The organism is Streptomyces xanthophaeus, assembly GCF_000725805.1.
Taxonomy (GTDB): domain Bacteria; phylum Actinomycetota; class Actinomycetes; order Streptomycetales; family Streptomycetaceae; genus Streptomyces; species Streptomyces xanthophaeus.
In genome coordinates this window covers 222891-334967 of the sequence record NZ_JOFT01000011.1, presented here as the reverse complement: position 1 = coordinate 334967, position 112077 = coordinate 222891, and the positions used below count along the sequence as shown (strand labels likewise).

At 73.6% G+C, this 112077-nt stretch carries 98 protein-coding genes and 5 pseudogenes (2 of these 103 running past the window's edge); 50 read left to right on the top strand and 53 right to left on the bottom strand.

Annotation, left to right across the window (positions count from 1 at the left end; genetic code table 11):
- Window positions 1-1106 carry the 3' portion of a mannosyltransferase family protein gene (locus IO30_RS0105060; protein ID WP_037893151.1) on the top strand. 151 nt of this gene lie to the left of the window's left edge, so the window shows 1106 of its 1257 coding nt (coding positions 152-1257); its start codon lies off the left edge, out of view; it ends in the stop codon at window positions 1104-1106.
- Window positions 1107-1113: 7 nt separating this feature from the next.
- On the opposite strand, the gene IO30_RS0105055 is transcribed toward IO30_RS0105060, so the two are convergent.
- The 10 genes from IO30_RS0105055 to IO30_RS0105010 are packed head-to-tail and all read right to left on the bottom strand — an operon-like array spanning window position 1114 to window position 21441.
- The gene (locus tag IO30_RS0105055; protein ID WP_031139668.1) at window positions 1114-2136 is read right to left on the bottom strand and encodes a TolB family protein; all 1023 of its coding nucleotides are present in this window, start codon (window positions 2134-2136) and stop codon (window positions 1114-1116) included.
- The gene (locus IO30_RS0105050) at window positions 2133-3383 is read right to left on the bottom strand and encodes an MFS transporter (protein ID WP_031139666.1); all 1251 of its coding nucleotides are present in this window, start codon (window positions 3381-3383) and stop codon (window positions 2133-2135) included. Before IO30_RS0105050 ends, IO30_RS0105055 begins: the two co-directional genes overlap by 4 nt.
- Window positions 3384-3415: 32 nt before the next feature.
- On the bottom strand, window positions 3416-4639 hold the full coding sequence (locus IO30_RS40090; protein WP_078904543.1) for an alkaline phosphatase family protein: 1224 nt from the start codon (window positions 4637-4639) through the stop codon (window positions 3416-3418).
- A gap of 44 nt (window positions 4640-4683) precedes the next feature.
- Window positions 4684-5598, bottom strand: coding sequence for a hypothetical protein (locus IO30_RS0105040; protein ID WP_051901895.1), 915 nt, complete (start codon window positions 5596-5598; stop codon window positions 4684-4686).
- Window positions 5595-7454 carry a class I SAM-dependent methyltransferase gene (locus tag IO30_RS0105035; RefSeq protein ID WP_037893011.1) on the bottom strand — a complete coding sequence of 620 codons (1860 nt, stop codon included), beginning with the start codon at window positions 7452-7454 and terminating at the stop codon, window positions 5595-5597. Before IO30_RS0105035 ends, IO30_RS0105040 begins: the two co-directional genes overlap by 4 nt.
- Window positions 7451-8623 carry a glycosyltransferase gene (locus IO30_RS0105030; protein ID WP_031139659.1) on the bottom strand — a complete coding sequence of 391 codons (1173 nt, stop codon included), beginning with the start codon at window positions 8621-8623 and terminating at the stop codon, window positions 7451-7453. The genes IO30_RS0105035 and IO30_RS0105030 overlap by 4 nt, the downstream gene beginning before the upstream one ends.
- Complete coding sequence (locus IO30_RS0105025) at window positions 8620-9453, bottom strand: alpha/beta fold hydrolase (protein WP_051901893.1); 834 nt, start codon at window positions 9451-9453, stop codon at window positions 8620-8622. Before IO30_RS0105025 ends, IO30_RS0105030 begins: the two co-directional genes overlap by 4 nt.
- A 7-nt stretch (window positions 9454-9460) precedes the next feature.
- Window positions 9461-9775: a hypothetical protein gene (locus IO30_RS0105020; protein WP_051858950.1), complete on the bottom strand. Its 315-nt coding sequence runs from the start codon at window positions 9773-9775 to the stop codon at window positions 9461-9463.
- Entirely contained in the window at window positions 9765-14399 is a 4635-nt protein-coding gene (locus IO30_RS0105015; RefSeq protein ID WP_051901891.1) for a type I polyketide synthase, read from the bottom strand. Before IO30_RS0105015 ends, IO30_RS0105020 begins: the two co-directional genes overlap by 11 nt.
- Window positions 14389-21441, bottom strand: a complete 7053-nt coding sequence (locus IO30_RS0105010; RefSeq protein ID WP_063768411.1) for a type I polyketide synthase — start codon at window positions 21439-21441, stop codon at window positions 14389-14391. The genes IO30_RS0105015 and IO30_RS0105010 overlap by 11 nt, the downstream gene beginning before the upstream one ends.
- Window positions 21442-22008: 567 nt before the next feature.
- On the opposite strand from IO30_RS0105010, the gene IO30_RS0105005 reads away from it, so the two are divergent.
- Complete coding sequence (locus IO30_RS0105005; protein ID WP_031139649.1) at window positions 22009-22902, top strand: LysR family transcriptional regulator; 894 nt, start codon at window positions 22009-22011, stop codon at window positions 22900-22902.
- 117 nt (window positions 22903-23019) lie between these two features.
- Window positions 23020-24258, top strand: coding sequence for a putative Ig domain-containing protein (locus tag IO30_RS46290; RefSeq protein ID WP_078904541.1), 1239 nt, complete (start codon window positions 23020-23022; stop codon window positions 24256-24258).
- Between the two features lie 32 nt (window positions 24259-24290).
- On the opposite strand, the gene IO30_RS45225 is transcribed toward IO30_RS46290, so the two are convergent.
- The 4 genes from IO30_RS45225 to IO30_RS0104980 form a co-directional block, all read right to left on the bottom strand.
- Window positions 24291-25016: a hypothetical protein gene (locus IO30_RS45225; RefSeq protein WP_157853099.1), complete on the bottom strand. Its 726-nt coding sequence runs from the start codon at window positions 25014-25016 to the stop codon at window positions 24291-24293.
- 144 nt (window positions 25017-25160) lie between these two features.
- On the bottom strand, window positions 25161-26231 hold the full coding sequence (locus tag IO30_RS0104990) for a serine hydrolase domain-containing protein (RefSeq protein ID WP_107065024.1): 1071 nt from the start codon (window positions 26229-26231) through the stop codon (window positions 25161-25163).
- A gap of 208 nt (window positions 26232-26439) precedes the next feature.
- Complete coding sequence (locus IO30_RS44340) at window positions 26440-26961, bottom strand: 8-oxoguanine DNA glycosylase OGG fold protein (protein ID WP_031139641.1); 522 nt, start codon at window positions 26959-26961, stop codon at window positions 26440-26442.
- 73 nt (window positions 26962-27034) lie between these two features.
- Window positions 27035-27310 carry an isoamylase early set domain-containing protein gene (locus IO30_RS0104980; RefSeq protein WP_031139639.1) on the bottom strand — a complete coding sequence of 92 codons (276 nt, stop codon included), beginning with the start codon at window positions 27308-27310 and terminating at the stop codon, window positions 27035-27037.
- Window positions 27311-27542: 232 nt separating this feature from the next.
- Between IO30_RS0104980 and IO30_RS0104975 the strand changes: the two genes are divergently transcribed.
- Entirely contained in the window at window positions 27543-27755 is a 213-nt protein-coding gene (locus IO30_RS0104975; RefSeq protein WP_037893005.1) for a hypothetical protein, read from the top strand.
- 119 nt (window positions 27756-27874) lie between these two features.
- Here IO30_RS0104975 and IO30_RS0104970 read toward each other — a convergent pair whose 3' ends face one another.
- Window positions 27875-28093, bottom strand: a complete 219-nt coding sequence (locus IO30_RS0104970; RefSeq protein ID WP_031139634.1) for a hypothetical protein — start codon at window positions 28091-28093, stop codon at window positions 27875-27877.
- A gap of 227 nt (window positions 28094-28320) precedes the next feature.
- Between IO30_RS0104970 and IO30_RS0104965 the strand changes: the two genes are divergently transcribed.
- Together IO30_RS0104965 and IO30_RS0104960 are read left to right on the top strand one after the other, a co-directional pair.
- Window positions 28321-28728, top strand: coding sequence for an ATP-binding protein (locus IO30_RS0104965; RefSeq protein ID WP_031139632.1), 408 nt, complete (start codon window positions 28321-28323; stop codon window positions 28726-28728).
- Window positions 28729-28822: 94 nt separating this feature from the next.
- Window positions 28823-30127, top strand: a complete 1305-nt coding sequence (locus IO30_RS0104960) for an NAD(P)/FAD-dependent oxidoreductase (protein WP_051858947.1) — start codon at window positions 28823-28825, stop codon at window positions 30125-30127.
- Here the strand turns inward: IO30_RS0104960 and IO30_RS43015 are convergent.
- Window positions 30058-30483, bottom strand: a complete 426-nt coding sequence (locus IO30_RS43015; RefSeq protein ID WP_031139629.1) for a UBP-type zinc finger domain-containing protein — start codon at window positions 30481-30483, stop codon at window positions 30058-30060. The two genes, IO30_RS0104960 and IO30_RS43015, sit on opposite strands and share 70 nt — an antisense overlap.
- Before the next feature lie 107 nt (window positions 30484-30590).
- Between IO30_RS43015 and IO30_RS0104950 the strand changes: the two genes are divergently transcribed.
- On the top strand, window positions 30591-31145 hold the full coding sequence (locus IO30_RS0104950) for a MarR family winged helix-turn-helix transcriptional regulator (RefSeq protein WP_063768410.1): 555 nt from the start codon (window positions 30591-30593) through the stop codon (window positions 31143-31145).
- Here the strand turns inward: IO30_RS0104950 and IO30_RS0104945 are convergent.
- Complete coding sequence (locus IO30_RS0104945) at window positions 31099-33231, bottom strand: MMPL family transporter (protein ID WP_051901885.1); 2133 nt, start codon at window positions 33229-33231, stop codon at window positions 31099-31101. The genes IO30_RS0104950 and IO30_RS0104945 overlap by 47 nt on opposite strands.
- A gap of 176 nt (window positions 33232-33407) precedes the next feature.
- Here IO30_RS0104945 and IO30_RS0104940 point away from each other — a divergent pair, with 176 nt between their 5' ends.
- The gene (locus IO30_RS0104940) at window positions 33408-33911 is read left to right on the top strand and encodes a SixA phosphatase family protein (RefSeq protein WP_308443082.1); all 504 of its coding nucleotides are present in this window, start codon (window positions 33408-33410) and stop codon (window positions 33909-33911) included.
- A 12-nt stretch (window positions 33912-33923) separates the two neighbouring features.
- Here the strand turns inward: IO30_RS0104940 and IO30_RS0104935 are convergent, their stop codons facing one another.
- The 6 genes from IO30_RS0104935 to IO30_RS0104910 form a co-directional block, all read right to left on the bottom strand.
- The gene (locus IO30_RS0104935; RefSeq protein WP_031139621.1) at window positions 33924-34163 is read right to left on the bottom strand and encodes a DUF6213 family protein; all 240 of its coding nucleotides are present in this window, start codon (window positions 34161-34163) and stop codon (window positions 33924-33926) included.
- 244 nt (window positions 34164-34407) lie between these two features.
- Window positions 34408-35439: an alpha/beta hydrolase gene (locus IO30_RS0104930; RefSeq protein WP_031139619.1), complete on the bottom strand. Its 1032-nt coding sequence runs from the start codon at window positions 35437-35439 to the stop codon at window positions 34408-34410.
- Window positions 35440-35503: 64 nt separating this feature from the next.
- On the bottom strand, window positions 35504-36502 hold the full coding sequence (gene gap / locus IO30_RS0104925; protein ID WP_031139618.1) for a type I glyceraldehyde-3-phosphate dehydrogenase: 999 nt from the start codon (window positions 36500-36502) through the stop codon (window positions 35504-35506).
- A gap of 109 nt (window positions 36503-36611) precedes the next feature.
- Complete coding sequence (locus tag IO30_RS0104920) at window positions 36612-37568, bottom strand: GlxA family transcriptional regulator (RefSeq protein ID WP_031139616.1); 957 nt, start codon at window positions 37566-37568, stop codon at window positions 36612-36614.
- Between the two features lie 169 nt (window positions 37569-37737).
- A complete protein-coding gene (gene proP, locus IO30_RS0104915; protein ID WP_031139614.1) occupies window positions 37738-39243 on the bottom strand; it encodes a glycine betaine/L-proline transporter ProP in 1506 nt (501 codons plus the stop codon).
- Window positions 39244-39360: 117 nt separating this feature from the next.
- Window positions 39361-39777: an Mth938-like domain-containing protein gene (locus IO30_RS0104910; protein ID WP_078904538.1), complete on the bottom strand. Its 417-nt coding sequence runs from the start codon at window positions 39775-39777 to the stop codon at window positions 39361-39363.
- A 382-nt stretch (window positions 39778-40159) separates the two neighbouring features.
- On the opposite strand from IO30_RS0104910, the gene IO30_RS0104905 reads away from it, so the two are divergent.
- Window positions 40160-40411, top strand: coding sequence for a hypothetical protein (locus tag IO30_RS0104905; RefSeq protein WP_157853097.1), 252 nt, complete (start codon window positions 40160-40162; stop codon window positions 40409-40411).
- 77 nt (window positions 40412-40488) lie between these two features.
- Here IO30_RS0104905 and IO30_RS45220 read toward each other — a convergent pair whose 3' ends face one another.
- A complete protein-coding gene (locus IO30_RS45220; protein ID WP_157853095.1) occupies window positions 40489-40650 on the bottom strand; it encodes a hypothetical protein in 162 nt (53 codons plus the stop codon).
- A 277-nt stretch (window positions 40651-40927) separates the two neighbouring features.
- On the bottom strand, window positions 40928-41791 hold the full coding sequence (locus IO30_RS0104890) for a hypothetical protein (RefSeq protein WP_051901883.1): 864 nt from the start codon (window positions 41789-41791) through the stop codon (window positions 40928-40930).
- Window positions 41792-42311: 520 nt separating this feature from the next.
- On the opposite strand from IO30_RS0104890, the gene IO30_RS0104885 reads away from it, so the two are divergent.
- The 3 genes from IO30_RS0104885 (at window position 42312) to IO30_RS0104875 (ending at window position 44928) form a co-directional block, all read left to right on the top strand.
- Window positions 42312-42755 carry a hypothetical protein gene (locus tag IO30_RS0104885; RefSeq protein ID WP_237403343.1) on the top strand — a complete coding sequence of 148 codons (444 nt, stop codon included), beginning with the start codon at window positions 42312-42314 and terminating at the stop codon, window positions 42753-42755.
- Window positions 42756-43129: 374 nt separating this feature from the next.
- Window positions 43130-43573, top strand: coding sequence for a VOC family protein (locus tag IO30_RS0104880; RefSeq protein WP_031139604.1), 444 nt, complete (start codon window positions 43130-43132; stop codon window positions 43571-43573).
- A 71-nt stretch (window positions 43574-43644) separates the two neighbouring features.
- Window positions 43645-44928, top strand: a complete 1284-nt coding sequence (locus tag IO30_RS0104875) for an AI-2E family transporter (protein WP_078903742.1) — start codon at window positions 43645-43647, stop codon at window positions 44926-44928.
- Between the two features lie 61 nt (window positions 44929-44989).
- Here IO30_RS0104875 and IO30_RS45215 read toward each other — a convergent pair whose 3' ends face one another.
- On the bottom strand, window positions 44990-45157 hold the full coding sequence (locus IO30_RS45215) for a hypothetical protein (RefSeq protein ID WP_157853093.1): 168 nt from the start codon (window positions 45155-45157) through the stop codon (window positions 44990-44992).
- A gap of 329 nt (window positions 45158-45486) precedes the next feature.
- On the opposite strand from IO30_RS45215, the gene IO30_RS0104865 reads away from it, so the two are divergent.
- Complete coding sequence (locus IO30_RS0104865) at window positions 45487-47505, top strand: SpoIIE family protein phosphatase (protein ID WP_051901881.1); 2019 nt, start codon at window positions 45487-45489, stop codon at window positions 47503-47505.
- Window positions 47506-47581: 76 nt separating this feature from the next.
- The gene (locus IO30_RS0104860; protein ID WP_078903741.1) at window positions 47582-48589 is read left to right on the top strand and encodes a BtrH N-terminal domain-containing protein; all 1008 of its coding nucleotides are present in this window, start codon (window positions 47582-47584) and stop codon (window positions 48587-48589) included.
- Window positions 48590-48624: 35 nt separating this feature from the next.
- Here the strand turns inward: IO30_RS0104860 and IO30_RS0104855 are convergent, their stop codons facing one another.
- Window positions 48625-48948, bottom strand: a complete 324-nt coding sequence (locus IO30_RS0104855) for a helix-turn-helix transcriptional regulator (RefSeq protein ID WP_031139596.1) — start codon at window positions 48946-48948, stop codon at window positions 48625-48627.
- 120 nt (window positions 48949-49068) lie between these two features.
- Here IO30_RS0104855 and IO30_RS0104850 point away from each other — a divergent pair, with 120 nt between their 5' ends.
- Window positions 49069-49422: an STAS domain-containing protein gene (locus tag IO30_RS0104850; RefSeq protein ID WP_051858944.1), complete on the top strand. Its 354-nt coding sequence runs from the start codon at window positions 49069-49071 to the stop codon at window positions 49420-49422.
- A 19-nt stretch (window positions 49423-49441) separates the two neighbouring features.
- Here IO30_RS0104850 and IO30_RS47825 read toward each other — a convergent pair whose 3' ends face one another.
- Both IO30_RS47825 and IO30_RS0104840 read right to left on the bottom strand, forming a co-directional pair.
- Window positions 49442-49831: an alpha/beta hydrolase gene (locus tag IO30_RS47825; RefSeq protein WP_308443081.1), complete on the bottom strand. Its 390-nt coding sequence runs from the start codon at window positions 49829-49831 to the stop codon at window positions 49442-49444.
- A gap of 299 nt (window positions 49832-50130) precedes the next feature.
- Window positions 50131-51723 (bottom strand): DUF6056 family protein, encoded by a 1593-nt coding sequence (locus tag IO30_RS0104840; RefSeq protein WP_051901879.1) that lies wholly within the window; start codon window positions 51721-51723, stop codon window positions 50131-50133.
- A gap of 274 nt (window positions 51724-51997) precedes the next feature.
- Here IO30_RS0104840 and IO30_RS44335 point away from each other — a divergent pair, with 274 nt between their 5' ends.
- Window positions 51998-53473, top strand: coding sequence for a glycoside hydrolase family 15 protein (locus IO30_RS44335; RefSeq protein ID WP_051901876.1), 1476 nt, complete (start codon window positions 51998-52000; stop codon window positions 53471-53473).
- A gap of 8 nt (window positions 53474-53481) precedes the next feature.
- Here IO30_RS44335 and IO30_RS0104830 read toward each other — a convergent pair whose 3' ends face one another.
- From IO30_RS0104830 to IO30_RS0104820, 3 genes are all read right to left on the bottom strand, one after another.
- Window positions 53482-55617 carry a PIG-L family deacetylase gene (locus tag IO30_RS0104830; protein ID WP_063768409.1) on the bottom strand — a complete coding sequence of 712 codons (2136 nt, stop codon included), beginning with the start codon at window positions 55615-55617 and terminating at the stop codon, window positions 53482-53484.
- A gap of 452 nt (window positions 55618-56069) precedes the next feature.
- Window positions 56070-56996 (bottom strand): SDR family oxidoreductase, encoded by a 927-nt coding sequence (locus IO30_RS0104825; protein ID WP_031139586.1) that lies wholly within the window; start codon window positions 56994-56996, stop codon window positions 56070-56072.
- 94 nt (window positions 56997-57090) lie between these two features.
- Window positions 57091-57282 (bottom strand): hypothetical protein, encoded by a 192-nt coding sequence (locus IO30_RS0104820; RefSeq protein ID WP_031139584.1) that lies wholly within the window; start codon window positions 57280-57282, stop codon window positions 57091-57093.
- Between the two features lie 114 nt (window positions 57283-57396).
- On the opposite strand from IO30_RS0104820, the gene IO30_RS0104815 reads away from it, so the two are divergent.
- Window positions 57397-58431: a helix-turn-helix transcriptional regulator gene (locus IO30_RS0104815; RefSeq protein WP_031139582.1), complete on the top strand. Its 1035-nt coding sequence runs from the start codon at window positions 57397-57399 to the stop codon at window positions 58429-58431.
- Here IO30_RS0104815 and IO30_RS0104810 read toward each other — a convergent pair.
- Window positions 58422-59381 carry an SDR family oxidoreductase gene (locus tag IO30_RS0104810; protein ID WP_031139580.1) on the bottom strand — a complete coding sequence of 320 codons (960 nt, stop codon included), beginning with the start codon at window positions 59379-59381 and terminating at the stop codon, window positions 58422-58424. The two genes, IO30_RS0104815 and IO30_RS0104810, sit on opposite strands and share 10 nt — an antisense overlap.
- A 300-nt stretch (window positions 59382-59681) precedes the next feature.
- Between IO30_RS0104810 and IO30_RS0104805 the strand changes: the two genes are divergently transcribed.
- From IO30_RS0104805 to IO30_RS0104790, 4 genes are all read left to right on the top strand, one after another.
- Window positions 59682-60053 (top strand): peptidase inhibitor family I36 protein, encoded by a 372-nt coding sequence (locus IO30_RS0104805; RefSeq protein WP_031139578.1) that lies wholly within the window; start codon window positions 59682-59684, stop codon window positions 60051-60053.
- A 156-nt stretch (window positions 60054-60209) separates the two neighbouring features.
- Window positions 60210-60362 carry a hypothetical protein gene (locus tag IO30_RS45210; protein ID WP_157853089.1) on the top strand — a complete coding sequence of 51 codons (153 nt, stop codon included), beginning with the start codon at window positions 60210-60212 and terminating at the stop codon, window positions 60360-60362.
- A 238-nt stretch (window positions 60363-60600) separates the two neighbouring features.
- On the top strand, window positions 60601-62109 hold the full coding sequence (locus IO30_RS0104795) for a UDP-N-acetylmuramoyl-L-alanyl-D-glutamate--2,6-diaminopimelate ligase (protein WP_031139577.1): 1509 nt from the start codon (window positions 60601-60603) through the stop codon (window positions 62107-62109).
- A gap of 92 nt (window positions 62110-62201) precedes the next feature.
- On the top strand, window positions 62202-62801 hold the full coding sequence (locus IO30_RS0104790; protein WP_031139575.1) for a dihydrofolate reductase family protein: 600 nt from the start codon (window positions 62202-62204) through the stop codon (window positions 62799-62801).
- Between the two features lie 51 nt (window positions 62802-62852).
- On the opposite strand, the gene IO30_RS0104785 is transcribed toward IO30_RS0104790, so the two are convergent.
- Window positions 62853-63983 carry a hypothetical protein gene (locus tag IO30_RS0104785; protein WP_157853087.1) on the bottom strand — a complete coding sequence of 377 codons (1131 nt, stop codon included), beginning with the start codon at window positions 63981-63983 and terminating at the stop codon, window positions 62853-62855.
- Window positions 63984-64316: 333 nt separating this feature from the next.
- Between IO30_RS0104785 and IO30_RS0104780 the strand changes: the two genes are divergently transcribed.
- From IO30_RS0104780 to IO30_RS0104770, 3 genes are read left to right on the top strand one after another with little or no spacing between them, the layout of a single operon-like run.
- Entirely contained in the window at window positions 64317-65993 is a 1677-nt protein-coding gene (locus IO30_RS0104780) for an NAD(P)/FAD-dependent oxidoreductase (RefSeq protein WP_031139571.1), read from the top strand.
- Complete coding sequence (locus IO30_RS0104775; RefSeq protein WP_031139569.1) at window positions 65990-67447, top strand: ATP-binding protein; 1458 nt, start codon at window positions 65990-65992, stop codon at window positions 67445-67447. The genes IO30_RS0104780 and IO30_RS0104775 overlap by 4 nt, the downstream gene beginning before the upstream one ends.
- Window positions 67444-67797, top strand: coding sequence for a UBP-type zinc finger domain-containing protein (locus tag IO30_RS0104770; protein ID WP_031139567.1), 354 nt, complete (start codon window positions 67444-67446; stop codon window positions 67795-67797). The genes IO30_RS0104775 and IO30_RS0104770 overlap by 4 nt, the downstream gene beginning before the upstream one ends.
- A gap of 42 nt (window positions 67798-67839) precedes the next feature.
- Here the strand turns inward: IO30_RS0104770 and IO30_RS40080 are convergent.
- Window positions 67840-69630, bottom strand: a pseudogene (locus IO30_RS40080) (ATP-binding protein).
- Between the two features lie 434 nt (window positions 69631-70064).
- Here IO30_RS40080 and IO30_RS0104760 point away from each other — a divergent pair.
- Window positions 70065-71297, top strand: coding sequence for a cytochrome P450 family protein (locus IO30_RS0104760; RefSeq protein ID WP_031139565.1), 1233 nt, complete (start codon window positions 70065-70067; stop codon window positions 71295-71297).
- Window positions 71298-71319: 22 nt separating this feature from the next.
- A complete protein-coding gene (locus IO30_RS0104755; RefSeq protein WP_031139563.1) occupies window positions 71320-71871 on the top strand; it encodes a GNAT family N-acetyltransferase in 552 nt (183 codons plus the stop codon).
- Window positions 71872-71889: 18 nt separating this feature from the next.
- On the opposite strand, the gene IO30_RS0104750 is transcribed toward IO30_RS0104755, so the two are convergent.
- A complete protein-coding gene (locus tag IO30_RS0104750; protein ID WP_051859338.1) occupies window positions 71890-73338 on the bottom strand; it encodes a DUF7824 domain-containing protein in 1449 nt (482 codons plus the stop codon).
- 165 nt (window positions 73339-73503) lie between these two features.
- Between IO30_RS0104750 and IO30_RS0104745 the strand changes: the two are divergent.
- Window positions 73504-74916: pseudogene (locus IO30_RS0104745) on the top strand (Hsp70 family protein); the annotation flags it as partial.
- A 75-nt stretch (window positions 74917-74991) separates the two neighbouring features.
- On the top strand, window positions 74992-75300 hold the full coding sequence (locus tag IO30_RS0104740) for a DUF7677 family protein (protein ID WP_031139556.1): 309 nt from the start codon (window positions 74992-74994) through the stop codon (window positions 75298-75300).
- Between the two features lie 9 nt (window positions 75301-75309).
- On the opposite strand, the gene IO30_RS0104735 is transcribed toward IO30_RS0104740, so the two are convergent.
- Window positions 75310-75891 (bottom strand): GNAT family N-acetyltransferase, encoded by a 582-nt coding sequence (locus tag IO30_RS0104735; RefSeq protein WP_031139554.1) that lies wholly within the window; start codon window positions 75889-75891, stop codon window positions 75310-75312.
- Between the two features lie 162 nt (window positions 75892-76053).
- Between IO30_RS0104735 and IO30_RS0104730 the strand changes: the two genes are divergently transcribed.
- From IO30_RS0104730 to IO30_RS0104720, 3 genes are all read left to right on the top strand, one after another.
- Window positions 76054-76278, top strand: a complete 225-nt coding sequence (locus tag IO30_RS0104730; RefSeq protein WP_031139553.1) for a hypothetical protein — start codon at window positions 76054-76056, stop codon at window positions 76276-76278.
- Between the two features lie 87 nt (window positions 76279-76365).
- Complete coding sequence (locus IO30_RS0104725; protein WP_031139550.1) at window positions 76366-78285, top strand: hypothetical protein; 1920 nt, start codon at window positions 76366-76368, stop codon at window positions 78283-78285.
- A 74-nt stretch (window positions 78286-78359) separates the two neighbouring features.
- Window positions 78360-78707 (top strand): VOC family protein, encoded by a 348-nt coding sequence (locus IO30_RS0104720; protein WP_031139549.1) that lies wholly within the window; start codon window positions 78360-78362, stop codon window positions 78705-78707.
- Between the two features lie 25 nt (window positions 78708-78732).
- Here the strand turns inward: IO30_RS0104720 and IO30_RS0104715 are convergent, their stop codons facing one another.
- From IO30_RS0104715 to IO30_RS0104705, 3 genes and pseudogenes are all read right to left on the bottom strand, one after another.
- Window positions 78733-79383, bottom strand: coding sequence for an HAD family hydrolase (locus IO30_RS0104715; RefSeq protein ID WP_031139547.1), 651 nt, complete (start codon window positions 79381-79383; stop codon window positions 78733-78735).
- Window positions 79384-79406: 23 nt separating this feature from the next.
- Window positions 79407-80375: pseudogene (locus tag IO30_RS0104710) on the bottom strand (arginine deiminase family protein); the annotation flags it as partial.
- A 576-nt stretch (window positions 80376-80951) separates the two neighbouring features.
- Window positions 80952-81215 carry a DUF6225 family protein gene (locus tag IO30_RS0104705; protein WP_031139543.1) on the bottom strand — a complete coding sequence of 88 codons (264 nt, stop codon included), beginning with the start codon at window positions 81213-81215 and terminating at the stop codon, window positions 80952-80954.
- A 117-nt stretch (window positions 81216-81332) separates the two neighbouring features.
- Here IO30_RS0104705 and IO30_RS0104700 point away from each other — a divergent pair, with 117 nt between their 5' ends.
- On the top strand, window positions 81333-81839 hold the full coding sequence (locus tag IO30_RS0104700) for a hypothetical protein (protein ID WP_031139541.1): 507 nt from the start codon (window positions 81333-81335) through the stop codon (window positions 81837-81839).
- Here the strand turns inward: IO30_RS0104700 and IO30_RS0104695 are convergent.
- A complete protein-coding gene (locus IO30_RS0104695) occupies window positions 81814-83151 on the bottom strand; it encodes a sensor histidine kinase (protein WP_063768188.1) in 1338 nt (445 codons plus the stop codon). The two genes, IO30_RS0104700 and IO30_RS0104695, sit on opposite strands and share 26 nt — an antisense overlap.
- A complete protein-coding gene (locus IO30_RS0104690) occupies window positions 83148-83807 on the bottom strand; it encodes a response regulator transcription factor (protein WP_031139537.1) in 660 nt (219 codons plus the stop codon). The genes IO30_RS0104695 and IO30_RS0104690 overlap by 4 nt, the downstream gene beginning before the upstream one ends.
- A gap of 90 nt (window positions 83808-83897) precedes the next feature.
- Between IO30_RS0104690 and IO30_RS0104685 the strand changes: the two genes are divergently transcribed.
- The 7 genes from IO30_RS0104685 to IO30_RS0104655 all read left to right on the top strand — a co-directional run bounded on the left by IO30_RS0104685 (window position 83898) and on the right by IO30_RS0104655 (window position 92078).
- On the top strand, window positions 83898-84404 hold the full coding sequence (locus IO30_RS0104685) for a hypothetical protein (protein ID WP_157853085.1): 507 nt from the start codon (window positions 83898-83900) through the stop codon (window positions 84402-84404).
- Between the two features lie 25 nt (window positions 84405-84429).
- Complete coding sequence (locus IO30_RS0104680) at window positions 84430-85485, top strand: peptidoglycan-binding protein (protein WP_031139533.1); 1056 nt, start codon at window positions 84430-84432, stop codon at window positions 85483-85485.
- Complete coding sequence (locus IO30_RS0104675; protein WP_051901874.1) at window positions 85482-86243, top strand: ABC transporter ATP-binding protein; 762 nt, start codon at window positions 85482-85484, stop codon at window positions 86241-86243. Before IO30_RS0104680 ends, IO30_RS0104675 begins: the two co-directional genes overlap by 4 nt.
- Window positions 86243-87448 carry an ABC transporter permease gene (locus IO30_RS0104670; protein ID WP_031139529.1) on the top strand — a complete coding sequence of 402 codons (1206 nt, stop codon included), beginning with the start codon at window positions 86243-86245 and terminating at the stop codon, window positions 87446-87448. Before IO30_RS0104675 ends, IO30_RS0104670 begins: the two co-directional genes overlap by 1 nt.
- Before the next feature lie 122 nt (window positions 87449-87570).
- Window positions 87571-88287: a DNA alkylation repair protein gene (locus tag IO30_RS0104665; RefSeq protein WP_031139527.1), complete on the top strand. Its 717-nt coding sequence runs from the start codon at window positions 87571-87573 to the stop codon at window positions 88285-88287.
- Window positions 88288-88355: 68 nt separating this feature from the next.
- Entirely contained in the window at window positions 88356-90512 is a 2157-nt protein-coding gene (locus IO30_RS0104660; RefSeq protein WP_051901872.1) for a DUF4139 domain-containing protein, read from the top strand.
- A gap of 6 nt (window positions 90513-90518) precedes the next feature.
- Window positions 90519-92078, top strand: coding sequence for a mucoidy inhibitor MuiA family protein (locus tag IO30_RS0104655; RefSeq protein ID WP_031139523.1), 1560 nt, complete (start codon window positions 90519-90521; stop codon window positions 92076-92078).
- A gap of 274 nt (window positions 92079-92352) precedes the next feature.
- Here IO30_RS0104655 and IO30_RS0104650 read toward each other — a convergent pair whose 3' ends face one another.
- Both IO30_RS0104650 and IO30_RS0104645 read right to left on the bottom strand, forming a co-directional pair.
- A complete protein-coding gene (locus tag IO30_RS0104650) occupies window positions 92353-93540 on the bottom strand; it encodes a serine hydrolase domain-containing protein (protein ID WP_051901870.1) in 1188 nt (395 codons plus the stop codon).
- A gap of 161 nt (window positions 93541-93701) precedes the next feature.
- A complete protein-coding gene (locus IO30_RS0104645; protein ID WP_031139519.1) occupies window positions 93702-94847 on the bottom strand; it encodes an epoxide hydrolase family protein in 1146 nt (381 codons plus the stop codon).
- A gap of 62 nt (window positions 94848-94909) precedes the next feature.
- Here IO30_RS0104645 and IO30_RS0104640 point away from each other — a divergent pair, with 62 nt between their 5' ends.
- The 3 genes from IO30_RS0104640 (at window position 94910) to IO30_RS45205 (ending at window position 96752) form a co-directional block, all read left to right on the top strand.
- On the top strand, window positions 94910-95887 hold the full coding sequence (locus IO30_RS0104640) for a helix-turn-helix transcriptional regulator (protein WP_031139517.1): 978 nt from the start codon (window positions 94910-94912) through the stop codon (window positions 95885-95887).
- 88 nt (window positions 95888-95975) lie between these two features.
- Window positions 95976-96470, top strand: a complete 495-nt coding sequence (locus IO30_RS0104635; RefSeq protein WP_031139516.1) for a cupin domain-containing protein — start codon at window positions 95976-95978, stop codon at window positions 96468-96470.
- A 138-nt stretch (window positions 96471-96608) separates the two neighbouring features.
- Window positions 96609-96752: a hypothetical protein gene (locus IO30_RS45205; protein WP_157853083.1), complete on the top strand. Its 144-nt coding sequence runs from the start codon at window positions 96609-96611 to the stop codon at window positions 96750-96752.
- Window positions 96753-96768: 16 nt separating this feature from the next.
- On the opposite strand, the gene IO30_RS0104625 is transcribed toward IO30_RS45205, so the two are convergent.
- On the bottom strand, window positions 96769-97101 hold the full coding sequence (locus tag IO30_RS0104625; protein ID WP_308443080.1) for a 4a-hydroxytetrahydrobiopterin dehydratase: 333 nt from the start codon (window positions 97099-97101) through the stop codon (window positions 96769-96771).
- Window positions 97102-97300: 199 nt separating this feature from the next.
- Here IO30_RS0104625 and IO30_RS0104620 point away from each other — a divergent pair, with 199 nt between their 5' ends.
- Entirely contained in the window at window positions 97301-97801 is a 501-nt protein-coding gene (locus IO30_RS0104620; RefSeq protein WP_051901868.1) for a hypothetical protein, read from the top strand.
- 123 nt (window positions 97802-97924) lie between these two features.
- Window positions 97925-99157 carry an FAD-dependent oxidoreductase gene (locus tag IO30_RS0104615; RefSeq protein ID WP_031139510.1) on the top strand — a complete coding sequence of 411 codons (1233 nt, stop codon included), beginning with the start codon at window positions 97925-97927 and terminating at the stop codon, window positions 99155-99157.
- Between the two features lie 64 nt (window positions 99158-99221).
- Here IO30_RS0104615 and IO30_RS0104610 read toward each other — a convergent pair whose 3' ends face one another.
- From IO30_RS0104610 to ligA, 3 genes are all read right to left on the bottom strand, one after another.
- Window positions 99222-99797 (bottom strand): hypothetical protein, encoded by a 576-nt coding sequence (locus IO30_RS0104610; RefSeq protein WP_234321717.1) that lies wholly within the window; start codon window positions 99795-99797, stop codon window positions 99222-99224.
- A gap of 309 nt (window positions 99798-100106) precedes the next feature.
- Window positions 100107-100733 carry a TOPRIM nucleotidyl transferase/hydrolase domain-containing protein gene (locus IO30_RS0104605; RefSeq protein ID WP_031139506.1) on the bottom strand — a complete coding sequence of 209 codons (627 nt, stop codon included), beginning with the start codon at window positions 100731-100733 and terminating at the stop codon, window positions 100107-100109.
- 161 nt (window positions 100734-100894) lie between these two features.
- Window positions 100895-102955, bottom strand: a complete 2061-nt coding sequence (gene ligA / locus IO30_RS0104600; protein WP_031139504.1) for an NAD-dependent DNA ligase LigA — start codon at window positions 102953-102955, stop codon at window positions 100895-100897.
- Window positions 102956-103101: 146 nt separating this feature from the next.
- Here ligA and IO30_RS0104595 point away from each other — a divergent pair, with 146 nt between their 5' ends.
- Entirely contained in the window at window positions 103102-104169 is a 1068-nt protein-coding gene (locus IO30_RS0104595) for a DUF8094 domain-containing protein (RefSeq protein ID WP_031139502.1), read from the top strand.
- 76 nt (window positions 104170-104245) lie between these two features.
- Window positions 104246-105133: a hypothetical protein gene (locus IO30_RS42990; protein WP_063768408.1), complete on the top strand. Its 888-nt coding sequence runs from the start codon at window positions 104246-104248 to the stop codon at window positions 105131-105133.
- 42 nt (window positions 105134-105175) lie between these two features.
- On the opposite strand, the gene IO30_RS0104585 is transcribed toward IO30_RS42990, so the two are convergent.
- Both IO30_RS0104585 and IO30_RS48005 read right to left on the bottom strand, forming a co-directional pair.
- The gene (locus tag IO30_RS0104585) at window positions 105176-105775 is read right to left on the bottom strand and encodes an EF-Tu/IF-2/RF-3 family GTPase (protein ID WP_107066843.1); all 600 of its coding nucleotides are present in this window, start codon (window positions 105773-105775) and stop codon (window positions 105176-105178) included.
- 84 nt (window positions 105776-105859) lie between these two features.
- Window positions 105860-105949 (bottom strand): annotated as a pseudogene (locus IO30_RS48005) (alpha/beta fold hydrolase); the annotation flags it as partial.
- Between the two features lie 152 nt (window positions 105950-106101).
- Between IO30_RS48005 and IO30_RS0104580 the strand changes: the two are divergent.
- Window positions 106102-106560 carry a hypothetical protein gene (locus IO30_RS0104580; RefSeq protein ID WP_031139498.1) on the top strand — a complete coding sequence of 153 codons (459 nt, stop codon included), beginning with the start codon at window positions 106102-106104 and terminating at the stop codon, window positions 106558-106560.
- 116 nt (window positions 106561-106676) lie between these two features.
- A pseudogene (locus tag IO30_RS42985) lies at window positions 106677-107315 on the top strand (phosphatase PAP2 family protein); the annotation flags it as partial.
- A gap of 39 nt (window positions 107316-107354) precedes the next feature.
- On the opposite strand, the gene IO30_RS0104575 reads toward IO30_RS42985, so the two are convergent.
- From IO30_RS0104575 to IO30_RS0104565, 3 genes are all read right to left on the bottom strand, one after another.
- The gene (locus IO30_RS0104575) at window positions 107355-108050 is read right to left on the bottom strand and encodes a response regulator transcription factor (protein ID WP_031139497.1); all 696 of its coding nucleotides are present in this window, start codon (window positions 108048-108050) and stop codon (window positions 107355-107357) included.
- The gene (locus IO30_RS0104570; protein WP_237403342.1) at window positions 108047-109546 is read right to left on the bottom strand and encodes a sensor histidine kinase; all 1500 of its coding nucleotides are present in this window, start codon (window positions 109544-109546) and stop codon (window positions 108047-108049) included. Before IO30_RS0104570 ends, IO30_RS0104575 begins: the two co-directional genes overlap by 4 nt.
- 189 nt (window positions 109547-109735) lie before the next feature.
- A complete protein-coding gene (locus IO30_RS0104565) occupies window positions 109736-110431 on the bottom strand; it encodes a hypothetical protein (protein ID WP_031139495.1) in 696 nt (231 codons plus the stop codon).
- Between the two features lie 181 nt (window positions 110432-110612).
- Here IO30_RS0104565 and IO30_RS0104560 point away from each other — a divergent pair, with 181 nt between their 5' ends.
- Together IO30_RS0104560 and IO30_RS0104555 are read left to right on the top strand one after the other, a co-directional pair.
- Complete coding sequence (locus IO30_RS0104560) at window positions 110613-111182, top strand: helix-turn-helix transcriptional regulator (RefSeq protein ID WP_031139494.1); 570 nt, start codon at window positions 110613-110615, stop codon at window positions 111180-111182.
- Window positions 111183-111335: 153 nt separating this feature from the next.
- Window positions 111336-112077: the 5' portion of a class I SAM-dependent methyltransferase gene (locus IO30_RS0104555; RefSeq protein ID WP_051901933.1), read on the top strand. Its footprint extends 176 nt past the window's final position; the window shows 742 of its 918 coding nt (coding positions 1-742); its start codon is at window positions 111336-111338; its stop codon lies off the right edge, out of view.

Below are 112077 nucleotides of genomic sequence, written 5' to 3'. Positions count from 1 at the left end.
AGGTGCTGTGGCTGTACCTGGTGACCCGGGCGGGCATCTGGACCACCGCCTACTGCACCCGGTGGCTGTTCCCGGCCAACGGCGGCGGCCGGGCCCCAGGTCCCGCGCTCGCACCCTTTCAGCGCTGGGACTGGGTGCACTTCCTCGCCATAGCCCGGGAGGGCTACTTCCCCGGCGGGGCAGGGCCCTGGCTGCGGGGCTGGGACAACCGGGAGGCCTTCTTCCCCGGCTTCCCCCTCCTGCTGCGCGCGGTCCACACCGTCGTCCCCGACTGGACCGCGGCCGGACTCCTGATCTCCTTCGTCGCCGGGGCCGTTGCCGTCCTCGCCCTGGCCCGGATCGCCGAGCTGTACCTGCCCGCCGCGGACGCCGCCCCACGCGCCGTGCTGTTCCTCCTGCTCTCCCCGTGCGCGGTCTTCCTGGCCGTCGGCTACACCGAGGCGCTCTTCCTCGCCCTCGCCCTGCCCGCCTGGCTCGCCGCCCAGCGCCGCAACTGGCCCCTCGCCGCCACCCTCACGGCCCTGGCCACGACCGTCCGCATCAGCGGCCTCTTCCTCGCCGCCGCGATCGCCCTGCACTTCCTGCTGACCGCCCGTACCCGCCGGCGGTGGCGGTCGCTGCCCTGGATCGCGCTGCCCGCCCTGCCCGCCGCCCTCCACAGCTGGTACCTCCAGACGCACACCGGCGACTGGATGGCCTGGAAACACGCGCAGGAACGCGGCTGGTACCGCGACTTCCACACCCCGTGGGAAGCGTGGGCCACCACCTGGCGCGAGGCCTTCACCCACGTCCAGGCCACCGGGTACGCCTTCATGTACCAGGCGGAACTCCTCGCGATGCTCGTCGGCCTGTGCCTGCTCGGTCTGCTGACCGCCCGGCGCCGCTGGCCCGAGGCGGCCTACGTCGGCCTCAGCCTGTGGGCACTCGGTACGTCCTACTGGTACACCTCCGTCCCCCGCGCCACCCTCCTCTGGTGGCCGCTGTGGATCGTGCTGGCCTCCTGGAGCCTGCGCAGGCCCCGCCTGAAGACGGCCTACGTCTGCCTCGTCGGCCCCGTGAGCACCGTCTTCGCCGTCACCTTCCTGTCAGGACGCTGGGCAGGGTGACGGACCGTCAAGACCTCATGACGGCCGGGGAGACGGCGGACTTCAGCAGCAGCTGCGGACTTCCCCCGCCCCCCGCGGGCAGGGACCACAGGTCGCCGCCGAAATCGCCCGGCAGCGCGTAGAGGAGAGTCCGCCCGTCGTACCACAGGGCCTGGTCGTCGACGCTCCGCTCCTCCGCCAACGCGGTCTCGGCGCCGGTGCCCAGGTCCAGGACGTACAGGCGCCACGGCGCATCGGCCGGCAGACCGTCCACCCGCTTCTTGAACGCGATCCGGGTGCCGTCGGGGGAGAGGGAGGGGCACTCCGCGTTCTCCCGCAGCACGCGCAGTTCGCGGGCCCCCAGATCGCCCTCCACCAGGTGGGTCCGGCCCCCCGTGGCGAGGGTCGCGTAGAAGCGGTTGTCGTCGTCGGCGAAGGTCACGCCCCAGAAGTTGTGGTCGGCCGCCCGGACGCGCCGGCCCCCGTCGGACACCGCGAACTCCTCCAGGCTGGGGACGAGCACCCCCGACCGGGTGTCGTAGACGGCGGTGCGGGTCGAGAAGCTGCCGCCCGCGTACGAGTCCCCGCTGACGAACACCGTCCAGGCGAGCAGCCGCCCGCTGGGGGAGACCCGTGCACGGGTGGGCGTACCCGGAACCTCGAACGAACGGACCGGCCGCAGCTGGCGGTCGAGGACCAGCGCCTCGTACCGGGGCACGACCCCGCCCGCGCGCCGCAGGCAGACCCCCGTGCCCGCGGCCGCGTGGAAGCGCAGGCAGTCCTGCGGCGCGGTGGTCCGCGCACCCCCGGGTGCGGCCAGCGGTACCGAGGCGATCGTGTCGCGGCCCGGCCCCCAGGCCAGATTGCGGAACAGCAGCCGGCCCGGCGTCTCCAGGTCCACCACGCCCGACTGCGCCACCGGACCGCCCGGACGCGCCTCTTCGCGCTCGCCGGCCCGGTCCGCGGCACGTACCACCGAGACCACGGCCACCGCCGCCAGCAGCGCGGAGAACAGGACCAGGACGAGGACCTTCCGCAGGGTGTGCGTCATCGCAGTGCTCCCTTGCCGAGAATCCCGGCCGCCGCCAGCGACAGGGTGAGACCGATGGCCGCGCCGGCCAGTGCGGTACCGGGACCCGCGTACGTCCAGCCGGCCCCGAAGAGCAGCGCCCCCGCGAACCGGGCCAGTGCCTGCGCCGTCTGGACCACGGCCATGCCGCTCGCCCGCAGCCGTACGGGCAGCAGCGGTCCCGCGGCCGCCATCAGCACGCCGTCCGTGGCCGCGTAGAACGCGCTGAGGAGCAGCAGCACCAGTACCGCCGGGGCCGCGCCGCCCAGCGGGGAGAGCAGCAGGAGGTACGCCACCGCCAGCGCGGCATGACCCGCCAGGAAGACGGGGCCGCGTCCGGCCCGGTCCGCGAGCCTGCCCAACGGGACGGCGAGCAGCAGGAACCCGGCCGCCGTGGCCACCGGGAGCAGGGGGAAGGCCGCCGCGGGCAGCTCCAGGCGCCGCTGGAGGAGCAGGTAGACGAAGGAGTCCCCGACCGTGAACACCCCGAACAGGGCCGCCGCCAGCGCGAGGCGCCGTACGCCGCGGTCACGGAGCACCGGCCCCAGGCCGGGCCGCGCCGGGGCAGCCCGTTGCGGCCGGGGGGTACGGTCCGGCCGGGCGCGGACGTCCCGTACGAACAGTGCGAGCAGCAGCACCGCGAAGGCCGCCACGCAGAAGCTGACCGTGAACACGGCCTCGTAGGCGTCGTGCGCCGCCCAGAGCACCCCGAAGGCCACCAGCGGGCCGAGCAGCGCGCCCGCCGTGTCCATGGCCCGGTGCACCCCGAAGGCCCGGCCCTGCCCCTCGGGCGGGGCGGACAGCGAGATGAGCGCGTCGCGCGGCGCGGTACGCAGCCCCTTCCCGGCCCGGTCGGCGGCCAGGACCGCGCCCATCGCCCATGGAGTGGAGACCGCGAGCAGGGCCAGCTTGCAGGCCGCGGAGAGGGCGTACCCCGTCCCCGCCACGAGTTTGTGGCGCTCGGTCCGGTCGGCGAGGTGGCCGCCGGCCAGCCGCAGGAAGGCGCTCGCGCCCTGGTAGAGCCCGTCGAGCGCCCCGAAGGCCAGCGGCGACATGCCGAGGCCGACGACGAGGTAGAGCGGCAGGACCGCGGTGACCATCTCGGCGGAGACATCCGTGACCAGGCTGACCAGGCCGAGCACGAGCACGTTGCCCGCGACGGCCGGGCCGGCCGCCGGGCGGGGTACGCCCTTCGCGGCATCGGCGGCGCGGTTGGCCGACAGGTACACGGATGCCTCCTTGTGTCCGAACCGGGTTCCCGTCAGAACCAGTTGAGGGTGAGCGGGAAGGTGGCCGCGGCGTTCTTGCCCGCCGCATCGGTCGCCGTGGCGGTGATCTGGACGGTCCCGGACCCCCATGGCTTCCCGCTGATCCGGCCGGTCGCGGCGTCCATGGTCAGCCCCCACGGCAGCCCGGCCGAGGTCCACCGCAGCGGGGCCGCACCTCCGGTGGCCGTCACCTGGATGGTGCAGGACTGGTTGAACTTGCAGGTCTGCGCGCCCGGGTTGACGACGCTCAGGCCGCCCGGAGGTGGTTCCTCACCGCCGGTCCCGAAGACCTCCGTGATCGGCTGGGCGGTGGCCGCGTTGCCCGCGTGCCCCGTCCCGAACAGGTCCTCGAAGGTCCGCAGCAGGTTGAAGTGGTTGTAGGCGGTGCTGTACCGCCCCTGCTTGACGTGCGCGCCGTAGAACACCGTGGCGATCTGGTTGGACCCCAGGAAGTTGTCCTCGTCCCAGGTGAGCACGAGCAGGCTGTTGTTGGCCTTCGCCCACTGCGCGTAGGCGTCGAGATTGTTCTTGACCCAGGTGTCGCCCGTGCTCACCGGGCACGAGTGCATGTCGTTGCACTGGTTCGGGACGACGAACGACAGGTGCGGCAGTGCGGCGAAGTCGCCCCGCGGGAACTGCGTCCAGGTCTTGCCGGTGGTGAGCGGCACGTTCTTGAAGGCGAACCACGGATTGTGCTTCTGGGCGTACTGCCCGTTGGTGCAGGCCGTGGATCCCTCGCTCGGCAGGTCCTCGTTGTACGTCGCGAACGTCTTGCCCGCGACGATGAGTTCCTGGCCGAGGTTGGGCGCGGTCATCGACTGCGGTGCGTAGCAGCCGTCGCCCGTGATGCCCTGGGTGCCGCCGGAGAAGATGTTGAAGTAGTTCGGCTGGCTGGGGTGGGTCAGCGCCTTCATCGCCGTGAGGCTGGCGCCGCCGCCCGCCAGCTGGTTGATGTACGGGGCGTTGGAGCTGCCGATGATCTCGCCGTACTGCTTGTTCTCGAAGACGACGACCACCACGTGGTCGTAGCCCGGCAGGGCCGCGGCGGCCGGGGCGGGCGCCGCCGCCGGGGCGACGGCCGCCTCGGAGCTGCCGACCGTCATGGCGGTGAGCAGGCCGAGGGCGCAGGCGATGCCGGTCGCGGTGGCCCGCCACCTGCCGCCCCGCCCGCGCGGTGGGGTGTCCGGGACGTCCGGTGCTGAGTGTCCGGTGCGCATGGGGTGATGCCTCCTGTGTCCTCGCCGGGCCGGAGCGGCCCGGCTCAGTCCTCGCGCCGGGCCGGTCCGGCCACGGCGATGTTCACGAAGCGCGGTACGGGCAGACCCAGGCCGCGGAACTCGTCCGCGACCGCCGCGCGCACCGCCGTCAGACGGCTGTGCGGCAGCAGCACCAGCACACTGCGGCCGGCCCGGCTGCCCGGCGGCCACGCGCTGAGTGCGCCCGCCCGTCGTGCGCACTCCACGCCCCGCGCCAGCGCGGCCCCGCGGTCCGCCTCGGGACCCCGTACGGCCATGAGCACCAGATGGGTCCCCGAGGCGGGCGGGTCGAAGGGCACGCTCCGCGGCTCCCGGTCCGGCCCGACGCACAGGGCGGTGCCGGGCCGCGCGAACAGCACTGCGGTGCGCAGGGCGTCGTCGTCCTGCGGAGCCGTCTCCCGGATCAGCGCGGCGAGCAGCTCCCGCGCGGGCCGCGGCTCGCCCTTGCCGGTGTGCACGTCGGCCACGGCGAGAGCGACCGCGCAGTCCAGGGGTTCCGTCAGGCTCAGCCCGGCGGCTCCGGTCAGGGTGCTCTGGACGTGCAGGTCCGTGCCGCCGCGGCCGTACCCGGCCCGGGCGAGGGCCCGCAGCAGGGCGTACGGGCGCGCCGCCCAGGCAGGGCTGTCCGGGTACGGTCCGGTCAGCGGGAGTTCGCAGCTCTGCGCGGGGTGGCCGAGCGAGCTCAGCCGCACCCGGCCGTCCTCGCGCGGGGCCGCGGCCGCCGCGACGGGCCAGCCCGCGGCGGCCACCAGGCCCGGCGAGCCGAGGTGGAAGGCGTGCGGGGCGCTCCACACCGCGGCAGGCGGCCGTTCGTGCGCGACCTCCAGGGCGTGGGCGACCAGCCGGAACAGCGGGTCGGCGGTGGCCCGCAGGGCCAGCGGCGGCAGGGCACCGGCCGTTCCCGCAGAGGGGGCGTTCACCTCGACTCCTTGCGGGCCAGCAGCCGGTACGCGTTGCCGCCGTCGGTGCGCCGGGCCGCCGCGGTGCGCACCGCGTCCAGCAGGCCCGCCGCCGCCAGGCACGGCAGGGCCACGGCCCGTACCGCCTGGCGGGCCGCGCGCCGGGCCGGACGCAGGGCGGCCGGGTCGGCCCAGGGGCTGTGCGGGTCGGGGGCGAGACGGTTGGCGGTGAGCGCGACCGCGCCCACGAAGTCGTTGTGCTGATGGGCGGGCCCGTGCTCTTCGGCCAGTACGGTGAACCCGCGCGCGGCCAGCGCCGCACGCAGGTTGGCCGCCGGGATCAGGTGCTGGTGCTGCGGCTGGAACCACGGCAGCCAGTGCGGGCCCAGCAGCCGCGCCATCCTCGACTGCGGATCGGGCAGCTCGATCAGCAGGTGCCCGCCCGGCACCAGCACCTGCGCGGCCGCGTCGAGCTCCGCGAACGGGTCACGGGTGTGCTCCAGGTAGTGGTACATGCTGACCGCCTCGTACTGGGCGGCGAGCTTCCCGGCGAGCTCGGGGAACTGGCCCTGGTAGCCGGTCTCCACCCAGCCGCGCCGCTCGGCCTCCTGGATGCCGTCGCCCATGTCGAGGCCGTCGAAGCGGCAGTCCGGCCACACCTCGCGGGCCACGTCGCAGAAGTGGCCGTGACCGGTGCCGACATCGAGCCAGGAGGCGGGCCGGGCGTACGGGGCGATCATGGCGGCCCGCGCCCGGTAGTGGACGCCGAGCCGGCCGAAGACCGTCCCGGCTCCCTCGCCGCCGCGGCCGTCGTAGAAGTCCCGGTAGTAGAAGTCCAGTCCCTCCACCGTCAGCCGCGGATTCTGGAAGACGTGCCCGCAGCCTCCGCACTCCTCCAGGGTGAAACGGCCGGGTTTGCCCTGCAGCAGATCAGGCATGCGCACCCGTACCGACAGCCGGGAGGCGCCGCACCACGGGCAGTCGGTCCGCCGCGGCTCGAAGAACCGGTCGGTGCCGCCCGCGAGTTCGGCGGCGTACGCGGCCCTGCGGGCCGACGCCCCGGCCTCCTGCGACGCACGGGCCTCCCCGGCCGTACGCAGCCCCGCACGCAGCGACCGCAGCGGCCGGGCCGCGCTCGCACCGGCCAGGTCCACAGGCCGCAGTGGGCCGCCGGTGCCCAGCACGAGAGCGGGCTGCAGCCAGTACAGCCCGGCGGCGGCCACGCCCCAGCGTCCGTCCCGTACGGCAGCCGCCGCGAGCAGCGCGAGACCGGCCAGCTGGGCCGCCGCCAGCAGGCCCGGCGGCAGTCCCTGGGCGTGCAGCTCGGCAGCCCGGCCGCGCCGCCCGGCCCCGGCGATCGCGACGGCGCCGGCGGAGCGCAGCCCCGGGGCGACGGCCAGGTCGGTCGAGGCGGTGGCGTACTCCTTCAGACGGCGGGTGAGCGCCAGGAGTTCCGCCCGGTCCCGGGGACGGTCCGGATCCACCCCGGCCCGTTCCAGGACCTCCGCACCCACGAGCACGGCGCAGCCCGCGCCGCGCCCGGCGGCCAGCCGGTCCTGCCGGTACCCGGCCGGATCGACCAGCCGCAGCAGCCCGAGGGCGTCCTCCGCGGGCAGGTCGGCGGGCAGCAGCTCCAGGACGTCCAGGCCCTCCCGGTCGGCGTGGGCGCAGGCGGCCGCGAGGACGGACGCGTCGGCCGTGACACCCCGCGCGGTGAGCAACCGCCGGCGCACTGCCGTGCCGGTCGTGGGGGCGGCATCGGCGGTGGCGTCGGCCCCGGCGGGGAGCAGGACCTGCAGCGCGTGCAGCCGGCGGCGGGCCCGTACCGTCCCCGCGGCGAGGGCGGTGGCGATCGCGGCGGAAACCCATGGGCTCATGCGAGCCCCTCCAATCGGTCGGCTGCGGCGCGGGCCCCGCCCGCAGCGGCGAAGGACGTCTGGATCCGGCGGGCCGCACGGCGGTGCGGCCCGAAGTCGGCCAGTACGTCGGTGAGCGCGTCGTGCAGTTCGCCGGCCCGGGCCCGGCCGAAGCGCACCCGGACTCCGGCCCCCGCGTCGGCGACCTGCTGCGCGACGATCGGCTGGTCGTCCCGGATCGGGGCCACGACCAGCGGAAGGCCGTGGGCGAGCGACTCGCACACCGTGTTGTGGCCGCCGTGGGTGACGACCGCGTCGAGGTGGGGCAGCAGCCGCAGCTGGGGGACCGCCTCGCGGAGCAGGGCGTGCGCCGGTACGGGACCGGTCAGGTGACGGGGAGCGGCCAGGATCAACTGGACCCGGTCCGCGAGCTGTTCCCCGGCCGCCAGGACCGCGGCGTAGAACCGGGAGCCCGCCTCCTGGTTGAGGGTGCCGAGCGAGACCAGCACCCGGCGCCGGTCGGGGTCGAGCCGCCGCCACGGGAAGTCCGTGCCGGGCGGGCGGGACCCGAAGGCGGGTCCCACACAGGCGTAGTGGCCGGGGAAGGGCTCCGCGCCGCCGATGAGCTCCGGCGTGGAGAAGACCAGCACCAGTTGGTCCGAGAACCGGGGATCCCAGCCGGGCGGCGCCCCGCACTCGGCGAGCAGCCCGGCCAACTGCTCCGCCACCCAGTCGCCGACCTTGGGGAACCCGGCGAACGGCCGGGTGAACTCGGCCGAGGTGCTCGCAGAGGTGACCCACGGGACACCGCACCGCCGGGCGACGACGGCCCCGGCCAGCGCCTGCTGATCGGCGACGATCACGTCCGGGGCGAACTCCGCCACGGCCTTCTCCACGCCGGGCACCATGGCGCGCGCCAGCGGCACCAGCGCCTCCGCCCACAGGAACCGCAGGGCGGCGACGCCCCGCAGGTCCCGCCACCGCCCGTGCAGGGCGGCGTACCCGCCGGAGTCCGGCCCCGGGGCGTCTCCGGAAGGCAGCAGCCGGGCGTGCGCGGGCAGCAGCCCGGACAGGACGGCGGCGGGCCCGGTCCAGGCGGTCTCGTGTCCGCGGGCGGCCAGTTCGGCTGCGACGGCGACCGTCGGATTGACGTGCCCGGCGAGCGGGGGGACGACGAACAGGATCCTCATGCGGTCAGCGCTCCCGTCCCGGCCCGGCGAAGGGCGACGGCGTGCGCCAGCACGGCCCCGCGCAGCACCCCGCCGGTCTCCTTGAGTACGTCGTGGCCCAGCCCGGGCAGGATCCGCAGCGTCGCGTGCGGGGCGTGCCGGACCAGATCCCGGGCGCCCGGGACCAGTTCGGAGTGCTCCCCGCAGACGACCAGGACCGGGCAGCCGATCGCGGCGTAGTCGGCGGACGTGAAGGTGCGGCCGGCCGCGATGTCGTCGATGAGGGTGGTGCGGTTCAGCAGGGCGTCGGCGATCGCCGTCAGCCTGGCCGCCTTGCGCAGCCGCAGCGAGGACAGTTCGGCGGGGACGCCGCTGTCCTCCAGACTGAGCGCGGCCACGGACAGCGTGTCGACCATGTTCTCCACCCAGGGTCCGCTCAGCGGCGGTTCGAGGAGGGTCAGGCCCGCGACGAGACCGGGGTGGGCGAGGGCGGCGTGCAGGGCGAGGGTGCCGCCGTAGCTGTTGCCGACCAGGTGGACCGGCCGGCCGTCGAGTCCGAGGGCGGACAGCAGGGCGACCAGGTCCCGTACGGCGCTGCGGCTGTCGTACCCGTCGGGCGGGCGCTCGCTGAGGCCGTGGCCGCGCAGGTCGTAGAGGACCACCTCGTGCCCGGCCCGCGCCAGCGGCACGCCCAGCGGGCAGTAGAAGCTGGAGAGGTTGTCGACGACGAGACCGTGCAGGAAGACGACCGGGACGGCGCGGGCGTCCTGCGCGCGGCCGGATTCGGGGACTTCGGCCGCGGGCAGCCGCTGGACGTGGAAGCGCAGCGCGTTGGCGAGGATCTCGGCCATGGCCGGCTCAGGCCGCCGGGGCCGGGCGCACCGGCAGGGCGGCCAGGGCGCCGTGGGCGATCCGCCCGATGTGGTCGACCAGTTCGCCGACCGACATGGCCAGGATCGACTCCATGTCCTTCTCCGCGATGAAGCCCATGAGGTCGACGCGGGACCCGTAGCGCTCGTGCAGCAGTTCGGCGAGGGCGACGAACTCGATGCTCTCCAGCGCCAGGTCCTCGTTGAACGTGGTCTTCATGGTGACCTCGTCGGCGAGGAGGAACTCGTCGCCGACGATGCGGACGAGCATGCCGGTGATCTCGGCGAGGATGTCAGAAGCCATGGCTGTTCTCCCTCGGGGTCGCAAATGTGTCGGGGGCGGAAGGGCGGGGGAGCGCGGCGCCCGCGGCCGGGGCGCTCCGGGCGCTGTGAGCGGGCCGGGCTTTCTCGGGGGTCAAGGGGGTCTCTGGGCTCTCGGCGGCCGGGGCGGCTCGTGCCCCGTCCGGGTCGGACGGGTCGGACGGGACCGTCCAGGCGACCTGGTGGCCCTCGTACGCGGCCGTGCGGACCCGGTGGGTGCGGCCGGCCGGGGACAGGACCCGCAGCCCGCCGGCCGGGTCCTCGGACACCTGCCAGTGCACGAGCCGCCCGCCCAGCCCCGTCCCCTCCGCCTTCGCGGCCGCCTCCTTGGCGCACCACAGGGCGGTGACGGCAGCTGCGAAGCCGGTCCCGTCCCGTCCCGCGAGCCGTACGGCCAAGCGGTGTTCGTCCTGGGTGAGCGCGATGCGGATCAGGGCGCCCGGATCCTCGGCCACCGGCTCGACGTCGATGCCCACCGGGCCGTCGCCGTGGGCCGAGGCGACGGCGATCCGGGCCTTGTGGGCCAAGGTCACGTGCAGACCGGCGGCCAGCCCCCCGGGGACCGGACGCCCCGCCTCGTCATGACCGACGGTGACCTCGGCCGGGAACACCGGCCCTGCGCCCCGGTCCCACAGCAACTGCCGCAGGGCGTCCTTGGCCGCGATCCGGCCCAGCAGCCAGGGCGCGCGGGCCCGCGGCGCGAGCCGCTCGTACACCTCGCGCTCGGCGGCGCCGAGATAGCGGCGCATGACCAGCTCCTGCGAGGCCGGGTCGCTCCATCGCCGTGTGGCCACGCACCAGCCACCGGGCTGAGGTTCGCCGATCCCCGACACCTCCGGGGTGAACTTCATCGGCCACACCCGCTCGTCGGCGCCGAACCGGCGGTACGTCCAGTCCTCCAGCCGCGCCCAGACCGCGCCGTCGGGGGTACGGAGCTCCACGTCGCCGCGTACGGACGTGGCACGCACCTCGTGGATGCGGGCCGTCGCCGCCAGCAGCGTGCCCGGCGGGGGCGGGGGCCCGTACAGGCGGACCCGTTCGAGCACCGCCGGGAACACCAGCCGGTCGCAGTCCAGCCGCAGCTGCATCCAGTGGCCGAGGAGCTGCCCGGCGGCGTCGAGCAGGGCGCCCGGTGCGGGCAGCGCCCGCAGCACGCCGCGGATGCCGTCGTCGGCGACGGCGGTGACCTCGTGCACCCCGGCGAACCGGGGGCCGTGGAACATCCAGCGGTCCCGGTACAGCGCTTCGGCGCTGACCGGCGCGGGCCCCTCGGAGGTGAGCGGGGCCCGCCCGGGTGCGGGAGGCGCGTCGTGGCCGGACCCGAGGCGCACGGTGACCGACGCGCAGTCTCCGATGTCCACCCGGACCCGGCCGTCACCGGCGGGGCGGGTGGTGAACGCGATGTCGACGGCGGGCGCCACGGGGAGCCAGCGCAGGGCGCGCATGTCGTCGAAGCCGGTGACGCACTGCCCGGGACGGTCGGCGAGGGCGGCCTCGGCGGCCAGCTCCAGCATGGTCGTCATGGGGACGACGGGGAAACGGTCGGCGTCCTGCGGCCAGTCCTCGGGCTGGAGGTAGACGCAGTGGTCGCGGACGGAGGGCAGGGTGTCGAGCGAGAGCCTGCGGGTGTGCGTACGCGGCCCCGCGGGAGCGGGGGGCCGGGCGTCGGGCCGCGTCCCGGCCCGGCCGGCCGGTGCGGCGGCCAGGGCTTCGGTGACGGCGTGGGCCGCCGCCTCGGACGCGTCGAGGACGGCGTCCAGGGCCGACAGGAGTTCGGGCCGGGCGGTGGTGGCGGCCGGATGCCGCGGGGCGGGGCGGCGGCCGCGCTCCCACAGTGGTGTGACGGCCGCGTCCAGGTGCACCAGAGGCGAACCGAGGTCGAGCCGGACCGGATGCCCGGTGCGCTCCGGCGCGGTGGACGCGGTCGGCGCGGTCGGCGGCGCGGAATGCTCCGTCGGTGGGGCTGCGGCGGTCAGCCGGTCCCAGCGCGGTTGCAGACCTTCGGTCCACAGCGCCGCCGCCAGGTGGCGCAGGGCGTCCAGCCCGGACAGGCGCGGGCTGGAGGCGGCCACGGCCAGATGCCCGCTGCCGCGCAGGGTGTCCTCCACGAAACCGGTCAGGCTGCCCGGCCCGGCCGAGACGAAGGCCCGTACCCCCTGCGCGTGCAGCCGCAGCGTCAGACCGCGGAAGTCCACCGGCTCCAGCAGGTGCCTCACCACCAGCTCCCGCACCCCCTCGGGCTCGCGGGGGTACGGGGCCGTCGTGGTGGCCGACCAGACCGGCAGCCCGGCGGCCTGGAGCGGCAGACGCTCGAAGGCGGCCCGCACCTGACCGAGGTACGGCTCCCACATGGGCGTGTGGAAACCCGACCGGAAGGGCAGCTCCTGGCCCAGCACACCCTCGTCGGCCAGCCGCGCCAGCACCGCCGCGATCTGCCGCGGCGGGCCGCAGACCACCGACTGGTGGGGGCAGTTGTCGTGGCTGAGGGCCACCCCCTCCAGCCCGTGCAGGGCGGCCGCCGCCTGCGGTGCGCCGCAGCCCAGCGCCGCGTACACGAGGTCCGGTACCGCGAGGGAGCCGGGCCGCAGCGAGCCGAGGAAGGTGTCGACCGCCTCCTGCGGGTACATTCCGGCAGCCACCATGGCGGCCCACTCCCCGAGGCTGTGACCCGCCAGCAGGTCCGGATGCAGGTCCAGTTCGGCCAGGACCCGGTGGAAGAACCGGCCCGTGGCGAGGGCGTCTAGGGCGCGCTCGACCAGCTCCCCGCCGCCGGTCAGTGCGGGTGCCTCCAGGCCCAGGCGGGCCGCCACGTCGTCGAGGACGGGTGCGAAGTCCGGCTCCAGGCCGGGGAAGAGCAGGGCGAGCTTGCCACCGGACCCCTGCGCGTACGGGCCGAGCAGCGGCCGGGGCGTGAACCACACACCGCCGCGGCCGCGCCACGGACGGCCGCGCGCGACGACCTTCCCTGCCAGTGCCAGACGCTCCGCGTCCGGCTCCGCGATCGCCAGCCGGCACGGACCGCCGTGGTCGTCGGCCGTGGGCTCCGGTGCGGCCAGGAGGCGGGCCATCGCCTCGGGCGCATCGGCCGTGAGGAGGAGCACGGACGCGGGCCCCGCGGAGGGGCGCGGGCGGGCCGCACCGCGCGCCGGGCCCAGTGGGAGGAAGCGGCGCACCGGAGGCTGCGCCGCGCGGGCCCGGGGGGCCTCCTCCAGGATCGCGTGCGCGTTGATGCCGCCGAACCCGAAGGCGTTCACCGCGGCCCGGCGGGGCCCCGGGCCCGGCTCCCACGGCTCGGCCGTACGCACCGGGCGCATCCGCGTCCGGGCCAGGCCCTCGTGCGGATCGTCGAGGTGCAGGGTCGGCGGCAGCACCCCCTCGTGGACGGCGAGCGCCGCCTTGATCAGCCCGGCCATGCCGGAGGCCTGCATGGTGTGCCCGAGCATGGACTTCACCGAGCCGAGCGCGATCGGCCCGGATGCGCCCGGAGGGCCGAACACCCGGGCCAGGGTGGAGAGTTCCGCCTCGTCGCCGATGGGGGTCCCCGTGCCGTGGGCTTCCAGGAGGCCGATCGACCCTGCGGCGGCCGGATCGAGGCCCGCCGAGGCCCAGGCCCGCTCCAGCGCCTGCACCTGGCCGTCCACCAGCGGGCTCATCAGGCTCGCCGCCCGTCCGTCGCCCGCCACCCCGACCCCGCGGATCACCGCGTACACCCGGTCCCCGTCCCGCTGGGCGTCCGCGAGCCGTTTGAGCAGCACCACGCCCGTCCCCTCGGACAGCAGCGTGCCGTCGGCCCGCCGGTCGAAGGGCCGGATGCGCTCACTGGGGCTGAGGGCGCCCAGCTGGGTGAACACGCTCCAGAGCGTGGCGATGTGGCAGTGGTGCACCGCGCCCGCGACCACGAGGTCGCAGCGGTCGGCGGCCAGCAGCCCGACCGCTTGGTCCACGGCCAGCAACGAGGAGGCGCACGCCGCGTCCAGGGTGTAGGCGGGGCCCCGGAAATCGAGCCGGTTGGCGGTGCGCGCCGCCGTGAAGCTCGGCACCAGCCCGATCGACGCCTCCGGCTGCTCCGGGCCCAGCGCCTCCTGGAAGGCCCGCCGGATGGCGGCGATCCGGCCGGAGCTCAGCTCGGGTGCCAGCTCGTGCAGGGTGGTGCTCAACTGGTGTGCTGTACGCACCCGTTGATCGAGGCGGGCGGTGGCCACGCCCATGAAGCCGCCCCGGCCCAGCACCACGCCGATCCGGGCCCGGTCGGCCGGCAGCCGGTCCTCGCCGCCCGCGTCGGCGATGGCCTCCGCCGTCGCGTGCAGGGCCAGCAGCTGGTCGGGCTCGGCCCCGGCGACGACGGAGGGCATGATGCCGAAGCGGGTGGGGTCGAAGGCCGCGAGGTCGTCGACGAACCCGCCGCGCCGACAGTAGAAGCGGTCGCTGCCGGACGGCCCGTCGGGGGCGTAGTACACCTGCGGGTCCCAGCGCCCCGGCGGCACGTCGGTGATCGCGTCGACACCGGTGAACAGGTTGTGCCGGTAGGCGGCGAGACTGCCTGCGCCGGGGAACACGGCGCCCATGCCGACGATCGCGGCATCGGTGGGCCGGGGATCAGTGGCCATGGGGGGCCTCCTGGTCCGTGGCGTCCGTGGCGTCCGTGGCGTCCGTGGCGTCCGTGGCGTTCGTGGTGTCCGTCTCATCCGTCCCGTCCGCCTCGCCCGTGGGGGCGGCCATCAGGACGACCTGGGGGTCCGTCCCGTGGGCCAGTTCCGCCAGGAAGGCCTCCGCACCCGCGTCGGGCCCGATCAGCGCGATGCCGCGCTGCGCGTACGCCCGCTCCAGCTCGGGTGTGACCATCCCGCCCGCCTCCGCGGCCCACGGGCCCCAGTCGACGGCGAGTACGCGGCCCGGGGAGGCCGCGGACCAGGCGTGGGCCAGGGTGTCCAGGGCGTCGTTGGCGGCGCCGTAGTCACCCTGGCCGCGGTTGCCGTACACCCCGGCGACGCTGCCGAAGAGGACCAGGAAGGCCGGGGCGGGCGCCACGGCCGAGGCCTCGTCGGCGACCGCGGCGGCGAGGTGGCGGGCACCGTCCACCTTGGTGGCGAAGACCTCGGCGAAGGACTCCGGGTCCTTGTCGCGCAGGAGGGAGTCCCGCAGCAGGCCCGCGCCGTGCACGATGCCGTCGAGCCGGCCGTGCCGGGCCCGTACGCCGGCCACGACCGCACGTACGGCGGCCTCGTCGGTGACGTCCGCGCAGTGGTAACGGACCGACGCCGCCGCGCCCGTGAGGGCGAGGAGGTTCGCCCGTACCTCACGGGCAGCCAGGATCCGGGACGCGGCCGCCTCGATCTGCGCCGGGGTGCGCAGCCCCCCGGCGATCAGCGCGGCGCGCAGGGCGACCCGGTCGTGCGCCGAGGCCATAGCCGGGTCCTCGGGCGCCTCGGGCAGGGGAGTACGGCCGATCAGTTCGAGATGGCAGCCCGTGGCACGGGCCAGGGCGAGCGCCGTGCGGGCGGTGATGCCGCGGGCCCCGCCGGTGATCAGGACCACGCCGTCGCGGTCCAGGGCCGGCCGCGGTGCAGCGGCCTGCGCGAGCGGCGCGGGCACGGTGCGCAGGACCATGCGCGTGCCGTCGGTGTAGCCGACGGCAACCGGCCCGTCCGCAGAGCACAGTTCGGCGAGCAGATGCGCGGCGACGCGTTCCGGACGGTCCTTGGGATCGATGTCCACGGCCCGTACGAGCGCCCCCGGGTACTCGAGGGCCGCGCTGCGCGCGAACCCGCGCAGCCCGAGACCCGGCACCGGATCCGGCGAGGCCGGGCCGTGGCCGAACGCCCCGCCCGCGGCCGTCGCGACCACCAGCCACCGGACCCCCGCCACCAGCGCCCCGCGCAGCCGCGCGAACGCCCGGGGCAGGACGGGATCGGGCCCGGGATCCAGGGCGCTCAGGTCGACGAGGCCGTCCACCCCTTCGGCGGAGGCCGGCCGGCCGTCCGCGACGGGGACCACCCGGGCGCCGTGGGACTCCAGCAGCGCGGTGAGCGCGGCCCCCACCCCCAGCGCGTCCTCGACCAGGGCGAAGACCCGCCCGGCCAGTACCGCCGCGGGGTCGCCCGTGACGGCCCGACCGGCGGGGGAGGCCTCGACGCGGAGCCGCACCGGACGGCGTACGAGGGCGCGCCCGACGGCGGGCGCCGGAGCGGGGGCACCGGCCGGGCCCTGCGCGGCGGCCGGTACCGGGGGCCGCATCGGGCCTTCGGGTGCGCTCGGTGCTCCTGCGGGGGAACTCGCTGCTCCGGCCGGGGGAACGGCCGGCGCCGGTTCCCGGGCGGTGATCCAGCCCACGATCCCGCGGAGCGTCTTGATCCGGGACAGCTCCTCCACGGCCGGGGCCGCGGAGCCGTCGGAACGTCCGGGAAGGCCGATGCGGTCGGCCAGCGCGCCGACGATCTCCACGCGCTTGATGGAGTCGACCGAGAGGTCCGCCTCCAGGTCGAGGTCGGGGTCCAGCATGTCCCGCGGGTAGCCGGTGCGGGCGTGGACGATCTCCAGAACCGCGTCCATGACCTCGTCCGGGGTGAGCGGTCCGCCTCGGACGGCCGCGGCTGCCGGGCGCGCCGCCGCGCGGGCGTCCGCCCCGTCGTCGCCGGAGTGCGCCGCCTCCGTCCCGTTCCAGCCACCCGTGCCGTCCGTCGCCTCCCCCGTGGCCGGCCGCGCGGCCGGACGCTGCCCCGCGGAACCGGCGGCCCCCACGGCTCCCACTGCTCCCTCGGCGCCCAGATAGCCCAGCAGGACCTCGCGTTGGGCCGCCACCAGCTCCCGCGCACCCCGCAGGTACTCCAGCACCGCCTCCTCACGCCGGTCCACGGCAGCCGCCGCGGGCTGCGGCAGGGGCACGCGCCGGGCCGGCCGCAGCCCGCCCGCCACCGGCGAGCCGTCCGCCGTCCGCACCAGATGGCCGTCGACCAGCCAGCCGGGCCGCCGCGGCGCCCGCTCCGGCAACAGGGCCGTACGCCCCTTGAACAACGCCTCCGGATCGACCGGCACCCCGGCCGCCGCCAGTTCCGCGAGCGCGGCGAGCAGCCGCGGCAGACCGGCCTCCCCCGGGACGTCGCAGGCCACGGCCGTGTGCGGGCGGTCGCCCAGGATCTTGGCGACCAGCCCCGTCAGCACCCGGCCGGGCCCCGCCTCGACGAACGTCCGCACCCCGGACGCGTACATGGCCTCGATCTGCTCCACGAAGCGCACCGGCTCGGCCACTTGCCGCGCGAGCAGCTCGCGCACCTGCGCCGGACCGGAGGGGTACGGCCGGGCCGTGACCGTGGACCAGACCGGTACGGCGGGCTCCCTCACCGGCGTCCCGGCCAGTTCGGCGGCGAGCCCGCCGACGGCCCCGGCCACGACCTCGCTGTGGAAGGCACAGGCCACCGGGATCAGCTCGGCGCGCAGCCCGGCGGCGTGCAGGGCGGCCAGCGCCTCCTCGACGGCCTGCCTCGGACCGGACACCACGCACTGGGCCGGCGCGTTGTGGTTGGCGACGACACATCCGGCCCGCGCCGCGATCTCCCGTACCTGCTCGGGGGCGGCCGTCACCGCGGCCATCGCCCCGGGGTCCTGCCCGGCGGCCTCCAGGATGGCCGAGGCCCGGCGGCCGCTCAGCCGCAGCAGCGCCGCAGCGTCGAGGGAGCCCGCGGCGTACAGCGCGGTCAGCTCCCCGTACGAGTGCCCGGCGGTGCAGTCCGGCCGGACGCCGAGCGTACCGAGCAGCAGGTGCGAGGCCGCGCCCGCCAGGCCCAGCGCGGGCTGTGCCACCCGGGTGTCGGTCACCGCGGCACGCTGCCGCGCCCGCTCCTGCGCACTGAAGGCGGCCGGCGGGAACATCGCCGACACCACCTGCTGCGGAGCCTCGTCCAGCAGCGCCCTCAGCCGCGGGAAGGCCACGTAGAGGTCCCCCAGCATGCCGGGGCGCTGGCTGCCCTGGCCGGGAAAGAGGAACGCCACCTTCCCCGGGTCAGCCCCCGGCGCCCGTACGTGCACCCCGTCGCCCGCGGTGAAGCCGCGGGCCCGTTCCAGCTTCGCTGCCAGGCCGTCCAGGCTCCCGGCGACCACCGAGACCTGTACGGGGCCGGATGCCGACGCGGCCGTCTCGGCGGCCAGGTCGCGCAGCGGCCAGGGCCGCCCGGCGCCGTCGTTCTCCGCCAGCCGGGCCGCGAGCCGGTCCATCGCCCGCGCCGCCGCGTCGTGGTCGGCGCCCCGGAAGCAGAACAGCTCCGCGGGCCAGGCGTCCAGCCCGTGCGCGGGCTCCTCCTCGTGCCCGGCGAGCACGGCGTGGTAGTTCGTACCGCCGAAGCCGAAGGCGCTGACCCCGGCGATCCGCTGCCGTACGGGCGCCGCCCACGGCCGGGCCTCGGTGTCGAAGAAGAACGGGCCCGCCCCCTGCGTCCAGTCGGGGTGCGGGTCGTCGAGGTGCAGCGTGGGCGGCCGCACCCCGGCATGGACGGCCCGCGCGGCCTTGATCAGGCCCGCCAGGCCCGCCGCGCACTTGGTGTGGCCGATCTGGGACTTGACCGAACCGAGCGCGCACCCGGCATCGGTGCGCACGACGTCGCTGCGCCCGGCGTCCGTGCGCCCCGCGTCGGCCGCGTTCCCGGAAGCGCCGAACAGTGCCGTCAGGACCGCCAGTTCGGTGCCGTCGCCGACCACCGTGCCGGTGCCGTGCGCCTCGACCAGCCCCACCTCGGCCGGTGCGATGCCCGCCCGCGCGTACGCCCGTTCCAGGGCGCGCCGCTGGCCGTCGGGCCGCGGCGCGGTCAGCCCGAGGGAGCGTCCGTCGCTGGAAGCGCCGACGGCCTTGACCACCGCGTACACCCGGTCCCCGTCGCGCTCCGCGTCCTCCAGCCGCTTGAGCACCACGGCGGCGACGCCCTCACCCAGCGCGATCCCGTCGGCCGCGGCGGAGAAGGGACGGCACCGCCCGGTGGGGGACAGGGCCCGTACGGAGGCGAACATCAGGTAGTCGTTGATGCCGTTGTGCACGTCGGCCCCGCCGCACAGCACCATGTCACTGTCACCGGAACGCAGTTGCCGGCACGCCAGGTCCAGTGCGGCCAGGGACGAGGCGCAGGCCGCGTCCACCGTGCAGTTCGCGCCGCCGAGGTCGAGCCGGTTGGCGATCCGGCCCGCGATGACATTGGCCAGGACGCCCGGGAAGGAGTCCTCGGTGAGTTTCGGCAGCTCATCGTCGACTTCCGGGGGCATTTCCCCGAAGTAGCCGGGGTAGAGGGCGCGGAACCCGTAGGCACCCGCCAGGTCCGTGCCCGCCTCGGCCCCGAAGACCACCGAGGTGCGGGAGCGGTCGTAGGCGCGTCCGCCGCCGTAGCCGGCGTCCGCAAGGGCGCGGGCGGCGATCTCCAGGGCGAGCAGCTGCACCGGTTCGATCCCGGGCAGGGAGGCCGGCGGGATGCCGTGCGCGAGCGCGTCGAAGGGCACCGGCGGCAGGAAGCCGCCCCACCGCGACGGGGTGCGCTCACCGGCCCGGGCCGGGTCGGCGTCGAAGTAGAGCGCGGGGTCCCAGCGGTCGGCCGGCACCTCGGTGACGGCGTCCCGCCCTGCGACGACGTCGGCCCAGAAGGCGGCCAGGTCCCCCGCGCCCGGATAGGCGCAGGCCATGCCGACGATCGCCACGTCCAGCGGCTCGGCGGGCTCCGGCGCGGGTGGCGAGGCGGGGGCGAGTTCCCTCGTCCGCCGTTCGAGGAAGGCGCTCGCCCCCTCCGTCACCTGCGCGTGCAGTGCGGCGACCGTGGTGGTCGCGGACCGGGCGGTCGCGGCCTGGCCGAGCATGAAGAGCCCGTCGCGCTGCTGCTCCTCCTCGGTCGCGGGCACGGGCCCGGCGCTGCCGTGGCGCAGTCCCTTGCTGGCGATGCGCAGCCGCCCGAGGTTGAGCCGTTCCAGTTCCTCCCACGCCTCGCGCGGGTCCGTACCGTCCTGGGTGAGCCGCAGCCGGGCCGCCTCGAAGGTGCCGGCGTACTCGGTCGCCGCGCAGCGGGTGGCGTGTCCGGGCGCGGTCCGCAGCAGGACGGTCGTCTCGCAGTCGAGGGCGGCGGCCTGGAAGCCGGGCAGGACGGCCCCGGCGGTGACGGCCTCCGCGGTGAAGAGGTAGGCGGTGCCCATGAGCACGCTGATCCGGGCCCCCCGCGCGGCGAGCGGGGCGGCGGCGACGGCCGCCATGGCGGCGGACCGCTCGTCGTGGATGCCGCCCGCGAGGAGCACGTCCAGTGCCGGGACGTCCTCGCAGCCCAGCAGCCGGTCGATCTGCTCCTCCCACAGGGTGAAGGAGGTACGGGGGCCGATGTGGCCGCCGCATTCCAGGCCCTCGAAGACGAACCGCCGGGCGCCCTGCGCGAGGTACTGATCGAGCAGGCCGGGGGAGGGGACGTGCAGGTACGTCCGGGTGCCGCCGGCTTCGAGCGGGGCGGCCTGGGCCGGCTGTCCGCCCGCGATGACGGCGTACGGGGGGCGGACCTCGGTCACGGCGGCCAGTTGCTCGGCCCGCAGGTCCGGCGGTGCGAAGCCGAGCAGGCCCACGCCCCAGGGCCGGGCGCCCAGCAGCCGTGCGGTTTCGGCGAGCAGGGTGCGCACCTCGTCGCCCGGCATGACGGCGAGCGCCAGGTAGGGGACCCCGCCCGCGTCCGCGACGGCCGCGGCGAAGGCGGCCCGGTCGCTGACCCGGGTCATGGGGCCCTGGGCCACGGGCAGATGGGGGGCCGAGGGCTGCGGCCGGAGCGGGTGGCTCTCCACGGCCGCGTCGAGATGGGTGGCGACGGCTTCGCGCACGGCCTGCACCACGCCGCCCGTGGTGCGATGGCGGGCGGCGAGACGAGCGGCGAAGGCGCCGTCCTGGCCCAGCGGCAGGGGGTGGGTGTGCAGTCCGCGGGCGCCGAGCCGGTGGGCGAGTTCCGCGGGCTCGGGCGGGGCGAGGTCGGGGCGGGCGTAGATCCGGTGGCCCGCGACGACCGTGGTCTGGCTGCCGTCCATGGCGCGCAGGGCGGCGGAGACCTCCCCGGGGAGCGTGGCCTCGCCCTCGGTGGTGAGGGCGAGCTGGGCGTCGAGCACCACCCCGGCGGCGCCGCCCGCGACGGCGGCGGCAGCGGTGTGCAGGCCGATGCCGCCCTGGGAGAGGACGGGCACCGTCACGTCCGGGTCGGCCAGCAGCCGCTGCAGCAGGACGAAGGCGGTCAGTTCACCGACCCGGCCGCCCGCCTCGTGGCCCTTGGCGACGACGGCGTCCGCCCCGGCTGCCACGGCGTCGGCCGCCTCCTGAGGGCTGGTCACCTCGGCCCAGACCCGTCGTGCCCCGCCGGCCGCCCAGGCTGCCGGGCGCGGCTGCTGGTCGGGATCGGCCAGCAGCACGGTGTCCACCTCGGCCGGCAGTTCGTCCGGCCAGACCGGGCAGCCGGCCGGCACGCGTACGCCGTAGGGCTGCCGCAGCGTCCGCGTCACTTCGGCGAGGGCACGGCGGGCGAGGCCGGCGTCTCTGCCCAGGTCGAGCAGGCCGAGCGCGCCGGCGCGCTCGGCGGCCACGACGATCCTGGGGTTGGGCTCCTCGAAGGGGCTGACCGCGACCACGAGGTCGCGGACGGCGGAACGGGCCGGCTGAGGGGTCACAGGCGCTCCTGACAAGGCCGAGCGGGCAGGGGGGACGGCAGCGCGGGACGGACGGACGGGTACCGGTCGCACAGAGGTGGCGCAGAGCAGCGGCAGAGCAAAGGCGGAGCCATGGCGCAGGCGGTGGCGCAGAGCGGTGGCACGGAGCGGCGGTGCGCCGGTGCGGCGAGGACCCGGGCAGGTCAATGGGGGTGCCGAGGGTCGGTTCAGGCCGCTCCGAAGGATCACCCGCCGTGTGGGTGACCGCCGGTAACACCTTCATGCCGCGTTGCATCGTGCGGTGGTCGCCTGTGAGTGTCAACGCCCTCATTGGTAGGGTCCATTCGTTTCCGGCCGTCCGGAAACCGCGACGGAATCCGTAGCCCGGAACCGCCCCCACCGCCCCGGCCTGCGGCGTTCCCCGCACCGGAGCCACGCATTCCGCACGGTGGTGCGGTACGGGCGTACGGCCGGGCATGCCGTGCCGGTATGGCTCGCAACCGACCCGGTATGCAGGCGCCCCAAATCGGCCGGTTGTTCACTCTGCCGCCCCTTACACCTGAAGGGTCCTGGGGTTACCGTCCGGTCATGACCCCCACACTCGCGCAGCTTCGGTACCTCGTCGCCGTCGCGGACTGCCGCTCCATCACCGGCGCGGCGGCGTCGGTGTTCGTCGCCCAGTCCGCCCTCTCCCGAGCCGTGCAGGCCATGGAGCGTGACCTCGGAGTGGAACTGCTCGCCCGGCGCGGGCGCGGTGTGGATCTCACGCCGGCAGGAACGCGCGTGGTCCGCCTCGCCCGTACGGTGCTCGACGCGGTGGAGGCCATCGAGGACGTCGGCGCGCCGCACGGGCAGAACAACCGGGCCACCCTGCACGTCGTGGCCACGCCGACCCTGGCGCTCGACCTGGCCGTGGACCTCGTGCCCGCCTTCACCACCCGCAGCCCGGGGATCGACGTACGGCTGCACCAGCACGACAGCCGCGAGGTGCTCGTCCAGGAACTCATCGACGGAACAGCGGAGTTGGGGCTCGTCGACCTGCCGGTGGACAACGAGCTGTCGGCGCACCACATCCAGGAACGGGAGGTCGTCCTGATCTCGCCGCTCGGCTCCCGGCTGCCCGACCCCCTGCCCTTCCGCCTGCTCGACGGTCTGGACATGGTGCTGCCCGCACCCGGTACGGGCCGTCGCACCGAGCTGGAGGCCATGTTCAGCTGCCTGGGGGTACGGCCCGTGCCCACACTGGAGGTCAACGAGCGGCTGGCCTGGGTGACCGGCGTGATGGACGGCCGGGGCTCGCTCATCTGGTACCGCGACGTCGTCCTCAGGGCCTTCGGCCGCCGGGCGGAGGTGCGTTCCTTCACCCCGCCCCTGCTGCGGCCGGTGGGGATCGTGCACGCCAGACGCCCCCTGAGCCGTGCGGCGCGGGCCTTCCTCTCCCATGCCCGGCACAATTCGCCCGTCCGCGAGCCCAGTCGCTGACGCATCGGCGGGGGCGGGAGCTCCGGCAGCACGCCATGCCCGTCCGGCATCGGTCCATGCCCAACGCGGAGGTGCCTGCCGCTTGGGAACTGCGACGGCCGCCGTCACATTGTGCGCATGTCCCGACTCCTCGTATCCCCCCGCGCCGCGGCGGCCGCCGCGAGCCTCGCCCTGCTGTGTCCGCTCCCACAAGCCGCTGCCGCAGCCGCGTCCACACCCGCGTCCACACCCGTATCCGTGTCCGTGTCCGTCTCCGTCTCAGGGAACGCCGGACAGGCCGCGGCGCCCGCGGCCCCGGAGCGCAAGTGCACCCTGCCCGCGGGCCTGACGGAAATCAGCGGGCTCGCCATGAGCACGCGTCACCCGGGCGTCTTCTACGCCGTCAACGACAGCGGCAACACCAACCAGGTGTTCGCGGTCGAATGCAGCGGACCCACCGGACAGCTCAGGGCCACCCTCACCGTCACCGGCACCTCCAACACGGACTGGGAGGCCCTCTCCGTGGGGAGGGACCCGGCCGGCCGCCCCGTGATCCTCGTCGGTGACATCGGCGACAACTTCAGCGGACGCGCCGAACTCACCGTCCACAGCTTCCCCGAACCCGACACCCTCGCGAACGCCGCCGTCACCCCCGCCACCTACCGCCTCGCCTACTCCGACGGCCGCCACGACGCCGAATCACTCCTCACCGACCCCGTGACCGGCCAGTGGTACATAGCCAGCAAGCTCATCGGCGCCACCGGACAGCTCTACAAGGCGCCACTGCCGCCGCAGACCGGACAGCTCAACACCCTCACCCCGGTCCGCCCCGGCCCCGTCTTCGCCACCGACGGCGCCTTCTCGCCCACCGGCAAGTCCTACACCCTGCGCAGCGGCGGCCCCCTCGGCGCGAACACGGCCTCCGTCTACGACGCGGCGACCGGCGCCAAGCTGGCCGACGTGGCCCTGCCCGCCCAGCCCCAGGGCGAGATCGTGACGTACGCCGACTGCGCCACGCTCCTGGTGGGCTCCGAGAACGACAACCAGATCTGGCGCGTGCCGCTGCCCGCCGAGGCCGCACCCGGCTGCGACGTCACCACCCCGCCGCCCACCGGCGACCTGAAGCTCGCCAACCCGGGCCCGCAGACCTGCAAGTTCAACCAGAGCTGCACGATCCAGCTCACCGCGACCGGCGGGAAGCCACCGGTGCGCCACACCGCGAGCGGGCTGCCCTGGGGGCTGACCCTGGACGCCGCCACGGGCCGGATCACCGGCAGGCCGTGGGGCTCGGGCACCGTCCAGATCACCGCCACCGCCACGGACACGACCGGCGCCTCGGCCACGGCCACCTTCCCCCTCACCCTGACCTGGTTCTAGCCGGCGTCCTGCCGGCCCCCGCCCCGCAGCGCTCAGGGGGCGGCCGTCGCGGGCCGGAGCGGCAGCAGTCGGGTCGGCGGGGTGAAGACCAGCTGGGTGGCGACGGCCGGGAAGTCCCGGGCGAACTTCGCGGTCGCGGCGACCGCTTGCGCCATCGAGGCCGGAGTGGCCGCCAGCGCGGACAGCCCTGCCTTCCCCGCGGCACCCAGCCCCGCGATCACCCCCGCCTCCACGGCCACCCAAACGAACAGCGCGAGCAGTGCGGCCGCGCCGAGCCCGGTGACGAACAGCTCGCCCTCCCGGGTGAAGAGCCGCCGGTCGGACTGCATCACCGTGACCAGCTCCGGCACGAGCGCCGGGCCCGGCGCCTGCTGCTTGCGCTCCCACTCCCGCGCCGCCCGTTTCATCAGTTCCCTGACGCTCTTGGGGACGGACTCGCTGTCGAACTCCAGCCGGTGCACGTGGTACAGCATCAGCGCGTCGTAGCCGGGGCGGCCCTCCGGCCGCGGATACTCCTGGAACCGGGCCTTGTTGGTGGGCCAGAAGCACAGCCAGTCGGACACCGCGCCCTTTCCGGTCGCACTGTCGATGTGCAGGGGGAGCGGCACCGTCATGAGCGCCGGATGCAGCCGCCAGGTGCTGGCCCGTGCGCTGACCCGGAGCGAACGCTGCATCCGGGCCAGCTCCAGCCGCATGCGGACGGCGCAGGGATCCTCCAGCCGGAGCTGCCCCTTCCCGTCCCTGCTCCGGGTTCGCACCAGCGGGACCTGCGGGGAAGGAGTGCGCACTGCGAACCGGACCGCACGGCGACGGACGGGCCGTGCGGGGCTCGCACCGCCAACCGTGCGCTCCACCGTTCACGTCGGGCGCGGGCGCGCGGCGCGGGGACGGCGGCGTTCTCGTCAGCGGCAGAGGGCCGTGTCCACGAGGCTCTCGACGTGCTTCGTCGTCGCACCGTCGGTCGGGACGGCGGTCACCGCCACGTTCGCGGCGCGGCCGTCCTCGGTGACTCCGCCCCGGGTCTCGTAGCCCGTGATGTCACCGCCGTGGCCCCAGTACACACCGCCGCAGGACAGCGGCCTGCTCATCAGCCCCAGCCCGTAGCCGGCCCCGGTGTTCCCGATGGGGACGGTGGTGCGCATCTGGGCGAGCTGCGCCGCCGGCAGGAGACGGCCGTCCAGGAGCGCGGTGAAGAACCGGTTGAGGTCGGAGTTGGTGGAGATCATCTGGCCCGCCGCCCAGGCCACGGAGGGGTCGATCTCCGTGACGTCACGCAGGGGCGCGCCAGGCGTGTCCCTCTGGTAGCCCTGGGGGTGGGGTTCCCGGATGCGCATGTCGCCGGGAGCGGGGAAGGAGGTGTGGCGCAGCCCGAGGGGCTCGATCACACGCCTGCCGATCTCCTCGTAGAGGGGCCGGCCGGTGACCTTCTGGACGATCAGGCCGGCCACCACGTAGTTCGTGTTGCTGTAGGCCCAGCCCGACCCGGAGTCGAAGACGGCCTTGCGCTGGAAGGCGAGGTCCAGGAGGTCGCGGGGTTCGAAGTACCGGTGCTGCCGGACGGACTCTTCCACGAGGTCTTCGTAATCGGGGATCCCGCTGGTGTGCTGGAGGAGCTGACGGACGGTGATGTGGCGTCCGTCGAACCCCTCCCCGTGGACGAGGCCGGGCAGATGGGTGTCGACCTTGTCGTCGAGGCCGATCTTCCCTTCGCCGACCAGTTGCAGTACGACCACCGCGGTGAACGTCTTCGTGTTGCTGCCGATCCGCACCTGCCCGTCCCCCGGCACCTTCGCCCCGGTGGCCAGGTCGCCGACCCCTGCGGTGTAGGTACGGGTGCGGCCGTCGCGGCCCGTGACGCCGGCCAGTGCGCCGGGCACGCCGTCGGTGTGCACCAGCGCGCTCAGCCCCTGCTGCACGGGGTCGGGCCTGGCGGCAGCGGACGCCGCGGGCGGCGCCAGTGCGCCCGTCACGATGACGCCCAAGGCCACCGCCGCCGCGGCCCGAACGGCCCTGCGCCCACCGCCCCGTTGCCGCCGGGAAACACCGAACCTCTGCCATGTCTGCTCGCGCACCGTTCAACTCCTGCGGAATCAAGGGGAATCCAGCGTCGTTCGCCGGTTCCAGCATGATCCGCAGCGACTGATGGGCACGATCCCGCTACCTGCCGGGCGCGAAGTGGGGCTAACCCCCTGCTCCTTCAGGCGGGGGTCCCCAAGTGGCACCGAAGAGTGCGCACTCTAGGACGTCGGGAGTCCCGTGGCCGGGCCACAGCCCCGTGCCGGCCAGCCGGCGGGCGGCAGCCCGCACGAAGGAGAGGTAGGTGCCGTAGCGGTGGGGCGACCAGTCCCACTCCGCCCACACCCACGCCGCCGCCGACCCGTCGGGGTCCAGTCCCGTCTCCCGGCCGGCCGCGGTGGCGAACGACCGCAGGCGCAGGGACAGGACGCGGTCCAGGACGAGCGGCTCCGGCCCCTGCGCGGGCGGCAACGTCCTGCCGGTGAAGTACAGGAACTTGGTGAAGAACGACGGCCCGAGGCCCGGAACCTTCCGGTGCAGTGCCGCGTAGGCCTCCTGCGCCCCGTGCACACGGAGCGCCGTGACCGCGGCGGCGAGCGCCGTGTCCAGGCCTTCGGCGGCCAGGATCTTCTGCAGAGCGGCAGGCCCGCTGCCACCAGGGGTGCCGCGCTTGCCCTTCCCCCACACAAGGTCGCGACGCCTGTGTCCGGGCAGCGTAGACCCCCCGAGGGGTGGACGGGGAGGGCGCCGCCCGGCGGCGTCAGGTGTGGAGGCGGCTGTTCGGGCCGTCCCGGTCGCCCGCGCTCTCGTCGTTGAACCAGTAGTCGCCTGCCGCCAGGTAGCGGAAGGAGTGGGTGTGCTCGCTGGGCAGTTCGACGGTGACGGACCGCTTGCCGTCCCTGCGTGCCCGCAAGGTGTGGACCCCGGGCTGCCAGTCGTTGAAGTCGCCGACCACGCTGACGGGGCCGGGGGGAGTGTCCGCGGGGAGGACGAAGGTGACCTCGGTGCGGTCCTTGCGCAGCATGCGTTCGAGCATGGGAAAGCTCCTGGGAGGGGACGAGGGGACGGGGATCGTGTCCATCGTCAGGTGTCCCCTCCCGGCCCGCACCCCCAGCGCCGCCACCGGCTCCACGCTCCCGCCCGTCCGTCACGCACCGTGCTCGACGAAATGCGCAGCGGCCCCATCCGTGGCAAGGTCAAGGGCAGTGTCGACGTCAGGTGCAGGGTCAGAGGAAGCGTTTCCCCTCACATCGCAGAGGAGCCGTGTCATGGGCGGTAGGCAGGACAAGCGCCAGGAGCACGGCAAGGACCGCGAGGAGAAGCAGCGCCTGCAGGGCCCCAGTCAGGACCCCGTCCACCCCGGCACCGGCCGGGAACCGGTCCGCGGCAAGAGCCCCGAGGAGCTCAAGCCGCGCCGCGAGGACGACCCGGCACGTGAGCGCGAGCAGGACGACGGCGAAACGCGTGACGCGGAGCTCTGACCGGAGCGGATCCGTCACGCCCCACGTACACAGGACCCGGCCGGGGCCCGTAGTCACCCCGGCCGGGTCCTGTCATACGCCGAGATGCTCCAGGTCACCCGCCGACCGGCCACCCGCGCTCACGCCGTACCGCCCGAAGCCAGTGCACCGGCCAGCAGGGCCACAGCGGTGTCCGCCGCGGCCAGGGCCGTCACCCGGTCGTCCTCGGCCAGGGCCCTGCGGGCCAGCCGCAGCGCGGCCCTGGCCTGGACGGCCGTCTCGGACGGGAAGGTGTTGCACGCCAGCGACAGCTCCGCGGCGTGGATGTCGGCCCGCGTCGAGCGGATGTTCCCGTCCATGACCGTTCCTTTCGTTCGGCGTGCACAGAATGCTTCCCTCCCGCGGCTGTCCAGCCCCGCCCCGCCCAAACCGGCTGCGCTCCGGGGGGATGGCGGCGCACAGCCGGGTAGGCGCCCGGTATGAACACACTCCCTCGACGGTTCCGGCGTGCACCGGCCCGGCGGCGTCCACGGGCCGCCGCGGCGCTCTGCGGACGACGGCCGGGCCGCAGGACGGGGGAGCGGGGATGACCCTCCGACTGCGACAGCACCGTGATCTGCACGGGACGGCGGCCGCTGCCGCGGCCCGTGACCTCACCCGTCACTTCTTCGTCGACGCGTGCCGCAGCGGCCGCCCGGTGGCGCCCGACGCGATGGACACGGCGCTGCTGCTCGTCAGCGAACTCGTCACCAACGCCGTCCGGCACGCCTCGGAGGGCTGCGCCCTGGACCTTGAGATGGAAGCCGACGGGATCGGCATCGACGTCACGGACTACAGCAGCGCCGAGCCGACGGTACGGACCCCCGACCTCGAAGGCAGCGGTGGTGGATGGGGCTGGGCGCTGGTCAACGGGCTCGGGCGGGACGTCCGGATCCGGCACCGGCCGAGCGGGAAGACCATCCACACCCGGGTCCCGCTGCCCCCGGCGGAGTGACGGCGGCCGAGCCACTGCCCGGAACGCCGCATCCGAGGGGACGGGAGGAGCCGAAGAGGGGGCAGAGACAGAGGCCGTGGTGGGAAGGAGTCACATGAACGCGTCCCCGCAGCGTCGGGCCCCCGTGCTCGTTGTCGGTGCCGGGGCGGCCGGGCTGGCGTGCGCCGCCGACCTCGCGGCGGCCGGCGTGGCCGTATCGCTCCTGGAGTCCGGTGACGAGGTCGGCGGCCGCATGCGCACCGACGTCCGCGACGGCTTCCTGCTGGACCGCGGGTTCCAGGTCTTCAACACCTCCTACCCGCAGGTGAAGCGCCGCCTGAGGCTGCGCGGCCTGGGCCTGCGGCCGTTCACCCCGGGGGCGCTGGTGCACACGGCCAGGGGTCGGGTCCGCTACGGCGACCCCACCCGCAGGCCCGGCGAGGCCCTCGCGCTGCTGACCGGCGGCCACGTCTCCCCGGCGGGAGCCCTCGCGCTCGGTGCGCTCACCGCCAGGGACCTGCTGCTGCCGGCCCGGCTGCTGCGGCACGGGCGCGATACGAGCACCCGGTCCGCACTGCGTTCCTGGGGGCTGCCCGAACCGCTCGTCGAGGAGTTCCTGCGGCCCTTCCTCTCCGGTGTCTTCCTCGAAGACGGCCTCGAGACCTCCAGCCGGGTGTTCCACCTGTTCTGGCGCAGCTTCCTGCGTGGGTCCCTGACCCTGCCCGCGGCCGGCATCGGGGCCGTGCCCCGCCGCCTCGCGGAAGGGCTCCCGGCCGGCTGCCTGGAGCTCGGTACGCCCGTCGCATCGCTCGAAGACGGCGGGGTGGTGCTGGCCGACGGCTCGCGGCGCGAGGCGGCCGCGGTCGTGGTGGCGACCGGTCCGGCCGCGGCGGCCCGCCTGCTGCCCGGGCTCCCGCCGGTACCCACCCGTACGGTCACCACGTACCACCATGCCTGCACGCGTTCGCCGCTCGATGAGCCGACGCTGCTGCTCGACGCCGCCGGGAGGTTCCTCAACACCTGCGTGCTGACGGAGGTCGCACCGACCTACGCGGCCGACGGGCGGTCCCTGGTCTCGACGTCGGTCCTCGGCGAGGACTCCCCGGACCGCCGCCGGTCCGTGCTGGAGGCCCTGTCGGAGGTGTACGGGACCGATGCGGGCACCTGGGAGCCGGTGGCCTCGCTCACGGTGCGCGGAGCCCTGCCCGCCATGCCCGCCCCGTGGCCGCTGACCAGGCCGACGCGCATCGCCGAGGGCGTCCACCTCTGCGGAGACCACCGCGCCACCGGCTCCGTCCAGGGCGCCCTGGCCTCCGGCGCCCGCGCCGCCCGCGAGGTCCTGGCATCCGTTCAGCCGGGCGGACGGCCGCCGGGCGCAGAGGCGGGACCGGCCGGGACGAGGAACAGTTCGTCCACGTAGCACCAGGCCCAGCGCTCACCGGCCTCGGCCGAACGGGCTACCGGATGCCCGGTCCGTTCCGCATGGGACCAGGCGTGCTTCCCCGCGGAACTGTCGCAGCAGCCCACGTGACCGCAGCTCAGGCAGACCCGCAGGTGCACCCACTCCCGGCCCTCGGCTCGGCACTGCGCACACCCCGCGCCCTCGGCCCCCGGCCACGCGGCACCGGGCAGTCCCGCGGCGTGCGCGCAGGCCCGCCCCTCGGGGCGTCCCGGGTCGGGGGCCACGCTCCAGCCGGACCGGTCCATCTCTGCTCCCTGGGGTGCGCCGCGCTCCGCGGGTGTCTGCGTTCCGCCGGTGTCCGCGTCCGTGTCCATCGTGCTTCCCGTCGCGCGACCCGGCAGCCGCAGACGTCCTGCCGCCGGGCCCTCGGCGTCCCGAGGCGGCCGGTCTCCCGCGTGCGGCGACGGGTTAGTCTCTTCCGGTGGGAGCCGAAGATCAGCGCGACGATGCGGCCCGCGTCGACGGGGTGGACACCGACGAGGCGCGACTGTTCGCCATGGCCCGGCACCTGCGGGCCGTCAACGGCGCGATGAACGGGCTGATCCACCGCTTCGCAGGCAGCCAGGGCCTGCACGCGACCGACGTCCAGGCCCTGGGGGCGATCCTGGACGCACCGACGCCGCTCACGCCCGGCCGGCTCGGAAAGCACCTGGGCCTCACTTCCGGTTCCGTCACCGCCTGCCTGGACCGCCTGGAGAAGGCCGGACACGTGCGGCGCGTACGGGACTCCGCAGACCGGCGCGTGGTCCACCTCCACTACGAGCCCACCGCGCGCAGAGCGGCGGCCGAGCACTTCCGGTTCCTCGCCGAGGCCACCCGCCGCGCGATGGAGCGGGCCGGAACGCAGGACACGTCGGCCGCACTGCGCTTCCTCGGCCTGCTCGGCGAGGAGTTCGCCGCCGGGGGCCCACCCGCGGCGGCGGCCGCCCCTACTGCCCCCGAGTCTCCTTCGGCTCCGGTCCGTCCCCGGGCCTGACCCCGCCCGGGCCCGCCGGCGTGCGGGAACGGCTCAGCCGGCCCGGCCACCAGGCGGTGGGGCCGATGTCCAGGACCAGCGCGGGGACCAGCAGCGAGCGTACGACCAGTGTGTCCAGGAGGACGCCGAAGGCCACGATGAACGCGATCTGCGCGAGGAACGCGAGCGGGATCACGCCCAGGGCGGCGAACGTCGCTGCGAGGACCACACCCGCGGACGTGATCACGCCGCCGGTTGCCGTCAGCCCCCGGACCACACCCTCGCGGACGCCGTGGCGCAGCGACTCCTCGCGCACCCTCGACATGAGGAAGATGTTGTAGTCCACGCCCAGGGCGACGAGGAAGACGAACCCGTACAGCGGCACCGAGGAGTCCGTGCCGCTGAACCCGAACACGTACCGGAACACGAGGGCGGACACCCCCAACGTGGCGAAGAAGTTCAGGGCCACGGTCGCCACCAGGAGGAGCGGCATCACCAGCGAGCGCAGCAGCCCCACCAGGATGACCAGGATGATGACCAGCACCACCGGCACGATGACCTCACGGTCCCGCTCGGCCGTCTTCTGCGTGTCGTACGCCTGGGCGGTGTAGCCGCCCACGAGGGCGTCCGCACCGGGCACCGCGTGGACCGCCTCGCGGAGCCGCACCACCGTGGCCTTCGCCGCCTCGCTGTCCGCCGGGTCCTCCAGGGTGACGTCGATCCGTACCCGGCCGTCGGCCACCCGCGGCCGCTGCGGATCTCCCTTCTCGCCCAGCACCGTGGCCGAGGCCACGCCCTCCGTGGCCTCGGCCCGCCCGCGGACCTCCGCCTGCCGGCCGGCCGCGGCGATCACGACGGCCGGATTGCCCGCGCCGCCGGGGAAGTGCCGCACGAGCGCGTTCTGCCCGGTCACCGACGGGGCCTCGTTCACGAAGGTCTCGTCCAGGGGGACACCGCCCGAGTGGAGGAGCGGGGTGAAGGCGGCGCAGGCGAGCAGGCCCGCCAGCGCCAGGGTCCACACCCGGCGGGGGGCGCCGCTGACCAGGGCCGCGATCCGGCCCCAGACCCCGGCCGCGCCGCTCCTGCCGGTCACGTGGGCGGGCCAGTAGGCCGCACGCCCCAGCAGCACCAGCGCCGCCGGCAGGAAGGTCAGCGCGCTCACCACCGCACAGACGATGCCGATCGCCCCGACGGGACCCAGCGCCCGGTTGTTGGTCAGGTCGCTGAGGAAGAGGGCGAGGAGGCCCAGGGCCACCGTGCCCGCGCTGGCCACGACGGGACCGAAGGACTGCCGCCAGGCCGCCCGCATGGCCGCGTAGCGGTCGTCCGTGTGCCCCAGCTCCTCACGGAACCTGGCCGTCAGCAGCAGGGCGTAGTCGGTGGCCGCGCCGATGACGAGGATCGAGAGGATCCCCTGCACCTGCCCGTCGACCCGCACCAGGCCCTCGCGGGCCAGGACGTAGACGATCGCGCAGGCCATGGACAGGGCGAACACCGCCCCGACGATGATCAACAGGGGCAGGAGAAGGCTGCGGTAGACGAGCAGCAGGATGACGAGGACGGTCACCAGAGCCACGCCCAGCAGCAGACCGTCGATGCCCGCGAAGGCCTCCGACAGATCGGCCCGGGTGGCGGCCGGCCCCGTCACGTGGAAGGTGGTGCCCGCGACCAGAGCGCCCGCCTGCCTCAGCTCGGCCACCGCCGCGGGGAGCCCGTCGCCCAGCGCGGGATCCAGCGGGACCACCGCCTGCAACGCCCTGCCGTCCTGCGACGTGACGACGGGCGAAGGGGGACCCGCCGTCCAGGGCCGCCCCTCCAGGCCGGCGAGCGCCGCCCGGGCGGAGGCCGCCATCGCCGGGGTCGCGTCCGCCGCGCCGTCCGCCGTCCACAGCACCACGGCCGGCAGGGCCTCCTCCTGGCGGAAGGCGCCCTGGGCCCGGACGACCCGGGTGGATTCGGCGCTGCGGGGCAGGAAGGCCGCCTGGTCGTTCGTGGAGACCTCGCCGAGCTTGCCCGCGTAGGGGCCGAGGCTGCCGCCCACCCCGAGCCAGACCACGAGGAGGAGGGCGGGCACCAGCCACCGGGCCAGTCGGGGCGAGGTGCGCATGATGCTCCTGGGGTCGCTGTGCGGGCAGGGGTATTGCTTGATGGCGAACTGTCTTGATGGTCAAGATAGTGGAGGGAAGGGGATGCGCGGACGACCGCCGCCCACCGAACGACATGCGGACCGCCCGGACCCATCGCACCATGACCGTGTACCTGTCCCGCGTGAAGGAGATGGCCATGTCCCGACTGCTCCTGGTGCGTCACGCCAAAGCCGTGCCGAAGGACGGGGTGGAGGACTACGAGCGCTCCCTGAGCGAACGCGGACGGGCCGATGCGCCGGAGACCGGCCGCTGGCTGGCGCAGTCCGGATTCGCACCCCATCTGGTGCTGTGCTCGCCCGCCCGCAGGACGCGCGAGACCTGGCAGCTGATCGCCCCGGCCCTGCCGGAGCCGCCGCCCGCCGTGTACGACGAAAGGCTCTATGACGCGGCCCCGAACGCACTGGTCACCGTACTGACGGAGCGCGGAGCGGGGCTCGGCCACCTCATGCTGGTCGGCCACAACACGGGCATCCACGAGCTGGCCTCGGCCCTGTGCGGGAGCGGCCCGGCCGAACTGCTGGACCGGCTGAGGGCGGGCTTCCCGACGTCGGGCGTCGTCGTGGTGGACCTTCCGGGAGGCTGGGACGGTCTCACCCCCGGCGCGGGGCGCCTGGAGGCCTTCTGGTCGCCGCCGCGCTGACCGGCTCCGTGCTCAGGGCCTGTCTTCCGGCCGAGAGGCGTAGGCGATGCACTCCGCGTCGATCTGGTCGGCCAACTGGGTGAGGGCCTCGGTCATCGCGAGCACGGTCTCGGAGTCGGCCTCGGGGATGTCGAGGTCGGCTGCGGCCGCCCAGTCGGCAGCCAGACTCCGCAGGAGACCGGTGACCTGCTCGGCCGGGATGAGCAGTCCGCCTTCCTCCGTGGGAATCAGCGGGATCGGGAACGAGTGCATGAACCGCCCCTGTCCTGTCCGGGGGCGAGGCCCTGATGGCGCCCCTTCTGGAGGGGTTACCCGGTCGCCCCGTTTCCAATCTGCCCGCCAGGCCGTCCGACGCCGGACGCGGGACGTCCGCGGCCGGGGGCGGCCGCAATCGGCCAGGACCCGAGAAGCGCCGACGGCAGGTCCTTCTTGCGTCGAGTCCGCCGCCACGTGCGCCGACCCGGACGGCTTCGCCTGGGAGAGCTCCGGGCTCGTCTCACACCGCTGGGGGTCCCGGGACGGGGGCCAGCACGCGCCGGAGCCAGCGGGTACGGGCGTCGCGGGCGTCGCGGCTGAGCGCCGCGTCCGGTGCGAGGGAGTCGAAACCGTGGAACGCGCCCGGCCACACGTGCAGTTCGGCCTGACCGCCGGCCCGCCAGATCGCGTCGGCGTAGGCCACGTCCTCGTCCCTGAACGTCTCGGCCGACCCGACGTCGACATAGGCCGGGGGCAGCCCGGACAGGTCCGTGGCCCGGGCGGGAGCGGCGTACGCGGGAAGGTCCGCCGCGCCGTACAGGTCGCCCAGCAGGGCCTGCCACGCGGTGGCGTTGGAGGTCCGGTCCCAGGTGTCGACCCCGGCCATCTGATGGCTGGAGAAGGTGTGGCTGCGGTCGTCGAGCATCGGGCACAGGAGCAGTTGCCCGACCGGCGCGGGCCCGCCCCGGTCACGGGTGAGCAGGGCGAGTGCCGCCGCGAGTCCGCCTCCGGCACTCTTGCCGCCGATGACGATGCGGTCCGCGTCGATGCCGAGTGCGCCCGCGTGCTCGGCCGCCCAGACCAGTCCGGCGTAGCAGTCCTCCAGCGGTCCGGGGTACCGCGTCCGCGGCGCCAGCCGGTATTCGACGGAGACGACGGCCAGCTCCAGCGGCAGGGCCCAGGAGCACAGCAGCTCCGGCAGGACGGACCACGCATTGCCCATGATCATCCCGCCGCCGTGCATGTAGTACAGCAGCGGCAACGGCCCTGCGAGCCCGGCGGGCCGTGCGCTCACGAGCGTCACGTCCGGCCCGCCCTGCGCTCCCGGTACGCGCAGCTCGTCCACCTCGAAGCGGCCGTCGGCCCGCAGGTCCCGGGCCGTCGGCCTGGGTCTGGCCGCAGCATCCTGCTCCTGCCGGGCCGCGAGGTTCTGCGCAGTGAGCGGCTCGCGCGGCGCGCCGCCCAACGCCGCGAGCGCCGCGTGCAGTTCGGGGTCGAACGCAGGCGCGCCCCCCGCCTTCGGGAGGGGGACGGGAGGTGGTGAGAGGTCCATGCGGCGTAGTCAACCAGCTGCCGGGGGCGCGACCCCTGGGGGTCGGGGCCGCGCCCGCGTCCGGTCAGCGGGAGGCGAGGAGTTCGAGCGTGTCGATCACCCGGTTGGAGAAGCCCCACTCGTTGTCGTACCAGGCGACGACCTTGATGTGGCGGCCGTCGACCCGGGTCAGGGCCGAGTCGAAGATCGACGAGGCCGGGTTGCCGACGATGTCGGCCGACACGAGCGGGTCGTCGGAGTACTCGAGGACGCCTGCGAGCGGGCCCTCGGCGGCGGTGCGGTACGCGGCCAGCACCTCGTCGCGCGTCACGTCGCGGGCGACGGTCGTGTTGAGTTCGACGATCGAGCCCACCGGCACCGGCACGCGGATCGAGTCGCCCGACAGCTTGCCGTCCAGGTTCGGCAGGACGACGCCGATCGCCTTGGCGGCGCCCGTCGTGGTCGGCACGATGTTGACGGCGGCGGCGCGGGCGCGCCGGGGGTCGCGGTGCGGACCGTCCTGCAGGTTCTGCTCCTGCGTGTAGGCGTGCACCGTCGTCATGAAGCCGTGCTCGATGCCGGCGAGGTCGTCGAGGACCGCGGCCAGCGGCGCGAGCGCGTTGGTCGTGCAGGAGGCGTTCGAGACGATCGTGTGCACCGCCGGGTCGTACGCGTCGGTGTTGACACCGAACGCGAGGGTGACGTCGGCGCCGTCCGAGGGCGCACTGACGAGCACCTTCTTCGCGCCCGCGTCGAGATGGGCACGGGCGTCCTTGGCCGAGGTGAAGCGGCCCGTCGCCTCCAGCACGATGTCGACGCCGAGTTCGGCCCACGGCAGCTGCGCCGGCTCGCGCTCGGCGAGCACCGTGATGCGGCGGCCGTCGACGACGAGGACGTTCCCCTCGACGGTCACGGGGCGGCCGAGCCGGCCGGACGTGGTGTCGTAGGCGAGCAGCCGCGCCAGCGTGACGGGCTCGGTGAGGTCGTTGACGGCGACGATCTCGAGGTCGCTGCCGCGCTCGAGGAGTGCGCGGAGCACATTGCGGCCGATGCGGCCGAATCCGTTGATGGCGATGCGAGTCATGTGCGGTGTCCCTTCGTTCACCCCAAGGTTCGCCCGGGGCGCCCACCCGGACCATCGGCGTGATCGCCATGGTTCGTAAGGATCGCGCCACACCCCCCGTCACACGGGGCTACTCGCCCGAGGCGAACGTGCGCCGGTACTCGCTCGGTGTGGTGCCGAGGACGCGCTGGAAGTGCAGCCGCAGATTGGCGGCGGTGCCCAGACCGGCATCGGCGGCGATCTGTTCCACGCTCCGCTGCGAACGCTCCAGCAGCTCACGCGCCAGATCGATCCGGGCCCGCATGACCCACTGCATGGGCGTGTACCCGGTGTCCTCGACGAAGCGCCGCGAGAACGTGCGCGGCGACACGGCCGCACGCTGGGCCAGCATTTCTAGGGTGAGCGGATCGCCCAGCCGGTGCAGGGCCCACTCACGGGTGGCGGCGAACCGTTCGCCGAGCGGCTCCGACACGCTGCGCGGCACGTACTGTGCCTGACCGCCGCTGCGGTAGGGGGCCGCCACCAGGCGCCGGGCCGCATGGTTGGAGGCGGCCACCCCCAGGTCGCCGCGCAGGATGTGCAGGCACAGGTCGATGCCCGAGGCGGCGCCGGCCGATGTCAGCACGCTGCCCTCGTCGACGAAGAGGACGTTCTCGTCGACCCGGACGAGCGGGTACTTCGCGGCGAGCTCACGCGCGTAGTGCCAATGCGTCGTGGCGCGTCTGCCGTCGAGCAGTCCCGTGGCGGCGAGGGCGAAGGCGCCCGTGGAGATGGCGGCCAGCCGCGCGCCGCGTTCGTGGGCCGCGACCAGGGCGTCGATGACCGCTCGGGGCGGGTCTTCACGGTCCGGGAGCCGGTAGCCGGGGATGAACACGAGGTCTGCCCAGGCCAGTGCCTCAAGGCCGTGCGCCACGGAGTACGACAGGCCGTCGCCGCCGGTCACCGGCCCCGGCGCCGCGCCGCACACCCGTACCTCGTACGGCATGCTCGCCCGGGTGCTGAAGACCTGCGCGGGGATACCGGCATCGAGCGGCTTGGCGCCTTCGAGGACGAGGACGGCTACACGACGCAGGCGGGATGGAGGCACGGGGACGAGGGTACGCGGGCTGCCGCTCCGAGCAGCCGGCCACCTGCCCGCGCCCGGCCACCTGCCCGCGCCGCGCCCCGCCCCGGGCCCGGACCACGACGGGGTCCCCGCACCACCGGGCGGGGACCCCGTCCGCATCCGCCCGGCGGACGGACCCACGTGCCTCCGGTCAGAACTTCGGGGCCGGGGACTGGGCCGCGCACAGCTCCGCGGCCTCCTCCTGCGTCTCGACGGACGGCGGGGAACCGGCGAGCGGCTGCTGCGCGGTCTCCTTCATGCAGGCCACGGCGATGATGCCGACCAGGGCAGCTGCCATCGCGTAGTAGGCGGGCATCAGGTTCGAGCCGCTCCAGTTGATCAGGGCCGTGATCACCAGCGGGGTCGTACCGCCGAAGAGGGACGCCGACAGGTTGTAGCCGACGGACAGCGACCCGTACCGGACCTGCGTCGGGAAGAGGGCCGGGAGCGCGGCGGACATCGTGCCGAGCATGCAGACGAGGGAGAGGCCCAGCATCAGCATGCCGACGGTGATCGCGGGGATGCCGCCCTGACGGATCAGGAGGAACGCGGGGAGGGAGAGCACGACGAACCCCACCATGCCGGCCATCAGCAGCGGCTTGCGCCCGAAGCGGTCGGAGAGCTTGCCGACCTGGCTGATGACGAGCATCAGGCAGAGCATCACGGCGAGCAGGACGAGCAGGCCGTGCGTCTCGCTGTAGCCGAGTTCGTCCGACAGGTAGGTCGGCATGTACGACAGCAGCATGTAGTCGGTGATGTTGTACGCGCCGACCAGGCAGATGCAGAGGATCAGCGTCGGCCAGTACCGGCGGAAGATGTGCGCGAGGTCACCCTTGGTGGTCGTCTCCACCCCGTCGGCGGCCTCGGTGGCCTTGGCCGCCTTGGCGCTGCCGCCCTCCAGCTTCTGGAAGGCGGGGGTCTCGTCGAGGCGCAGCCGCAGGTACAGGCCCACCAGGCCGAGGGGGCCGGCGACGAGGAAGGGGATGCGCCAGCCCCAGCTCTCCATCTGGGTGTCGTCGAGCACGGCGTACAGCGCCGTGACGAGGCCTGCCGCGCCGACGTAGCCGGCCAGGGTGCCGAATTCGAGGAAGCTGCCGAAGTAGCCGCGGCGCTTGTCGGGGGCGTACTCGGCGATGAAGGTGGAGGCGCCGCCGTACTCTCCGCCGGTCGAGAACCCCTGGAGCATGCGGAAGAGGATCAGCAGGGCCGGGGCCCACAGGCCGATCGTGCCGTGCGAGGGGATGAGGCCGATGGCGAACGTCCCGACCGCCATCATGATCATGGTGAGCGCCAGGACCTTCTTGCGGCCGAGCCGGTCGCCCATCGGGCCGAAGAACATCCCGCCCAGGGGCCTGACCAGGAAGGCCACGGCGAAGGTGGCGAACGAGGACAGCAATTGGGTGGTCTCGTTCCCGGACGGGAAGAAGACATGGCCCAGGGTGACGGCCAGGTAGGAGTAGATGCCGAAGTCGAACCATTCCATGGCGTTGCCGAGCGAGGCAGCCTTCACGGCGCGCTTGACCGCCCGGTCGTCCGTGACGGTGATGTCCGTCCTGCGGAGTCTGGGGTTCCGGCGCTGCCTGATGGCGCGGAAGAGTACGGGGTGGCGCTTCACCGCTTCCGGATCGGCCACCTGCTGGGAGTCGGGGGCCGCCATGGCCGGTCCTTTCCTCGGTGGGTGTTCCAGCAAGGGCGTGTGCGCGATCATGGCGGCTGCAAACGGAACCGAAACGGAATGGGACGTGCGTCACACCGCCCGAGGTCCGTCGGGGTCTCAACAGGTGGAGTGGAAGAGGCCGCCCACGGGCCGGTTCCCTGTGGTCAGGGTGTTGTAGAGGCTGACCGCTATCCGTGTCTCGTGCATGTGCGCTTCGGCGCCTGCCTCCCGGAGGAGTTCCAGGGTCGGCCCGGCGATCCGCAGCCGTTCGTCCATCCCGAGACTGAGGACGACGACCTCGGCGCCCCGTTCGATCAGCTCCTGCACGTCTGCGGGCTGGACCCCGGGCTCGTGCCGGGTGCCGTGCCGGGACCAGTCCCACGCGTGGCCGCCCCCCGGATAAAGGACGAAGTCCTTGCCGGGGGCGAGGCCTTCGACTTCCATCAGGCCCCATTCCAGGTGCTCGATCCTCGGGGACACGGGCGGGGCTGCGGGGGCGCCGGTGTGGGGCGGGCGGGTGTCGGCATCGGTCATGCGGTCAGCATCGCAGGCCCGCCCATTGCCGGGGGACCCGGACGCGAACGGTCCGCGCGGGCCCCGGCGATGGCCGGTCCGGGACGTGCAGGCGGGCCGATCCCGAGATGCTGAGTGGCCAGGACACGACTAGCCTCGGTGAGTGAGAGCCGCAACCGCGGGGCACGCCCCCGGTGGCTGAGCTCCCGCGACGACGGGAGCCCGAGTCTCTGACGTCTGCCCGCCTCGGGGGACCGCGTGGCCCACGGCCGCGTCGCGGGGGACCGGCGTGCGCACCGTTGTCGGCGGCTACGCAACCGATCCGCGCTGCCGTTCTGCTGCGGCCGCGGCCGCCCCTCCTGCTGTGAAGGCTGAGCGAGAGGTGGAGGAAAGGGTATTTCTCATGCATGCACAGAGAGTGAAGCGTCTTTTCGTCGTGTCCGCCGCGGGCCTGCTGATGGCCGGCGGTGCCGCACTCGGCACGGCGGGTACGGCTTCTGCGGCCGTCCCCACCCAGTCCGTCAGTTACCTCGCCGGGGGTGGATGCGGTGACGACAACGGCGGCCGCTACCACCACAGCGGTTGGGACGACGACGACGATGACTACGGCTACGGAGGCCACGGCCGCGGTTACGGCCACGGGCACGGTCACTGACCCGCCCCGGTGACGGCGCGATGCGCGAACCCCTTCCGGGAGTCGCGCATCGCGGCGCGTCTGCGTAAGGGGGTTGCTCAGTGGCGGGTGAGGTTCAGCCGCCGCCGGGGGCTCCGCCCCGCCGCCGGGGGCTCCGCCCCGCCGCCGGGGGCTCCGCCCCGCCGCCGCAGTCCGAGCTCGGTGACGCTGCGCTCGTACTCGGCCTCTGCGGCCGCGTCGGGGAGGCAGCCCGGTGTCACCGCGCGTGGTCGTAGCCTTCGCAGTCCGCCGGCCGGGGCATCAGGAACGCGTGGACCGCCCAGGTGCCGTCCTCCGTGACGGCGTCGGCATGACGCAGCGTCCGCCGCGGCTCTGCCGCCGGACTTCCTTGCCCGATGTCCATGTCCACCCCGGTTCCGCCTCAGGCTCGCATGCGCTTCGGGCCGGTCCGTCGTCCCGGCCCTGTTCAGGCTATCGAGACGACGGCCGGGCCCCTTGAGGGGGCCCGGCGGTGTCGCTCCGGACTGCGGTGAGGGGTCAGACCTTCACCGGCTCCTTCTCGTCCTTCGTGCCGGTGGCAGTCGCCGCCGCGGCGACGGGCTCGGTCGTGGCGGGCCGGGGCGCGGAGTACATGACCGAGCCCTGCTTGTGTTCCTTCTCGATGAGGTTCTTCTTGGCCAGCGTCTCGAGGGTGTTGCGGACGACCTGCGTGGAGGCGGGCCGGCCGGGGTGTGCCTGGGCCAGTTCGGTGCTGACCTCGCTGACCAGGCGGGGTTCCGCGGCGCCGACGAGGAGGGCGAGGACGAGTTCGCGCAGCGGGGGTTCCGCCTGGGGCGACTTGGTCCCGGTGTCCTTCTTGGCAGCGGCAGCGGCCGTGGTTGCGGTGGCTGCGGTGGTGGTGGCGCCGGCTGCGGCGGGGGCGGCCGTCGTCGCAGTCTTCGCAGCCGTGGTGGCGGGCTTGCGCGGGGCGGCCTTGGCCTTCGTACCGGTTGCGGCGGTCCCGGAGGCCTTCTTGGCGGGCGTGGCCTTCCGCGCGCGCGTAGCCCCCGCGGCCTTCTTCGCCTGCCGGGGCTTCGGGACGCTTCCGGCCACCGGCTCCGCGGCGGAAGCTGCGGGCGCGGCCGCGGTCTTGGCCGTGGCGGTCTTGGCCGTCTTGGTGGCGGGGGACCGGACGGCCTGGGCCGCCACCCGCTCGGCGGCCTTCCCGGCTCCGGCCGCCGGCAGTGCACCCTGCACGCCGCAGAGCCAGTTCTCGTCCGCCTTCAGTTGCTTCAGGCGCGCCTCGAGTTCCGCGATCTGCGCGGAGAGCTCGTCCTGTTCCTTCCGGTTGATCTCGAGATCGGCGGAGAACCGCTGCGCGTACTGCTTGTGGATGGGCGTGGTGTCCGGCTCGTTGACCATGTGCGGCTCACTCTCCTCATACCTCATGGTGTTGCTGCCGGATGTTACTCACCATCGGGCGCCCGCAGTTCCTTCCCTGCAATATCCGCTGTATTCCTCCGGCGTTGCGCATACCGAAGTCCCCGAATCGAGGGAGGCAGTAACCCCGGTTTACTGAACGGTTGTTCGAGGTATTGCCCGCGGTCGCCGAAGCCTTCCGCGCCCTCGTTACCGGCGGAGAACGTGCAGATGACCGGGCCGTACCCACTCCGGGATTCGGTGAAGGAGCGCCCTCGCAGAGGGAGATGACCGCTCAGTACAGTGGGCGGTCGGCCGTCTGCCGACTGCGGAGGGCAATCGCTCCCGCTACCCGATCAGGAGAAATCCCGTGCCATCGCACCAGCAGGTCCGTCATGTGCTCCGAGGGCAAAGGGCTATTACGCTCCGCGCCGTGGTGCTGTCGGCCGCATTGCTCACTCTCCCCCTCGGGTTCGGTCCGGCGGCGCAGGCGCACGGGCCCGCCCATGCAGGGCCGCGCGCGGTGAGCAGCCCGATCGCACCCGATCGGGCGACGGTCACGGAAGGGCAGGTCAAGGAGGTCGCGCCCGGAGGAGTGATCACTTACCCGAGCGTGACCAGCTGCCTGACCGTGACGGTGCGCCTGGGCGACGGCGGCCTCGTCGGCGCGCACGCCAGCCTGTTCCAGGTGCCCGGTGAACTGCGGTCCGACGAGATCCTGTCCGCCCTCCAGAGCCTGGTCGGATACCGCCCCGTGACCGCGGTCGAGGTCAGAGGAGCCGTCGGCGCCTGGCATCCCCGCTACTTCGAGAAGGCGATCGAGAGCCACGGCGAGGGGGAGCAGGTACCGGTCCCGACGGGCCAGGACTTCGACGGGCTCGCCCGGGCCGTGTCCCGGGGGCTGGGGGTGCCTCGCCCCCTCGTCACGGTCGAGGACGTACCGGACGGCGACCAGACCGTCCACTGAAACACCGTTCGCGGACAAGGGGTTTGGCCGCCCGGGAACGGGTCATACGCGTCAAGGCGAGCCCTGCCGAGGACGACCGGCAGGAGTGCTCGCCGAGAGCCCGGCCGCGCGGTGCAACCCCCCGGCATCGCGCGGCCACGGGGCTCCGTCACGACCGGACTGCCACGGGATCCGCCCGGCAGCCGGGCCTCCCGGCGCGACGTGCCCCCCCGAAGGGGCGTACGCCGCCACCGGCCCGGCGAACCCCCGGCGACGGCGCTCGGACCGCCGCCCCCGGGCCGCGGACCCACGGCAGCCCGGCGGACGGCCCTCGGGGTCGATTGAATTCCCGATTTCTCCCGGTTTAGTGCGTATGCGTGGTTTAACGTGACCCCATGGAACAGCGCATCACCCTGGTCACCCTCGGGGTGTCCGACCTCGCTCGCGCCAAGGGCTTCTACGAGGCCCTGGGCTGGCGGGGACAGGAGGTCGAGGAGACCGTCTTCTTCCAGGCCGGCGGGCTGGGACTGGTCCTGTGGGACCGGGGCAAGCTGGCCGAGGACTGCGGTCGGGGCCTCGGCCCGGCGACCGGGTTCGGCGGGATCGCCCTGGCCCACAACGTCCGGTCCGAAGCCGAGGTGGACGCGCTCCTCGACCTCGTGCAGCGGGCCGGAGGCACCGTCACCAAACCCGCGGCGGTCAATGCGATCGGCTTCTACTCCAGTGCCTTCGCCGACCCCGACGGTCACGCCTGGGAGGTGGCGTACAACCCGGGATTCCCCCTCGCAGCGGACGGCACGCTCACGCTGCCCGATTTCGGCGCCGGTGCCCACGACTGATCGAGCGGACCGCACCTGCCTGAGCACGGGAAACGTGGGCACACGACGAGTGGGACGGAAGGGGGCTCCGGATGACCGGAATCCGCGGCTGGTTGGGCCGGGTCAAGGACCGCGCCGCAGCGTTCGGTGAGCGCCGCGCACAGGCGCAGGCGGACTACGACGGCGAAGCGGCCGCCGAGCGCGAACGCGCGGCGGCGGCCCGCCGCGTCCGCCCCCGTCAGCGGGACCCCGCACTGACGGTGCCCTGGGGCGTACGGGTCGCGGCCGAGGCGGGCTGGCGGTTCCTCGTCCTCGCCGCCGCGCTGTGGGTCGTGATGAGGGTGATCGGATCCGTCCGGATCGTCGTCCTCGCCTTCGCCGCCGCACTGCTGGTCACCGCGCTGCTGGAGCCGACGGTCGCCCGGCTGCACCGGCACGGGCTGTCCCGGGGACTCGCCACCGCCGTCACCGCGGTCTGCGGGTTCGTGGCGCTCGGCCTGGTCGGCTGGTTCGTCGTCTGGCAGGTGCTCGACAATCTCGACAACCTGTCCGAGCGCCTCCAGGAAGGCATCGAGGAGCTCAAACGCTGGCTCCTCGACAGTCCCTTCCACGTGACCGAGCAGCAGATCAACGACGTCGCCGACAAGCTGAGCGATGCCATCGGCACCAGCACCACCGAGATCACCTCGAAGGGTCTCCAAGGGGTGACCGTGCTGGTGGAGGTGATCACCGGCATGCTGCTCGCGATGTTCTCCACGCTCTTCCTGCTCTACGACGGCAAGCGCATCTGGCAGTGGATCCTCAAACTGGTGCCGGCCGCCGCCCGTGCGGACCTGGCCGACGCGGGTCCGCCGGCCTGGCGCACGCTCACCGCGTACATCCGGGGAACGATGATCGTCGCCTTCATCGATGCCCTCTTCATCGGCCTGGGCATCTACTTCCTCGGCGTGCCGCTCGCCGTCCCCATCGGAGTGGTGATCTTCCTGTCCTCGTTCGTGCCCCTCGTCGGCGCCGTCGCGTCCGGGGCGCTGGCCGTGGTCGTCGCGCTGGTGACCCAGGGCGTGTTCACCGCGCTGATGGCCCTGCTGATCGTGCTCGCCGTCCAGCAGATCGAGGGCCACGTGCTCCAGCCGTTCATCCTGGGGCGGGCCGTGCGGGTCCACCCCCTGGCGGTGGTGCTGGCCGTGGCCACCGGCGGTGTCGTCGCCGGTATCGGCGGAGCCGTCGTCGCCGTTCCGCTGGTCGCCGTGGCCAACACGGTGGTCGTGCACCTGCGGGCCCATGCGGGAGACGAGGCCCTGGACCCCGTACCCGGTCCGGCCGCGGACGACGGTGCGGCGGGCGGGCCCACCGCACCGGGCGAACACCCCGGATGACGTCCGGGGACGAGGACTCGGGCACGTCCCGCCCGTCGGCCCCGGGACCGCAGCGGCATCCTCAGAGGTTGTCCCACAGCCTGCGCCAGAAGTTGTCGCGGACGTCCTGCAGCCAGTGGCCGGTATTGCAGTGCAGCTTGCGCACGATCGGGAAGGGCTGCGGCACGGGGCGTCCGCACCACTGGCACGGTGTGGTGCGGGGAGGCGGCGGGCCCGGCTGAGCGGTCATCGGCCCTCCTCGCCCTCAGCGGTCCGGCCCGCCGCGCGGCCCGGTGCGAACCGGATGCGGAGCGGCGTCCAACCTGCCTGACCGTCCCGGTCGTTCGTCTGTCTCATGGCCCCAGTGAAACCGGCCTGTCTGCGCGACGCCTCGGGCGCGGTACTCAGATCGTCCGGTGCTTCGTACTCAGGGCCCCGCGAGGCCGGCGGGGCCGTGACCTTCGGCCCCGGGGCGCAGGGGAGTGCGCCCCGCGAGGGCGGGACGTCCGGCCCTGGTCCGACGTCGCCGCCCTCGCTTGAGTGGAAGGTCGCGTCACCTATCCGGACGGACGGCCCGAGATGAACCTCTCGCTCGCAGCACCCTCCCGTACCGCCCGCATCCTGGTGGACCTCCCGCACGGGCCCGGGGGCCGCTCGGTGATCCTCGACGCGGACGCCCGCGCGGGCTCCCTGCTCGGCATGGATCCGCGGGCGATCGTAGGCCTCCGCCTCTGCGACCTCGCCCCTCCCGGGCACACCGGGTCGGTGTCCCGCCTCCTGCTGGACGTCGCCCTGTCCGGCAGCCGGGCGGCCCCGGCGGACCGGGCCGCCCGCCCGGCGGTGACCCGCAGCCCCCTGCTGCTGCGGGGCACGGACGGAGGCGAGGCGGTGCTGTGCCTCGTATCGGCCTGGCCAGCCGAGGGGCCCGACGGCCGGGCCGCCGCCGTCGTGGAACTGGGGCGGCCCGACGGCACCGACTGGGAGAGCTGGGCCCTGCTGCACGCCGCGGCCGCGCTCCGGGGCCAGTCGGTATGGGCCTACGACGAGGACCGCGACCGGTTCCGCTGGGTCGAGAACGCGCTCGAGTGCGCCGGCCGCCGGGACGGGAGGGAACTCCCCCTGCACCAGGTGCTGGAGCAGGTGCACCCCGAGGACCGGGAGCACGTCGCGCGCGGCGTCCGGGCCCTGCGGCAAGGCGACGGCAGTGAGGTCGTGGACATCAGCTTCCGCCTCCGCGACGGCCAGGGCGGACACCGCTGGCTGCGCTCCGTCTCCCGCACCGTGCGCATCGGGTTCGGCGGGACGCGCCAGATCATCGGCTCGACCTGCGACCACACCGCCGACGTGGAACACGACCGGGCCGTGACGCACGAGCACTCGCGCCAGAGCAGGCTGGTACGGGAACTGGCCACGGCGTTCGTCGCCGCCCAGACGGAGGACGAACTCACCGACGCCCTCCTGCACAAGGTGGCCCCCGCCTTCGCGGGAACCGGCACCCTCCTCGCCTTCGTCGAGAACGAGCGCCTCAGGGTCACCTTCGGCGAGGGCATCGACCCCGCAATGGCGCGCTCCCTGCACGGCATGGGGCTGGACGCACCCAAACCACTTGCGCACGCCATCCGTACCGGGCGCACCGAGGTCATCGGCTCGCGCGCGGCCTACCGCGCGGCCTGGCCACAGGCCCACGGGCTGCTCGACGCCACGACCGCGCAGTCGTTCCTCATGGTGCCCTTCGCCGCCGAACCGGGCAGACCCCTCGGCGGCTGGGTCATCACCTACGACACCCTCCACCACATCACCGGGCCGGAACGGACCCTCCTCGGTGTCATCGCCGAACTGGCCGGCCAGGCATGGGAACGGATCCGCCTCAGTACCGCCCGCCTTGAGCTGGCCGGTGCGATCCAACGCGACATGCTCCCCGCCGCGCTGCCCCGCATCGAGGGCTTCGACATAGCGGCGCGCTACCTGCCGGCCAACGAAGGCCTTGAGGTGGGAGGCGACTGGTACGACGTGATCGCCCTCCCGGACGGCGGCGTCGCCTGCATCATCGGCGACGTCCAGGGCCACAACATCCAGGCGGCCGCGCTGATGGGACAGGTCCGCACGGCCATGCACGCCTACGCCTGGGAGGACCCCTCGCCCGACCGGGTCCTGGAGCGGACGAACGAACTCATGCTCCAGATGGGCGCCACCGGCTTCGCGACCTGTCTCTACGTCCTGCTCGACCCGTGCGGCCAGGTGCTTTCGGCGCGGGCGGGCCACGTCCCGGCGGTGCGGTGCGGAGCAGCAGGGGCCTCTGCGCCCGAGCCCGCGGGGGGACTTCCGCTGGGGGTCCTGCCCGGTGCGCGGTACCCGCTCTCGCAGAGCCGTCTGGAGGAGGGGGAGACGCTCACCCTGTTCACGGACGGGCTCGTGGAGGGGCCGCGGCTCACCCTGGACGAGGGCACGGCCCTGCTGTGCCGGACTCTGGAGGAACACCGCGACACGGGGGCCGGGGAGATCGCGGACGCCTTGATGGACTGCGCGCGGGCCACTCGCCACGAGGACGACCGGGCCGTGCTGGTGGTGCGCAGGCTCCGGGGGCCGCACAGCGGGTGACGTCGGGGGCAGCGCCCTGCGCGGTGCGCGGGACAGGCTGTGCGGGGGCTGCGGATTCCGCGGATAGGGTGACCGCATGACTGTGCTCGTGTACGAAGACTTCGGGACCGGACGCCACCGCGAGGCCTCCCTCATCCGGCATGCCCTGGGCAGCGTCCACGAGGAGGAGCTCGTCGCCGGCCTGGCCGGGGGCATCGGCTTCATGTACTTCGTCTTCGAGTACGCGGGCCGCCTGCCCATCGCCACGATCGTGGCCCAGTCCCACCCCGAACCCTGGGTGCAGGTCGCACTCGGCCGCCTGGGGATCCCGTACGACGCCACGCGCGCCATGAAGCCCCGCTGGGGCCGGGTCCGGGCCGCGCTCGACGAGGGACAGCCCGCCTTCTGCGTGGTCGACCGCTCCTCCCTGCCCTGGCACGAGGCCGACCCGGACGCCGAGATGACCGGCGCGGACCCCTACACCGTGGTCATCGCCGGGTACGACGGCGACGACCTGCTGATCGAGGACGGGGCCCCGACCCCGTACCGGATCGACCGCGAGGAGTTCGGCGCTGCCTGGACCGCGCACCGCAAGGGCCGCCACCAGCTGATCGTGCCCACCGGGCCGTCGGAAACGGAGCAGCCGGACGTGGCAGGGGCGATCGCCTCCACCGTCACGCACCTCACCGGGCCGGTCCTGGGGAACCAGTTCGACGTGAACTTCGGCTTCACCGGGATGGAGAAGTTCGCCGCGCAGCTGCGCGACAGCACGACCAAGACGGGCTGGGAGCGCCGGTTCGGCAGCTCGCCCGAGGCCTTCGCGGCCGGCACCGGACGGCTGCACGCCTGCCTGGAGGAGGAGTGGACGGCCCCGGGCGCGACCCGGCCGCTGTACGCCGATTTCCTCGACCTCGTCGGCCGCCCGGAGGCCTCCGGACTCTTCCGGGAGTCCGCCCGGCACTGGTCGGCCCTGGCCGCCCTCGCCCGGGACAGTGCCCCGGAGGCCGGTCCCGAGGAGCGGCGCGAGCTCTTCGACGCCTGCGCGGAGCACGTGGACCGCAGCCTGGACCTGGAACAGCAGGCGGTCCGAGCCCTGCAGAAGTAGCACGCCTGCGGGGCCGGCCCCCTCATTGTCGTGCTCTACGCCGTCTCTCGCCGCTGCTCGGGGTGGTCCGTGAACAGGGCGAGGAGGCCGGCGACGTCCCGGCCCGCTCCGGTGGGGTGGCGGAACTTCGCGGCGGGGCTGATCAGGTAGTGGTTGCGGCGCCCTTCGCGTACCCGGCTGAGGTATCCGCCCTCCTCCAGGTCCGCGACGATCGACTGGACCGTGCGCTCGGTCAGTACGCAGGTGGCCGCGACGTCCCGCAGGCGCGCCCCGGGGTCCTGGGACAGGGCCAGGAGGACCCGTGCGTGGCTGGTCAGGAACGCCCAGGGGGCTCTGGGCGGCGCCGTCGGATCTCCCATCCACCCAGCATGCCCCTGTTTGACATATACGTCCTGGTTTCATGTGATTCTTGACGTACGTCAGGCCGGTGCCGACGATGCTGGTAGGAAGGGAAGCCCTGGAGGATCGGGGAGGCAGACATGACCCGGACGATGGACCGTGACCGCCTTGATTCCGCCGCCGAGGCCGATGGCCTGCAGGTCTGCGTGACGCCCGGGCCGGGCGGCACGGTTCAGGTCGCCGTCAGCGGGGAGATCGACCTCCACAACGCCGCAGCCCTCCGGCGGGCGCTGCTGATCGCCCTCACCTCCTACCGGGGCCCGGTCACCGTCGACCTGCGCGCGGTCACCTTCTGCGACTGCGCCGGGCTCAACGCCCTCCTGGCCGCCCGCGCAGACGCCGCCCGTGCACACCGCCCCCTGCGCGTCACCGCCGCCAGCGGCCCCGTGGACCGGCTCCTCCGGGTCAGCGGAACCCGCTCCTTCCTCGTCTGACGACGCGAACTGGGGCGGCCTAGCGCACAGCCCGCAGCCAGTCCTCGTAGCGGGTGGCGGCCAGGCGTGCTCCGGGCCCGGCGACGAGTACGCCGTCGTCGGTGGCCGCGAACATGCCCGCCTGCTCGTCGGTGACGACGGTGCGGCCGTCCTGCCGGGCCGACAGGGTGAGGAGGCCGAGCTCGTCCAGCGGGAACGGGTGCTCGGGCGCCAGGCGGTAGCCCACCGAGACCACCACCGCCCCGGACAGGTCCGCGATCCGGGCGGCCCACGGGTGTTCGGTGTCCAGGTCACCGAAGACCCCGCCGCCGCCGTGCAGCCACACGACGGCGCCCCGGGCCCGGTGGGGCCGGTAGACCCGCACGGCCACGTCCGGATCGGCGGACACCGTCCGGCCCTCGACCTCCATGTCCGAGGTGTCCGGGGGCGGGCGCCGCAGCGGCGCGTACGGCGAACTCCTTGCGGGCGGTGACCGGATCGTTCATGTCGATCTGCCGGAGGAACGGGAGGAACGCTTCGAGTTCGGGATCCATGGCGACCATCCTCACGGCCCCCACCTGGAGGGTCACCCGCCATCCGTCGCCCATCCCGCCCCGATCCCGCACCGATCGGCGCGGCGGCGGGCGGGCCTGCGTACCGTGGGCGGCAGGGGGCGACTGCAAGGGCACCGGGCAACAGCCTCTCCGAGCAGCCCGTCCGCGCAGCCGCTCAGAGGCGGTGGATCCGGTCGACCCCGTACCACTTCGACACGCAGGCGGCGACCCAGTCCCGGCCGTAGTCCCCGGTGAAGAAGGGCTCGGCGAGACTGCCGATGTACAGGGGCCGGTAGCCCACGTCCGTGGCGCCCCGCGCCGCCTCGGCCCCGATCCGGGCGTTCTGGGCGTCCCAGGCCACGGAACGCGCGACCGTGGTGGTCGTCAGCCGCTGGACCTCCGGGACGAGCGCGGCCACCGAGGCGAGCGCCAGCGCGCCCGCCGCCACGGTGGCCGCCACCAAGGACGCGGCGGCGTTGCGGTGGCCCGGCAGCAGCCGCCCGCCCCACGCCCCCAGCAGTGCGCCGTAGCCGCAGAGCGCCAGCTCCATGGGGACGAGGAAGCTCGTCCAGGTACGGGCGTACGTCCACCCGCTCGGCCCGTATCCGCTGCGCAGGCCCACCACCACGGCGAAGGAGCCCAGCACCACCACGGGCACCGGGAGCAGCAGCACGGAGACCAGCATCCTGCGCGGGACCACGCGCCGCAGCCCCTGCTCCCGCCCCTGCTCCGCTCCCTGCCCGCGCCCCTGTTCCCGCTCGCGCTTGCCGTGCGCGGACGCAGGCCCGCGCAGGCGGCTCGCCAGGCCCAGCAGCACACCCGCCGCGGCGGCTCCGAGATAGGCCCACTGGCCGGTGACGGAACCCCACATCTGCAGCCAGTCCCCGACGGTGCCCCGGAGTTCGCCCATGGACAGCAAGGACTCCTTGTCCGGCTGCTGGGCCCTGCGCCACCGGGCGCCGGGGGAGGTGTAGAGCGCGACCAGACCGCAGACGAGGCCCGCGCACCAGAGCAGGCACCAGGTGAACGGATGCCAGTTCCGGGCCAGGCCGAAGCGGGGCAGGCAGAGCAGCCCGACCGCGCCGGCGAGCAGCCCTGCGACGAGCGCGAACGGCTCGCTCAGGGTGCCGAGCGCGAAGCCGATGAGGAACGCCGCGGCGCATCCGGCCCTGCGGACGGCGGCCCGGGGATGGTGCACGGTCCTGATGGCCAGCAGCAGTGCCCACAGGCCGATGACGCTCGGCAGGGTGTGGGAGATCGTGGCCGGGGCCCACAGCAGTACCTGGTAGCTGCGGGTGCCCCCGAAGTAGAGCAGTGCCTGGACGACCAGCGCGCAGGCGGTCAGGACCAGCACCCGGGGCCGGCCGCCGAGGAACCGCACGAAGTGACGCCCCAGCAGGACCAGTCCGACCGTGAAGGAGGCGGCGATGAGCGCCGGCAGCACCTTGGTGCCGGTCAGCCCGTCGCCGTAGACGACGCCGCTCAGGAAGGCGTTCGCGATCCTGCCGTTCTGGGTCATGTAGAAGTCCGACGTGATCCCCAGGACCCCCAGATCGCGGGCCTTCCACGCGGCGCACCAGTCGTCGGACGTGGGCCGCACGTAGAGGCCGAGGAAGCAGCCGACGGCGACCAGGGCCCCGGCCGCCGCGACGAGCGTCGCCCCGGTCGCGGGGAGGAGGCCGCGCAGGACGGGGCGGCGGCCGCCTTCGTGGCCCACCGCGGAGGCAGGGGTCCGGACGTCCTCGCCCTCGACCGCAGCAGTGCTCATCCACCACCCCTTCGCCGTGGGGCCCGGCCACCGGGGCGGCCGTGGCGCCCGTCGGCTGCGGTGACCGCAGGGCCCGCGAGCACCCATGATGTGCACGCTTCGCCGCACCCGGCATCCCGGGTGGACCAGGCCGCGTACGCAGCCTCGGGGCCCCTCGGCCGTCCTGCTCACCCGCGCGGCCGGTGTTCCGTGGCGGCCTCCGACCGGCTCTCCCAGGATGGGGACTCCGGGCCCGTACGGACGCGGCCCGGCGACAACGGCGGAGGGAGCGAAGATGCCCGGTGCGCTGCTCGGCTGCTGGGTGGTCGTCACCGCGCTCATGGCGGGCGGCGCCGCTCCCATGGGCGCAGAGCGCCACGACCCGGGGCGGCCCGCGGGCGCGGCGCGGTCGGTGTTCGTCCGGCCCGTGGGCCATCAGGGCCAGGGCGTGGCCGAGCGCAGTTACGCGCCGCTGGGCCTGCTCGTCGCGCCCGCCGTCGGCCTCCTGTCCAACACGACCGCTGCCGAAGGCGTTCCGCCGACCGTCGCCAGGGGCGCGCGGTACGTCGAGGGGAGCAGCGTCCTGCGGCTGGCTTCCGGCCGGCTCATGTACCTCCCGGCCGGCCGGACGACGTCGGCCGTGGTCGCCCCGCACGATCCGCGGGCGTGGCAGCAGATCGTGCAGAGCCGGGCCTGGCTGGCCTCCGGCCGCGTCCCGGGCAGGTCGCCCGCGCAGCGCGCGGCCGCCGAGCGGGCCCTGCTGTCCATGCGCGCGCTGCTCCGGCCGAACGGAGCCTTGGCGGCGGGATGGAGCCCCGGCTGGATGTACTCCTGGCCGCGCGATTCCAGCTTCGCCTCCGCCGCGTTCGCGCACACCGGCCATGACGCCGAGGCCTACCGGATCCTGCGCTACAGCGCCGCGACCCAGCGCAAGGACGGCACCTGGCACGCGCGGACGAAACTCGACGGATCCGGCCCGCCCGACGGCCGGCGCTGGCAGCTCGACGCCAACGGCTGGGTCCCCTGGGCCACCTGGCAGTGGTACCGGACGGCACCTGCGGCCACCCGCAGCGCCCGGCTGGCCCCCCTCTACCCGATGATCCGCAAGGCGGCCGACCATGCGGCCGGGGCCCTGCGCAGGGACGGGCTGCCCCCGGCCTCCCCCGACTACTGGGAGCTCATGACGACCACGACGAACATCGGCACGGCCGCGCCCCTGCTCGCCGGGCTCAACGCCGCCGCGGACCTCGCCCGGGAGACGGACCGGCCGGACGACGCCGCGCGCTGGACCAGGGCCGCCCGGCGGCTCTCCGCCGGGATCTCCGCGCAGTTCGCCCGCCTCGGATACCAGCGCACCCTCGACGGGCGGCACGGCCACGACAGCGCGGTGGCCTTCATGGCGCCCCCCTTCAACGAGGCCCCCGCCGGTCTGCCCGCCGCACTGGACACCACGTACCGGGCGCTCCTCCTGCCCAACGGGGGGCTGACCCCCGGGAACGACCCCATGGCTCCCTGGGGCGGGAACGCCTGGACGCCCAGTACGGCCTTCTTCGCGCTCGCCTGGGCCGCCACGGGGCGGACCGCGAAGGCGGGACCGGTCCTGGACTGGGTGCTCTCCAAACGGAACCCGCTCGGCGAGCTGCCGGAGAAGGTGGACAAGGAGGGCAGGCCCGCCTCGGTCGCCCCCCTTGCATGGACCGGCTCCATCACCGTCCTGGCCCTCGTGGCGCTGGACGGCACGGCGCTCCCCACCCCGCCCCTACGGCCGTAGGGCGCCGTTCAGCGCTGGCCCCCGGAGCCCGTGCGAGCGGCCTGCGCGACCGTCGACGGCAGCACCGCCCGGTGCCACGGAGAGGAGGGCGGCAGACTGCCGAGCGGCTCGGACCCTGCTGCGGGCGCCGTCGTGATGTGCAGGGCGGCGTCCAGACCGAGGGCTGCGGCGACGGCCGTGCCGTCCGGCTCGGCCACGGCGGCCGGTGCGCCCGTGTAGTGCATCTGGGACTCGTACCAGGACGAGGTGCCGTCCGGGCCCGACACGCCGACCGTGCCCGCGCCCGCGCGGCCCGTGAGCAGGCCGCCCGCGACGCCGACGGCGCCGTAGCCGCCCGTGCCGCCCGCCTCGGTGACCGCGGAGAACGTGGGCGCCGGCCCGCCCGCGCCGACCAGGACCGTCCCGACGGTGCCCGTGCCGGGGCGGCGGAAGTACAGGCGGACGCCGTCGCCCTGCGGGCTCGCCGAGAGCGGACCGGTGGTCGCCGGCAGCCCGGTCGGGACGGGACCGCCGAACGGGGCGTCCGGCGTGGGCTGGACCCAGGCCAGCACGGACCGGTCCGTGGCCGCGTACACGTGGCGCCGCCCCGTAGCGTCCGTCGCGGTGACCGGCTGGCCCTGCAGGCCGGAGCCGCCGAGGGCCTGCCACGCGCCGAAGCCGGAGTCCGGGTCCGCCTGGGCGCGGGCGCGGAGGGTGCGCGCCGAGTCGCGGACGTACACGGTCATCCGGCCCGCGTCGTCCACGGCGACGGCCGGGGTGCTGATCGCCGAAGTGCCGGAGACGTCGCCGGTGTCCGGAGTGCCCAGCGACTGCCACGGGCCGAAGGCGCCGTCGGGTGCGGCCTGGACGGCGTACACGAGGTCGCGCCCGTACGCCTGGGGGGTGGTGCCGAGGGTGGTGCGGGTGCCGAAGACCGCGATCCTGCCGTCGGGGAGCCGGACCGCCGTCGCCCCCGCGTCGATCCCGGAGCCGGGAAGGAACAGGGGCCCCTGCCAAGGGGCTTGGGGGCTGGTGCGCGACCAGTGCGCCATCCGGCCGTCCAGGGCGGCGAAGGCCCACAGCCGGCCGGAGACGCCCTCGGTCATCCAGGAGGTGCCGTCATTCCGGCTGTAGCGGATCGTCTGGTTCCATCCGGCGCCGGTGGGCCGGGTCGCGGTCTTGCGGTCGCCGCAGCCGGCCGGGCTCCCGCACCAGTCCTGGTGGTCCGTCCAGGCGTAGGTCTTGAGGTAGCCGAGCTTCTCCTCGGCCGTCTGCGGGTCGAGCGTCGGAGGCAGGGAGCTGTTGGGGTAGCTCACGTAGTTCTGGACCGAGAAATGCGGCCGGTCCGTGGAGCGCGCATAGCGTTCGGCCGCGGCCTGCGCGAAGCGGGCGCCGTACATGTGGTCCTGGTGGTCGAGGAACGCCCCGCCGCCCTGCGCCCGGCCGGGCGTCGGGTCCTGGGTCCGTATCGTCGTCGGCCGGTACATCGCGAAGACGTCCGCTATGGCCTCGACCGCCTGCTCCTTGGTGTACGAGAACCAGGGCGCGACCGGCGTCCCGGACGTCAGCTGGGCACCCAGGGCGGGCACCTTGCCGTCCCACAGGCCGCGGAGGCTGTCCGGATTGTCGCCGGAGATGCTGCGGGCCTCGCGCAGCTGCATCCACACCAGGTTGACCTCGGGCCGCGCGACGAGGACGTCCACCTCGGCGTTCCCCCCGCCGGCGGTGGGGACGGATGTGCGCTGCCAGGCGCTGGTGCGGTCGCCCGTGGCCATCTGGGCGTAGGCGGCCCGTATGCCGTTCTGCCGGGCCTCCGCGTAGGCGGCGTGGTCGGCGGGACGTGCGGGGTCCTGCAGGTGCGGGCTGTGGGCCTCGTTCCTGCCGTCGGACTCGCCGGAGGTCAGGTAGACGGTGGCGACCTTGACGCCGGTCGATATGGAGCGGCTCAGGTCGGGGTTCATGAAGAAGAGGTCGTCGTCGGGATGTGCGACGACCTGGAGGACCGTGCCGCCGGTCACACTCGGACGCAGCGTCGCCGCGGACGCCGCCGACGCAGGTGGGTGCTGCGCGTTCCCGTGGCCGTACGCCAAGGTCGTCACCCCGGCGGCGCCGACGGTGAGCGTGGTGAGCAGGGCCGCGAGGCGGGGGCGGCTGACCAGGGACATCGAGAACGCCTTGGGGGATCGGTCCGGTGCGGGATTCCGCTGGGGGAGGGGGTGAGCCGGTGCCCCGATGACTCCACCGCTTCAGGCGACGACCGGGCCCGATTATGACCCGCGTGCTGGTGGCTGACACAGCATCAAGAGGCTTATGGAATTAAACCCAGTCGTATGTGACGTATGGCGGAATTAGTCCGTTTTGGCCGTGCTTGGGTGGTGCGCGCGACGCGGTGGTGCAGGGGTGTTCCTCCGGCCCGCGCGCGGTGGACTCCGGTGCAGGGGGCGCCGATCCCGCCCCTGACGGTCCGCAGGACCGCAGGCGGGGTGGTGTTGCCGGCCGGGGTCTGTGGGTTCGGTCACAGTGACGGGCTGTTGATGCTCCGAGACACGCCCGCAACGCTCCGGCGGACCGCCCGTCGGTCCCGCCCGACGGGGTCAGGCCGTGTGGCGTACGACACTCACCGTGTGCTCCAGCCGTCTGGCCGGGTGCCGTCGACGTCGGTGCACCCGTAGGCCCGGGCCAGCGCCGCGGAGGTGACCGACTGCTGGTTCCACCGGGCGCGGCCCGGGTCGGCGGCCAGGGCCGCGACGCCCCGGCCCACGTAGCGCGGAGACTCGGACCGCGCGAAGCCCTCCGGGGCGGTGGGGAGGCCGCCGCTCCTGTCCGGGAGGAGCGCGTCGCGCCAGTTGTCCTCCGTGACGCCGAAGTTGTCGAGCATCATCTCGGAGCGGAGCCAGCCGGGGCTGACGGCGACGGCGGTGGCCCCGTACGGCTCCAGCTCGTGCCCCTGTGAGAAGGCCAGGCGGTTCACTGCGGCTTTGGCCAGGTCGTAGAAGACCGAGATCCGGTACCGGTCCGCGTTGATCGCGGTCGTGCCGTCGGTCACTTCGACGAGCAGGCCCCCGGGTTCGGCGATCAGCAGGGGCAGCAGGTGGTGCGAGGTGATCAGGTGCGTGTCGACGGCGAGCCGCAGGATCCGCAGGCCGTCGTCGAGGTCGTGCTCCCACAGCGGCGTGTTCCACTGCGCGGGGCCGCCCTTGAGGAGTTCGGCCCCCCAGATGTCGTTGACCAGCACATCGATGCGGCCGTGGTCGCGGCGCAGGCGCCCGGCCAGCGCCTGTACCTGCCCGGGATCGAGGTGGTCGACCTGGACCGCGATCCCCGTCCCGCCGAGCCGGGTGACGAGCTCCGCCGTCTCCTCGACGGTCTCCGGCCGGTCGTAGTCGGAGCCCGACCTGCCCTGCATGCTGCTCCGGCCCGTGCAGATCACCGTCGCACCGGCTTCCCCCAGCGCGGCGGCGAACCCGCGCCCCGCACCGCGCGTGGCTCCCGCCACGACGGCGACGCGACCGCGCAATGCCTCGGGATCCGGGGACCACATCATGCGGCGACTATCCCAGGAAGCGGTGCGCCCCGGTGGAACCGGCTCGCGGGTCCCGCACCGCCCGCCCCTGATCTCCGTCGGCGACGGGGCCGGGTCAGGTGAGGCGGGAGGCGATGCGGCACCGCATGTCGTCCGCGACCCGGCGGAGGTCCTCGTGCTGCCCGTCGTCGTCGAGCAGGGTGAGGAGCACCATCAGGGCGCGCGCCTCGTCGGCACTGATCAGCTTCAGGCGCGGTTCGCTCACGCCGTCGAGGAGTACGTCCAGCAGGTCCAGGGTCTCGTCCATGACGGGAACAACGCCGGGTGCCCGTGCGGGGTCACGACGACCCCGCGGCGCCCGGCGGCGCCGGAACGGAGCGGGCGGGGCCGCATACGGGCCCCGGTCCGCGATCCTTGGACCATGCGCGCCGCCCGCCTCATCCGTATGGCCCTCCTCGTCCAGTCGAGCCCCGGCCTGACCGCCGCCGCGCTCGCCCGCGAGCTGGAGGTCTCCGAGCGCACCGTGATCCGCGACGCCCAGGCACTGCAGGAGGCGGGCGTTCCCGTCCGGTCCGAGCGCGGCCGCACGGGCGGCTACCACCTGGCACCGGGCTACCGGACCCGGCTCACCACCCTCCGTCCCACCGAGGCGGAGACGCTGTACCTCTCCGGACTGCCCGCGGCCCTGCGCGACCTCGGGCTGTCGGACGCGGCGGACACGGCGCGGCTGAAGCTGGCGGCCACCCTGCTGCCGTCCCTGCGCGAGGCGGCCGAGTCCTCTGCGCGCCGCTTCCACCTCGACGCACCGGCCTGGTTCCGCGAGCCGTCGGCCCCGGAGCTGCTGCCGGATCTGGCCCGGGCCGTGTGGTCCGACCGCACCGTCGAGCTGGCCTACGCCCGGCCGGGCCGCGACGGGGAGCCGCCCCGTACGGTGACCCGCCTGCTGGAGCCGCACGGGCTCGTCCTCAAGGCGGGGGTCTGGTACGTGGTGGGCCGCATCCCGGGAGGGCCGGACGGCGGCGACGGAGCCTGGCGCACCTACCGCGTCGACCGCGTCACGGCCCTCGCACCCGCCCCCGGCGCCGACGGCCCCTTCGTCCGCAGCCCGTCCTTCGACCTGGCCGCGCACTGGGAGGCGCACGCCGCCGGATTCGCGCGGGCACTGCTGCGCTCGACCGTCACCGTACGCCTGACCGAGCGGGGCCTGCGCCGCCTGCCCGCCGAGACGGACCCCGCCGGTGTCGCCGAGGCCCTCGCCTCCGCTTCCGCACCCGACTCCGCCGGGCGGGTCACCGTCGAACTGCCGGTGGAGTCGCAGGACGTCGCCTTCGCACAGCTGACCGGGCTGGGCACGGATGCGGAGGTACTGGCCCCGGAGGGCCTGCGCGCCCGCTTCCGCGACCACGCGCAGGCCCTCGCCGCCCTGTACGGCGACGATCCGCAGGATCAGCGGTAGTCGTCGGGCGAGGCCGCCTTCCCGCCGTGCACCACGTCCTCGAAGTACGCCCAGGCGTCCGGCCGGCTGCCGTCCACGTCCCGCACGTCATAGATCCGGGCCAGCTCCGCACTGGAGGTGGACCTGCCGTTCCAGCGGGCGGCCCGGTCCGGGTCGGCGGCCAGCGCGGCGACGGCGCGGCCCAGGTAGTGCGGGGACTCGGCGACGGCGAATCCGGGCTCCTGGGCGACGGCGTCGCGCCAGTTCTCCTCGGTCACGCCGAAGTGGGTGAGCATCTGCTCCGACCGCAGGAAGCCCGGGGTGACGGCGACCGCCGTGCCCCCGTACTCCGCCAGTTCCTCGCCCAGTCCGAAGGCGATCCGGATCGGGGCGTTCTTGGCGAGGTCGTAGTAGAGGTTCTCGCGGTAGCGGCGGTTGGAGACCGCCGTGCCGTCGGTGACCTCCACGTGCAGCGGCGCGTCCGAGCGGACCAGGAGCGGGAGGGCGAGCGCCGCCGTGATCACGTGCGAGCGCACCCCGAGTTCGAGGATGCGCAGGCCGTCCGCGAGCGGTGTCTCCCAGCTCTTCTTGCCGAAGACGGAGTTCGAGAGCAGGTGCTCGCCGCCCCAGAGGTCGTTGACGAGGATGTCGAGGCGGCCCTGTTCGCGGTCGATGCGTGCGACGAGGGCGCGCACCCGGTCCTCGTCGAGGTGGTCGGTGGGAACCGCGATGCCGGTCCCGCCGGCTGCCGTGACCAGCTCCGCGGTCTCCTCGATGGTCTCCGTGGTCCGGCCGACCTCACTGGCGCTCTCGCGGGTGGTGCGGCCGGTGACGTAGACGGTGGCGCCGGCGCGGCCGAGTTCGACGGCGAGGGCGCGTCCGGCGCCGCGGGTCGCCCCGGCGACGAGCGCGATCCGGCCGGTGAGGGCGGGGTGCGGGCCGGGCTGCTGGGTCTGCGTGTTCTTCTCCATGTCTCCACGGTGCACGCCAAAGGTGACAGATCACGTCACCTTTTACGGGATGTTCCCCCGAGGCCGGGGTCGAGGGCGACCCCGGCGGGGGCGGTTCATCTGCGGGGCATCGGAGATGGCGAGTAAAGGGGGTCCCGCTGACGGGAAAAGGTCTCGCGTGGAACCGAATTCGCCCTACATGCTTAATGAGGTCCAGAACGGGACGATGAGCTGAGTTCCGTCCGTCCTGCGTACCGCCGTTCGTCCCGTCGTCACCGGGGCCGTGCCCCGGCCGTACATCGGAAAGGGACTGTAACTGCCATGCGTCGCATTACTTCATTGGCTGCTGCCGGATTCTCTCTCGCCGTCGTCCTCGGGTCCGCACCGCTCGCATCGGCGGCTGAGAGCGCACCTGCCGCCTACACCTGCAACTCCGGGAACTTCTGTATCTACAGTGGGTGGAACGGCGGCGGTGAGCGCTGTGAGTTCCCCGATGCCCAGCGGGCGAACACCGCCGACAACTGCGGCTTCATCCAGAACGGACGCAATGTTCTATCCGTGTGGAACGGAAAGAACAATCGCGTGCAGTACTACACGCAGACCAACTACAATTCGCGCGTAGGTTCGACGCCGGGCGGCCAGGGCGGCAACCTGATGGGGAATTACCAGATCAGGTCCTTCAAGAAGCAGTGACGATCTCCGCGATGTCGTTCTCCTCCACCGGCCTGTGGTCCGGCGGAGGAGAACGCATTTCCCGTACCTATGGGATGCGGCCGATGGAGCCGGCCGGCCGGAGCGCCGAAGTGCGATGCGGCGTACGGCTCACGTGAACGCACGTACACTCGGCCCATGAACCGCACACGCATCACGGGGGAGTGCCTGCCGCAGGCCGCTCCCGCCCTGCGTGCGGTCCCCGCGGGCCGCAGGGGCATCAGCCCCCGCACCGCCGCCGACGGCCAGGCCCCCACGGTCGGCCGCGGCGCCCTGCACGGCCACGGCTAGCGCTTCCCCCCAGCGCCCGGGCCCGGTCCCTCCCGCACCACTTCCCGCGTCGGCCCCTGCTACGGCATCCCGGCCGGACCGCCGCGCCCCGACCACCGTGCCCGGACCGGCCCAGGCCCCGCCGTCCGGGGGCGACGCATCGCTCCCCCCCACACACCACCGCAGTCCCGACCTCCGTCGGCGCTGCCGCCAGGCGAGGGCCGCACGCCGGGCCGTAGCCGCCTCCGAAGGGACCACCGTGAAGTTGAGCGGGTTGTTGACCGGCCATGAGCACCACGTGATCCAGGGCGACGCCGAAGCGACGCGGATCACCGCGGGCACCACCTTCGACGTCGACCGGGTCGTGCCGGGCTCGCTCTTCATCGCCGTACCCGGTCACCGCGGTGGCGGTCCGGCCGCCATCGGCGCGGCGTTCGCCCGCGGGGCGGTCGCGGTGATCGTCGACGCGGCGGGAGCCGCCGCGGCGTCCCCCGGACGGGAACTGCTGCCCGATGCGTGCGTCGTACGGGTCCCCGACACCCGCAAGGCGGCCGCGGTCGCCTCCTCCCGCTACTTCGGCGAGCCCGGCCGGCAGATGGACATGGTGGCCGTCACCGGCACCAACGGGAAGACCTCCATCTCCTCCATGGTCGAATCCCTGCTGAGGATCTCCGAGGGCGCCTCGGTGGGCGTGATCGGGACGGCGGGCAGCCGGATCGGCGACGAGATGATCCCGATGCCGCCCTCGGTGCTGACCACACCGGAATCCCCCGACCTGCAGTACCTGCTGGGCCACATGCGGGACCGGGGCACCGCCAGCGTGGTGCTGGAAGCCACCTCGATGGCGCTGCAGACGTACCGGGTGGACCGGACCTTCGTGGACGTCGGCGTCTTCACCAACCTCACCCAGGACCACCTGGACGACCACGGCACGATGGCCCACTACACGGACGCCAAACTGCGCCTGTTCCAAGGCCTGTGCAGGCACGCGGTGGTCAATGCCGACGACGCCGTGGGAGCCCGCATCCCCGCGATGATGCCGGGCGCCGTGACCACGTACGGCCTCGACACGGAGGCCGACTTCCGTGCCACGGACCTGGTCGCGGACGCCTCGGGCACCCGGTTCGTCCTGCACCACGCGGGCCGCGAGCACCCGGCTGCCGTCCCCGTCCCGGGCCGGTTCTCGGTGTCCAACGCGCTGGCGGCGGTGGCCGCCTGCCGGGTCCTGGGACACGACGTGGACGGACTCGTCGCAGCCCTCGCGCAGATGCCACCGGTACCAGGGAGGTTCGAGCGCTTCGTGACCCCGGACGGCACCTCGGTGATCGTGGACTACGCGCATTCGCCCGACTCCCTCGACAAGGTCCTCACCGCCATCCGCGGTTTCGCCCGGGGCCGCGTCATCACCGTCTTCGGCTGCGGCGGGGACCGGGACACCACCAAGCGGGCCGAGATGGGCCGGATCGCCGGAACCCACTCCGACCTGTGCGTCCTGACCTCGGACAACCCCCGTACGGAGGACCCCGAGGCGATCCTGGACCAGATCGCCCCCGGCATCGAGGGCACCGGAACGCCGTACGAGCGGTCCGCCGACCGCAGGAGCGCCATCGGGTACGCACTGGCCGCGGCCCGGCCCGAGGACGTCGTCCTGATCGCCGGAAAGGGCAGTGAGCCCCACCAGATCGTGGGCGAGGAACTGATCCCCTTCAGCGACATGGCGACCGTACGGGACCTCGTACGGGCCGCCGGGGCCGCGCAGAGCCGCTGAAGTCGGAACCGGGATCCGGGTGCGCAGGTGTTTGACTGTCGTCAGCCCCGATGCCGAAGGCGGCACCTGCGGACAACGAAGGAGACCATCCGATGGGCAAGGTCATCACCGGCGCGACGATGTCCCTCGACGGCTACATCGCAGGTCCCAAGGAGAGCGGCTTCGACCTGCTGTTCCAGTGGTACGGCAACGGCGACGTCGAACTCCCCTCGGCCAGTCCCGACGTGCCGCCGATCCGGATCTCCGCCGCGAGCGCCGCACTGGTCAAGCCGGAGTGGGAGAACACCGGCGCCCTGGTCGTCGGCCGGTACCTGTACGACATGACGAACGCCTGGGGCGGACGCCACCCGATGGACGTGACCACGGTCGTGCTGACCCACCGGCGCCCCCAGGACCGTCCCGAGGACGACGAGGACTTCGTCTTCGTCACCGGGGGCATCGAGGCGGCGGTGGCCAAGGCGAAGGAACTGGCCGAGGGCAAGAACGTCGTGGTCAACGGCGGACAGATGGCCAGGCAGTGCCTGGAGGCCGGTCTGCTCGACGAGATCGGCGTCGAACTCGTACCGGTCGTCCTCGGCGGCGGGAAGACGCTGTTCGGCGAACTCGGCGGCACACCGGTGCAGTTCGAAGGGCCCACGGCGGTGGTCGAGGGCACCGGCGTCACCCACCTGCGGTACCGGGTCAAGAAGTAGGACGACGAAGCCGGGGCGCGCCCCACGGGACGGCCCCGGCTCCTGACGGGCCTACTGCTGCGGCAGGTAGGACTGCTGGGTGGCGCAGGTCCAGATCACCGGCTTCAGCTTGCCCTTCGCGTTGACGGCGGCCCCGCCGACCCGGCCGTCGTCGGAGACGGACTCGGCCGCGCTCGCCTTGTTCACGGCGAGCCGGGGCAGGGCGCGCACCGCACCCGTCCCCGTCCAGAGCTGCGCCTGGTCCTGCACGGCCTGCTCGTCCGGGTGGAACTTCGCGGTGCCGACGGACACGCCGCTGGTCGGGCTGATCGCCTCGAAGGTCCCGTACGGGTGCGTGCTCAGCACACCGGGCGAGGTGCCGGGCTCGGTGTACGGGGGCGTCCAGGACCACGGCTTGAACTGGTACCCGAATCCGTACCAGTCGTAGCCGACGACCCGGCCGCCCTCGTCCAGGTCCTGGACGTAGCTGTCCTGCACGGTGCCGGAGAGGATGGTGGCCGGTCCGCCGTCGGCCGGCCAGATCAGCGGGTAGGTCGTCTCCACGTGCCCGCCCGTCTCCGGGTTCTCGTAGTCCTGCCTGGCCATGCCGAGGATGTCGCCCTTGTTGTTGACGGCGGTGACCAGCTCGATGCGGGTGTCCGGCCCGGCGGTCGCCGGCAGGTGCAGCTCGCGGACCTTCTGGCCGTCCTTCCAGACGAGGCCCACGCCGGCCCGGTTGCGCGAGACGACGTATCCGGCGTCGTTGACGTCGGTCTCGCCGTACGCGTAGTCGCTGCCCGGCAGCGGCGTGATCGCGGCGGCGCCCGCCCGGTAGGTGAACACGTAGCCCTCGGCGCCGTGGACGACGCCGACCATCAGGCCGCTCTTGTTCACGGCGGTCACCTCGCCGGAGAGGCCGGCGGCGGGCAGCGGAACCTTGTGGAGCGTGGTGCCGGTCCAGTAGACGGGCAGCCCGCCGGAGACGCCGACGGAGAGCTTGCCCGTACCGAGGCCGAGGACGCCCTCGGTCTGCGGGTTGCCCGGGTTGTAGAGGGAGGTTCCCAGGGAACCCAGTACCTGGATCTTCGGCGTGCAGGTGGCGGCGGTGGCGGCGGAGGCCGGGCCCACGGCGGTGATGATCCCGGCCAGGACGACGGCGGCGGCTGCCGCAGAGGCGCCCCGGCTCATGACTGTGCTGCTCACGGTTCGAATCCCCCTGTGATGTGCGGTGGTGGCGCAGACGCGCGCCCGGACGGTGTCGGCTCCGGGCGCGCGAGATCCCCTGCTGCGTCATATGCCCTGTGACAGCGGCTCGTTGATGCTAACCGCCGACGCTCCTGTTCGCTCGTCGTTCATATGTCTGAATTCGACCGCGGGGGCCGAACGTGACCGACCGCACACCCACAGTGCGCGGACCGTGGTGTCCCGGAGCGATCCCGGACGAACGCACATACGATGGGCGGGAACCGGCGCCGGCCGCCCGCCGCGCCGCGCGCCCGTCCAGACCGCCCGTCCAGACCGCCCGGGGTGGAACGCATGACACAGGCCGCCGACACAGCGCGGACCGTCATCCTGACCGTGGACGACGACCCGGGTGTATCCCGCGCCATCGCCCGTGACCTGCGGCGCCGCTACGGCGCCGGGTACCGGATCGTGCGCGCCGAGTCCGGCGAGTCCGCACTGGAGGCGCTGCGCGAGCTGAAGCTGCGGGGCGACCTGGTGGCCGTGATCCTCGCCGATTACCGCATGCCGCAGATGAACGGCATCGAGTTCCTCGAACAGGCGCTGAACGTGTACCCGGGCGCGCGGCGCGTGCTGCTGACCGCGTACGCAGACACGAACGCCGCCATCGACGCGATCAACGTCGTCGACCTCGACCACTACCTGCTCAAGCCCTGGGACCCGCCGGAGGAGAAGCTCTACCCCGTCCTGGACGACCTGCTCACGGCCTGGCGCTCCAGCGACTACCGGCCGGTACCCGCCACCAAGGTGGTCGGGCACCGCTGGTCCGCCCGCTCCTCGCACGTCCGGGAGTTCCTGGCCCGCAACCAGGTGCCGTACCGCTGGTACTCCTCCGACGAGCCCGAGGGACGACGGCTGCTGGAGGCGGCCGGGGCCGACGGAGAGCACCTGCCCCTGGTGGTCACCCCGGACTGCACGGTGCTGATCGAGCCGGAGGCGCCCGACCTGGCCGCCCACGTGGGCCTCGCGACGACGCCCACCGCCGACTTCTACGACCTCGTCGTGATCGGCGGCGGCCCGGCCGGACTCGGCGCGGCGGTGTACGGGGCCTCCGAGGGGCTGCGGACGGTACTGGTCGAGCGGTCCGCCACCGGCGGACAGGCCGGGCAGAGCTCCCGCATCGAGAACTACCTCGGCTTCCCGGACGGCGTATCGGGCGCACAGCTCACGGACCGCGCACGCCGCCAGGCCGGCCGGTTCGGCGCCGAGATCCTCACCGCGCGCGAGGTCACGGGCCTGGAGGTCAACGGCGCGGCGCGCATCGTCCGCTTCTCCGACGGCTCGACCGTCGCCGCGCACAGCATCATCCTCGCCACCGGGGTCTCGTACCGGCAGCTCCAGGCACCCGGCTGCGCCGACCTGACCGGCTGCGGGGTGTACTACGGCTCCTCCCTCACCGAGGCCTCCTCCTGCCAGGGGCAGGACATCTACATCGTGGGCGGCGCCAACTCCGCAGGCCAGGCCGCGATGTACCTCGCCCGGGGCGCCAAGTCGGTGACGCTGCTGGTGCGCGGAGAATCCCTGAGGGCGTCGATGTCGTACTACCTGATCCAGCAGATCGAGGAGGCGGCGAACATCACGGTCCGCACCCGGACCGTCGTCGAGTCGGCGCACGGCGACGGGCACCTGGAGCAGCTGACACTGCGCGACGTGGACAGCGGCGCGACCGAACTCGTCGACGCCCAGTGGATGTTCGTCTTCATCGGCGCCGCCCCGCTCACCGACTGGCTGGACGGCACGGTCCTGCGCGACGAGCACGGCTTCATCCTGGCCGGACCGGACCTCACACCGGACGGACGCCCCCCGGCCGAATGGGAACTCGACCGCCCGCCCTACCACCTGGAGACCAACATTCCCGGCGTGTTCGTGGCGGGCGACGCGCGCGCCCAGTCCGCCAAGCGCGTCGCGTCCGCCGTAGGAGAGGGAGCCATGGCCGTGATGCTCGTCCACCGGTACCTGGAGCAGTCATGAGCGGACAGGTCCTTCCCTGCAGCCCGCAGGAGATCGCCTCGCTGTTCCTCTTCGAGAAGCTCTCCCCGGAACAGCTCGGGCGGCTGTGCGGCGAGGGGCGGGTCGAGCAGTTCGACACCGGTCCGGTGTACACCGAGGGAGACCCGGCCACCTGTTTCTACGTGATGATCGAGGGCACCGTCGTCCTGTCCCGCCGGGTCGGCGGCGACGACGTCGAGGTGAGCCGCACCTCCCAGCGCGGGGTGTACTCGGGGGCCATGCAGGCGTACCTGGGCGACCGGGTGCCGCAGGTCTACAACAACTCCATGCGGGTGACCGAGCCGACGCGGTTCTTCGTCCTGCCCGCGGAGTCGTTCGCGGACATCATGCGGGAGTGGTTCCCGATGGCGGCGCACCTGCTGGAGGGGCTCTTCTTCGGCTCGAAGAACGCCCAGGCGGCCATCGGCCAGCGTGAACGGCTCCTGGCGCTGGGCTCGTTGTCGGCCGGGCTCACCCACGAGCTCAACAACCCGGCCGCGGCGGCCGTCCGGGCCACCGCGACGCTGCGGGAACGGGTGGGCAAGATGCGGCACAAGCTGGCCCACATCGCCCAGGGCTCCTACTCCCGCGAGGCCCTCGCCGACCTCATCGAGATCCAGGAACGCACGGCTGAACGCGTTGCCAAGGCAACGGCGTTGAGCCCCCTGGAGGCCTCCGACCGGGAGGACGAGCTCGCGGACTGGCTGGAGGACCACGGCTTCCCGGAGGGCTGGCGGATCGCGCCGACCTTCGTCCAGGCCGGCCTGGACACCGACTGGCTGGAGCAGATCGCGGCGACCGTGGACGAGGACATCCTCCCGGGGGCCATCGGCTGGCTCAACTACACGGTCGAGACGGAACTGCTGATGGACGAGATCGACGACTCCACCACCCGCATCTCCCACCTCGTGGACGCGGCCAAGCAGTACTCGCAGCTCGACCGCGCCCCGCACCGGGTCGTCGACGTCCACGAACTCCTCGACAGCACCCTGCTGATGCTGTCCGGCAAGATCGGTCCCCGGATCAAGGTGGTCAAGGACTACGACCGTTCCGTGCCGGACGTCCCCGCCTACCCGGCGGAGCTCAACCAGGTGTGGACCAACCTCGTGGACAACGCCGTCTTCGCCATCGGCAGCACCGGCGGCGAGGGCACGCTCACGGTCCGCACGGCACGGGAGGGCGAGCGGCTGCTCGTGGAGTTCCGCGACACCGGTCCCGGCATCCCGGCGGAGATCCGCAGCCGCATCTTCGACCCCTTCTTCACCACCAAACCGGTCGGCGAGGGCACCGGCCTCGGGCTGGACATCTCCTGGCGGATCGTCGTGAACAAGCACCACGGCAGCCTCCAGGTCGAGTCCGCCCCGGGCGACACCCGCTTCCAGGTCCTGCTGCCGCTGACCGCCGCGGAATCCGACACCGCGGAGGAGCCCGCATGACCGACATCGCCGGAATCGACCCGAGCGTCCCGCCCACCGGAACCGGTTGCGCCGACTGCGATGCGGTGGGGGGCTGGTGGCTGCACCTGCGGCGGTGCGCCCAGTGCGGCCACATCGGCTGCTGCGACTCCTCACCCGCCCAGCACGCCACCGCCCACTGGCGGTCCACCGGCCATCCCCTCGTGCAGAGCTTCGAGCCGGGTGAGGAGTGGTTCTGGAACTACGACACCAACGCCCTGTACGAGACCGGGCCCGAGCTGACACCGCCGGGCGGCCACCCGGCCGACCAGCCCACACCGGGACCGGCCGACCGGGTGCCGCAGGACTGGACGCGGCAGCTGCACCGCTGAACGTCCCACCGCTCCCAGTGCGGGGCGGTCAGCAGGACCGGATCAGATGTCGAGGAAGCGGACGTCCTTGGCGTTGCGCTGGATGAAGGAGCGCCGGGCTTCGACGTCCTCACCCATCAGCACGCGGCGTCGTCCAGGGTGACCTGGCCGAGCACGCGGTGGTCGACGTCCATGGTGGTGACGCGCAGTTCCTCGGCGTTCATCTCGCCCAGACCCTTGAAACGCTGGACGGTGTCGTCCCGCAGACGCTTGCCGGCTCGCCGTCCGCGTGCGAGGAGCGCGTCGCGCTCGCGGTCCGAGTACGCGTACTCGAAGTCGCAGCGCCTGGACCTCGGTGTTCTGGAGGATCTTGTCGATGCGCGCCTTCTCGACGTTCAGGATCTTGCCGCGGATCGGCAGGATGGCCTGGTACATCGGGTTGCGGCCGGACTTCGCGGAGCCACCGGCCGAGTCACCCTCGACGATGAAGATCTCGCACTTCGCCGGGTCGTCCGCCTGGCAGTCGGCGAGTTTGCCGGGAAGGGCGGCGCTCTCCAGCAGCCCTCTTCGGCGCGTCAGTTCGCGGGCCCTGCGGGCGGCGAGGCGGGCCGTGGCCGCCGCGCCCGCCTTGCGGACGATGTCGGCGGCCTCGACCGGGTTGCGGTCGAACCAGTCGGACAACTGCTCGTAGGTCACGCGCTGGACGAAGGACCTGGCCTCGGTGTTGCCCAGCTTGCCCTTGGTCTGGCTCTCGAACTGGGGCTCGCCCAGCTTGAGGGAGACGATCGCGGTCAGCCCCTCGCGGATGTCGTCACCGGCGAGGTTGTCGTCCTTCTCGCGCAGCAGCTTCTTGTCGCGGGCGTACTTGTTGACCAAGGCGGTGAGTGCGGTGCGGAACCCTTCCTCGTGCATGCCGCCGTCGTGGGTGCGGATGCCGTTGGCGAAGGAGTAGAGGCCTTCGTTGTAGCCGGTGTTCCACTGCATGGCGATCTCCACGGACAGGGTCCGGCCGGGGTCGCGGTCCCCGACGGAGATCACGGCGGGGTGGACGGGCTCGCCCTTGCGGGAGCCCAGGTGGCTGACGAAATCGGCGATCCCTCCCGCGTAGTGGTAGGTCACCGTGCGGTCCGGGACGCGTTCGTCGGCCAGGGCGATGGTCAGGCCCTTGTTGAGGAAGGCGACCTCCTGGAACCGGCGGGAGAGGGTCTCGAAGGAGTACTCGACGGACTCGAAGATGCTGTCGTCGGCCCAGAAGGTGATGGTGGTGCCCGTGGCGGCGGTGGCCTCGTGCCGGGCGAGCGCCGCCACGGGGAGGCCGCCCTTGAACTCCTGGCTCCACCGGTACCCGTCCCTGCGGACCTCGGCGGACACCCTCGTGGACAGGGCGTTGACGACGGAGAGGCCGACACCGTGCAGGCCCCCGGAGACGGCGTAGCCACCGTCACCGAACTTGCCGCCCGCGTGCAGCACGGTGAGGACGACCTCCAGGGCGGGCCTGCCCGCGGAGGCGACGATGCCGACGGGAATGCCGCGGCCGTTGTCGGCGACCTCGATGCCCCCGTCGGCGCGGATGGTGACGCCGATGGTGTCGGCCGCGCCGGCCAGCGCCTCGTCCACGGAATTGTCGACCACCTCCTGCACCAAGTGGTGCAGGCCGCGCTCGCCGGTCGACCCGATGTACATGCCCGGCCGCTTGCGGACCGCGTCCAGCCCGTCGAGGACGCTGATGGAGCGGGCGTCGTAGGACGGTTCGGGCGCCGAGCCGCTGCCTGCGGGCGGAGAGGGAACCGCGGCGCGGGCGGACACGGCCGGGTTGCGGGGATCGGTCACGAAGTACTCCTTCGGGCGCAGCACGAACCGCGCCCCCGCAGGGGGCGGCGCGTGGAGAGGGGGATGCAGCAGCTTGCGGACCGGCCGGGCGCGGTCATGGAGGGATGCCTGGCGCCGGGGCCGGCAACCACTCCATTCTATTTGTCACCAGCCCACGATCCAGGGGCCGTTGCCGCCCCGAGCTGCCCCGCTGACGCTGTGGCGGCCTGTCGGGCCGCTGGCCTATCCCCCCTCGCGGGTGGACGGGTTCGCGCTCCAGTCGGGCTCGTGCAGCCTTGGTGGACCTTCGGGCGGGAGTGGCGGCGGGGGCAATCGAAAAGTCCTGACGGGGTACCCGGAGTGCCCGGCCGGGGCGTGCGGGGGACACGGGCAGGCGGAGTGTCAAATGCCCTGTACGGGTCGAATCCGGCGTATATCCTCGCCCTCCGGAACGAAGGCGACCCACCCCTGGAGGCACCGTGAGTGAGCAGCCCGTCCTGCTGCCCTACGCCGACCCGGACTTCGTCGCCGACCCCTTCCCGCTGTACCTCCGGCTTCTCCAGGACGCCCCCGTCCACCGCGCCGTCATCGCGGGCGGCCTGGAGGCCTGGCTGGTCACCCGCTACGAAGACGCCCTCGCCGCCCTGTCCGACCCCCGCCTGAGCAGCGACGTACGCGACGCCACGGACACCCGCCTGCTGCGGCAGCTGCCCGAAACGGAGCGCGAGGGGCTGCTGAGCAACATGCTCCGCAGCGACCCGCCCGACCACACCCGCCTGCGCCGCCTGGTCTCGAAGGCGTTCACCGCCCGCAGGGTGGCCGGGATGCGGCCCCGGATCCAGGCCGTCACCGACCAGCTGCTGGACGCCGTCGTCCCCGCAGGCCGCGCCGACCTCGTCGCGGACTTCGCGCTGCCGCTCCCGGTCACGGTGATCAGCGAACTGCTCGGCGTGCCGGTGGACGACCGTCACGACTTCCAGCGCTGGACCGACCGCATGATCATGCGGGGCGCGGAGCCGCCCGACCCGGCCGTGGTGAACGAGGCCTGGCAGCACATGCGCGCCTACGTGGCCGACCTGATCCGGGCCAAACGGGCACACCCCGGCGACGACCTGCTCAGCGGCCTCATCACCGCCCGGGACGAGGACCAGCAGCTGACCGAGGACGAGCTGATCGCCATGGTCTTCCTGCTCCTCGCCGCCGGCTACATCACCACGGTCAACCTGATCGGCGGCGGCATCGCCATGCTGCTCGCCCGGCCAGTCCAGCTCGACCTGCTCCGCTCCGACCCCGCACTGCTGCCCGGCGCTATCGAGGAGTTCCTCCGCTACGACGGCCCGGTCAGCCCCGGCATCGCCCGCTTCGCCCGCGAGGACGTGGAGATCGCAGGGGTGACGGTCCCGCGCGGCGCGACCGTACTGATCGCCTCGGCGATCGCCGACCGGGACCCGGCGCGGTTCCCCGACCCCGACGACCTGGACATCACCCGGCAGGACAACGCGCACCTCGCCTTCGGGCACGGCATCCACTACTGCCTGGGTGCACCGCTGGCCCGCCTGGAGGGGCAGATCGCCATCGGCACCGCGCTGCGCAGGCTCCCCGGACTCGCGCTGGCCGTGGCGCCGGACGAGATCCCCTGGCGCCCCGGGGGGCTGCGCGGCCCCCAGAGCCTGCCGGTCACCTTCACCCCCGGCCGGCAGCAGGGGCTTTGACGCCACGGCCTAGCATGGGCCCATGTCCTCCACTACGCCGTCACGGGTCGAACTGTGCCCGCTCACCCTCGCCGACCAGGACGAATTCTGCTCCCTCGTGAGGGCCAGTGCCGAGCTCCACGGGCCGTGGATGCAGTTGCCCGCGACCGCCGAGGACTTCCAGGACTGGATGCGCCGTTTCGGCGACGGCCTCAACCGGGGCTATCTGATCCGCGTCCGGGAGACCGGTGCAACTGCCGGTACGGTCAACATCAACTCGATCATCCGGGGCCGCTACCAGGGCGCGTCCCTCGGCTACGCGGCCTTCGCCCCGTCCGCGGGGCGGGGTTATATGACCGAAGGAATCACCGCCGCCCTGCACCACGCCTTCGACGATCTGCGGCTCCACCGGCTGGAGGCCAACATCCAGCCCGCGAACAAGGCCTCCTTGGCCCTGGTCCAGCGCCTGGGCTTCCGCTACGAAGGCCTGTCGCCCGCCTACCTCTACATCAGGGGGGCCTGGCGCGACCACGAACGCTGGTCCATCACCGCGCCGAATCCCTGGACCCCCGACCCCTCCCTTCCCGAGGTCTAGGCGGCCGCGGCTCGCCCGTCAGGGGCCGGTGAGTGCGGAGTTCAGACGGCGGGCCCCGGTGGCCAGCCGCGAGGAACCGGGCCGGGCCGCGGCGGCCGCCACCCCGGCCGGGACCGGGCCCGTGGCCCCGCAGCGCTCCACGCACTCGGCGGCAACGGCCAGCACCTCGCCCGCACCCCGTACCGAGGGCAGGAGGGCCGGCAGCACCTCGGCGAGGACGGCCCAGACCGTGGCGTGGGCGCCCGCAGCCGCAGCCGAACGGGCCGCCTCCGCGAGCCGGTTGGACTTGACCGTGCCCAGGCGCACCATCGAGGCCAGCTCACCGCCCAGCAGCCCGGCGTCCAGCTCGCCCCGGCCGGCCAGCACCAGCAGGGCCTCCACCGCCGGGCTCCGGCTCCCCGGGTACCGGGCGCCCAGCCCCGCCGCCACGGCCGCATGCAGACCGGGCCCCGCAGGCCCGCCCAGCCGGGCCAGGTGCGGCAGCATCCAGGCGCTGCCGTGGTCGCCGGCCGTAGCGGCCAGCGTCACGCTCGGCAGCAGCCAGGCGGCCTGGGTGTCCCGGTCCTCGGGCAGCACCGAAGCGCGTACGGCGTGCCCCTCGTGCCAGTGGTAGCACTGGGTGAATCCCTCGTGGGCGCGGCCCAGCCAGTGGAAAGCCTCAGGGAACTCCCGCCGCAGGAGCGGTCGTTCACCGCTCACGAACGCGACCTGCGCCACCGCGGTGCCCGTCCGCGACCAGGCCCGGTGCGCCAGCGGATCGGGCACCACCACCCGGCGGAGCGCCGCGCCCGGTTCACCGTCCGGCCCTAGCCAGGCGGCGAGCCGGTCGCCCTCGGCGGTCCCGAGCCGGGCCGCGGCCCCGGCCGCGGCCGCGGCGTCCGGACCGTGGCGCCGTACGCGCAGCAGCGCCTGCCCGAAGTCGGCGGGTCCGGGGCGGACGCCCGACCGCCGGTACTCCGAGAGCCGCTCGACCAGCTCCGCCGCCTCCAGCGCTCCCGTCTCCCAGGTCGGCGTGGCGAGCAGGAACGGCAGAGGCCGGCCGGACCGCAGCGCGTACCCGATCTCACGCACCCGAGCCGCCGCCACCAGCTCCAGCCCGCCCTGCGCGCACTCCTCGTGCCCGCGCCGCCGGCGCAGGTACGAGGGTTCGAGGCTGTACCCCGCAACCCGCCACAGCAGCGTGGCCACGACGACGTCCAGCGCGGAGAGCCGGTCCGCCTCGGTCTCCTCCTCGGCGTAGCGGTGCCCCAGCGCCGAGGACAAGGCCGCAGCGAGCGCGTGACGGTCGCGGTGGGCCTGCCGGACGAGCCCGTCCAGCGCGCGCTCGAAGACCGTCACGGTGTGCACGTGACGGTCGAGATGAGCAGCCGTCAGCTCGACGGTCTCGGTGAGCCCCGCGGGGGCGGCGTCGAGCCGCGGCACGGGCGGCACGGGCGGGAGGGCGTCCTGAGTGGCGGTCCAGATCATGCGCCAACGCTAGAGGCGCCCACTGACACCCCCACGCGCGTGCGGAGGGCGGAGGGCGGAGGGCGGAGGCGGAGGGACGGATCGGGACAACGGCCTGCGCGTGCCGCAGCGCCGTGCCTACGCTTTCCTGCACGAGCGGCATCGCGTTCGACGGCGGGAGAACCAGTGGCGCGCATGGTGGGGATCGACCTGGGAACCAGCAGCTCGGTGGTGTCCGCCCTGGACGGTGAGCGGTTCGTCGTGATCCCCAACGCCGAGGGCAGCTCCAGCACTCCGTCCGTGGTCGCGTTCACCGAGGACGGACGCACGCTCGTGGGGGAGCCGGCCCGCAGGCAGGCCGTCACCAACGTCGGCCGCACCGTCTCCTCCGTCAAACGGCACATGGGCACCGGCTGGAGGCTCGCGGTCGACGGCCGGACCTACGACGCCACACAGATCAGCGCGCTGATCCTGCGCAAACTCAAGCGGGACGCCGAGGCCCACCTGGGCGAGGAGGTCAGCGGCGCGGTGATCACCGTACCGGCGTACTTCTCGGAGGCCGAGCGCCGGGCCACCCTGCAAGCGGGGGAGCTCGCGGGCCTCCACGTCCAGCGGATCATCAACGAACCGACGGCCGCCGCGCTGGCCTGCGGAGCCGACTGGGAGGACCAGGTGGTGCTCCTCGTCCACTTCGGCGGCGGAACCTTCGACGTCTCGCTGATGGAGATCGGCGACACCGTGGTCGAGACGAAGGCCACCTGCGGAGACAACCGGCTCGGCGGCGACGACTGGGACAGGCGGGTGGCCGTGTGGCTGGCCACCCGCTTCGAGGAAGCGCACGGGTTGGACCTGACCTCGGACCCGGTGGCGATGCGGCGGCTGAGCGAGGCCGCCGAACGGGCCAAGATCGAGCTGTCCTCGGCGACCGCGACCGAGATCGAGGTCCCGTACGTGGCCGTGTCCGGGGACGGGCCGCTGCACCTGGAGCAGACGCTGACCCGGAGCATGTTCGAGCAGCTGACGGCCGACCTGCTGGACCGCTGCACGGGCCCCCTGCGCAGCGTCTTCGCGTACGCGGGGATCCAGAGGGCTGAGGTGACCCGGGTGGTGCTGGTCGGCGGGGCGACGCGGATGCCCGCCGTGTCCGGCCTGGTCCGGGCGCTGGTCGGCGCTCATGCCCCCATCACCCTCGGGCAGTCGGAGGCGACCGTGGCGAACGGTGCCGCGCTCCAGGCCGGAGTGCTCAGCGGGCACATCAAGGACCTCCTGCTCCTGGACGTGACCCCGTTCTCCTTGGGGATCGCGCTCACCGGGGGAGAGATGGCCCGGCTCATCGAGCGCAACACCACCATCCCGACGAAGCGCTCGGAGCAGTTCTCCGTGACCGGCACCGAGGGTGCCACGGCCGTCCGGATCCCGGTCTGCCAGGGCGAGAGCACGAAAGCGGCGGAGAACGACCAGCTGGGGGTCCTGGAACTCGCCGGGCGCGGCAAGAAGATGACGATCGAGGTGGCGATCGACATCGACGCCAACGGGGTCGTGACCGTCTCGGCCAAGGACCTTGCCACCCGTGCAGAGCAGTCGATGACCCTCACCGGCGTTCCCGCGCAGCGCAGGCAGCAGTGACCCGGGGCCGGGCTGCGGCGGCGTCCCGGCGGCTGGCAGGGTGATCACATGACACACCTAGCGACCGATGTACGTGCCGCTCTCCGGTTCTTCGCGTTCTTCCTGGGCAACGGCACCCTGGACGACGAACTCCTCGACGGCATCGACTACCGCGCCCACCTCCTCGAATTCGGCTCGGACCTGGAGATGGTGTTCGCGGTCTTCGCCAACGTCCTCGAAGTCGACGAGCACGGACACACGCTCAACGGCGGCGACGCCCAGTACCGGGCCGCCCAGTGGGTCCGTAGGCGCTGCGACCCCGGGTACCAGGTGGAGCCGCCGTTCGAACCATGGGAGACGGAGCTCCACGGCCCCTGACCCGGTCCTTCAGCGGCAGGCTCCGGGCTGCTCGCGGCGCAGGTCGAGCAGCATCACGTCATGGTGGTCCGCCCCCTCGCCCCACGGCCGGGCCTCGCCGACCTTGCGGTATCCCCACGCCCGGTAGGCAGCCGACGCCGCCTCGCTCGCCGGGTGGACGTTCAGCAGCACCCGCTCGGTGCCGATGCCGTCGAGCAGCGTCTCGTGCAGACGCCGCGCGACACCCTGCCCGCGCCACGGTCCGCGCACGGCGAGTTCCATCAGCCCGAAGGTGCGGCGCCCGTCCTCGCGCCGCAGGTCGGCGGGCACGGGCTCGGTCAGTTCGTCCCACCACACGGTGTCGGGCCGGAGCGGATGCCCGTACGCCATGCCGACCGGCTCGCCCTGCCCAGTACGCGCCAGGACAGCGTGAAAGCCGGGGTTGCGGGTCTGTCCGGGGAAGCGGCGGAAGGCGGCTGCGACGTCGTCCGCGGTCTCGTCGTACGGAGGCTCCGCGAACGCTTCGGCGTAGATCAGCCGGAACGCGCCCTCGGCCTGTACTGCGGCCGGTCCGTCCATGTGCTGCGTCGTGACGATGCCTTGCTGCGTCATGTGGCCCCCTGTGACAGTCCCGCACCCTGCGTTCGCGGTGTACTCGCGTCCCGCTGCAAACTCCCGGATCTTACCCGCCAAGGGCAGCGGGACGGCCGGCGGCGTTCCCCCGGTCAGGGATCCCGGGATGCCGTGCGGGCGGGTCGCCTGCACGCTGGGGGCATGTCGGACCGTACGGAGATCGTCATTCATCCGGTGTCGCCCCGGGGCGGCCGGAAGGTCACGGTGCACGCACTGGGCGTGGACGCCGACCTGGGCCGGGCCTTCACGCCCGGCGACGTGAGCGAGTTGCTGCGCAGCGCAGGCCTGGAGGACGTCGACCTCTCGGAGGACGGGCCGATCAGGTGGGAAGGCGGCGGGCCCGAGGTGTGGATCGCCGGCACCTGACCCGCTGAACGGCGGCGACCCCGGCCGCCCGCCGAGCTCCGCGCGCGGCCGTAGGCCCGGGGACGGCGATGATCTAGGCTCCCCCGCATGGACGAACGGGGGGCCGGGGTGCCCTGGCACGTACTGGAAGGGGTGCCGGCGGGCCGGGAGGAGATACCGGAGCTGCTGCGCGGCCTGGTGACCTTCGGGCAACGCCGCCACGCGTGGCTGCGGTTGGAGAAGAAGCTGGGCTGGCGGACCGACGACCCGCTCTTCGCGCACGCGGCGTCACACCTCTTCGAGCTGCTCCCGGCGCTCGACGAGCGCCGGCTCGTCCGGGCGCTCGACTTCCTGGCCCGGCGCGGCTTCCACGCCACCCGGAGTTCCGCCGGCGTGCACTACATGGGCTTCACGGTGTTCGCCAACGCAGGACGCCATGTGGTGCCCCTGATCACACATCCGGCGGCGGGCGTGCGGTCCGGGGCCGCCTTCGTCCTGCGCGAGGTCCGCTGCGAGGACCCGGCCGCACTCGACGCGCTGCGTCAGCAGGCCGCCGCGGAGGACGACCCGACGGCCCTCGTCTCCCAACTGCTCGCGGTGGGCACGCTGTCGAACCTGCCGTCCTGCACCGCAGATCCGGCGGAGGCGGCGGCATGGTTCCGGCCGTGGCTGGAACACGAGCACTGCCACGTACAGCTGGCGGCCGCGCGGGGCGTGCTGTCCGCCGGAGCCCCGGACACCGGGGCGGACACGACGGGGGCGGGCCGGGCGACGGCCCGTGCGCTCGGCGTCATCGGGAACGGCCCGCTGCCGGACGTACCGTACTGGCCCGGTGGCCGCTACCGACGGGTCGAGCGCATCGCGCAGCTCCTGGCACCGCACCCGGACGAGGCCGCGGACCTGGTGGCCGCCCTGGCGGACCACGCGCGTACGGACCTCCGCGAGGCGGCCGTCGTGGCAGCGGGGGCACGGCTGCGGTACTGGCGCGACCCCGCGCCCGAGGTGTGGGAGACCGTCGCCGCAGGCCTGGACGACGAGTCCGGGGTGGCTTCCGCATCCCTCGATGTCTTCGCCCGGGGCGGGGCCGCCGCGGCCCCGTACGCGGACCGGCTCGTCCGCTTCGTCGAGCGGTACGGGGACACCCGCCACTCGCACAGCACCGCCACCGCGGTGCGGGCCCTGGCAGGGATGGGCGACGACAGGGCAGCGGCCTGGTACGCCGACCGTTTCGGGCACTCCTACCTGCTGGTCGACGAGCTGCCCGGGCGGTGGGCGCCCGAACTCCTGCCGGTCTTCCGCAGTCTGCTCGCCGCCGGTGCCGAAGGCGGCGCAGGGACCGAGGTCCTGCGCATCCTCGCCGCGTGGGGCCCGGCCGCCGCTCCGGTGGCCCCCGAACTGGCCGCGCTGCTGACCACGCCGTCCGCGCGCCCTGCGGCCGAGGCGCTGGGCCGGATCGGCCCGGCGGCCCTGGCGGAGACCGCAGGCGCCGCCGGATCGCCGGCGGGGGTGCTCGCAGGGCTCGCCACGGGCGACACCCGTCGGCCGGGGCCCCGCCGACGGGTGGCGCAGACCGCCGCCTGGGCGCACTGGCGCCTCACCGGCGACCCGGAGCCGGCGCTCAGGGAGTGCGGCGCGGCCGCGCGGGCGGGCCTCGGACGCCCGGTGCTGCGCTACCTCGCCGACCTGGGTCCGCTGGCAGCGCCGTACGCCGACGCGGTCCGGCCGCTGCTGACCTGCCCGGGGGAGTGGAGCCGGGTCGGCGCCGCCGAGGCCTGGTGGCGGATCACCGGTGACCCGGCACCGGCCGTCGAGGCCCTGCTGCCGGAGCTGGCGCCGCTGGCCCGTCACGAGTTCACCCCGCTGGCCCTGCGGACCGTAGGCGTACTGGGCGCGATCGGCCGCCCCGCGGCAGTGGCCCTGCCCGCCCTGCACGCGGTCGCGTCCTCGCACCGCCGCTACGGCGGGGACATCCTGCGGGACGAGGCACTGCACCGTGCGGCGCAGCAGGCCGTGGCGGGCATCGGCTAGAGCGGCACGGGAGGGGATTCCTGGCAGGATGCGTGGCGAGCGCAGTCCGCCGTCCCCGCACCAAGGAGCAGCCGATGCCCGTACACCGTGTCGTGCCCAACGTCCGGTCCGAGGCAGCGCAGGAGAGCCGGGAGTTCTACGGCCTGCTGGGGTTCGAGGAGGTCATGGACCTCGGTTGGATCATGACGCTCGCCTCCCCGTCCGCCCCCGGGGCGCAGATCAGTTTCATGACCGCCGACAGGACCGCACCGGTCAACCCCGACATGAGCATCGAAGTGGATGACGTCGATGCGGCCTACGAGGCGATGCGGGCGCAGGGCGCGCAGATCGTCCATCCCCTGCAGGACGAGGAGTGGGGCGTGCGGCGCTTCATGGTCCGCGACCCCAACGGGCAGGTCGTCAACGTGCTAGCCCATCTCTGACGGCGCGCTCACGACCGTACGGCGGTCACCGTCCGGCGAGCAGGGCGGGGAGTTCGCGCATGTCGTGGAAGACGGTCGTGCCGGGGCCTTCGAGCCGCTCCGCCGGGGTGAGACCGCCCGCGTAGCCGAACGCGCGCATGCCCGCGGCCCGCGCGGCCCGCACACCGGGCCCGCTGTCCTCGACCACCGCACAGGCGGCGGGGGCGACGCCCATCCGCCGGGCGGCGTGCAGGAACAGGTCCGGCGCGGGCTTGCCGTGGGCGACTTCGGACGCACTGTAGATGCGGCCGGCGAAGCGTTCGTAGAGGCCGGTACGGCCCAGGGTGTGGCGCATCTTGTCGTGGGAGCCGCTGGAGGCGACACAGGTGGGCAGGGTGATCGCGTCGAGCGCCTCGGGCAGCCCTTCGACGGGGGCCAGGGCGGTGTCCACGGCCTCGCGGTGGAGCTGCTCGAACCGGTCCGACCACGTCGCGGCCGTCTCCTCGCCCAGCCGGTCGGCGACCAGCCCGCGGATCGCGGCGTGCGAACGCCCGATGAACCGCTCGACGACTTCGACCTCGGTGAGCGGCCATCCCAACTCCGCGCCGAGGGCGACCTGGACACGGGCGGCGATCCGCTCACTGTCGACCAGCACCCCGTCGCAGTCGAATATCACGAGCTCAATCGGCAAGATCATCACCGCAGCATAGGCGCCCGCCGTCAGAAGTCCACGGCGTCCCGGATGAGCGGGCACGTCATGCAGTGTCCGCCGCCGCGTCCGCGGCCGAGTTCGGCACCGACGATGGTGATGACCTCGACACCTGCCTTGCGCAGCAGCGTGTTCGTCTGGGTGTTGCGGTCGTAGGTGAAGACCACGCCGGGCTCCAGGGCTACGGCGTTGTTGCCGCTGTCCCACTGCTGGCGCTCGGAGGCGTACACGTCGCCGCCGGTTTCGATGACCTGCAGCCGGGGCAGGCCGAGGCCCTTGGCCACGACGTCGACGAACGGGCTCGTCCCCTCATCCGTGATCTCGACGCCGACCGGCTTGTCGCTGGGGCGCAGGGAGAAGGTGTGCACCGCGTCCATGATCCTGGGGTAGAGGGTGACGACGTCGCGGTCGGCGAAGGTGAAGACGGTGTCCAGGTGCATGGCGGCACGCAGCTTGGGCATGCCGGCGACGATGACCTGCTGGGCGGCTCCCTTCTTGAACAGGGAGGCGGCGACCTGGGTGATGGCCTGCCGGGACGTGCGCTCGCTCATGCCCATCAGGACGACGCCGTTGCCGACCGGCATGATGTCGCCCCCTTCGAACGTGGCCTGGCCCCAGTCCTGTTCGGGGTCGCCCCACCACACGGTGGCGTCCTTGAAGTCGGGGTGGAAGGTGTAGACCGCCTTCATCAGGAGCGTCTCGTCGTGCCGGGCCGGCCAGTACAGCGGGTTCAGCGTGACGCCGCCGTAGAGCCAGCAGGTGGTGTCACGGGTGTAGAGGGTGTTGGGCAGCGGGGGCATCAGGTACTCCCGCGCCCCCGTCCCCTCCTGCGCCAGTGCCACGTAGTCCGAGCGGAAGTCTTCCGGCAGGTCGGCGGTCGACAGTCCGCCGATCAGGTAGTCCGCCAGCGCGCGCGGGGCGAGTGTCTCCAGGAAGGCCCTGGTGCCCTCGAGGAGGCCGAGCCCGACCTCGTTGGCGGTTCCTTCGTCTACGCCGCTGGGTGGCGGGGCTGCTGGCCACTGACCGGTGGCGGGCCCTTGTCCGCCCCCGGCCCGGGCCGGCGTAGTCGAAGACCGCGATCGGGCCGTAGGCCGGGGTGGGCACGCCCGGCACGGCTCCCATGAAGGCGCCGCAGGAGTTCCACGGGACGAGCGCGCAGGTGACGGCGCCGCTGCCGGCGCACAGCCGGGACGAACAGACGGCCGGTGAGGGGCATGCGGACCCGGCGACGAAGTTCCGGATCACGGCGGGCCGGAGGAACGCACCCCATACCCCCGCGCCGCCGACGAGCCCCACGCCGGTCGTGCCCGCGGTCGTCCGGGAACCCTCGATGCTCATGGCAACCAGGCGCCGCAGCCATGGAGCACAGGACCAGGGCCGCCTGGACCGGCCCGTCCGGCGTGTCGAGGCCGAAGGGGCGAGGCGAACGGAGCGGGGAGGCAGGACGACGAGCAGTGCACGGCGCCGCCCCCTGCCGTGCGGGACGGGGCCGTGGCAACGGGTGCTTGAGGACGGGCCCGGCCGCAGGGGCGACCGCGTGGTGACGTGCCCGGCGTTCAGTCCAGGTCGGGGTAGTACACACCGGCCTTGGCGTCGGCGAACAGGGTGAACTGGATCTGCGGCGGGTCGCCGCCGTCGCTGTGGGCGTCGATCTCCACGGGTTCGGCGTCGACGAGCACGAACTCGCCGTACCCCTCGAAGTCTCCCGGACCGTCGGCGACGCCGATGTGGATCGGGGTGTCGTCAGGGAGGTCGGCGAGGGCGGAGCGCAGGCGCCCCGCGGTCCAGACCTGGGGGGCGTGATCGAACGTGTCTGCCATGCGACGAGGCTAGTGGTGGTGGACGGGCGGCCGGGGAAGCGCCACGCCGGAGGCGTCCGGACCGCCGTGCCGCCCCGCCCCGCACGGCCGCGGCCCGGGACGTCGTACCGTGGACCGGTGGGGAACACATTCGGCGTCGGCGAGCAGCGGTTGTACCTGTCCAACGGGGGCACGGAAGCGTTCGTCGAGACGCTCATGCTGGCCGTCTCGGACCTCGCCGAGGACGTGTGGGACCACCGCTTCGCAGCCCTGCTGACCCTGCAGGACCAGAACGCGATGGGGCGGGGGACCGTCGGCTTCGACCTGACGGACATCGACTGGGGCGCCACCCCACGGGAACGTGCCCGGGCCAAGGAGTTCGTGCTGCGCGCCACCGCACTCGCGGCGAGCCGGCACCGCTGGAGCGAGCTGGGCTACGACCCTCCGTTCGCCCAGGAATACCTGCGCCGCTTCGCGGAGATGGTCGAGCACTTCGAGCCGGCCGGGGACGCCCGCCCCACCGGAGGCTTCCCCGGCCCCGGAGACCGCGCGACAGCCTCCTGCGCACGACACCGGATCCTCAGCGCGCTCCCGCACTGGGAAGGGTGTTTCCTCTGCATCAGACCGGAGCCCCGGCCGCACTGACCTCCCGTTCCCCGTGCACCGCGGCTCCCTCGGGCGGCCGGTGGGCCGGGAGGCGGACGGTGATCGTCAGCCCGCCGACCGGCGCCGGATTCGCCTCGACGGCCAGCTCGGCGCCGTGCGTACGGGCGATCGAGGCGACGATGGAGAGCCCCAACCCGGCACCCTCGCCCGGGGCGTGGCGCCGCTCCGCCCGCCGTCGGAAGGGTTCCAGGAGCCGTGGGACGTCGGCCGGGTCGATCACCGGGCCGGTGTTGGTGACCGTCAGCCGGCCGTCGGCGGCGGTGGCCAGGGTCAGCCGCCCGCCCTCGTGGTTGTGCCGGACGGCATTGACGAGCAGGTTGCGCACCAGGTGGCCGAGGAGGACGCGGTCGCCCCGGACGGTGACGGGTACGAGGGCGTGCTCCACGACCACGGCCACCTCCTCCTGGTCGCAGCAGGCCAGTTCGGCGGCCGCCAGCTCGGCGAGTTCGACCGGCGCGGTGGTTTCCAGGGGCTCCTCGGAGGCCGCGAGCAGCAGCAGCGATTCCACCAGGTGCCCCGCGGCGTCCGCGTTGTCGATGAGCTTCTCCCGGATCCTGGCCACGCGCTCGGGCGGAGGGTGCCCCGCCAGACCGATCTCGGCCGCGGCCCGCTGGACGGCCAGAGGGGTGCGCAGCTCGTGCGCCGCGTTCGCCGCGAACCGGCGCTGGGCCGCCACCAGGTCCTGCATGCGGTCGAGCATCCCGTCGAACGTGTCCGCGAGGCCCTTGAGTTCGCCGGGAGGGCCCTGCAGGGCGATCCTCTCGTGCAGGTTCTCGCCGGACAGCCGCCGCGCGGTTTCGGTGATCACACCGACCGGGCGCAGTACGCGTCCGGCCATCCACCACGCCAGCCAGACCGACAGCACGGCGAAGACGGCCAGCGCGATCAGGGACACCCACAGCAGCCGCCCGAGCATGGCGTCGGTGGCGGCGTCGGAGATCTTCTGGATCGCTGCGGGGTCGGGGGCCGGGCCGACGAAGTCGGGCCTCTGGTCCGGGGGCAGTGTCTGCGCCGGGGTCGGTGGCGGGCGCACCCCGGCGCCCGGATTCGCACCGGGTGTGACCGCCTTCGAGAGCGTGCCCGGGCCCGCGGTCATGACGGCGGTGCTGACACTGGCGAGCAGGCCCCCGCCCACCAGTACGTAGACCAGCGCGACGAGACCGCCGCCGGCGAGGACGAGCAGCGACCCGTACAGCGTGGTCAGCCGGGCCCGCTCGCTGCGCAGCAGCCGCAGGGGACGCACCTGCGACAGCACCCGCCGCCGCCCGCCCGGCCGGTGGGCCGCGGTCACGGCTGGATCCGGTAGCCCGCGCCCGGGACCGTCTCGATCAGCGCCGGCTCACCCAGCTTGGCGCGGAGCTTGCTGAGGGTGACCCGGACGGCATTGGTGCCGTAGCTGGTGTTCTCCTCCCACACCTGCTCGATCAGGTCGTCGTTGCCCACCACTGCACCCTCGGCGCGCATCAGCGCCTCCAGGACGGCGAACTCCTTGCGCGCCAGCGCCAGCCGGCGCCCGTCCCGGCTCGCGCTGCGCCCGGCGGTGTCGAGGGCGAGGCCGCCGCACTCCAGTACCGGCGGCAGGGCCGGCCGGGCGCGCCGGCCGAGGGCGAGGACCCGGGCCAGCAGCTCGTCGTAGGCGAAGGGCTTGGTCAGGTAGTCGTCCGCGCCCAGGCCGAGCCCCTCGACCCGGGCGCGCACCGTGCCGGAGGCCGTCAGCATCAGGATCCGCGTCAGGTGGCGATCGCGTACGACCTGCCGGCACACCTCGTCGCCGTGCAGGCCGGGCAGGTCCCGGTCCAGCACCAGGACGTCGTACTCGGCCAGGTGCAGCCGGCGCAGCGCGTCGAGCCCGTCGCCCGCCTCGTCCACGGCGAGCGCGTCCCGGCGCAGCCCCTCCGCGATCATCTCCCGGAGGAAGTCCTCGTCCTCCACCACCAGTATCCGCATGGGGTCCTCTCTACCGGAAGTGGGCATTTCGTTTACATAAGGCCGCTGCGTGAGGGAAGCGAAAGCCGCTCCTGCCGCAGGGTCGGGGCCATGAATCGATCTCTCACGATGACCACGGCCGCCCTGCTCACCGGCCTCGTCCTCGCCGTCACGGCGTGCGGCAACCAGCAGTCCGGCGGCGGCGGGCAGGACCCGACGGGCGGCGCAGCGGGCGGAAGCGGCGGAAGCGGCCAGGACAGCGGCAAGGAGATGGACGACGCCATCAAGCTGCGCCAGTGCCTGCGCAAGGAGGGCGTCGACATACCCGACCCCAAGCCGGGCGAGGACGCCCGCGGCATGACCGTCGGCAAGGACGTGGACCCGGACAAGATGAAGAAGGCCATGGACGCGTGCGGGGGAGGGGGCGGAGCCGGCAGCCAGGGAATCACCCAGGAGATGAAGGACAAGGCGCTGAAGCAGGCCCAGTGCCTGCGCGGCAAGGGCTTCAACGTGCCCGACCCGACCTTCGAGGGCGACCGGATGACGGGCCTCGGGGTCCCGGAGGGCGTGGACCAGAAGGCGTTCATGGACGCCGCCAACGCCTGCTCCAAGGGGTGAACCCGTGACACGGAAGAAGTGGTTGATGGCGGCCCCGGTCGCCGTCGCGGTGGCCGTCGGCGCCACCTACGCGGTCACCGCCGAGCCGCACACCGGCAAGGGCGACGCCCGCGAACAGGGGACGGCGCTGCCCCCGGACACGGCCCCCGTCACGCGCGGCGACCTCAGCACCGGGACCCAGGTCGACGGCACCCTCGGCTACGCCACGGAACGCAAGCTGAACGCCGCCGGTCCCGGCACGGTGACCTGGGTCCCCGCCGCGGGCTCGGCCGTGGAGCGGAACGGGAAGCTGTACGAGCTGAACGGGCGCCCGGTCCACCTGATGTACGGGTCGACCCCCATGTACCGGCCGCTGAAGGCGGGCGACAAGGGCGAGGACGTCAAGCAGCTCAAGAGCAACCTCAAGGCGCTCGGACACGGTTCCGGGCTCGACCCGCAGGACGGCACGTTCACGGAGGGGACCGGCGCCGCCGTCAAACGGTGGCAGAAGTCCCTGAAGACGAAGGAGACGGGGGAGGTCGCCAAGGAGGACATCGCCTTCGCCTCCGGCCCGCAACGGGTGCAGGCGGCGGACACCACCGTCGGCGACGAAGCGGGGCCGGGCAAAGCGGTCCTGACGCTGACCGGCACGGACCGGGTGGTGCGGATGAAGCTCGACCCGGCCAAGGCCGGCGCCGCCGCGACCGGGGACGCCGTCAGCGTGAACCTGCCGGACGGCTCGACGGCCGCCGGGAAGGTGGACTCAGTGGGCGGGGCCGGCCAGGACGAGAAGGAAGGACCCGGCGGTGGCGACAAGCCCAAGGTCGAAGTGATCGTCACCTTCGACGACCCGGGCTCGGTCAAGGCGCCCGACCAGACGCCGGTGACGGTCGGGCTGACCGGCGAGACCCGCTCCGGCGTGCTCTCCGTACCCGTCAACGCACTGCTCGCGCTCTCGGGCGGTGGATTCGGGGTCCAGGTCGTGGAGGACGGCGCGGTGCGTGAGGTGCGCGTGGAGCTCGGGATGTTCGGCCGCGGCCGGGTCGAGGTGAAGGGCGATGCGCTCAAGGAAGGCATGAAGGTCGGGGTGCCGAAGACATGAACACCGTCAACGTCGTCGAACTGGCCGGCGTCACCAAGGAGTACCCGGGCGGGGTCGCCGCCCTGCGCGGGGTGGACCTCGCCGTCGCCCGGGGCGAACTGCTGGGCATCGTGGGCCCGTCCGGCTCCGGGAAGTCCACCCTGCTGCACATCGTCGGCACCCTGGACCGGCCCACCGCGGGGACGGTGGCCATCGCCGGGCACGACGTGTCGCGGCTGTCCGACCGGGCACTGTCGGCGCTGCGCTCGCGCCACATCGGCTTCGTCTTCCAGTCCTTCCACCTGGTCCCGGGGATCAGCGCCCGGGACAACGTCGCCGAGGGGCTGCTCTACTCCGGGCTCCCGCGGGCCGAGCGCCGGCGGCGGGCCGCGGCCGCGCTGGAGCGGGTCGGGCTGGGCGACCGCACCGGACACCGGCCCCACCAGCTGTCCGGCGGCCAGAAGCAGCGCGTGGCCATCGCCCGTGCCGTGGTCGGGGAGCCGGACCTGCTGCTGGCCGACGAACCGACCGGGGCGCTCGACACGGCCTCAGGGGAGGCCGTGATGGAACTGCTGCACGACCTGAACCGCGACGGGGCCACCATCGCCGTGATCACCCACGACCAGGAGATCGCGGCGCGGCTGCCGCGCCAGGTACGGATCCGCGACGGAGAGGTCGTGGCGGACGTCAGACGCGCCCGACCCGGTCCTGAGCCCCGCCCTGAGCCCCGCCCTGAGCTCCGTACGGCCGGACACGGCGACCCGGCGGAGGTGGCGTGATGGCCCGCCGCTCCCCGGCCCTCGTGCCGGCCCGGCTGTCCCCGCGCGACGTCGTCCACGTCGGCTCGGCAGGCCTGCGATCGCGCCCCGTGCGGGTGTTCCTGTCGGCCCTGGGGATCGCCATCGGCATCGCCACGATGATCGCCGTCGTCGGCGTCTCCGCCTCCAGCAAGGCCCAACTGCTGCGCGAACTCGACAGGCTGGGCACGAACATGCTCGTCGTCAAACCCGGCGAGGCGATGTTCTCCGGCCAGGACACCAAGCTGCCGAAGGACGCGCCCGGCATGATCGGCCGCATCGAAGGGGTCGAACAGGTGGGCACGGTCGGCGACGTCCCGGAGACGGTGCGCCGCAGCGAGAAGATCCCCGCCGAGGAGAGCGGCGGCATCGTCCCGAAGGCCGTCCAGGGCGAGCTCCTGGGCACCCTGCGGGCACGGATGAAGAGCGGCAGCTGGCTCAACGAGGCCACCGGCCGCTACCCCTCCGTCGTCCTCGGGGACGTGGCCGCGCAGCGCCTGGGCATCACCGGACCCGGGCAGCAGGTCTTCATCGGCGGCGCGTACTTCACCGTCGTGGGCATCCTGGCCCCGGTCCCCCTGGCTCCGGAGATCGAACGGTCCGCACTGCTGAGCTGGGACGCGGCCCAGCGGCTGCTCGGGTTCGACGGCCACCCGACCGCGGTCTACGAACGCTCGGCGGACGCCGCGGTGCAGGAAGTGAGGGGCCTGATCCCGCGGACGGCCCATCCGAGCAGCCCCGGAACGGTCCAGGTGACCGACCCGTCGGCGGCGCTCCAGGCGAAGGCGGCGACGGAGGGCGCCTTCAGCACCCTGCTGCTGGGACTGGGCGGCATCGCGCTCCTGGTGGGCGGGGTCGGCGTGGCCAACACGATGATCATCTCGGTGCTGGAGCGACGCCATGAGATCGGACTGCGGCGCTCGCTGGGCGCGACCAAGGGGCAGGTGCGGATCCAGTTCGTGACGGAGTCGCTCCTGCTGTCCGCGCTCGGCGGACTCGCGGGCATCGCGCTGGGGGCCGCGGCCACTTGGGTGTACGCGGCTTCGGGCGGCGTGCCGTGGGTGGTTCCGCTCTGGTCGGTGACCGGCGGCTTCGCCGCGACCCTGGCCATCGGCACGGTCGCCGGCCTGTACCCGGCCGTACGGGCGGCCGGGCTGTCGCCGACCCTGGCCCTGCAGGCGGCGTAAGCGGCACCCTCTGCGGGGCGTGCCCGACGCACGCGGAGCGCCCGTAGGCTGGCACGCGCGCGGAGAGCGCACGAGTACGAGTACGAGTACGAGTACGCGTACGAGGAGGAGGGCGAGGACGCATGGCAGCGGACGGCACCGCACCCGGCCCTCCGGTCGAAGAACTCCGCGCCGCGCTGCGGGCGCTGGCAGACCCCCTGAAGGCCGAACAGCAGCGCGCGTACCTGCACAGCGACCTGACCCACCTCGGGGTCCGGGTGCCGGACCTGCGCTGCTGCGTCACCGCGACCCGCCGGAAGCTGGGCCCCCGGCCCGGCCCGGAGGTTCTCACCCTCGCCCAGGACCTGTGGTCGTCGTCGCGGGCGGAACCCGTCTACGAGTACCGCTGGGCGGCAGTTGAGCTCCTGGTGCAGTACGCGGGGGCCTTGGACGCCGCGGACCTCCAGCGCGGCGTCGAGCCACTGCTGCGGGAGTGCCGCACCTGGGCCCTGGTGGATCCGCTGGCCGTCCACTGCGCAGGCGCCGTCGCCCGGCGCGATCCGGGCGCGGGCGCCGTGCTGGACCGGTGGATCGGGGATCCCGACTTCTGGCTCCGCCGCGCGGCCCTCCTCGCGCTGCTGCCCGGGATCCGCGCGGACCACCCCGACTCCGCCCGGCTCCTGCGCTACGCCGACGCCCTCGTCGACGAGCGGGAGTTCTTCCTGCGCAAGGCGCTGGGCTGGGCGCTGCGCGAGGCCTCCATCCGCGATCCGCACCTCGTCACGCAGTGGCTGGACCGGCACGGCCCCCGCGTCGCCCCCCTCACCCGCAGGGAGGCGCTGCGCCGCCTGCCCGGCTGAGGGAACCGGCGAGCCAGGCAGGTGCCGTCGGGCGTAGGCTTCGCTCAGCACGAACGGGGGCGGAGCACATGAGAGACGAGACAGCGCAGAGGTGGGGGTCGACCCTCGATTCTGTGGTGGTGTACGAACGGGGCGCCCTGTGCCGCCGTCTGGCCCGGGGCATCCTGCCGCCGGGCGGCAGGGTACGGGTGACGGGACTGCCCCGCTCCATGGACCCGGGCACGCTGCGCGCCCGCGTCCTGGGCGCGCCCGGGGTACGCGTCAGCGAGGCACGGGTTGAGGTCGAGGCCGAGCCCCTCGGTACTTCCGACCCCGGCCCGTTCCACCGCGAGGTCACCCGGCTGCGCGAGGAACGCGCGGCCGCGCAGGGCACCCGGGACCGCCTGCGGGGCCTGATCGGGGAGGTGGCAGGGCTGCGCCCGGTTCCGCCGAACCGCAGGCGCGAGGACCCGTACCGCCGCACCGCGGCCGAGGCTTGGCTGGAGCTCGCCGACTTCGTGGACGAGCGGCTGACGGGACTGCACGCCCGCCTCGTCGCGGCGGAGGAGGCGCTGCGCCGTGCCGACCACGAGCTCGACATCGCCGCGGACCGGCTCGCCCGCGCCTCCAGCGACGCACCGTCAGCGCACGTGGACACCACCGTCTCGGCCGTCCTGATCATCGATGCCGACCCAGTCGCCGGGGCGGACGTCGAGCTGGAGCTGGAACTGGAGCTGGAGCTGGAGTACGCGGTGCCGGGCGCCGTCTGGGTGCCGACGTACCGCCTCACCCACCGTCAGGGCGAAGCCGACGGCCGACTGGTGCTGCGAGCCTCGGTCGCCCAGCGCACCGGCGAGGACTGGACCGGTGTGTCCGTCGCCCTGGCCACGGCCGACCTGCGACGCGGCACCGAGCTGCCGAAGCTCCGCTCCGTCCGGATCGGACGGCGGCAGGCCGCCCCCGCGCCGTCCGGCTGGCGCGAGCCCCCGGCAGGGCTCACCGACCTGTTCGCCGGGTACGACGCGGCCGGCCCCCGCCCCGCTGCGAACGCCGGACCCGGGGCTGCCGTGGCCGTGGCCGTGTCCGGGCCCGTTGCGCCACCGCCACCGCCACCGCCACCGCCACCGCCACCGCCACCGCCGGCACCGCAGGCCTACGGCGGGCCGCCCCCCGCCCTCCGCCCGCCGGGCAGCGCCGGAGGCGCCCCGGAGGTCTTCGGGGGCGCCCCGGATCCCTTCGGCGGCGCGATGCCCGCCTTCGCGCAGTCGGCCCGGGCCCGTATGGGCAGGCCGGGTGCCGGCGGCAGGTCCTTCGCGGCCCCTGCGCAGGCCCAGCCCCAAGCTCCGATGGCACCCGTGGCCCCCGGCGGAGCCCCGCCTGTGGCGCCGCAGCCCGCACCGGTGGCGGGTCCGCCGCAGCCGAGCGGCGCCGAGCTCGACTACGCAGCCCTCGTCCTGTCCGGCCCCGACGACCAGGGCGGCCGCAGGGGCCGACTGTTCCCGGGCGCTCCGGTCGACGCGGTGGCGGCCGAACAGCGCCGCCGCGCCGAATCGGTGGCCGGGCTGCCGCTGCCCGGTCACGCGGTGCGGCCCCGTGAGTCGGCCGGTTCCTTCGACCACCGCTTCGATGCCGCGGCCCGCGCCGACATCCCGTCCGACGGCACCTGGCACACCGTCACCGTGGGGGAGATCCCGGTCGGTCTGCACACCGAGTACCTCTGCACGCCGTCCGTGGAGCAGGCCGCGTACGCGACGTTGGTGCTCTCCAACGCCACCGACCAGGCCCTCCTGGCCGGCCCGGTGGAGGTCACCGTCGACGACGACTTCCTGCTGACCGCCGCACTGCCCACGCTCGCCCCCGGCGGTGTCTGCCGGGTCGGGCTCGGACAGGCCGAGGGAATCCGGGTCACCCGGCGCGTGAACCTGCACGAGTCCACCGCGGGCCTGCGCAACAACATCACCGTCCTGGACCACCGCGTCCACGTACAGCTGGCCGGCCAGCTCCCGCGGCCCGTCACCGTCGAGGTCCGCGAGCGCGTACCCGTCACCTCCGATCCGGACGTCCGGATCGAGGAACGGGCCGACTGGACGGCGCCCGAGGACGGCGTGGGGCCCGATCGCCACGCCCCCGGCACCCGCGTCTGGCGGGTGGATCTGCCCGCAGGCGGCACCGCCGTGCTCGAAGGCGGCTACGAGATCCGCATCCCGGCCGGCAAGGCCCTCACCGGCGGCAACCGCAGGAGCTGACGCACCATGACCACGGCCCCGAAGCCGATCGCCCTCCCCGTCACCGCCGTCACCTGCCTGGAGGACCGCGCCCACGTCGAGCGCGCCGTCGTCCTCGACCTGGAGACGGGGGTCCAGCGGCTGCGTCTCGGGCCGGTCAGCGCGCTGGCCGTCGACCGGACCCTCCACGCAGAGCTGACCACCGGCCATCCGGCGACCGTGCTCGACGTACGGATCGTCCGCAGCTGGACCCCGCGCGGACCGCTCCCCTCCGCCGGCGACTCCGCCCTGAGCCACCGCATCCACGCCCTCGAAGAAGAGCAACTGGCCCTGGAGCAGCGGTGCGACCGGCTGCGCGCCCGCCTCGACCTGCTCGGCCGTCTCGCCGCCGACCTGCTGCGGGAGATCGGGGAAGGGACCGGATCCGGAGAGACCGACGGACCCCGCTGGGCACGCGAACTCGACCGCGTGGACGCCGAACGTGAGGAGTACGCGGAGCAACTGCGCACCGTGGAGAGCCGGTTGGCTGCTCTCGGTGAGGAGCTGGAGGCGGCGGAGCGGGCGGTGTACGCGTCCGAGAGCGAACCCGCCGAGCTCGCCGCTCACATCGAGCTCACCGTGGAGAGCCAGGTCGCCGGGCCGGTCGGGCTGCGCCTGAGCCACCTCACCCCGTGTGCGCTGTGGCGGCCCGCCTACCGGGCCGTGCTCGACGGGGACACCCTGACGCTGGAGACCGACGCGATGGTGTGGCAGCGCACCGGCGAGGACTGGACGGACGTGCGGCTGACGCTGTCGACGGCCCGCTCCGCGCTCGCCACCGATCCGCCGCGGCTCAGCGAGGACCGGCTGACGCTCACGGACCGCACCGCGGCGGAGCGCCGTACCGTCGACGTCGAGCTGCGCGAGGAGGAGATCGGCAGCCTCGGCCCGGCCGCGGTGCTCGGCCTGCCGGGGGTGGACGACGGCGGCGAGGCACGGGTGTTGCGGGCCCCGGCGCAGGTCTCCGTGCCCGGCGACGGCCGCGCGCACCGCGTGCCGCTGTCCGCCTTCACCACGGCCGCGCGCAGCGAGTACGCCTGCTCACCGGAGCTGTCCCCCCTGGTCACCCGGGTGGTGAGGTTCGACAACCTGGCCGGGCACGCACTGCTCGCCGGGCCCGTGGACCTGGTCCGCGACAGCGGGTTCAGCGGTCGTGGCACGCTCGGCTTCGCCGCCCCCGGCGCGGCCGTCGAGCTCGCCTTCGGCAGCTGTGACGACCACCGGGTGGTCCGGCAGACCGAGGAGTCGCGCGATTCCACCGGAATCACCCAGCGCACCGTCGTCACCCGTACGGTCCGCCTGCACCTGTCCCGGTTCAGCGGCCCTGGGGACCGGGGCGACCGGGTGATCGCCCTTCGGGAGCGGATTCCGGTCTCCGAGGTCTCGGCGGTGGAGGTGCGCCTGCGCAAGGAGGCCTGCTCCCCGGTGCCCGACGAGGTGGACGCCGAGGGCATCGCCCGCTGGGGGGTCGCCCTCCCACCCAGCGGCCACCGCACGGTCACCCTGGTCTACGAACTGTCGGGCAGCTCCAAGGTCACGGGCCTCTGAACCCCACGTTCCGCAGCCGCGGCGGCGCTCACCGCACGAGCAGCCCCGGCAGCTGCTGCATGTCGTGCAAGACGAGGGCGCCCGGCCCGGCGGCGCGGGCCGCTTCGACACCGGACCGGCTGTCCTCCGCCGAGCGGTACTTCGGCCTCGGCGACGAGAAGTCCGCCGCCTGCCAGGCTCTGCTCCGCGCGCGCGTGCGATCCGGGCGTCGGCACGCACTCCGACGGGGGGACGGAGCAGGGGCCGGGCCGTCGGCGGACCTCGGCGGGAGCCGTCAGTGGCCGAAGGCGGCGAGGGACAGGCGTTGGGCCAGGGCTGCGGACTCGTCGCGGGACGAGGACGTGCCCATGGCGTAGACCGCGCGCCGGTTGAGGTCCCGGGAGGCGAAGACGCCGCTGCGGTAGCCCGGATCGGAGCCCGTCTTGCCCCACAGGAGCGAGCCGTCCGGCATCGGTACGGACATCAGGCCGGCGCTGTAGCAGGCCGTGCCCTTGGCCGGGCCGGTGTTGCAGTTCGAGCCGTTGGCGTACGGCAGCGGCCCGCCGTCGGCGGCCTTCGGTACGGCGAACAGTTCCGCGGTCTGGGCCGGGGGCAGCAGCCGGCCGTCGAACAGGCCCGAGATGAAGCGGTCCAGATCTCCGGTGGTGGAGGTCATGCTCGCGGGCAGCCCGCCCTGCACGTTGACGTCGACCAGTGCGCCGCTGCTCCTCGGCAGATAGCCGGGCAGGTAGGGCCGGGGCACGGGCGTGCTGCGTCCCGGCGGGGTGGCCCGGGTCTCCCGCATCTTCAGCGGCTTCAGGACACGAGCGGTCACCTCGTCCTGGAAGCGGTGACCGGTGACCTCCTCGATGAGCTTCCCGGCGACCCGGTAGCCGAAGGAGTTGTACTCCTGCCGACTGCCCGGGCGGAAGCGGGGGCCGGGCGCCGGGCGGCCCTCGGGGCGGAGGGTCTGCTCGATCACCTCGTCGAAGGAGAGGTAGTCGAAGCGGCCGTCGATCACCTCGTCGGGAGAGGTGTCCGGGGCGCCCTCGAAGTCCTGGGGCAGGCCGCTGGTGTGGTTGAGCAGCTGCCGTACGCCGATCGGCTCCGCGAACCGGCTCTCCGGCAGCAGCCCGGGCAGGTAGTGCTGGACGCTCCGGTCCAGGTCGATGCGGCCCTCGGCGGCCAGTTGGAGCAGGACCACCGCCTCTATGGGCTTGCTGATGCTGCCGATACGGAAGTGAGCGCCGGGGCTGATCTGCCTGCCGGTGACGACGTCCCCCGAAGTGCCGTGCCACGACTGCCCGTTCTTGTGCACCTCGGCCACGACACCGGCGGCGCCGCCGTCCGGGCGCACGGCGATCGCTTCGCGCAGGGCGCCGCGGTCGAGGTCCGTGGCGGGGCCGGAGGCGGCGGCCTGTGCGGGGGCGGCGAGGGCGAACGCCAGGAGGGCGGTCAGGGGCAGGGCCGAGGAACGGCGCATGGAGGGGCTCCACTCAGAACGTGCGGTGATCGATTCCGGACGAGTCTGTCCGCCCGGATCCGCCCGTTTCGACGGGGATCACCCCACCTCGACCCTGACCCGACCCTGACCCCGCGTCAGGGATCATCGGCACGGGGGCGCTTGGCGTCCGGCGTGAGGTGTCAGGCGCCGAGCGAGCGGAAGAAGGCGCGGACGTCGGTGACGAACGCCTCCGGCTGCTCCAGCGAGAGGAAGTTCCCGCCGCGCTCCAGCTCGGTCCAGTGGGTGACGTGGTGGTCCCGCTCCGCGAAGCGGCGGATGGTGATGTCGGTGTGCAGGGCGACGGCCACACCGGTCGGGACGGTGCCGCGCGGCTTCGGGGCCCAGGCGCTCGGGTCGTGGCCCGACTCGTAGTAGAGGTTCGCCGAGGAGCCGGCCGTGCCGCTGAACCAGTAGACGCTGATGTTGGTCAGCAGGCGGTCGAGGCCCACGGCATCCTCGGGCAGCTCGGCCGCGGGATCGGTCCACGCCTTGAACTTCTCCGCGATCCAGGCGAGTTGCCCGACCGGCGAATCGTGCAGACCGTAGGCGAGCGTCTGAGGGCGGGTGGACTGGAGGGCGTTGAAGCCCATCTCCTCCTGCTGGAAGTTCTCCAGGCGGGCCAGCCGCTCCTGCTCGGACGCCGTCAGGCCGTCGAGTTCCCCGGGGGCCCCGGAGGGGAAGGTGACCAGGCCGTTGACGTGGATGCCGATGACCCGCTCGGGCGCCTGGCGCCCCATCTCGGCGGCGATCCAAGCACCACCGCCGGTGCCCTGGACACCGTAGGAGCCGTAGCCGAGCCGGTCCATCAGTTCGACGAACGCGCCCGCGATGCGGCCGGTGTTCCAGCCGGCCTCGCCGAGCGGGCCGGAGAAGCCGGTACCGGGCGTCGAGGTCACGATGACGTGGAAGTCCTCCGCCAGCGGCCGGATCACCTCGGCGAACTGCACGAACGAGCAGGGCCAGTCGTGCAGCAGGAGCAACGGGACGGCCGCCGGGTTCTGCGAACGGACGTGGAGGAAGTGGATGTTCTGGCCGTCGATCTCGGTGGTGAACTGGGGGAACTCGTTGAGCTCCGCCTCCGCCTTGCGCCAGTCGAAACCGCCGCCCCAGTACGCGGCCAGTTCCCGGAGGTAGGCGGAGGGCACGCCCCGGCTCCAGCCGGTACCGGGGATCTCGCTGCCCCAGCGGGTCCGTGCCAGCCGCTCCCGCAGGTCGTCGAGCTCGGCCTGCGGGACCTCGATGCGGAAGGGGTGAATCCGGGCGTCGGTGCTGCTGCTGTTCTCCATGAGAAGACAGTATTCTCGATATAGGCACGATAGGTTCCTAATGACACAACAGACTGGCCCTCATGCTCGACACCTCCGCACGGCTGCTGCGCCTCCTCTCCCTGCTGCAGACCCCGAGGGCCTGGCCCGGATCCGAACTGGCCGAACGCCTCGGGGTCAGCGGCCGGACCGTCCGCAACGACATCGAACGACTACGCGAGCTCGGCTACCCGGTCGACGCCACGCGCGGCACCACCGGCGGCTACCGGCTCGGTGCCGGGGCGGCGATGCCGCCGCTGCTGCTCGACGACGAAGAGGCCGTCGCGGTGACGGTCGCCCTGCGCACCGCCACCCAGGGCGCCGTCCCCGGCACGGAGGAGACGGCCCTGCAGGCGCTGACCAAACTGGAGCAGGTCCTGCCCTCGCGGCTGCGCAGACGGGTCCGGGCGCTCCAGGCGTACACCGTGGCCGTCCCCGCCGACCGGTCGGCGCCGACCGTGTCCGCGGACGTGCTGACCGCCTTGGTGTCGGCCTGCCGCGACCAGGAACGCCTGCGCTTCGACTACCTGGACCACGCCGGAACGCCCACCCGTCGCCTCGTCGAGCCGTACCGGGCGGTCAACTGGGGCCAGCGCTGGTACCTGGTCGCATGGGACGTCGAGCGCGAGGACTGGCGGACCTTCCGGGCCGACAGGATCCGGCCCCGCACCCCGACCGGCCCGCGCTTCGCCCCGCGCGAACCGCCCGGCGGCGACATCGGGGCGTACGTCTCCCGGCGGGTGTCGGGCGCCGCCTGGCGCCACTACGCGCGGGTGACCGTCCACGCCCCGGCGGCGGCCGTGATCGAGCGGATCAGCCCCGCGGTCGGCACGGTCGAGGAACTCGGAGCCGGCACCTGCACCCTCGTCACCGGCGCCGACACGGTCCAGACCCTGGCCGTCCACCTCGGCATGCTCGACTTCGACTTCGATGTCACCGAGCCCCCCGAACTGGTGGACCACCTGCGTCGACTCGGCGAGCGCTACGCCCGGTCGACACCGCCCGAACCGCCTGCCCGCTGAGCCGACGAGCCGCGAAGACCGTCCTGATCAGCCTCCGGATGCGAGATCATGGGGTGCCGGGACACCGGCGGACACGGGGGAGAGGCAGATGCGGACCGAGCCGGAAGCCGAGGTGACCACCGTCGCGGGACTGGTCGCGGCCGCCGAGGAAGACCAGAGCGGCGCCCTGTGGCGGCTGCGCGAGGCGAACCGGCAGCTCGACGCCAACCTGGTGCGGCTCCTGCCCGGCGCCGAAGTCGCCGCGCACACGGAGGCCGAGGTCGACGTACTGGTCGTGGTCGTCGCGGGCACCGGCTCCCTCAGCCTGGACGAGGCCGAGCTGGAGGTCGGGCCCGGATCCCTCACCCTGATGCCGCGCGGCGTCCCCCGGGCGATCCTGGCCGGTCCGGACGGGCTGACCTTCCTCACCGCGCATCGCAGGCGCTCCGGGATGAGCATCGGGCGGCTGCCCCGCCCCGAGCCCCGCGTGGAGTGCGGGGTGCACCTCGTCTGCAGCCAGTGCCAACGGCACGCGATCGAGGTCGACGCGCAGTACTGCAGCCGCTGCGGCACCCGCCTGACGCGCCGGACGAGCACCGGCTGACGGACCCGCACGCTCGCGGGCGGTCGGTCCGGGGACCAATCCGGCCGTCGGGGCGCCGCGAATCACCTGCAGAGGACCTGCACAGGAGCTGCACAGGACCTGGTGGGGACCTGGTGAGGACCTGGTGAGGCGAGCACGATGACCGACGAAGAGTTCGAACAGCTGATGGCCCAGGCGCGGGCGGAAGCGCGCCGGACCTCCTTCCCGGCTCCGGCCTCGGACGAGGACGCGGAGTACGCCTTCCACACCCAGCACGCGGAATTCGGAGCGCCGGCCCACTGACCCGGCGTCCGCGCCGTCAGTCCAGTGGGATCGCCTGATGGGCGGCGACGATCGCGTCGATCCGGTGGGCGAGGTCGAAATCGGCCCGGGTCAGACGGTTCCCCGCGTCGTGCGTGGAGATCGACGCGCGCAGGTGGTCGGCGCGCAGGTCCAGGTTCGCCTGGTGCCGGACGCGCCGGGACCGGTCGGCGATCGTCACGATCGCGGCGACCGCCGCGTGGTAGCCCATCGGGTAGGTACGGGTGATCGCGTCCCCGTCCTGTTCCCACCCCGGCAGCCCTGACAGCTGCTCGGCGATCTGCTCGTGCGTCATCGGCTGCGACACGTCCATGTCCTGCTCCTCGGTCACGGGTGCCGGGACCTCTGACGGTTCCCGGCCAACCGGCGCACGTCCACGCCCTCGGAACCCCTGAGGGTCCCGGCACGCGGGCCGTGCCACCGACGCGCCCCTACCCGGTCCCGGCACGCCCACGCGTCGAGGCGCACGTCCTCGCGCCGAGCCGCAATCCGGATGCGAACGTCCGCAGTGATCACACAAGATGAACCCCATGCAGCACATCGAGTTCTTCACCTACGGCCCCTCTCCTCTGTGGGGCGTCCGCGTCGACGGGTCCGACCTCCGCGTCCACGCGGCAGATGCCACCCGCCCCCTGTGGGCGCAGGAGAAGAGCCCTTACGAGAGGACACCGGACAGCACGGAGGAGTTCCTGTTCCACCAGTACGGCGGAATGCCGGAGTCCGACCTTGGTGACCCTGCGCTCCACTTCCTCGGCGGCGCCGCCCAGGACCTCCGGCACGAGCCGACCGGGTCAACCGTGGTGCTGGGCTGCACCTGCGGCGCCTGGGAATGCTGGCCGCTGTTCGCCCGCATCACCGCCACCCCCGAGGCCGTCACGTGGTCCGGCTTCCGTCAACCCCACCGCCGGGCCTGGGGCGAACTTGCCATGGGTCCGTTCGTCTTCCCCCGCCCCGCCTACGAGGACGCGCTCGCACACGCCGTCCACCATGCCGAGGACCCCTTCACGGCCCTGCCTCCCCCGAAGCAGTGACGCACGGCTGGAACACGCGTGACGACGTCCCGGGCGCGCGCGGGTGTGGCGGCTCGTGCCGGGCGTTCCGGCGCGGTATACGTCCCCTGGGGCTCACCCGGACCCCGCGAAGGGAGTGTTGCCGTGGAGCGGACTACGTGCTGCGTGGTGGGAGGCGGGCCCGCCGGAATGGTGCTGGCGCTGCTGCTGGCCCGGGCCGGGGTGGAGGTGACGGTGCTGGAGAAGCACGGCGACTTCCTGCGCGACTTCCGCGGCGACACCGTGCACCCCTCCACCCTGTCGCTGCTGGACGACATCGGCCTCGCCGAACGCTTCGCCCGGCTCCCGCAGCGCCGGGTGACCTCGGTGCAACTGCCCATCGGGCCGGACCGGTCCCTGGTCACCGTCGGCAACATCGGCGCCCTGCACGGGAAGTACAACTACATCGCGATGGTGCCCCAGTGGGACCTGCTCGACCTCCTCGCCGACGAAGCGGCCCGTGAATCCTCCTTCCACCTGCGCATGAACACCGAGGCGACCTCCTTCCTCAACGAGCGCGGACGGGTCACGGGCGTGCGCTACCGCACCGCGGACGGCAGCACCGGCGAGCTCAGGGCCGACCTGACCGTGGCCTGCGACGGCCGTGGCTCCCTCGCCAGGGCGCTGCCCGAACTCGGCCTCGAAGGCTTTCCGTGCCCCATGGACGCCTGGTGGTTCCGCCTGCCGCGCCACGAGGACGACCCCAGCGGACTCGTGGGCGGCCTGGGGGACAGGTTCTTCACCGCACTCATCGACCGCGGTGACTACTGGCAGTGCGCCGCCCTGATCCCCAAGGGAACCGACGCCGAGCGCCGCGCCGAGGGCCTGGAGCGCTTCATGACCCGCTTCACGGCCGCCGTCCCGTGGCTGGCCGACCGGAGCGGCGCCGTCACCTCCTGGGACGAGGTCAAACTGCTCGACGTACGACTCGACCGCCTGCGCCGCTGGCACCGCCCCGGGCTGCTCTGCATCGGTGACGCCGCCCACGCGATGTCACCCGTCTTCGGCATCGGCATCAACCTCGCCGTGCAGGATGCGGTGGCTGCGGCGCGTCACCTGGTGCGTCCGCTGCGGGAGGGCACCGTAGGGCTGCGGGACGTGCGCCGCGTACAGCACCGCCGCTGGCCCACCACGGTGGCGACGCAAGGCCTTCAGCGGCTCGCCCACACCCAGGTCATCGGACCGCTGCTGGCCGGCCGCACCGCGTTCGGCGATCCCCGACGGGCCCAGCGGATGACGGAGCTCATCACCGACTCGCGGTGGCTGAACCGGATCCCGGCCTACTTCCTCGCGTACGGGGCGCTGCGGGAGCGTCCCCCGAAGGAATCGCTGCGCTGACCGGCTCCGGCCCCGGACGGCGCCGCCGATCGTGCGGTGGCGGCACCGTCCGGGGCGGAGCGGTTCAGGAAGTGACGTCGTTGATGATGTTGGCGATCACCCAGATCGCCCACGCGATGGGCAGCAGCACGGCGAGGCTGGTCGGACGGCGCAGCACCGGCAGCCCCACCCGCGGCCGCGGACCGCCACCGGACGGCTCGGGCAGCCGGTTGACCTTCGCCAGCGCCACTCGGTTGGAGATCAGCGTGAACGGTGTGAACAGCACCAGCGAGAACGGCGACCACCAGCCCTGCCACAGGGTCCGCGCGGTCAGCTCGCGGAAGTACGCCGTCCCGCACTCGCGGCAGAACGGGCCCTCCATCTTGTGGAACCGCATCATGATCAGCAGTCCCTGATGCAGGCGGAAGGTCACCGGGACGGCCGGAGCCGCCCCGCAGTGGCGGCACGGTATCGCTCCGGCGTACGGGGACGGCGCCTGGCCCGTCCCCGGCCCCGGATAGGGCGCGTACGGGTGCGAACCGGGGGCCGGCGCCTGCCACCCCGCGGGCGGCGGCGGACCGAAACCGGAGGGGGTCTGGTTCGCTGCCGCGTCGGCCGGCCGCGGCCCGCCTGCCTGGGGAGACGGGGAACTGGCAGTCATCTGGGAAACTCCATGCTCAATTTGCGAAAGGCGGCACGCAAAGACGTGCCCGCCGAAAGGTCACAGCACAGCAGACACACTTCAGCCGATCTTGGTTCCCGTAACCGGGTGACGATCTCGTGTGCACGTCGGCACGGTACCCGCACCCCGCCTGTCACCGGGCCGTCCACCGGTCCGTCACGAGCCGCCCCTGCCGCCCCGCCTGCCGTCCGGAGAAGACCGACACGGTCCCGTGTGCGGCGGCAACGGCCGTGACGCGGACCGTCGGACGGCCGGTGGATCCCCGCTCCCGGGAACGGCCCCGGGCGGTCAGAGGCTGGTCAGGAGACGGTCAAGCGGAGCGGGTGTGCGGCCGGGTTCGAGACCCTCGACCAGGACCCGGCCGTAGCGGATCTTGCGCCCCTTCGTCGTGCCCAGGAAACGCCGCAACTGCTGCTCCGAGGAACGCGCGAGCTGCGCGGGCTGGCGCACGAAGGTCTGAAGGGACCGCAGGTTGCCCTCCGCCCGGACGAGCTCCTCCACCCGCGTCACTCCCAGCGCGCGGATCAACTCGTCCTCCAGGTCCGCCGCGCAGACGAAGAACTCCTCCTGCGCCGCACCGGCCCGCTCCAGGCCGCGGGCGTAGTAGCCGCGTTCCGCCTCGTCGCACAGTCCGGTGAGCCGCAGGCCCAGGCCGGGCGGCCCGAGGAGCTGGGCGTAGCGCCCGACGTTCATCGCACCGCCCATCGACAGGACGCAGACCCCTTCGGACTCCAGGTCCCGCCCGCGCCGCGCGGCCAGCGCGTTGACCGCCGCGGCGTCGCTCGGCCCTTCGAGGAGGACCACCGTCCGTACGGGCAGCCGTGCGGCCAGCTCGCGCGCCCGGTCGCCGGGATCGCCGGGGTCACCGGCTGCCCACGCGGTGACTGCTTCCCGGAACGACTCCATGTCCGTCATGGGGACGAGTCTCCGTCCTGAGCGGCCGCGATGGTAGGCATTTTCCGCCGGCGCCCCCGACCGGCGGGGGCAACCGGCAACCGGCAACCGGCAACCGGCAACCTACGACCGGCAACCGGACGACCGGGCAACCGGACGACCGGACCGCGTGCGCCGCAGGGTCACGTCAGATAGTCGGCGACCAGCTCGGCGAACGCCTCCGGAGTGATGACCTCCACGCCCAACTCGGCAGCCTTGACCGCCTTCGAGCTCGGCTTGCCGTTCGCGGAGGGCGCCGAGACCAGGACGGACGTCCGGCTGCTGACGCTGCTGCCCGCTCGCCCGCCCGCCTTCTCGATCAGGGCGTTCATCTCGGAACGGCCCATGCCGTCCAGCGGCCCCGCCATCTTGCCGGTGACCACGACCACCTTGCCGTCCAGCGGACCGCCCGCCTGGGCGGCCGGGTCCTGCGGCTCCGTCATGTTGACGCCCGCCGCGACCAGCTTGTCGATGACCGGGGCCAGAGCGGCGACCTGCTCGACGACGACCGGCGCCTTCTCCGGGCCGATCCCCTCGACGTCCTGCATCGCGGCCGCGTCCGCCTGCCGGATCGCGTCCATCGTGCCGAAGTGCCGGGCGATCCGGCGGGACATGCTGCGCCCGGTGCCGAGCACGCCCAGCGCGCAGAACACGCGGTTGAGCGGCCGGGCCTTGGCCGCCGCGATCTGCTCGGCGAGTTTGACGGCCCGCTTGGAACTGCCGGAGGCGACGGTGAGCTGGTCCGGAGTGAGGGTGAACAGGTCGGCGATGTCGGTGACATCGCCGGACGCGACGAGGGCTGCCACATAGGTCCTGCCCAGCCCGTCGATGTCGAGCATCTCGCGCCCGGCGGCGTACTCGATCAGCGCCGGAAGCGCGCACGCGGTGCCCTGCGCGCACCGCCACCGCTCCTGGGCCTTGCTGATCTCGCCACCGCACCGCGGGCAGGACTCGGGCAGCGGCACCTCGGTCGCCCCGGCCGGGCGGAGCCCCAACACGGCCGCCTGGACGCGCGGGATGATGTCGCCGGCCTTGTACACCGTCACCGTGTCACCGATGTGCAGGTCACGGCGCCGGATGTCGGCAGGGTTGTGGAGCGTGGCCCGGGTGACGGTGGAACCGTCGATCACCACGGGGGCCAGCACCGCCGTCGGCGCGAGGACACCCGTGCGGCCGACCTCCCACACCACGTCCTCCAGCACCGTCTGCCGCTCCACCGCGGGCAGCTTGAAGGCGATGGCCCAGTGCGGGAACCGGGAACCGACCCCGGCCTCCTGCTGCTCGGCCGCCTCGTTCAGCTTGATGACCACACCGTCGATCCCGACGGGCAACTGCGCGCGCATCGCGGCGATCGCATCGACCTGCTGCTGCGCCGCGGCCAGTTCGGCGACGACGTGCAGCCCGGCAGGGGAGTCCGCGGTCGTCCGCACCCCGGCCGCGGCCACGGCCCGCAGGGTCTCGGCGTGCGCGGCCCCCGGCTGCAGGAACGGTACGCCGTCCAGCTCGACCGCCCCGTAGGCCCAGAACGTCATCTGCAGCCGGTACGGCCGGTCCTTCGCCCTCAGCGTGCCCGCCGTTCCGTTGCGGGGGTTGACGAAGGGCTGCGCGCCGTGAGCGGTCCGCACCGCGTTCGCCGCCTCGAACTGTTCCTGGGTGAAGGCGACCTCGCCGCGGACCTCGACGGTGACCGGGACGGACAGACGCTCGGGAAGGCCGTCGATCTGGCCGATCACGTGGCTCACGTCCTCCCCGTGGCTGCCGTCGCCCCGGGTGATGATCTGGACCAGGCGGCCGTCGCGGTACCGGCCCGCCACGGCGGCGCCGTCGATCTTCGGCTCGACGGTGAACCCGCCCGCCGGGGCCCGCCCCAGCCGGCGCTGGACCGAGGCACCCCAGGCCACCAAGCCCTCGGCGTCGAACACGTTGTCCAGGCTCAGCAGGCGGGTGGTGTGCGCGACATCGCCGGCCGGGGCCGCACCGTCGGCGACGAGGCCGGTGGGGGAGTCGGGGGACACCTCGGCGGGGTTCTCCTGCTCCCAGGCCAGCACGGCCAGCCGCAGCAGGTCGTACGAGGCATCGTCCAAGGCGCTGTCACCATCGCCGTAGTACGCCTGCGAAGCCTCCCGCAGACGGCTGAGCGCGGCCTCGTACTCGGCGCGGCTGGACATGCTGGACTGCGCCTGGGCGGCGGGGAAAGTCGTCATGGGAGTGATCCTCTCCCAGAGCACTGACAATCGCCGCCGACGGAGGCAGGACACCTGTCCCGTGAGGCCGGAGGCGGCCTCAGGACGGGGGCGTCGCGGTCATAGTGCATGATCAGGGGCCTGTGAACCGCTTCCTGGGGGATTTGATGAGACGCTCCGTACCCACGGCCCTGGCCGTCCTGTTCGCACTCGCCGCGACGGCGGGCTGCGGCGGCCAGACCACGAAGGCGGACGCCGGCCCGAAGACCCCCGCCGCCGGCCCCGCGACGAGCAGCCCGGCGGCCCCGGTCAAGGCGCCGCCGCTCACCGAGGAACAGGCCCGGGGCGTGGTCAAGGACCTCGCGGGGAAGGTCGAGGCCGACAACTTCGACGCCGAGTACTGGAAGGGCGTCGCCGAGGGCCCGCTGCTCGAGCAGCAGCTCGCCGTCGTGGAGACCAGCAAGAAGTACGGGACCGAACGGCAGCCGGGGCCCGCCAACACCCCGCGGACCGACCCCGCCGTGCACACCTGGACCACCGGCCAGGACGACGGCAGCGACCGGTGGATCCTCGGCGCCCACGAGGTCGAGGGCCAGACCGTCGGCGCCGCGAAGAAGGAGACCGTGCTGCGCTGGTCCCTCTTCCACCAGCAGCGTACGGACGCGCCCTGGCACGCGACCTTCGTGGCACGCGCCCCCGAGACCACGGCGCTGCCCCAGATCGCGACCGGTCCCGACGGCCGGGCCGTCACCGGCGGGGACACGGCGGGACTCGCGGCCGACCCGGCGACCGTGTGCGGGAGCTACGGCGACTACCTGCACACCGACATCGGCGCGGGCGGCGTGAAGTGGAGCAAGGACGTCACCGAGGTACGGGAGGCCTACGCGGGGGGCCTCGAGGCCGAGCGCAAGAACCTCCGGAACCCGGCCAGGCTCGAAGCCGGCGCCGAGGTCACCCGTACCCCGCACGGTCCGGTCTGGCGCACCACGGACGGCGGGGCACTCGTGGCCTGCACCGCCGTCAGCAAGCTGTACACGGAGCTGGGCGGCGGACGCGCGACGACCTTCAGCAGCAGCGGCTGGGCCGGCACGACGGGGATCCCCTGGGCCTCGTACACCCAGCGGCTCATGGCCCTGACCGTGCTGAAGGTCCCGGCGGGAGGCTCGGGCGAGGTGTCCGTCGCGGCGGAGTCCAACCTGCCGTACTCCTTCGAGGGGACCAGGAAGACCGGCTGAACGAACGGGCACCCGGGGTACCCCGGATGCCGGCGGCCGATGCCGGATGTCAGTGCCTCGGACGATCATGCGTGGTGTGTCCTCACGCCCTGAACTCCACCCGGCCCGCCTGTCCGTCCGTGACGACGGGCCCTTCGCACACCGCCCCGAACTCCTCGAAGAGGAGCTCTTCTGGTGGGCACACCTGAGTGCCTGCCTCCGGGGCACACCCCGATCCTGGCTCGGCTCCTACGACCCGATCGCCTCCCGGGCGTTCGGGCGCAGGCTGTGGACCGCGGACGACCGGCCCGTGTTCACCGTTCCGGTGGCGGGCGGGCTCCGTCTGCACGTCGTCTACGAGAACGCCGACGAGGTCGTGGGCGTCCACTACGCGGTCCACCACCCCGACTGGGAGGAGGCCGAGCTCCTCGCCCGCGACGACGGCCACTGGCGGGGCCCGGGCCTGTCCTGGCCCGAACTGGTCGGCGTCGCCGACAACGGCCTGCCCGGCGGAATCACCACGGACCCCGACACGCGGCTGCTCCTGCTGCTGCCCGCACTCGGGGACACCGACCTCCCGGCGGGCGCCGCTCAACGGCTCGCCGCCTGCCTGCGGGACCGCCTCGGCGCCAGGGAACCCGGCCGGCTCGCTGTCGCCTTGCTGCGCCGCCAGGGGGTGGCGGGCCCTGCGGGTTGGAGGACGGGCCCGCACGGGGTCCGGGTCAACGACGGCAAACAGTCCTTCCGCAATCCGGCCGACCGCGCCGCGCTGCCCGACTGCAGGCTCGCCCAGGTGTCCGCCGCGCTCGACCCGGAGCCGGGCAGGACCGCGCGCGCAGGCGCCCGTCTTGGGCCGGGGCACCGCCCCGGGGAGTGCCGCCCGGACGACTGCCGGGCCGTTCCGCGCTCAACAGCCGGCTGCCCGCGCCGGGTTGCTTACGCGGCCTGGTTCGACTCACTGATGAGCGGTACGCCGCCGTTCTGAACCCCCGAGCCGAGCCGAGCCGAGCCGCGCTGCCCGGCAGGCTCAGCGCGGGAGCCGGATCACGGTTCCGGACCCGGCCGCGCGACCGCGGGCACGGACCGCGAAGGACTGGCCCACCTCCAGCGCGACGGCCTCGTCGAGCGCCACCACCACCTCGGCACCGTGCAAGGGCCGGACGACCTCGACACCCCCGGCCAGTGTGACGGTGCCCCACACAGCGGCGGTGCGGGTGTGGAACAGGAGGCGATCTCCGGAGGCGACATCCACACCGCCCTGCTCTTCGGACAGCAGGGTGAAGTCGGCAGTGAAGCAGCCCCGGGCGCGGATCGAGCCCGGCGTCGCGAGCACCTGGCCCCGGTCCAGGGCGTCTGCGGCAGCGCCGTCCAGCAGCACTCCCACGTTCATGCCCGCACTCGCCGCCCCGATGCGCACTGGATGCTGCTCGATGCCGGTAACGGGGGTGGTCACGGTGCCGTCCGATCCGACGATCTCCACGAGGTCGCCCTGGCGCACCAGGCCGCGTTCGATCCGGCCCGTCACCATGACCGCCCGGCCCTGTTGCAGGAGGAATACGTCTTCGACGGCCATCAGGAACGGTTCCTCGGCCCAGTCCGCCACTGCCTGACCCGTAGGTCCACCCATGAGTTCCCGTGCTCCTTCTGCGGGCGTGCTCGGAAAACGTGCGCCGTGGCCCGGCAGGTCGGCGGCGACCACCGGGAACTTCTATCGGAGGCCAGCGAGTTGGGGGCCCCACTGCCCCGCGCTGAACCGCGTCCCGTGCACGAAGACGATGGGCGGTGCATCTGCTGCCGTCACGATTCCCCCAGTTCAGCGCCCTCCTGCCACCGACCCTACCGGCGGCGCCGTCCTCCACCGCTGCGAGCGCCTGTTGAGAACGTGGCTGAGGAGGCGATTGCGCACGTCCCCGTCGCTACCCTGGGCACGACCGCGATACGGGGGAGACAAGCGTGGAACGAAAGGCACGGCGGGCCGCGGGGACCCAGTCCTTCACGGACCTGCTCCGGCATCCGAGTCGTCTCGTCGAGCAGCTCACCGGAGAGGCTCGACATCGAGCCGAGGCGGACGTCGCAGCGTTGAACGCCGGCGAGGCCCGCGAGGTCTCCGCGTTCGTCCGTGACGGCCACGGTTTCCGGCAGGGGTCGCTGATCCTGGATCCTGCCGCAGCGTGGCCCGTGGTGTGGCGGCCGTTCCGAGTTCTCGGCAGACCCGGTGAAGACGTGGCCCTGGTGGCTCCGTTCCACGTCCACGGGGCGGGACCGGTGGCCGGCACGGGGAGTTGGGCGGTCGAGAAGGCAGCGTTCCGTCTGCTGTCGCTGCAAGCCGCTGATCGCTACTGGGAACTCGCCGTCCCCGCTACGGACGTTGCGCTGGTCCGTGCCGCGCTGCGCGGGGAAGGCCCCATGTGACGCGCAGGGCGGATCCACCCCGATGCGCCCGTACCCGTCAACCCTGACGATCGTCGGGGGTCCGGGCTGCCGTTCGGCCGGGGTGCCCGGCCTGCGGTGTTTCTAGCGTCGGCCGCATGGATGCGAACGAGCGATACGGATGGGGCCGACGGCTGTCTACGGCGGGTGCTTCGGCCGGGGCGGGTGCGGCGGCCGGGGTCTGGCTGGCGCCCGGCGGTGTGCTGGGGACGAACGGGCCCGTGCACGTCACCACGGGCCCGTCGGCGCGCGCCTACCGGGCGTTGACGGGGAGCGTGGCGGACGGGCCGCAGTGGTCCGGGGCCGTCCTGGAAGCGGCGAGCGAGGGCACCTTGCTGTTCCTGGGCCTGCTGCTGGCCTGGGTCGGCTGGCGCGCCCTGCGGCGCCGGGACGCGGCGCGGGTGGCCGGGGTGGCCGTGGCCGCCGCCGGGACCGTCGTCGCCTACGGGATCAGTGAGGCGGTCAAGCTCCTCGTCGACGAGGAACGTCCGTGCCGGGCCCTGCCGGGGGCCACGGCCCTTGCGCCGTGTCCCGCGCCGGGCGACTGGTCGTTCCCCAGCAACCACGCCACGCTGGCCGTCGCGCTGGCCGTCGGCGTGGTCCTGGTACGGCCGCGGCTCGCGGCTGCGGCCTTGCCGGTGGCCGGGGCGGCGGCCCTGCTGCGGGTGCTGGTAGGGGTGCACTATCCGCACGACGTCCTGGCGGGCGCGGTGCTCGGCGTGACGGCCGTGGTGACCGTGCGGCTCCTCGTACGGGCGACCGTCCTGCGCGTGGTGTCAGCAGTCCTCGTACGGCAGTCGGCCGGACGGCACCGGGACCACGCCGGCCTCGTGCGCGACCACGGCCGCCGCGGCCCGGTTGTCCACTCCGAGGCGCGCGAGGATCGAGCTGACGTGGGCCTTCACCGTTCCCTCCGCCAGGCGCAGGCGCCGCGCGATCTGCCCGTTGGAGAACCCGCTTCCGAGGAAGCCGAGCACCTCCCGCTCCCGGACGGTCAGGGCCTCGACGCGGGCGCGGGCCGCGGAGCGGCGGCCGGCCTGGGCGCCCGCTCCGCCGGAGGCGAGGTGCGCGACGACCCGGGCCGCGACCTTCGGTGACAGATAGGCGGCGCCCTCGGCCACCGCCCGGATGCCGGCGATCAGTTCCTCCGGTTCGCCGGACTTGATGAGGAAGCCCGTGGCGCCTTCACTGAGGGCGCGCAGGATGTACTCGTCCTCGCCGAAGGTCGTCAGCATCACGACTCCCGTCCCGGGCACGGTCCTTCGTATCTCGGCGGCGGCTTCCAGGCCGCCCGTTCCGGGCATCCGGATGTCCAGGACGGCCACCTGCGGGCGGTGGCGCTGGGCGAGCTCCACCGCCTGGTGCCCGTCGGCCGCCTCCGCGACGACGGCGATGCCGGGGTCGGTGGCGAGGACGGCGCGGATGCCCGCGCGGATCATGGGCTCGTCGTCGGCGATCAGGATCCGGATCATCGAACGGCCTTCCCGGTGTAGGTGTCGGTGGAGACCAGGCGCCCGGCCCGGAAGCAGAGACGGTAGATGTCCCCCGCGTGGTCGTCGAACGGGTCGGCGGTCTGTACGTAGAACTCGCAGGCCGCGTCCTGCGGTGCGGGTACGGGGGCCACCGGACGGCGGGTGGTCTGCCGCTGGGGCAGATGCGGCGCAATGTCCGTACGCGGCTGGCCGGCGTAGAGGCGGGCGTAGTCCTGTGAAACGAGGACCGACTGGCGTGCCGTCACGGTGTCCCACACCCGCACCCCGCCGACGAGCAGGGCGGTGGTGCACAGCGGCACGAGGACGGCCGCGGCTGCGGTGCGGCCCAGCCGACGACGGGCACTGCGGTGTTCGGGAGGCAGTACCTCACCCCGGTCGCCGGGCTCGGCGCCGCGGGGCGCAGGCACGGCCCCGGGGCGGTGCGGGAGCGTGGCCCGTACGGCGAACCCGCCGCCCTCGGGGCCCGCGGCGAAGGTGCCACCGGCCAGTCGGACGCGTTCGTCCAGGCCGATGAGTCCAAAGCGGTGGCCGTCGCCGGATGCCGGGGCCGAGGACTCCGGTGCGGGGCGAGCGGTGCGGTCAGGGCGGGGCGCGGACGCGGTGGGCACCGGCCGGTTCGTCACGCCTACCTCGGTCCGTCCTTCCGCGTGCCGGACGACGACGCTCGTCCGGTGCCCGGGCGCGTGCTTGGACACGTTCGTCAGCGCCTCCTGGACGACCCGGTGCACGGCCCGCCCGACGGCCGACAGCGCGTCCCCGGCCGCCGGTTCGCCCTCCACGCGCAGCCGGACGTCGAGCCCGGCCGCGGCGGCGCGGTCCACCAGGGCGTCGAGCTCGGTGAGTCCGGCGCCGGGCCCGGACCCCGGAGCCGGCTCCGACGGCTCGCGCAGCACACCGATCACCTCGCCGAGCCGGTCCACGGCGGCGCCCGCCCTGGCGCGGATGTCGCGGGCGGCGGCCCGGTGGTCCTCGGACAGACCGGGGGCCAGCTTCAGCGCCCCCGCCGACAGGGCGATGAGGCTGAGGTCGTGGCCGAGGAGGTCGTGCATGTCCTGTGCTATCCGGGTCCGTTCGCGCAGCCGGGCCTGTTCGGCGACCAGGCGCTGTTCCCGCTCCAGTCGCGCGGCCCGCTCCCACCCGGCCCGCACCAGCTCGCGGTACTGGCGCAGGAACCGGCCCGCGAACCACGGCAGCATCGCCGCCACCAGCAGCAAGCCCACGAACCGGCTCGCCCACCCCAGCCACGCCGGCACCAGGAGCACGGCCACCACGGCTGCCGCGAGCACTGCGGCCAGGGCCGCGCCGGCGCTCCGGTTCCGCCCCGGCTGTCCGCCCGCCAGGAACGCGCAGAGCGCCGCCGGTACGCCCCACCACAGGCTGGCCGCGCCCGTGCCGACGGTGGCGACCGTCCCGACGAACAGGCCTGCGGCCAGTACGGGCGCTGCCAACCGGGCCTTGATGATCACTGTTCTCACGGACGCGACCCTACGGAACCGCGACGCCCGGCGGCACAGCCGAAAGTCCACTACCGCTCGCGCGGGATCCGGGATCCGGGATCCGGGATCACGGATCCCGCATCAGGGATCCGTCGCGAGGGGGATCTTGTTCGCGGCGGTGCCACCGGTTGAGATCATGCGAGGCTCCGGCAGCACTTCGCGCCGCTTCTACTCGCAGGTGAACGTCACTTGTGCGCTCTGCGCGCTCATCTTCTGGTCCGGCAGGTGCAAGGTGACGAAGGTGGTGATCTTCGATGCGTTCGCCTGGCCCGGTACCTCCACCACGTGGAGCAGAGTGTGGTTGGTGGTACGGGGGTTGAAGTCGAGGGTGCCGGGGGAGGCGGGTGTGGCGCTGGAGGCGTAGGTCCAGTAGTAGCGGACCTTCCCCTGGCCGGTGGCAGTGATCTTGCCGTCGAACTCGGCCGTGGTGGGCTTGGTGCAGTCGATGACGGTTCCTGCCGGTGTCAGGACGACGACCTCGAGCTTGGTGATCTTCACGGTCTGCTTGCCGGCCGGCTTCTGCGGGGGAGGCGTGGCGCAGGTGACGCGTTTGCTCTGCTGGCCGACCTTGTAGCTGACGCTGTACGTCCCGTGGCGCAGGCCCTTCCGGTCGAGCTCGCCCTTGGCGTTCACCGTGGCCCGGAAGGAGGTCTTCGGCCCGTCCACCTGCACGGACTGCTTTGCGGGGAAGCCAGCCAGGCGGAGCACGTAGCCCGTGTCACTGCCCGGCTTGGCGCTCCCGTCCGGTGCCAGCTTGCAGGAGGACACCATCGGCACGGCTCCCGGCTCCGCCGCGCGTTCCTGGGCCGCGACGGCGGGGGCGAGCGCCACCGAGGAGGCGAGGAACGGGGCTGCGAGAAGCATGAGACACCGACGCCGGTTCGTCTGCAGCTCCATCGTGCTGCCCTTCATGAAGAGGCCCCCGAGGAGGACCTCAGGATATCGGCGCCGCGGCCACCGGGCAGCCTGAGGTGGCAGCCCGCTCCCTTCGGGGCTGCGTTCAGGACGAAATCACGCCTTGCGTTGTAGGCATACGCTGTTGCCCATGACGCAAGTGAACGGTGAATTGGACAGCCTGGTACGCACACGGATCCGAGCCCTGCGAGTGGCGCAGGGCTTGTCCCTGGCGGACCTGGCCGCCCGCGCCCACATCAGCCAGTCCACGCTCAGCCGCATCGAGAACGGCCAGCGGCGTCTGGCCCTGGACCAGCTCGTCACCCTCGCCCGGGCCCTGGACACCTCCTTGGACCAGCTCGTCGAGACCGCCGCCGAAGACATCGTCACCAGCCCGGTGATCGACGCGGCCCACGGGCTCATGCGCTGGTCCATGAAGGCGGACCCGGGCGTGAGCATCGTGCGCCAGCGCATGACGGACCCGCCGCCCGACAGCCCGGCACGCATGCGCGCCCATCCCGGCCGCGAATGGCTCGTCGTCCTGTCCGGCACCGCGGTCCTGCTGCTGGGGAACCGGCGCATTCGCGTGGAGACGAACCAGGCGGTGGAGTTCCCCACGATGCTGCCGCACGCCATCGGCGCCGAGGGCGGGCCCTGCGAGATCCTGGGCATCTTCGACCGTGACGCCCGCCGCGGCCACCAGCGCGGCGACGACGACTGACACCGCTGCCGGCCCGGGCCGGCGGGTACACGCCCGGGCATCACATCCCGCCGCAGGCGTCCGCTTGCGCGTTCAGCAGCTCATCCGGCCATCGTCTTGCGCACACCGGGAACCATGGTGCCGTGACGGCATGACCCCCCTAGCGTGACCGTCATGAACCACGCTCTCCCGCACGCGGCACACGGACATGTACACCCGCACCCGCACCCCATGGCCCGGCCCAACCCTGACCCCGACGGCATGGCGGAGATCCTCGACTTCGACGCGGAAGTGCTCACCGAGCACACCGCATCCATCACCGCACAGCTGCCCGTAGAGACGGCCCCGCGTCACATCGTGGACCTCGGATGCGGAACCGGAGCCGGTACCTTCGCCCTGCTCGCCCGTTTTCCCGAGGCGGAGGTGACCGCGGTCGACGCGTCGGCCGGCCATCTGCAACGCCTGCGCGAGAAGGCCCAGAGGCTCGGCCTGGCCGATCGGGTGCGGACGGTGGTGGCCGACCTTGACGCGCAGTGGCCCGAGCTTGGCCGGGCCGAGCTGGTGTGGGCATCGGCGTCCCTGCACCACATGGCCGATCCCGCCCGCGCCCTGCGCAAGGTCCACGAACTGCTCGCCCCCGGCGGCCTGTTCGCGGTCGTCGAGCTCACCGACTTCCCGCGCTTCCTGCCGCCCGACGCTCCGGAGGAACGGCCGGGCCTCGAAGAGCGCTGCCACGCCGCCCTCGCGCACCACCACACCGAGCACGTGCCGCACCGCGGGGCCGACTGGGGCGCCGAGCTGGCCGCAGCCGGCTTCACCGTCGAGGGCGAACGCACGATCACCGTGGACGTCGACGGCTCCCGCAGCGAGGCGGTGGGCCCCTACGCACTCAGCAGCCTGAAGCGCCTGCGCGACG

Excerpts from the sequence above, each read along its gene's own strand:
- IO30_RS0104875 (WP_078903742.1), top strand. The coding sequence starts at position 43,645 with ATGACCGGAATCCGCGGCTGGTTGGGCCGGGTCAAGGACCGCGCCGCA.
- IO30_RS0104890 (WP_051901883.1), bottom strand. The coding sequence starts at position 41,791 with ATGGTCAACGAGCCGGACACCACGCCCATCCACAAGCAGTACGCGCAG.
- IO30_RS0104705 (WP_031139543.1), bottom strand. The coding sequence starts at position 81,215 with ATGGCAGACACGTTCGATCACGCCCCCCAGGTCTGGACCGCGGGGCGC.
- ligA (WP_031139504.1), bottom strand. The coding sequence starts at position 102,955 with ATGACGACTTTCCCCGCCGCCCAGGCGCAGTCCAGCATGTCCAGCCGC.
- IO30_RS0105015 (WP_051901891.1), bottom strand. The coding sequence starts at position 14,399 with ATGGCCACTGATCCCCGGCCCACCGATGCCGCGATCGTCGGCATGGGC.
- IO30_RS0104670 (WP_031139529.1), top strand. The coding sequence starts at position 86,243 with ATGGCCCGCCGCTCCCCGGCCCTCGTGCCGGCCCGGCTGTCCCCGCGC.
- IO30_RS0104660 (WP_051901872.1), top strand. The coding sequence starts at position 88,356 with ATGAGAGACGAGACAGCGCAGAGGTGGGGGTCGACCCTCGATTCTGTG.
- IO30_RS0104640 (WP_031139517.1), top strand. The coding sequence starts at position 94,910 with ATGCTCGACACCTCCGCACGGCTGCTGCGCCTCCTCTCCCTGCTGCAG.
- IO30_RS0104595 (WP_031139502.1), top strand. The coding sequence starts at position 103,102 with ATGAGACGCTCCGTACCCACGGCCCTGGCCGTCCTGTTCGCACTCGCC.
- IO30_RS0104770 (WP_031139567.1), top strand. The coding sequence starts at position 67,444 with ATGACCGACATCGCCGGAATCGACCCGAGCGTCCCGCCCACCGGAACC.
- IO30_RS0104740 (WP_031139556.1), top strand. The coding sequence starts at position 74,992 with ATGACACACCTAGCGACCGATGTACGTGCCGCTCTCCGGTTCTTCGCG.
- IO30_RS0104865 (WP_051901881.1), top strand. The coding sequence starts at position 45,487 with ATGAACCTCTCGCTCGCAGCACCCTCCCGTACCGCCCGCATCCTGGTG.
- IO30_RS0104820 (WP_031139584.1), bottom strand. The coding sequence starts at position 57,282 with ATGGACGAGACCCTGGACCTGCTGGACGTACTCCTCGACGGCGTGAGC.
- proP (WP_031139614.1), bottom strand. The coding sequence starts at position 39,243 with ATGGCGGCCCCCGACTCCCAGCAGGTGGCCGATCCGGAAGCGGTGAAG.
- IO30_RS0104805 (WP_031139578.1), top strand. The coding sequence starts at position 59,682 with ATGCGTCGCATTACTTCATTGGCTGCTGCCGGATTCTCTCTCGCCGTC.
- IO30_RS44335 (WP_051901876.1), top strand. The coding sequence starts at position 51,998 with ATGCCCGGTGCGCTGCTCGGCTGCTGGGTGGTCGTCACCGCGCTCATG.
- IO30_RS0104880 (WP_031139604.1), top strand. The coding sequence starts at position 43,130 with ATGGAACAGCGCATCACCCTGGTCACCCTCGGGGTGTCCGACCTCGCT.
- IO30_RS45205 (WP_157853083.1), top strand. The coding sequence starts at position 96,609 with ATGACCGACGAAGAGTTCGAACAGCTGATGGCCCAGGCGCGGGCGGAA.
- IO30_RS0104825 (WP_031139586.1), bottom strand. The coding sequence starts at position 56,996 with ATGATGTGGTCCCCGGATCCCGAGGCATTGCGCGGTCGCGTCGCCGTC.
- IO30_RS0104815 (WP_031139582.1), top strand. The coding sequence starts at position 57,397 with ATGCGCGCCGCCCGCCTCATCCGTATGGCCCTCCTCGTCCAGTCGAGC.
- IO30_RS47825 (WP_308443081.1), bottom strand. The coding sequence starts at position 49,831 with ATGGAGGTCGAGGGCCGGACGGTGTCCGCCGATCCGGACGTGGCCGTG.
- IO30_RS0105020 (WP_051858950.1), bottom strand. The coding sequence starts at position 9,775 with ATGGCTTCTGACATCCTCGCCGAGATCACCGGCATGCTCGTCCGCATC.
- IO30_RS0104850 (WP_051858944.1), top strand. The coding sequence starts at position 49,069 with ATGACCCGGACGATGGACCGTGACCGCCTTGATTCCGCCGCCGAGGCC.
- IO30_RS0104945 (WP_051901885.1), bottom strand. The coding sequence starts at position 33,231 with ATGCGCACCTCGCCCCGACTGGCCCGGTGGCTGGTGCCCGCCCTCCTC.
- IO30_RS0104680 (WP_031139533.1), top strand. The coding sequence starts at position 84,430 with ATGGCGGCCCCGGTCGCCGTCGCGGTGGCCGTCGGCGCCACCTACGCG.
- IO30_RS0104565 (WP_031139495.1), bottom strand. The coding sequence starts at position 110,431 with ATGCTTCTCGCAGCCCCGTTCCTCGCCTCCTCGGTGGCGCTCGCCCCC.
- IO30_RS0104575 (WP_031139497.1), bottom strand. The coding sequence starts at position 108,050 with ATGATCCGGATCCTGATCGCCGACGACGAGCCCATGATCCGCGCGGGC.
- IO30_RS0104720 (WP_031139549.1), top strand. The coding sequence starts at position 78,360 with ATGCCCGTACACCGTGTCGTGCCCAACGTCCGGTCCGAGGCAGCGCAG.
- IO30_RS0104855 (WP_031139596.1), bottom strand. The coding sequence starts at position 48,948 with ATGGGAGATCCGACGGCGCCGCCCAGAGCCCCCTGGGCGTTCCTGACC.
- IO30_RS0104725 (WP_031139550.1), top strand. The coding sequence starts at position 76,366 with ATGGACGAACGGGGGGCCGGGGTGCCCTGGCACGTACTGGAAGGGGTG.
- IO30_RS0104730 (WP_031139553.1), top strand. The coding sequence starts at position 76,054 with ATGTCGGACCGTACGGAGATCGTCATTCATCCGGTGTCGCCCCGGGGC.
- IO30_RS0104910 (WP_078904538.1), bottom strand. The coding sequence starts at position 39,777 with ATGACCGATGCCGACACCCGCCCGCCCCACACCGGCGCCCCCGCAGCC.
- IO30_RS0104940 (WP_308443082.1), top strand. The coding sequence starts at position 33,408 with ATGTCCCGACTGCTCCTGGTGCGTCACGCCAAAGCCGTGCCGAAGGAC.
- IO30_RS45215 (WP_157853093.1), bottom strand. The coding sequence starts at position 45,157 with ATGACCGCTCAGCCGGGCCCGCCGCCTCCCCGCACCACACCGTGCCAG.
- IO30_RS0104775 (WP_031139569.1), top strand. The coding sequence starts at position 65,990 with ATGAGCGGACAGGTCCTTCCCTGCAGCCCGCAGGAGATCGCCTCGCTG.
- IO30_RS0105030 (WP_031139659.1), bottom strand. The coding sequence starts at position 8,623 with ATGAGGATCCTGTTCGTCGTCCCCCCGCTCGCCGGGCACGTCAATCCG.
- IO30_RS0104685 (WP_157853085.1), top strand. The coding sequence starts at position 83,898 with ATGAATCGATCTCTCACGATGACCACGGCCGCCCTGCTCACCGGCCTC.
- IO30_RS0104965 (WP_031139632.1), top strand. The coding sequence starts at position 28,321 with ATGACCCTCCGACTGCGACAGCACCGTGATCTGCACGGGACGGCGGCC.
- IO30_RS0104935 (WP_031139621.1), bottom strand. The coding sequence starts at position 34,163 with ATGCACTCGTTCCCGATCCCGCTGATTCCCACGGAGGAAGGCGGACTG.
- IO30_RS0104610 (WP_234321717.1), bottom strand. The coding sequence starts at position 99,797 with ATGACTGCCAGTTCCCCGTCTCCCCAGGCAGGCGGGCCGCGGCCGGCC.
- IO30_RS0104715 (WP_031139547.1), bottom strand. The coding sequence starts at position 79,383 with ATGATCTTGCCGATTGAGCTCGTGATATTCGACTGCGACGGGGTGCTG.
- IO30_RS0104650 (WP_051901870.1), bottom strand. The coding sequence starts at position 93,540 with ATGCGCCGTTCCTCGGCCCTGCCCCTGACCGCCCTCCTGGCGTTCGCC.
- IO30_RS0104905 (WP_157853097.1), top strand. The coding sequence starts at position 40,160 with ATGCATGCACAGAGAGTGAAGCGTCTTTTCGTCGTGTCCGCCGCGGGC.
- IO30_RS0104605 (WP_031139506.1), bottom strand. The coding sequence starts at position 100,733 with ATGACGGACATGGAGTCGTTCCGGGAAGCAGTCACCGCGTGGGCAGCC.
- gap (WP_031139618.1), bottom strand. The coding sequence starts at position 36,502 with ATGACTCGCATCGCCATCAACGGATTCGGCCGCATCGGCCGCAATGTG.
- IO30_RS0104780 (WP_031139571.1), top strand. The coding sequence starts at position 64,317 with ATGACACAGGCCGCCGACACAGCGCGGACCGTCATCCTGACCGTGGAC.
- IO30_RS0104585 (WP_107066843.1), bottom strand. The coding sequence starts at position 105,775 with ATGGGTGGACCTACGGGTCAGGCAGTGGCGGACTGGGCCGAGGAACCG.
- IO30_RS0104930 (WP_031139619.1), bottom strand. The coding sequence starts at position 35,439 with ATGGACCTCTCACCACCTCCCGTCCCCCTCCCGAAGGCGGGGGGCGCG.
- IO30_RS0104665 (WP_031139527.1), top strand. The coding sequence starts at position 87,571 with ATGGCAGCGGACGGCACCGCACCCGGCCCTCCGGTCGAAGAACTCCGC.
- IO30_RS0104975 (WP_037893005.1), top strand. The coding sequence starts at position 27,543 with ATGGGCGGTAGGCAGGACAAGCGCCAGGAGCACGGCAAGGACCGCGAG.
- IO30_RS0104620 (WP_051901868.1), top strand. The coding sequence starts at position 97,301 with ATGCAGCACATCGAGTTCTTCACCTACGGCCCCTCTCCTCTGTGGGGC.
- IO30_RS0104690 (WP_031139537.1), bottom strand. The coding sequence starts at position 83,807 with ATGCGGATACTGGTGGTGGAGGACGAGGACTTCCTCCGGGAGATGATC.
- IO30_RS0104840 (WP_051901879.1), bottom strand. The coding sequence starts at position 51,723 with ATGAGCACTGCTGCGGTCGAGGGCGAGGACGTCCGGACCCCTGCCTCC.
- IO30_RS0105035 (WP_037893011.1), bottom strand. The coding sequence starts at position 7,454 with ATGAGCCCATGGGTTTCCGCCGCGATCGCCACCGCCCTCGCCGCGGGG.
- IO30_RS40090 (WP_078904543.1), bottom strand. The coding sequence starts at position 4,639 with ATGCGCACCGGACACTCAGCACCGGACGTCCCGGACACCCCACCGCGC.
- IO30_RS0105055 (WP_031139668.1), bottom strand. The coding sequence starts at position 2,136 with ATGACGCACACCCTGCGGAAGGTCCTCGTCCTGGTCCTGTTCTCCGCG.
- IO30_RS45210 (WP_157853089.1), top strand. The coding sequence starts at position 60,210 with ATGAACCGCACACGCATCACGGGGGAGTGCCTGCCGCAGGCCGCTCCC.
- IO30_RS43015 (WP_031139629.1), bottom strand. The coding sequence starts at position 30,483 with ATGGACACGGACGCGGACACCGGCGGAACGCAGACACCCGCGGAGCGC.
- IO30_RS0104980 (WP_031139639.1), bottom strand. The coding sequence starts at position 27,310 with ATGCTCGAACGCATGCTGCGCAAGGACCGCACCGAGGTCACCTTCGTC.
- IO30_RS0104860 (WP_078903741.1), top strand. The coding sequence starts at position 47,582 with ATGACTGTGCTCGTGTACGAAGACTTCGGGACCGGACGCCACCGCGAG.
- IO30_RS0104810 (WP_031139580.1), bottom strand. The coding sequence starts at position 59,381 with ATGGAGAAGAACACGCAGACCCAGCAGCCCGGCCCGCACCCCGCCCTC.
- IO30_RS0104790 (WP_031139575.1), top strand. The coding sequence starts at position 62,202 with ATGGGCAAGGTCATCACCGGCGCGACGATGTCCCTCGACGGCTACATC.
- IO30_RS0104655 (WP_031139523.1), top strand. The coding sequence starts at position 90,519 with ATGACCACGGCCCCGAAGCCGATCGCCCTCCCCGTCACCGCCGTCACC.
- IO30_RS0104560 (WP_031139494.1), top strand. The coding sequence starts at position 110,613 with ATGACGCAAGTGAACGGTGAATTGGACAGCCTGGTACGCACACGGATC.
- IO30_RS0104635 (WP_031139516.1), top strand. The coding sequence starts at position 95,976 with ATGCGGACCGAGCCGGAAGCCGAGGTGACCACCGTCGCGGGACTGGTC.
- IO30_RS0104675 (WP_051901874.1), top strand. The coding sequence starts at position 85,482 with ATGAACACCGTCAACGTCGTCGAACTGGCCGGCGTCACCAAGGAGTAC.
- IO30_RS0104970 (WP_031139634.1), bottom strand. The coding sequence starts at position 28,093 with ATGGACGGGAACATCCGCTCGACGCGGGCCGACATCCACGCCGCGGAG.
- IO30_RS0104755 (WP_031139563.1), top strand. The coding sequence starts at position 71,320 with ATGTCCTCCACTACGCCGTCACGGGTCGAACTGTGCCCGCTCACCCTC.
- IO30_RS0105025 (WP_051901893.1), bottom strand. The coding sequence starts at position 9,453 with ATGGCCGAGATCCTCGCCAACGCGCTGCGCTTCCACGTCCAGCGGCTG.
- IO30_RS0104960 (WP_051858947.1), top strand. The coding sequence starts at position 28,823 with ATGAACGCGTCCCCGCAGCGTCGGGCCCCCGTGCTCGTTGTCGGTGCC.
- IO30_RS0105005 (WP_031139649.1), top strand. The coding sequence starts at position 22,009 with ATGACCCCCACACTCGCGCAGCTTCGGTACCTCGTCGCCGTCGCGGAC.
- IO30_RS46290 (WP_078904541.1), top strand. The coding sequence starts at position 23,020 with ATGTCCCGACTCCTCGTATCCCCCCGCGCCGCGGCGGCCGCCGCGAGC.
- IO30_RS0104830 (WP_063768409.1), bottom strand. The coding sequence starts at position 55,617 with ATGTCCCTGGTCAGCCGCCCCCGCCTCGCGGCCCTGCTCACCACGCTC.
- IO30_RS0104750 (WP_051859338.1), bottom strand. The coding sequence starts at position 73,338 with ATGATCTGGACCGCCACTCAGGACGCCCTCCCGCCCGTGCCGCCCGTG.
- IO30_RS0104645 (WP_031139519.1), bottom strand. The coding sequence starts at position 94,847 with ATGGAGAACAGCAGCAGCACCGACGCCCGGATTCACCCCTTCCGCATC.
- IO30_RS0104735 (WP_031139554.1), bottom strand. The coding sequence starts at position 75,891 with ATGACGCAGCAAGGCATCGTCACGACGCAGCACATGGACGGACCGGCC.